At 42.0% G+C, this 115,343-nt stretch carries 91 protein-coding genes, 1 tRNA gene and 1 riboswitch (1 of these 93 cut by a window edge); of the genes, 56 read left to right on the top strand and 36 right to left on the bottom strand.

The annotated features are described in order from the left end of the window. From rpoC to LAQ65_RS00480, 4 genes are all read left to right on the top strand, one after another. Window positions 1–3,462 carry the 3' portion of a DNA-directed RNA polymerase subunit beta' gene (gene rpoC / locus LAQ65_RS00465; RefSeq protein WP_224114959.1) on the top strand. It extends 828 nt beyond the left edge of the window, so the window shows 3,462 of its 4,290 coding nt (coding positions 829–4,290); its start codon lies beyond the left edge, outside the window; its stop codon occupies window positions 3,460–3,462. 161 nt (window positions 3,463–3,623) lie between these two features. Beyond that, complete coding sequence (locus LAQ65_RS00470; RefSeq protein WP_224114960.1) at window positions 3,624–4,223, top strand: OmpH family outer membrane protein; 600 nt, start codon at window positions 3,624–3,626, stop codon at window positions 4,221–4,223. Window positions 4,224–4,403: 180 nt separating this feature from the next. Continuing rightward, the gene (locus tag LAQ65_RS00475; RefSeq protein ID WP_224114961.1) at window positions 4,404–5,858 is read left to right on the top strand and encodes an APC family permease; all 1,455 of its coding nucleotides are present in this window, start codon (window positions 4,404–4,406) and stop codon (window positions 5,856–5,858) included. Window positions 5,859–5,953: 95 nt separating this feature from the next. Beyond that, on the top strand, window positions 5,954–6,943 hold the full coding sequence (locus tag LAQ65_RS00480; protein WP_224114962.1) for a bifunctional heptose 7-phosphate kinase/heptose 1-phosphate adenyltransferase: 990 nt from the start codon (window positions 5,954–5,956) through the stop codon (window positions 6,941–6,943). A 22-nt stretch (window positions 6,944–6,965) separates the two neighbouring features. Here LAQ65_RS00480 and LAQ65_RS00485 read toward each other — a convergent pair whose 3' ends face one another. Beyond that, complete coding sequence (locus LAQ65_RS00485) at window positions 6,966–7,598, bottom strand: DUF4230 domain-containing protein (protein ID WP_224114963.1); 633 nt, start codon at window positions 7,596–7,598, stop codon at window positions 6,966–6,968. Beyond that, window positions 7,595–8,167, bottom strand: coding sequence for a DUF4230 domain-containing protein (locus LAQ65_RS00490; protein ID WP_224114964.1), 573 nt, complete (start codon window positions 8,165–8,167; stop codon window positions 7,595–7,597). The genes LAQ65_RS00485 and LAQ65_RS00490 overlap by 4 nt, the downstream gene beginning before the upstream one ends. Window positions 8,168–8,200: 33 nt before the next feature. Between LAQ65_RS00490 and LAQ65_RS00495 the strand changes: the two genes are divergently transcribed. Beyond that, window positions 8,201–8,881, top strand: a complete 681-nt coding sequence (locus LAQ65_RS00495) for a 2-C-methyl-D-erythritol 4-phosphate cytidylyltransferase (protein WP_224114965.1) — start codon at window positions 8,201–8,203, stop codon at window positions 8,879–8,881. On the opposite strand, the gene LAQ65_RS00500 is transcribed toward LAQ65_RS00495, so the two are convergent. From LAQ65_RS00500 to LAQ65_RS00530, 7 genes are all read right to left on the bottom strand, one after another. Further along, entirely contained in the window at window positions 8,882–9,802 is a 921-nt protein-coding gene (locus LAQ65_RS00500; protein WP_224114966.1) for a GNAT family N-acetyltransferase, read from the bottom strand. A gap of 1 nt (window position 9,803) precedes the next feature. After that, window positions 9,804–12,560, bottom strand: coding sequence for a M1 family metallopeptidase (locus tag LAQ65_RS00505; RefSeq protein WP_224114967.1), 2,757 nt, complete (start codon window positions 12,558–12,560; stop codon window positions 9,804–9,806). A gap of 1 nt (window position 12,561) precedes the next feature. After that, complete coding sequence (locus LAQ65_RS00510) at window positions 12,562–13,971, bottom strand: sugar transferase (RefSeq protein WP_224114968.1); 1,410 nt, start codon at window positions 13,969–13,971, stop codon at window positions 12,562–12,564. Between the two features lie 5 nt (window positions 13,972–13,976). Next, entirely contained in the window at window positions 13,977–14,951 is a 975-nt protein-coding gene (locus LAQ65_RS00515; protein WP_224114969.1) for a Gfo/Idh/MocA family protein, read from the bottom strand. 70 nt (window positions 14,952–15,021) lie between these two features. Beyond that, window positions 15,022–15,777 (bottom strand): murein L,D-transpeptidase catalytic domain family protein, encoded by a 756-nt coding sequence (locus tag LAQ65_RS00520; RefSeq protein ID WP_224114970.1) that lies wholly within the window; start codon window positions 15,775–15,777, stop codon window positions 15,022–15,024. A 274-nt stretch (window positions 15,778–16,051) separates the two neighbouring features. Then, on the bottom strand, window positions 16,052–16,651 hold the full coding sequence (locus LAQ65_RS00525) for a hypothetical protein (RefSeq protein ID WP_224114971.1): 600 nt from the start codon (window positions 16,649–16,651) through the stop codon (window positions 16,052–16,054). A 100-nt stretch (window positions 16,652–16,751) separates the two neighbouring features. Next, entirely contained in the window at window positions 16,752–18,047 is a 1,296-nt protein-coding gene (locus tag LAQ65_RS00530) for a hypothetical protein (RefSeq protein ID WP_224114972.1), read from the bottom strand. Between the two features lie 214 nt (window positions 18,048–18,261). On the opposite strand from LAQ65_RS00530, the gene LAQ65_RS00535 reads away from it, so the two are divergent. Continuing rightward, on the top strand, window positions 18,262–19,698 hold the full coding sequence (locus tag LAQ65_RS00535; RefSeq protein ID WP_224114973.1) for a T9SS type B sorting domain-containing protein: 1,437 nt from the start codon (window positions 18,262–18,264) through the stop codon (window positions 19,696–19,698). A 36-nt stretch (window positions 19,699–19,734) separates the two neighbouring features. After that, a complete protein-coding gene (chrA, locus tag LAQ65_RS00540; protein ID WP_224114974.1) occupies window positions 19,735–20,922 on the top strand; it encodes a chromate efflux transporter in 1,188 nt (395 codons plus the stop codon). On the opposite strand, the gene LAQ65_RS00545 is transcribed toward chrA, so the two are convergent. Beyond that, on the bottom strand, window positions 20,919–22,208 hold the full coding sequence (locus LAQ65_RS00545) for a voltage-gated chloride channel family protein (protein WP_224114975.1): 1,290 nt from the start codon (window positions 22,206–22,208) through the stop codon (window positions 20,919–20,921). The two genes, chrA and LAQ65_RS00545, sit on opposite strands and share 4 nt — an antisense overlap. A 38-nt stretch (window positions 22,209–22,246) precedes the next feature. Further along, window positions 22,247–22,316: riboswitch (Fluoride riboswitch) on the bottom strand. Window positions 22,317–22,977: 661 nt separating this feature from the next. Between LAQ65_RS00545 and LAQ65_RS00550 the strand changes: the two genes are divergently transcribed. The 7 genes from LAQ65_RS00550 (at window position 22,978) to LAQ65_RS00580 (ending at window position 29,707) form a co-directional block, all read left to right on the top strand. Next, window positions 22,978–23,523, top strand: a complete 546-nt coding sequence (locus LAQ65_RS00550) for a nuclear transport factor 2 family protein (protein WP_224114976.1) — start codon at window positions 22,978–22,980, stop codon at window positions 23,521–23,523. 196 nt (window positions 23,524–23,719) lie between these two features. Next, window positions 23,720–24,049, top strand: coding sequence for a DUF3592 domain-containing protein (locus tag LAQ65_RS00555; protein ID WP_224114977.1), 330 nt, complete (start codon window positions 23,720–23,722; stop codon window positions 24,047–24,049). Window positions 24,050–24,332: 283 nt separating this feature from the next. Then, window positions 24,333–27,041, top strand: a complete 2,709-nt coding sequence (gene acsA / locus LAQ65_RS00560; protein ID WP_224114978.1) for an acetate--CoA ligase — start codon at window positions 24,333–24,335, stop codon at window positions 27,039–27,041. Between the two features lie 36 nt (window positions 27,042–27,077). Then, window positions 27,078–27,356 (top strand): zinc ribbon domain-containing protein, encoded by a 279-nt coding sequence (locus tag LAQ65_RS00565; protein ID WP_224114979.1) that lies wholly within the window; start codon window positions 27,078–27,080, stop codon window positions 27,354–27,356. A 5-nt stretch (window positions 27,357–27,361) separates the two neighbouring features. Next, the gene (locus tag LAQ65_RS00570; RefSeq protein ID WP_224114980.1) at window positions 27,362–28,354 is read left to right on the top strand and encodes an alpha-ketoacid dehydrogenase subunit beta; all 993 of its coding nucleotides are present in this window, start codon (window positions 27,362–27,364) and stop codon (window positions 28,352–28,354) included. Beyond that, window positions 28,347–29,459, top strand: coding sequence for a dihydrolipoamide acetyltransferase family protein (locus tag LAQ65_RS00575; RefSeq protein ID WP_224114981.1), 1,113 nt, complete (start codon window positions 28,347–28,349; stop codon window positions 29,457–29,459). Before LAQ65_RS00570 ends, LAQ65_RS00575 begins: the two co-directional genes overlap by 8 nt. Further along, window positions 29,456–29,707 (top strand): acyl carrier protein, encoded by a 252-nt coding sequence (locus LAQ65_RS00580; protein ID WP_224114982.1) that lies wholly within the window; start codon window positions 29,456–29,458, stop codon window positions 29,705–29,707. Before LAQ65_RS00575 ends, LAQ65_RS00580 begins: the two co-directional genes overlap by 4 nt. On the opposite strand, the gene LAQ65_RS00585 is transcribed toward LAQ65_RS00580, so the two are convergent. Further along, window positions 29,670–30,338 carry a dienelactone hydrolase family protein gene (locus tag LAQ65_RS00585; protein ID WP_224114983.1) on the bottom strand — a complete coding sequence of 223 codons (669 nt, stop codon included), beginning with the start codon at window positions 30,336–30,338 and terminating at the stop codon, window positions 29,670–29,672. The genes LAQ65_RS00580 and LAQ65_RS00585 overlap by 38 nt on opposite strands. 6 nt (window positions 30,339–30,344) lie before the next feature. Beyond that, window positions 30,345–30,734, bottom strand: a complete 390-nt coding sequence (locus tag LAQ65_RS00590; RefSeq protein WP_224114984.1) for a hypothetical protein — start codon at window positions 30,732–30,734, stop codon at window positions 30,345–30,347. Window positions 30,735–30,898: 164 nt separating this feature from the next. Here LAQ65_RS00590 and LAQ65_RS00595 point away from each other — a divergent pair, with 164 nt between their 5' ends. Continuing rightward, a complete protein-coding gene (locus LAQ65_RS00595; RefSeq protein WP_224114985.1) occupies window positions 30,899–31,843 on the top strand; it encodes an SGNH/GDSL hydrolase family protein in 945 nt (314 codons plus the stop codon). Between the two features lie 14 nt (window positions 31,844–31,857). Then, window positions 31,858–34,206: a glycoside hydrolase family 95 protein gene (locus LAQ65_RS00600; RefSeq protein ID WP_224114986.1), complete on the top strand. Its 2,349-nt coding sequence runs from the start codon at window positions 31,858–31,860 to the stop codon at window positions 34,204–34,206. 17 nt (window positions 34,207–34,223) lie between these two features. On the opposite strand, the gene LAQ65_RS00605 is transcribed toward LAQ65_RS00600, so the two are convergent. Genes LAQ65_RS00605 through LAQ65_RS00615 form a run of 3 tightly spaced genes read right to left on the bottom strand, consistent with a single transcriptional unit; the run spans window position 34,224 to window position 36,787 of the window. Beyond that, the gene (locus LAQ65_RS00605) at window positions 34,224–35,228 is read right to left on the bottom strand and encodes an MlaD family protein (RefSeq protein WP_224114987.1); all 1,005 of its coding nucleotides are present in this window, start codon (window positions 35,226–35,228) and stop codon (window positions 34,224–34,226) included. A gap of 9 nt (window positions 35,229–35,237) precedes the next feature. Further along, window positions 35,238–36,011 carry an ABC transporter ATP-binding protein gene (locus LAQ65_RS00610; RefSeq protein WP_224114988.1) on the bottom strand — a complete coding sequence of 258 codons (774 nt, stop codon included), beginning with the start codon at window positions 36,009–36,011 and terminating at the stop codon, window positions 35,238–35,240. Window positions 36,012–36,016: 5 nt separating this feature from the next. Beyond that, window positions 36,017–36,787: an MlaE family ABC transporter permease gene (locus LAQ65_RS00615; protein ID WP_224114989.1), complete on the bottom strand. Its 771-nt coding sequence runs from the start codon at window positions 36,785–36,787 to the stop codon at window positions 36,017–36,019. 325 nt (window positions 36,788–37,112) lie between these two features. On the opposite strand from LAQ65_RS00615, the gene LAQ65_RS00620 reads away from it, so the two are divergent. The 6 genes from LAQ65_RS00620 to LAQ65_RS00645 all read left to right on the top strand — a co-directional run bounded on the left by LAQ65_RS00620 (window position 37,113) and on the right by LAQ65_RS00645 (window position 48,787). Then, a complete protein-coding gene (locus LAQ65_RS00620; RefSeq protein ID WP_224114990.1) occupies window positions 37,113–40,226 on the top strand; it encodes a SusC/RagA family TonB-linked outer membrane protein in 3,114 nt (1,037 codons plus the stop codon). Window positions 40,227–40,251: 25 nt separating this feature from the next. Then, window positions 40,252–41,850 carry a SusD/RagB family nutrient-binding outer membrane lipoprotein gene (locus tag LAQ65_RS00625; protein WP_224114991.1) on the top strand — a complete coding sequence of 533 codons (1,599 nt, stop codon included), beginning with the start codon at window positions 40,252–40,254 and terminating at the stop codon, window positions 41,848–41,850. Between the two features lie 94 nt (window positions 41,851–41,944). Further along, complete coding sequence (locus LAQ65_RS00630; RefSeq protein WP_224114992.1) at window positions 41,945–45,244, top strand: CRTAC1 family protein; 3,300 nt, start codon at window positions 41,945–41,947, stop codon at window positions 45,242–45,244. Beyond that, entirely contained in the window at window positions 45,241–45,987 is a 747-nt protein-coding gene (locus LAQ65_RS00635) for an SDR family NAD(P)-dependent oxidoreductase (RefSeq protein ID WP_224114993.1), read from the top strand. The genes LAQ65_RS00630 and LAQ65_RS00635 overlap by 4 nt, the downstream gene beginning before the upstream one ends. An 11-nt stretch (window positions 45,988–45,998) precedes the next feature. Further along, window positions 45,999–47,000 (top strand): 3-hydroxyacyl-CoA dehydrogenase family protein, encoded by a 1,002-nt coding sequence (locus LAQ65_RS00640; protein WP_224114994.1) that lies wholly within the window; start codon window positions 45,999–46,001, stop codon window positions 46,998–47,000. Window positions 47,001–47,011: 11 nt separating this feature from the next. After that, the gene (locus tag LAQ65_RS00645; protein ID WP_224114995.1) at window positions 47,012–48,787 is read left to right on the top strand and encodes an SGNH/GDSL hydrolase family protein; all 1,776 of its coding nucleotides are present in this window, start codon (window positions 47,012–47,014) and stop codon (window positions 48,785–48,787) included. Here LAQ65_RS00645 and LAQ65_RS00650 read toward each other — a convergent pair. Together LAQ65_RS00650 and LAQ65_RS00655 are read right to left on the bottom strand one after the other, a co-directional pair. Further along, window positions 48,765–50,102: a flavin monoamine oxidase family protein gene (locus LAQ65_RS00650; protein ID WP_224114996.1), complete on the bottom strand. Its 1,338-nt coding sequence runs from the start codon at window positions 50,100–50,102 to the stop codon at window positions 48,765–48,767. The genes LAQ65_RS00645 and LAQ65_RS00650 overlap by 23 nt on opposite strands. Before the next feature lie 10 nt (window positions 50,103–50,112). Continuing rightward, window positions 50,113–51,270, bottom strand: a complete 1,158-nt coding sequence (locus LAQ65_RS00655; protein ID WP_224114997.1) for a carbon-nitrogen hydrolase family protein — start codon at window positions 51,268–51,270, stop codon at window positions 50,113–50,115. Between the two features lie 198 nt (window positions 51,271–51,468). Here LAQ65_RS00655 and LAQ65_RS00660 point away from each other — a divergent pair, with 198 nt between their 5' ends. From LAQ65_RS00660 to trxA, 11 genes are all read left to right on the top strand, one after another. After that, window positions 51,469–52,884 (top strand): MBL fold metallo-hydrolase, encoded by a 1,416-nt coding sequence (locus tag LAQ65_RS00660; protein ID WP_224114998.1) that lies wholly within the window; start codon window positions 51,469–51,471, stop codon window positions 52,882–52,884. Between the two features lie 101 nt (window positions 52,885–52,985). After that, complete coding sequence (locus LAQ65_RS00665; RefSeq protein ID WP_224114999.1) at window positions 52,986–53,399, top strand: c-type cytochrome; 414 nt, start codon at window positions 52,986–52,988, stop codon at window positions 53,397–53,399. A 170-nt stretch (window positions 53,400–53,569) separates the two neighbouring features. Beyond that, entirely contained in the window at window positions 53,570–53,812 is a 243-nt protein-coding gene (locus tag LAQ65_RS00670) for a hypothetical protein (protein ID WP_224115000.1), read from the top strand. Continuing rightward, complete coding sequence (locus LAQ65_RS00675) at window positions 53,796–54,017, top strand: DUF6132 family protein (protein WP_224115001.1); 222 nt, start codon at window positions 53,796–53,798, stop codon at window positions 54,015–54,017. The genes LAQ65_RS00670 and LAQ65_RS00675 overlap by 17 nt, the downstream gene beginning before the upstream one ends. A 39-nt stretch (window positions 54,018–54,056) precedes the next feature. Beyond that, a complete protein-coding gene (locus LAQ65_RS00680; protein WP_224115002.1) occupies window positions 54,057–54,365 on the top strand; it encodes a rhodanese-like domain-containing protein in 309 nt (102 codons plus the stop codon). Between the two features lie 194 nt (window positions 54,366–54,559). Continuing rightward, window positions 54,560–55,903: a TolC family protein gene (locus LAQ65_RS00685; RefSeq protein ID WP_224115003.1), complete on the top strand. Its 1,344-nt coding sequence runs from the start codon at window positions 54,560–54,562 to the stop codon at window positions 55,901–55,903. Window positions 55,904–55,921: 18 nt separating this feature from the next. Further along, window positions 55,922–57,025, top strand: coding sequence for an efflux RND transporter periplasmic adaptor subunit (locus LAQ65_RS00690; protein ID WP_224115004.1), 1,104 nt, complete (start codon window positions 55,922–55,924; stop codon window positions 57,023–57,025). Window positions 57,026–57,079: 54 nt separating this feature from the next. After that, window positions 57,080–60,289: an efflux RND transporter permease subunit gene (locus LAQ65_RS00695; RefSeq protein ID WP_224115005.1), complete on the top strand. Its 3,210-nt coding sequence runs from the start codon at window positions 57,080–57,082 to the stop codon at window positions 60,287–60,289. A 10-nt stretch (window positions 60,290–60,299) separates the two neighbouring features. After that, a complete protein-coding gene (locus tag LAQ65_RS00700) occupies window positions 60,300–60,608 on the top strand; it encodes a hypothetical protein (RefSeq protein WP_224115006.1) in 309 nt (102 codons plus the stop codon). A 39-nt stretch (window positions 60,609–60,647) separates the two neighbouring features. Further along, window positions 60,648–60,830 carry a YgaP family membrane protein gene (locus LAQ65_RS00705; protein ID WP_224115007.1) on the top strand — a complete coding sequence of 61 codons (183 nt, stop codon included), beginning with the start codon at window positions 60,648–60,650 and terminating at the stop codon, window positions 60,828–60,830. A gap of 84 nt (window positions 60,831–60,914) precedes the next feature. Then, window positions 60,915–61,310 carry a thioredoxin gene (gene trxA / locus LAQ65_RS00710; RefSeq protein ID WP_224115008.1) on the top strand — a complete coding sequence of 132 codons (396 nt, stop codon included), beginning with the start codon at window positions 60,915–60,917 and terminating at the stop codon, window positions 61,308–61,310. 1 nt (window position 61,311) lies between these two features. Here trxA and LAQ65_RS00715 read toward each other — a convergent pair whose 3' ends face one another. Together LAQ65_RS00715 and LAQ65_RS00720 are read right to left on the bottom strand one after the other, a co-directional pair. After that, window positions 61,312–63,312: a beta-L-arabinofuranosidase domain-containing protein gene (locus tag LAQ65_RS00715; protein WP_224115009.1), complete on the bottom strand. Its 2,001-nt coding sequence runs from the start codon at window positions 63,310–63,312 to the stop codon at window positions 61,312–61,314. Between the two features lie 69 nt (window positions 63,313–63,381). Continuing rightward, a complete protein-coding gene (locus LAQ65_RS00720) occupies window positions 63,382–63,822 on the bottom strand; it encodes a hypothetical protein (protein ID WP_224115010.1) in 441 nt (146 codons plus the stop codon). A 195-nt stretch (window positions 63,823–64,017) separates the two neighbouring features. Between LAQ65_RS00720 and LAQ65_RS00725 the strand changes: the two genes are divergently transcribed. Beyond that, entirely contained in the window at window positions 64,018–64,938 is a 921-nt protein-coding gene (locus LAQ65_RS00725; RefSeq protein ID WP_224115011.1) for an alpha/beta hydrolase, read from the top strand. 28 nt (window positions 64,939–64,966) lie between these two features. On the opposite strand, the gene LAQ65_RS00730 is transcribed toward LAQ65_RS00725, so the two are convergent. From LAQ65_RS00730 to LAQ65_RS00745, 4 genes are all read right to left on the bottom strand, one after another. Continuing rightward, complete coding sequence (locus LAQ65_RS00730; protein WP_224115012.1) at window positions 64,967–66,169, bottom strand: MFS transporter; 1,203 nt, start codon at window positions 66,167–66,169, stop codon at window positions 64,967–64,969. A gap of 3 nt (window positions 66,170–66,172) precedes the next feature. After that, on the bottom strand, window positions 66,173–68,341 hold the full coding sequence (locus tag LAQ65_RS00735) for a family 20 glycosylhydrolase (RefSeq protein ID WP_224115013.1): 2,169 nt from the start codon (window positions 68,339–68,341) through the stop codon (window positions 66,173–66,175). Window positions 68,342–68,391: 50 nt separating this feature from the next. Beyond that, window positions 68,392–69,480: an amidohydrolase family protein gene (locus LAQ65_RS00740; RefSeq protein ID WP_224115014.1), complete on the bottom strand. Its 1,089-nt coding sequence runs from the start codon at window positions 69,478–69,480 to the stop codon at window positions 68,392–68,394. A gap of 273 nt (window positions 69,481–69,753) precedes the next feature. Then, window positions 69,754–70,641, bottom strand: a complete 888-nt coding sequence (locus tag LAQ65_RS00745) for a DUF4382 domain-containing protein (protein WP_224115015.1) — start codon at window positions 70,639–70,641, stop codon at window positions 69,754–69,756. 355 nt (window positions 70,642–70,996) lie between these two features. Between LAQ65_RS00745 and LAQ65_RS00750 the strand changes: the two genes are divergently transcribed. After that, the gene (locus LAQ65_RS00750; RefSeq protein WP_224115016.1) at window positions 70,997–72,058 is read left to right on the top strand and encodes a lysylphosphatidylglycerol synthase transmembrane domain-containing protein; all 1,062 of its coding nucleotides are present in this window, start codon (window positions 70,997–70,999) and stop codon (window positions 72,056–72,058) included. 21 nt (window positions 72,059–72,079) lie between these two features. Here the strand turns inward: LAQ65_RS00750 and LAQ65_RS00755 are convergent, their stop codons facing one another. The 4 genes from LAQ65_RS00755 to LAQ65_RS00770 form a co-directional block, all read right to left on the bottom strand. Continuing rightward, a complete protein-coding gene (locus LAQ65_RS00755) occupies window positions 72,080–73,006 on the bottom strand; it encodes a cation diffusion facilitator family transporter (protein ID WP_224115017.1) in 927 nt (308 codons plus the stop codon). Then, complete coding sequence (mgtE, locus tag LAQ65_RS00760; protein WP_224115018.1) at window positions 73,006–74,388, bottom strand: magnesium transporter; 1,383 nt, start codon at window positions 74,386–74,388, stop codon at window positions 73,006–73,008. Before mgtE ends, LAQ65_RS00755 begins: the two co-directional genes overlap by 1 nt. Before the next feature lie 255 nt (window positions 74,389–74,643). Continuing rightward, on the bottom strand, window positions 74,644–77,124 hold the full coding sequence (locus LAQ65_RS00765; RefSeq protein ID WP_224115019.1) for a mechanosensitive ion channel family protein: 2,481 nt from the start codon (window positions 77,122–77,124) through the stop codon (window positions 74,644–74,646). Window positions 77,125–77,267: 143 nt separating this feature from the next. After that, window positions 77,268–78,308 carry a DUF4421 family protein gene (locus tag LAQ65_RS00770; RefSeq protein ID WP_224115020.1) on the bottom strand — a complete coding sequence of 347 codons (1,041 nt, stop codon included), beginning with the start codon at window positions 78,306–78,308 and terminating at the stop codon, window positions 77,268–77,270. 156 nt (window positions 78,309–78,464) lie between these two features. Here LAQ65_RS00770 and LAQ65_RS00775 point away from each other — a divergent pair, with 156 nt between their 5' ends. Together LAQ65_RS00775 and LAQ65_RS00780 are read left to right on the top strand one after the other, a co-directional pair. Further along, on the top strand, window positions 78,465–79,661 hold the full coding sequence (locus tag LAQ65_RS00775; RefSeq protein ID WP_224115021.1) for an acyloxyacyl hydrolase: 1,197 nt from the start codon (window positions 78,465–78,467) through the stop codon (window positions 79,659–79,661). A 100-nt stretch (window positions 79,662–79,761) separates the two neighbouring features. Then, window positions 79,762–80,460, top strand: a complete 699-nt coding sequence (locus LAQ65_RS00780; protein WP_224115022.1) for a hypothetical protein — start codon at window positions 79,762–79,764, stop codon at window positions 80,458–80,460. Between the two features lie 59 nt (window positions 80,461–80,519). Here the strand turns inward: LAQ65_RS00780 and LAQ65_RS00785 are convergent, their stop codons facing one another. Next, window positions 80,520–80,870: a hypothetical protein gene (locus LAQ65_RS00785; protein ID WP_224115023.1), complete on the bottom strand. Its 351-nt coding sequence runs from the start codon at window positions 80,868–80,870 to the stop codon at window positions 80,520–80,522. Between the two features lie 482 nt (window positions 80,871–81,352). After that, window positions 81,353–81,429 (bottom strand) — tRNA-Asp (locus LAQ65_RS00790). Between the two features lie 119 nt (window positions 81,430–81,548). On the opposite strand from LAQ65_RS00790, the gene LAQ65_RS00795 reads away from it, so the two are divergent. The 4 genes from LAQ65_RS00795 to LAQ65_RS00810 all read left to right on the top strand — a co-directional run bounded on the left by LAQ65_RS00795 (window position 81,549) and on the right by LAQ65_RS00810 (window position 85,437). Next, entirely contained in the window at window positions 81,549–82,529 is a 981-nt protein-coding gene (locus tag LAQ65_RS00795; protein ID WP_224115024.1) for an acetyl-CoA carboxylase carboxyltransferase subunit alpha, read from the top strand. Between the two features lie 54 nt (window positions 82,530–82,583). Continuing rightward, complete coding sequence (gene dapA, locus LAQ65_RS00800) at window positions 82,584–83,465, top strand: 4-hydroxy-tetrahydrodipicolinate synthase (protein WP_224115025.1); 882 nt, start codon at window positions 82,584–82,586, stop codon at window positions 83,463–83,465. An 83-nt stretch (window positions 83,466–83,548) separates the two neighbouring features. Continuing rightward, window positions 83,549–84,709, top strand: a complete 1,161-nt coding sequence (locus tag LAQ65_RS00805) for a sensor histidine kinase (protein WP_224115026.1) — start codon at window positions 83,549–83,551, stop codon at window positions 84,707–84,709. Further along, on the top strand, window positions 84,706–85,437 hold the full coding sequence (locus tag LAQ65_RS00810; protein ID WP_224115027.1) for a LytR/AlgR family response regulator transcription factor: 732 nt from the start codon (window positions 84,706–84,708) through the stop codon (window positions 85,435–85,437). The genes LAQ65_RS00805 and LAQ65_RS00810 overlap by 4 nt, the downstream gene beginning before the upstream one ends. Before the next feature lie 7 nt (window positions 85,438–85,444). On the opposite strand, the gene LAQ65_RS00815 is transcribed toward LAQ65_RS00810, so the two are convergent. Beyond that, the gene (locus tag LAQ65_RS00815) at window positions 85,445–86,446 is read right to left on the bottom strand and encodes a Kelch repeat-containing protein (protein WP_224115028.1); all 1,002 of its coding nucleotides are present in this window, start codon (window positions 86,444–86,446) and stop codon (window positions 85,445–85,447) included. A 269-nt stretch (window positions 86,447–86,715) separates the two neighbouring features. Here LAQ65_RS00815 and LAQ65_RS00820 point away from each other — a divergent pair, with 269 nt between their 5' ends. Beyond that, on the top strand, window positions 86,716–87,963 hold the full coding sequence (locus tag LAQ65_RS00820; protein WP_224115029.1) for a DUF4270 family protein: 1,248 nt from the start codon (window positions 86,716–86,718) through the stop codon (window positions 87,961–87,963). Between the two features lie 8 nt (window positions 87,964–87,971). Continuing rightward, entirely contained in the window at window positions 87,972–89,204 is a 1,233-nt protein-coding gene (locus LAQ65_RS00825; protein WP_224115030.1) for a hypothetical protein, read from the top strand. A 23-nt stretch (window positions 89,205–89,227) separates the two neighbouring features. Here LAQ65_RS00825 and LAQ65_RS00830 read toward each other — a convergent pair whose 3' ends face one another. Both LAQ65_RS00830 and LAQ65_RS00835 read right to left on the bottom strand, forming a co-directional pair. Further along, window positions 89,228–90,130, bottom strand: coding sequence for a ribonuclease Z (locus tag LAQ65_RS00830; protein ID WP_224115031.1), 903 nt, complete (start codon window positions 90,128–90,130; stop codon window positions 89,228–89,230). Window positions 90,131–90,138: 8 nt separating this feature from the next. Then, window positions 90,139–90,528 (bottom strand): STAS domain-containing protein, encoded by a 390-nt coding sequence (locus LAQ65_RS00835; protein ID WP_224115032.1) that lies wholly within the window; start codon window positions 90,526–90,528, stop codon window positions 90,139–90,141. Between the two features lie 152 nt (window positions 90,529–90,680). Here LAQ65_RS00835 and LAQ65_RS00840 point away from each other — a divergent pair, with 152 nt between their 5' ends. The 4 genes from LAQ65_RS00840 (at window position 90,681) to LAQ65_RS00855 (ending at window position 98,430) form a co-directional block, all read left to right on the top strand. Continuing rightward, window positions 90,681–93,218, top strand: coding sequence for an ATP-dependent Clp protease ATP-binding subunit (locus LAQ65_RS00840; RefSeq protein ID WP_224115033.1), 2,538 nt, complete (start codon window positions 90,681–90,683; stop codon window positions 93,216–93,218). A 398-nt stretch (window positions 93,219–93,616) separates the two neighbouring features. After that, entirely contained in the window at window positions 93,617–95,992 is a 2,376-nt protein-coding gene (locus LAQ65_RS00845) for a PKD domain-containing protein (RefSeq protein ID WP_224115034.1), read from the top strand. A gap of 121 nt (window positions 95,993–96,113) precedes the next feature. Beyond that, the gene (gene cmk, locus LAQ65_RS00850) at window positions 96,114–96,797 is read left to right on the top strand and encodes a (d)CMP kinase (RefSeq protein WP_224115035.1); all 684 of its coding nucleotides are present in this window, start codon (window positions 96,114–96,116) and stop codon (window positions 96,795–96,797) included. A 4-nt stretch (window positions 96,798–96,801) separates the two neighbouring features. Beyond that, window positions 96,802–98,430 carry an aminopeptidase P family protein gene (locus LAQ65_RS00855; RefSeq protein ID WP_224115036.1) on the top strand — a complete coding sequence of 543 codons (1,629 nt, stop codon included), beginning with the start codon at window positions 96,802–96,804 and terminating at the stop codon, window positions 98,428–98,430. A 55-nt stretch (window positions 98,431–98,485) separates the two neighbouring features. Here LAQ65_RS00855 and LAQ65_RS00860 read toward each other — a convergent pair whose 3' ends face one another. Both LAQ65_RS00860 and LAQ65_RS00865 read right to left on the bottom strand, forming a co-directional pair. Further along, complete coding sequence (locus LAQ65_RS00860; RefSeq protein WP_224115037.1) at window positions 98,486–100,675, bottom strand: glutamine synthetase III family protein; 2,190 nt, start codon at window positions 100,673–100,675, stop codon at window positions 98,486–98,488. Window positions 100,676–100,807: 132 nt separating this feature from the next. Next, the gene (locus LAQ65_RS00865; RefSeq protein WP_224115038.1) at window positions 100,808–102,121 is read right to left on the bottom strand and encodes a hypothetical protein; all 1,314 of its coding nucleotides are present in this window, start codon (window positions 102,119–102,121) and stop codon (window positions 100,808–100,810) included. Between the two features lie 25 nt (window positions 102,122–102,146). On the opposite strand from LAQ65_RS00865, the gene LAQ65_RS00870 reads away from it, so the two are divergent. From LAQ65_RS00870 to LAQ65_RS00890, 5 genes are all read left to right on the top strand, one after another. Continuing rightward, window positions 102,147–103,280, top strand: a complete 1,134-nt coding sequence (locus LAQ65_RS00870; RefSeq protein ID WP_224115039.1) for a glycosyltransferase family 4 protein — start codon at window positions 102,147–102,149, stop codon at window positions 103,278–103,280. Between the two features lie 114 nt (window positions 103,281–103,394). After that, window positions 103,395–105,626 (top strand): phosphoribosylformylglycinamidine synthase subunit PurL, encoded by a 2,232-nt coding sequence (gene purL / locus LAQ65_RS00875; RefSeq protein WP_224115040.1) that lies wholly within the window; start codon window positions 103,395–103,397, stop codon window positions 105,624–105,626. Window positions 105,627–105,656: 30 nt separating this feature from the next. After that, the gene (gene rfaD, locus LAQ65_RS00880; RefSeq protein ID WP_224115041.1) at window positions 105,657–106,637 is read left to right on the top strand and encodes an ADP-glyceromanno-heptose 6-epimerase; all 981 of its coding nucleotides are present in this window, start codon (window positions 105,657–105,659) and stop codon (window positions 106,635–106,637) included. Window positions 106,638–106,708: 71 nt separating this feature from the next. Beyond that, window positions 106,709–107,506, top strand: a complete 798-nt coding sequence (gene proC, locus LAQ65_RS00885) for a pyrroline-5-carboxylate reductase (protein WP_224115042.1) — start codon at window positions 106,709–106,711, stop codon at window positions 107,504–107,506. Window positions 107,507–107,662: 156 nt separating this feature from the next. Further along, a complete protein-coding gene (locus LAQ65_RS00890) occupies window positions 107,663–107,842 on the top strand; it encodes a hypothetical protein (RefSeq protein WP_224115043.1) in 180 nt (59 codons plus the stop codon). A 77-nt stretch (window positions 107,843–107,919) separates the two neighbouring features. On the opposite strand, the gene LAQ65_RS00895 is transcribed toward LAQ65_RS00890, so the two are convergent. Further along, complete coding sequence (locus LAQ65_RS00895) at window positions 107,920–108,762, bottom strand: dienelactone hydrolase family protein (RefSeq protein ID WP_224115044.1); 843 nt, start codon at window positions 108,760–108,762, stop codon at window positions 107,920–107,922. A gap of 264 nt (window positions 108,763–109,026) precedes the next feature. Between LAQ65_RS00895 and LAQ65_RS00900 the strand changes: the two genes are divergently transcribed. From LAQ65_RS00900 to LAQ65_RS00910, 3 genes are all read left to right on the top strand, one after another. Beyond that, window positions 109,027–110,673, top strand: a complete 1,647-nt coding sequence (locus LAQ65_RS00900) for a CTP synthase (RefSeq protein WP_224115045.1) — start codon at window positions 109,027–109,029, stop codon at window positions 110,671–110,673. Between the two features lie 56 nt (window positions 110,674–110,729). Further along, window positions 110,730–112,574 carry a membrane protein insertase YidC gene (gene yidC, locus LAQ65_RS00905; protein ID WP_224115046.1) on the top strand — a complete coding sequence of 615 codons (1,845 nt, stop codon included), beginning with the start codon at window positions 110,730–110,732 and terminating at the stop codon, window positions 112,572–112,574. A 110-nt stretch (window positions 112,575–112,684) separates the two neighbouring features. Continuing rightward, the gene (locus LAQ65_RS00910; protein ID WP_224115047.1) at window positions 112,685–113,350 is read left to right on the top strand and encodes a hypothetical protein; all 666 of its coding nucleotides are present in this window, start codon (window positions 112,685–112,687) and stop codon (window positions 113,348–113,350) included. A 2-nt stretch (window positions 113,351–113,352) separates the two neighbouring features. Here LAQ65_RS00910 and LAQ65_RS00915 read toward each other — a convergent pair whose 3' ends face one another. Next, entirely contained in the window at window positions 113,353–113,733 is a 381-nt protein-coding gene (locus LAQ65_RS00915) for a hypothetical protein (RefSeq protein WP_224115048.1), read from the bottom strand. A 145-nt stretch (window positions 113,734–113,878) separates the two neighbouring features. Between LAQ65_RS00915 and LAQ65_RS00920 the strand changes: the two genes are divergently transcribed. Then, window positions 113,879–115,300 carry a tetratricopeptide repeat protein gene (locus LAQ65_RS00920; RefSeq protein WP_224115049.1) on the top strand — a complete coding sequence of 474 codons (1,422 nt, stop codon included), beginning with the start codon at window positions 113,879–113,881 and terminating at the stop codon, window positions 115,298–115,300. Window positions 115,301–115,343 lie beyond the last annotated feature (43 nt).

A 115,343-nucleotide genomic window follows, 5' to 3' on the forward strand; every position in this document is an offset into this window, starting at 1 on the left:
TCTGACCTGAACGATCTTTATCGTCGCGTGATCATCCGGAACAACCGCTTGAAGCGTTTGCTCGAGATCAAAGCGCCGGAAGTGATTTTGCGTAACGAAAAGCGTATGCTGCAGGAAGCGATTGACTCCCTGTTTGATAACAGCCGTAAATCCAACGCGGTGAAAGCCGAAGGCGGACGTGCGTTGAAGTCATTGTCAGATGTACTGAAAGGTAAACAAGGTCGTTTCCGCCAGAACCTGTTGGGTAAACGTGTTGACTATTCCGGTCGTTCTGTAATCGTAGTTGGTCCGGAATTGAAAATGCACGAGTGCGGATTGCCGAAAGACATGGCTGCTGAACTCTTCAAACCGTTTATTATCCGTAAACTGATTGAAAGAGGCATTGTTAAAACTGTAAAGAGTGCCCGTAAACTGGTTGATAAAAAAGAACCGGTGATCTGGGATATTCTCGAAAATATATTGAAAGGACACCCTGTAATGCTGAACCGTGCCCCAACACTGCACCGTTTGTCCATCCAGGCCTTCCAGCCAAAACTGATTGAAGGAAAAGCCATCCAGCTGCACCCGCTCGTAACCACCGCCTTTAACGCGGATTTCGATGGTGACCAGATGGCGGTTCACGTTCCGTTGAGTAACGCGGCCGTACTGGAAGCCCAGTTGCTGATGCTTTCTTCACATAACATACTGAACCCGCAGAACGGTACCCCAATTACCCTGCCTTCACAGGACATGGTGCTTGGCCTGTACTACATCACTAAAGGAAAGAAAACAACCGCCACTGAGAAAGTTCGCGGTGAAGGCATGTCCTTCTATTCTCCTGAAGAAGTGATTATCGCGTTGAATGAAGACAGGATCGACCTGCATGCGAACATCAAGGTGAGAACCAATGTCCGCATCAATGGTGCGCTTGAAAAGAAACTGATCGAAACCACAGTTGGTCGTGTATTGTTCAACCAGCATGTACCTGCAGAAGTTGGATTTGTGAATGCCCTGCTGACCAAGAAAAGCCTTCGGGAAATCATTGGAGATATCATTAAGATCACCAACGTTCCGAAAACCGCTAAATTCCTGGATGATATCAAAACCCTCGGATTCCGCATGGCCTTCAGGGGTGGATTATCATTCAACCCGCAGGATCTGATCATTCCGCACGTAAAGGAAGAATTGCTGGAACAGGCAAAAACTGAAGTAGACGAAGTTTGGGACAACTATAACATGGGTCTCATTACCAATAACGAACGTTACAACCAGATTGTAGACATCTGGTCAAGGGTTGATACCCGTATCACGGAGACCCTTATCCGCGAAATGCAGAATGACAAACAGGGCTTTAACTCTGTATTCATGATGCTCGATTCAGGGGCCCGTGGTTCTAAGCAGCAGGTAAAACAGCTGGCTGGTATCAGGGGTCTGATGGCCAAGCCGCGTAAAAGTGGTTCAACCGGTTCAGAGATCATTGAAAACCCGATCCTGTCAAACTTTAAAGGAGGATTGAACGTATTGGATTACTTCATCTCTACGCACGGTGCGCGTAAAGGTCTGGCTGATACCGCCCTTAAAACAGCGGATGCCGGTTACCTCACCCGCCGTCTTGTAGACGTATCCCAGGATGTGGTGATTTCAGAAGAAGATTGCGGAACCCTGCGCGGTATCGCTACTTCTGCCCTGAAGGACAATGAAGACGTTATTGAACCACTCAAAGACCGTATTGAAGGAAGAAATTCCCTGCACAATATTTATGATCCGCTGACCGATGAGCTGATTGTTACTGCGGGTGAGGAAATCACAGCAGATACTGCCCAGCGCATTGAAGATTCAGGTATTGAGTTCGTTGAAATCCGTTCAGTACTTACCTGTGAAAGTAAACGTGGTGTGTGTGTGAAATGTTACGGTAAAAACCTGGCAACAGGCTATACCGCACAGAATGGAGATGCAGTTGGTATCATCGCCGCACAAAGTATTGGTGAACCTGGTACACAGTTGACCCTGCGTACCTTCCACGTGGGTGGTGTTGCGGGTTCTGCATCAGTAGAATCAAGCCTGCTGGCCAAGTTCGACGGAACCATCCAGTTCGATGGTCTGCGTACTACAACCACAGAAAATGCCGACGGCGAGAAAGTACAGGTGGTTATCGGTCGTACCGGTGAGATCCGTAACATGGACGTCGCCAACGATCGTTTGCTGAACGTGGTGAACATTCCTTATGGTGCTACGCTGACTGTAAAAGACGGCCAGAAAGTGAAAAAAGGGGATGTGATCTGCACATGGGATCCGTATAACAACGTAATCATTGCAGAGATCGCCGGTTCAATTAAACTGGATAACGTAATTGACGGTATCACTTACCGTGAAGAGGCCGATGAGCAAACCGGTCACCGCGAGAAAGTGGTTATTGAAACAAAAGACAAAACCAAAATTCCTTCAATCATCGTAGAAGGAAAAGAGATCAAGCATTATAACCTTCCCGTAGGTTCACATATCATCATGGAAGAAGGTGAGGTAGTGAAAGCCGGACAGGTAGTTGTGAAGATCCCACGTGTTCTCGGAAAACTCCGCGATATCACGGGAGGTCTGCCAAGGGTAACTGAATTGTTCGAAGCACGTAACCCGGGTAACCCTGCCATCGTTTCAGAAATTGATGGTGTGGTAGCATTTGGTGCAATCAAAAGAGGTAACCGTGAAATCATTGTGGAAGCACGTGATGGCGTAACCAAGAAATACCTTGTACCATTAACACGCCAGATCCTTGCACAGGATGGTGACTTCGTAAAAGCCGGTGTGGCACTTTCCGATGGACAAATTGCGCCAAGCGATATCCTGTCTATTAAAGGACCATTTGCTGTGCAGGAATATGTTGTGAATGAAATCCAGGAGGTTTACCGTTTGCAGGGTGTGCGTATCAATGATAAGCACATTGAAGTGATCGTTCGCCAGATGATGAAGAAAGTATCTATCGTTGATCCGGGTGATACCAAATTCCTGGAAGATGATACTGTAGATAAGTTCGACTTTATTGAAGAGAACGATTGGATATACGACAAGAAGGTTGTAACTGATCCAGGTGAAAGCGGAAAAATGCGTGCTGGACAAATTGTTAGCCTGCGTGACCTGCGTGAGGAAAATTCCATTTTGCGTCGTTCAGATAAGAAACTGGTGGAATACCGTGATGCACAACCTGCTACTTCGCATCCGTTGTTGCTGGGTATTACCAAAGCTTCCCTGGGTGTACAAAGCTGGATATCTGCCGCATCCTTCCAGGAAACTACAAAGGTGTTGAGTACAGCTGCCATCAATGGTAAAACCGATGATATGATGGGCTTGAAAGAGAACGTTATCACTGGTCACCAGATCCCGGCCGGTACCGGTTTGCGTGAATTTGAAAACATGATCGTAGGTAGCAAGGAAGAATATGAGCTGTTGCAGACTACCCGCGAAGCCATGAACTTCGACGAAGAAGAATAAGCAAACAACTAAATAGGAATGATGTCTGGCACTTCAAAGGTGTCAGACATCTTTGTTTTGCCCCGGTTTTTCACATGAACAGTTAAATTTAAAAAGAATTCTACCGGGTTTACGGCCATTCTCCGTAAACCCCTTAATTTGCCATTTACAAATACAATTTCATGAAGCAACTTTCCTTAGTTCTGAGTGTGATAGCGACCCTGTTGAGCGGATTTTTACTGGTTAAGCAATACAGCAATACCCCTAAAACGGAAACACCTGCTGTAATTAAAACCGGGTCAGCTGCCCCATCAGGCCAGGAATTCCGTATGGCCTATTTCGATATTGATTCACTCCAGAACAAATACCAGTTTTTCAAAGATGCACTGGCGCAACTGAAAGTAAAAGAAGAGGCCATGAACAATGAGCTTTCTTCCCTGGAACGTTCTTACCAGAAAAAAATCAGCGAATGGCAGCAGAAAGGATCTACAATGAGCCAGTCTGAAGCTGATGCGGTTCAACGGGAGTATGCGCAGATGCAGCAGAACTACCAGCAGCGCCGCCTTACCCTTGAGCAGCAGCTTGAGACCCTTAAAATGGATTATAAAAAGAATATCAAGAATAAGATTGAAGTATACCTGAAAGATTTCAATAAGGACAATAAGTATGCTTACATTATGTCTTATGAGCCCGAACTGATGTTCTATAAGGATACTGCTTACAACATTACTAATCAGTTGATCGAGGGATTGAATGCGGCATACCAGAAAAAGGAGAAGTAAAGAAGGGTGAACGGTAAGCGGTAAGCGGTGAGTCGTGAATTCTGCAATAATAAGTGTAACAAAGCTACCGCTTACCGGTAGCTTTTTCTTTTCCCGCCGCTCACCGCTTACCGCTTACCGCTTACCGTTCACCGCTCACCTGTCACATTTTTTCCTATCTTCCCCTTACATAATTACTGTATGAGTCAAACTGGTTCTACTTTTAAGCCCACCCTTGGTTTATTGGATGCTACGATGGTAGTGGCAGGTTCTATGATAGGTTCTGGGATATTTATCGTTAGCTCGGATATTACCCGCAACGTTGGCAGCGCAGGCTGGCTAATTTTCGTTTGGTTACTTACCGGTTTCATGACCTTAACCGCTGCTTTAAGTTATGGTGAATTAAGTGCTATGTATCCCAGGGCAGGCGGGCAATACGTTTACCTGAAAGAAGCGTACAATCCACTGATTGGATTTTTATATGGTTGGAGCTTTTTCGCAGTGATTCAAACGGGTACGATTGCAGCAGTAGGGGTGGCCTTTTCTAAGTTCGCTGCCTACCTTGTTCCTGCACTTAGTGAAAAACATATTTTAATTGACCTTGTATATTTTAAAATCTCTGCAGCACAGTTGGTGTCGATAGTGCTGGTTACCTTTCTAACCTATATTAATACCCGTGGTGTGAAAGAAGGAAAATTAATTCAGACCACTTTTACACTTGCAAAGTTGCTGGCCTTATTCGGACTGATCATATTCGGGTTTCTGATAGGTTCAAAAGCCGGTATCTGGAATGCTAACTGGAGTGATGCATGGCATTTTGGGAAACTGGAAAAAACTGAAGGCGGCAGCGATCTCGTCTTTTTAGGAGAAGCTATAATGAAAACACCGTATGCATCGCAAATCGCTATCATTGGTGCATTGGCAGCCGCGATGGTAGGCTCTGTTTTCAGCAGTGATGCATGGAACAACGTTACTTTCATAGCCGGTGAAATTAAAAATCCCGAGCGAAATATCGGCCTTAGCCTTTTCTTCGGCACGCTGATCGTAACTATTATCTATGTAGCCACAAACCTCATGTACACGGCTGTTTTACCACTTAATGAAATTGCCTTTGCCGAGAACGACCGGGTTGCAGTGGCCGCCTCTCACAATATATTCGGTAACGCAGGCACGATCCTGATCGCTATCATGATTATGATTTCAACATTTGGCTGCAACAACGGGCTGATTCTCTCAGGCGCGAGGGTGTATTTTACTATGGCAAAAGATGGCCTTTTCTTTAAGGAGGCTGGAAGCCTTAACCGCAATGGTGTTCCTGGAAAGGGACTCTGGATACAATGCCTCTGGGCCTGTATCCTGTGCCTTAGCGGAAAATATGGTGACCTGCTCGATTATGTTGTTTTTGTTGTACTCATTTTTTATATCCTGACCATTGCCGGAATTTTCAGGTTACGGATAAAAAAACCGGAAATACACCGCCCCTATAAAGCATTCGGCTACCCCGTTTTACCTGCAGTTTATATATTCCTGGCTACTTCCATGTGCCTTGCCCTGCTGGTATCGAAGCCCAGGTTCTCTTCCTTCGGACTGTTAATTGTATTAGTGGGAATCCCATTATATTATATTGCAGTGGCGAACAGGAAGGAGCAGGGGTAAGTTAATAGTGAATAGTGAATAGTGAATGGTGAATGGTGAATAGGGCCATAGGAAGACTTTGCGTGACTAAACTTCGGATCAGTTAATTTTGCACAATGAATTTTGATCAGTTATTCAAATCTTTTAATGACATAAAAGTTGGTGTAATTGGCGATGTAATGCTCGACACATATTGGTGGGGCCATGTTGACCGCATTTCACCAGAAGCACCGGTTCCTGTTGTGGCTCTTGATAAGCGTGAATTACGCATAGGCGGTGCCGGTAACGTTGCCCTGAACCTGGTTGCCCTTGGGGCAAAAGTGAACATATTCTCTGTAATGGGCGAAGATACGGACGGCCGCACCCTCGACCAACTGCTGACCGATAGCGGTATAGATACTTCTTACATTATCTTCAGCCATGAGAGGAAGACCACTAATAAAGTGCGGGTAATTAGCCGCAACCAGCAGATGATGCGGCTCGACAGCGAAACCACCGCCGACCTCAGCAAAACAGTGGAAGATGCACTGTTTGACAGGATCTGCGATTTTATACAGAAAGAAAAACCCGCTGTACTGATCTTCGAGGATTATAATAAAGGGGTACTCACGGAAACACTTATCCGAAGGGTAATAGGTCTCTGTAAGGACAATAATGTCATTACATCAGTTGATCCGAAAAAGAAGAACTTTTTCACCTATACCGGGGTTGATATTTTCAAACCCAATTTGAAAGAAGTAAAAGAAGGATTGAATATTGCCCTTGAATCAGTTACCCTGGAGGCGATGAAAGAAGTGCACAATCGGCTTCAAAAGGAACTGTCGCACCATATTTCCTTCATTACCCTTTCCGAAAAAGGGGTGTTCTACCAAAAAGACGACCAGGCGGCTATTATTCCATCACATATTCGCAATATTGCCGACGTAAGCGGAGCTGGTGATACTGTTATTGCAGTTGCGTCGCTGGTGTACGCAGCAACCCGTGATGTTGAACTTTTTTCGCATGTGGCTAATATTGCAGGTGGGCTCGTTTGCGAAGAAGTAGGCACAGCCGCCATCAATAAAGACTTATTGCTTGCCGAATGTAAAGTTTTGATTCCTTCCTGAACAGCTTCTTAATATGTTGTATTTACTGGCTGGTTACAACCCGCACCCGGGTATATCCCAATGCTTTCAGGAAGTGCTGCATTACCTGCAGGGATTGTACATCGGCCTTATGTAAAAGGCCTTTTTCAATTGCCCTGGCTTTCAATTGTTCAATGGCTTTTAACTTCAGGGTATTGACTTCCGCTGGTAACCATATCCCTTCTTCAATAAATGTTTCAGTGCCTGAAGGATTGGCAGTTACCTGCAAAATTTTTGCAGCCGGCAGGGTCAGCGAAACTGAATCACCGCTGGCAAATACCTGCTGATCGCTCAAGCCGCCAAGATCCGTACCAACCTGGACAGTCCCTTTAACCACCAGCACAAGGTGGTCCAGGGCCAGTCCGGCAGTAGGCGTAACCAGGTGCAGCAGTTGCCTGGCAGAACCGACTGGCGCAGGTTTTACAGTGCTGACAACAACCTCGTCAAAAGCCGTTATGGATACCAGTTGGCTGACCTGCCTTATTTCATTGATCAGGATTGGGGTCTGGTCAATCAATACTGGTGCGGGTTTGAAAATCATTGATGGCGATGGCAGCCATCCGGCTTTTACAACGAGTACGTATATGCCCAGTACAATGAGTATCGCTGCAACGGTATTGATGGTACGTTTAATCATTGTTTAAAGGGATTAGCAGGTTGCTTGCCAAAGCTTATTGTTATTTGATCATAACCCAGCTTTTTCAAAAAGGCAGTCAGGAATTGACGGACATTTTTTTCAGTAGTAGCATAAATACCGGTTTCAGCAATTGCGCTGGTAATTTGCTTTTCGCCCTGGGCAAGCAGTGCATCACGTTCAGCATTGTTAAACTGCATCCTGAAAATGCCCACCTCTTCATAAGCCACTTTTATTTTATCGGGTGGAATCGTCATTGATATCAGCCTGGGCTCGGGTAATTGCAGGCTGATCTTCTTGCCATCGATGATAACATCCTGCGGACGAACAGATTGCAGGTCTATGCCCGCTTTAATGGTCGCTTCCACCGATATAAGGATTTTACGATCCCCTATTTTATACCAGGTTTGGTTATCGTTTGCTTTTACAATTTTTGTAATGCTGTATTCAGTAGTGGCGAGTTCCCCCATTTCGGTAATTGCCAGCACTTGTTGTACCCTTTCCTGCCTGCTTTGGCAGGAAACCGCAAGTACCATCAAAAGCGTGTACCCATAGTGCTTTATTTTACCCATATTTGCAAATTACTGATTTCGTATTTTGAGTGCATGGAAAAATATGCTGTTGTTGTTGCTGGTGGATCCGGCATGAGGATGGGTACTGCTGTTCCCAAACAATTCCTGCCTTTGCGGGGAAAACCTGTATTATGGTATACGCTCACTGCATTCCTGGATTCTTTCCCGGATATGCAGATTATCCTGGTACTCCCTGAACAATATCTCGAAACCGGGAAGGAGATACTTCGGTCGACCTACGACCCCAACAGGATTTGGATGACCATTGGCGGCGAAACAAGATTCCATTCCGTAAGGAACGGCCTGCAACATATCAAAAAACATTCAATCATTTTTGTGCATGATGGCGTACGATGCCTGCTAACGCCAGGGCTTATACGCCGTTGTTTCGATGGCGCTGTAGACAAGGGTAATGCCATCCCGGCCATAAAAGCTGTTGATACCATCAGGATTGAAACGGTAAATGGCAATATGCAAATTGACCGCGAAAAAGTCAGGATCATCCAAACACCACAAACTTTTTTCTCTGACCTGATCAAATCGGCCTTTGAACAGGATTTCCATGAGTCTTTTACAGATGAGGCAAGTGTAGTTGAAAAACTGGGCGTTAAGATCAACCTCATTGAAGGGGAAAGCAGTAATATTAAAATTACCCGTCCACTCGACCTGCTGATTGCAGAGAGGGTGCTTGAAGAAAGGGAAATGGGTCTCTGATTATTTTTTTAACCATTTTAAAAAGGCGGGTAACCGGTTTAATTTAATTACCGGGTAATGTTCTTCTATTGCCCCGTAGCTGCTGTAGAAAAAAGCCAGGTTACGTATATCCGAGCCTTCAAAATCCAGTGTTAAATCAAGACCTGCATGATCTTTAATAAAGGCATCAATCAGGGCATGGGAAGCACCCGCTGTTTTCCCGTCAGGATGATTGCCCACTAAAATGTAATAAGCCCTTTTAGTTGAGAAGAGGAAGACACAGGAGGCCAGTAATACGCCTTGCTGGTTCCTGACCCCATAAGTTACCGCTGCCTGTTTTGAAGCCATACGGTTGTATAATTTTTCAAACCGGGTATAGGTTTCATGATCTATCAGGCCGGGTATGCTATAAGACCTGGCAAGTGCAATTACTTCGGCAACCGGAAATCCTTTGTCAACATAATAATGCAGGTCTGCACACTTCCTGATATTCCTTTTAAGGTTTTGCCGGTATGCACCATAAATCGTTGGATAGTCGTGGCGAAGGGACAAAATATAATTTGCCCTTTGCTGCAAAGCGAATTTTTCCAGCCTGAAGTTATTACCTGCATTAAGCGGGAAATCCCAATACCTGAATTTTTCGGGAATGGCCTGCAGGAAGGCTTCTACAATTGCTGCTGTTAAATGATTCCCGAAAAGACCCAGGGCCGCACAGAAAGGTGGATAATAGAGGTAATAGACTCCCCATTTTTTTCGCCATACCAGGGGCATTACAGCTTCATAATTGTTAAGAACCAGGCCATCCCAATCACTGCACATGCCATCTAGCCATTCACTTTGCGCATATATTACGCCATTATCCGATGATTCAATACAGCGGTCCCATGCAATGGTATCCAGCTCCCGGCGTTTTTTATATTGTATGTTTAATGCGTTTGTCATGTTATAGTCCAGCTTTCGCCAATAATTTCCTGCTGCTGATTTTCTGTATGTCAATACTGAAGGAAATCGTTTTCAGGAATTTATTGTTACCCAGGGTTGTTTGGTTATAGTTGCGGAAAACCATGCTGTTTACAACGGGAATATAAATGTTAACCAACTCACTGAAGAGGCTGAGTTGAATGCCTGAATCAAACAATAACCTCCCATCTTCATTGTCTGTCTCCCAGGCTTCTGCATAAGTACCGATATCCAGGAATACTTTCAGGGGTATCTTTACCGGAAGTAAAGATAATGGGTTGAATTTATGGGGAATACTGGTAGTGAAATTCATCGCTGCCAGCCAGTTATCGGTTTTACCGATTTCCTGGCTATACAAATCAGTCCTTACTTTGAATCCGCCATCCCGCAGCATAATTTGCTGGCTCATCCAACCCGAGAATTCATTCCGGCCCACAAAATAATTTGAATAAGTATAGTCTTCGTATCCATTTGCACCGGTCATGTTCAGGTGGTAGCGATCAAGGGCCAATTGCTTGGAAGCCGTTTTTGTACCATTGTAAATAAATTTCCCGACAAAAAATCGAAAGTCAAGTCCACCGTTTTTTTCGGCATAGTTGAAAAAATACTGCCCTGTGAATGCCAGCCGGGTAAAGTCTTTCATAAAATTTATGGTTGCATCAAATGCATAAGGGTATAAAGCCCTGTGATCAGCATAATAGAATTTCAGCTCTTGCAGGTTTCGGTTCAGTGCCTGTTTGGTAAGCATGGTGCTGGTGTCTGTACCAACAATGCTGGTTTGGATATCCGATGATTCTTCCCTGAAGAAAAAGGATTTCAGTTGCAGGAATCTTTCCCTTTTGGATAAGGGGCTTCGTTCTTTCATGGAGAACTTCAGGTAAGGAGAAAATTTACTGTAATGCAAAACCTGTTGCTCAGATTCATAAGTCAGCTGGTTCCCGGCAAAACGGGAAAGATTTATGCCTGCTTCAACCTGTTGCAGGTTACCCGCCGGGTACCAATTATAAGATAGGTTTGCCAATCCGGCAAAGCTCTTACTTTTAGTGCCGTACAATGGTGCAATGAAAAACCTGAATCGCGGAAGCGGCAACTGGTAATTGTGGAGGAACCCACCCAGCATAAAGCCATCATAAAAGTTGTAGCCGGGCAGTGGGCCGATGCCAATAGTTTGGTAATGCGGGTTTCCGCGGAAATCAAATAGGAAGACCGGCTTAATTTTTTTAGGGACAGGGTTTTCCATAGGCCCGGTCTTCGATAGCAGGTTGAATATTCCAATGGGTTGCTTACTAACCGTCTCAAATACCTGCTGAAAATCCGAAGGGCCGGGATGATGGAACGAGAATTCCCGGTAATATTCTTTCATGCAGCTGTCGAATAGCGATCGCCCAAGAGTTTGCTCCAGTTTTTCCAGCCATAACGCTGCCTTGTAATAAGGAACCAGTCCGTAGTTTGCGGCATTGAATGCATCAGCGCTGGTTGCAATTGCCTGGTCGCGGTGAATGCTTTCTATTCCACTTAATAATTCAGGTTCCGGATCAAATGGTAACATATGCGAAAGAAACGCCGGCATTTTCTCAGAATAGTCGGGATGCTGTTGTTCATAGCGCCTGTCGTAATAGGTATCCAGGCCTTCATCGAGCCACGGGTATAGCCTTTCATTGGAACCCAGTGCAGCATAAAACCAGTTGTGGCCAATTTCATGTTCGATAGTCATTTCCAATTCCCGTTCTGCATAAATATTATTCAGAACAGTAATGGTTGGATATTCCATACCACCATTCTCTTCACCCTGGTAACCATCTACTACCCGGGCAACCGTATAGGGATATTCACCGATAACACTGTTCCTGAACCGGATAGCTGATTTTAAATATTGCACACTCTTTTGCCATACCTGTTCATGGCCGGGAAGCTGGTAACTGAACAATTCTATTGTTTTGCCGGTTGGGGTTACCAGGGTGTCGGCCCGGACAATAAATTTATTAGAAGCAAACCAGGCAAAATCGTGGATGTTTTCCTGGGTATAGTTCAATGTTTTCAATTTTTCACCAGAAATACCTGTCAATCCTTTTATACTATCATTTAAAACGCCCGTACCTGCAACAATAAAATCATCGGGCACGGTAATGGCAACGGCATAGTTGCCAAACTCACTATAAAATTCACCCTGGTCAAGGTAGGGCATAGGGTGCCAGCCGTCTTTATCATAAACTGCAGGTTTGGGATACCATTGCGTAATAGCATAAAATCCTTTTTGGTAGCCCATCCTGGAAAATATAGCCGGTAATTTAATGTGGAATACTGAACTTATAACCAGCGACTGGTGGGGTGGAAGAGGGCTGGGTAAAAGCAGTTTCAGGATATCCTGGTGTACCGGGTGGTCTTCGGTTGTTGCGATAATGCCATCCACAGAAAACTGCAATTGGTTCATATACCCTCTTTCTTCTTCCCTGCTGAAATAAAAATCAATGCGGTTATTTGCCAGTAACTGTTCACTGAATGCGGTTTTATCATTCCTGTAAGCATTTGGCCAGCAATGCATCCAGATGTAATAAAGGGTATCGGGACTATTATTAAAATAGTGCATGCTCTCTGTGCCCTGCAGGCTATGGTCTTTGTCGTTGAGGCTGACTTTGAGTTGCACATCGCATTGTTGTTGCCATTGGATGGTTTGCGCCTGGCAATTATCTGGCAGGAAAAAAATCAAAGAAAACACAACTGCAGGGAAGGTTGCTTTCATGTCATTTTCCTTTTCCGGATAAGATAATTCGAATAGTATGAAACATGATTTTAAAATCTAGTGCCAGAGAAATATTTTCAATGTAGAGCAGGTCATATTTCATTCTTTGCAGCATATCTTCCAGGTTTTCAGCATATCCGAATTGTATCATGCCCCAGGAAGTTAGTCCGGGTTTTACTTTAAGCAGGTACCGGAAATAGGGTTCTTTTTCAATGATCCGGTCGATATAGAATTTTCTTTCCGGCCTTGGGCCAACCAGGCTCATTTCATCCCTGAAAATGTTCCAGAGTTGCGGTAGTTCATCCAGGCGCCATTTGCGCATCACTTTTCCCCAGGAAGTGATCCGGGGGTCTGTATCAGAAGACAGGGCAGGGCCATTTTTCTCCGCATCGGCTACCATAGAACGGAATTTGAGTATTGTGAACGGCTTACCTTTATAACCGATCCTTTCCTGCTTGTAGATAATCGGGCCCGGAGATGAAAGCCTTACCCTGATGGCCACATATACCAATAATGGAAAAAGGATAACCATTCCCGTTATAGCGAAGAAAATATCCAGTAACCTTTTGATGTTTTGTTGCCAAACCGGCATAAGGTTGGTGTGGATATCTGTGAGAAGTGGACTGAATACATTATCGGTTCTGATTGATCCGGATAATATGCTGATTGCACTGGGCAATAATTTTATTTCAACGTCTTTGTCGCTTAACCTTTTTATATATTGTTCGGCTTCAGACAGGTGGCTTGTTTCAAGGGCCAGTACAACCAGGTTAATATTATTATTATCAATGATTGACTCAAGTTCTTCGGGTGTACCGAAATAAGGCAGTTTCTTGCTGAGGCCATTGGGTTGCATGGCTACATAACCACTATAATAGTAACCTGCATTGCGCAGTTGCTGGCCGGTTGCCTGGAATATATTCCTCGCAATAGTTGTATCGCCTACCAGAATGGTGTTAAACCGGATTGAACCATTCAGCAATTGTTTTTTTGCCCTGTTCAGCAAGAGCAAACGGCCGGTGAAAGTGAATCCTGTTTGTAAAGCCACCAGCGATAAAAATATAGTATAATAGTAAGCAAGTGTTTTTTGGTCATCATTCAGCAAAATCATAAAAAAGATCGCCGTAGAACCAATGAGGCTGGCAATGAATGTAGTTGTGAATTCACGCAACCTTGATTTCTTATAGAGGGACTGGTAACTGCCGATCAGGAAATAAAAGAGTACCCAGATAACTGGTAATATGGCGAGTCCTTCAAGTATGCCATTATTGATAAAAAAATGTCCATCCTTCAATACGGGAAAACCCAGCAGCCTGTTGCGTAAAAGGAAGAAAAGGAACCAGACCAATGCTGCAGCCAGGTAATCGCTCAGGGCGTACCAGGCTGGGTGGATAGGTCTGGAGGTCTTCATATTTATCAGGTATTGATCGTATTATTGCGGATTTTTTGCAGTATCTGGTGGGCAACTTCCATAGCCCTGAAACCATCCACTTCAGAAACTACAGGTACCGTATTATTCAGTATAGCATCCCTGAACTCTTCCAGTTCCAGTTTGATGGCATTTACTTCAGGGACCATCGGGTTGGCTACTGCAATTGTCTTTTTCCCCTTTGGTGTATCAATATCAAATTCAAAAACATTTTCATCTTTATCAGCTTTCAGGCGTATAACTTCTGTTTTTTTATTCAGGAAGTCGATACCTACATAAGCATCTTTCTGGAACAGGCGCATCTTCCTCATTTTTTTCATGGAAATCCTGCTGGATGTAAGGTTGGCCACGCAACCATTATTAAATTCAATGCGCACATTGGCGATATCCGGCGTGTCAGTTAAAACAGAAACCCCGCTTGCAGAAATGTTTTTCACTTCGCTTTTCACCAGGCTCAGGATGATATCAATATCGTGAATCATGAGATCAAGGATTACACTTACTTCGGTGCCCCTGGGGTTGAATTGCGCAAGTCGGTGAACTTCCATAAACATAGGGTTCAATTTCAGCGATTTTGTGGCCAGGAAGGCAGGATTGAAACGTTCTACATGGCCTACCTGAAGTTTGATATTGGATTCCTTTACCAGTTTAACAAGTTCACGGGCCTCTTCCATGGTATTGGCCAGGGGCTTTTCCACAAAAACATGTTTACCGTTACGTATAGCAAGCTGGCAAAGTTCGAAATGAAAATTAGTAGGCGCGACAATATCGGCCGCATCAATCTGGGCTATAAGTTCGGCCGGATCTGTAAATCGCTTTAATTGGTATTTCGCCATAACCTCACTGGCAATCTCATCATTGGGATCGTAGAAACCTACCAATTCCACATTTTTGATTTCCTTCCAGTTATTCAGGTGAAATTTTCCAAGATGACCAGTACCAAAGACGCCGATTTTCAACATACACTTTAATTAATCCTTCAAAGATAATTAAGCAGTGCATAGGTAGTTCAGCTAAACCGGTTAACCGTATTTACCTTACGAGGTCTGAACGCTGCGCATAATAGGTAGTTGGCGCATAAATAAACAGGCAGCTGCCATTTTTAATGGTATTGATAATTGGACGGGTAAGTTTTGTAGGAATAGCCGGACAACCCTGTGACCTTCCGATATAACCCATGCTGCGAATCATGCCTTCATTGACATAGTCGGCCCCATGCATCACAATAGCGCGGGATTCGGCATTATCATTAATGCCTTTTTCAAGTCCTTCCAGCCTAAGGGAATAGCCATTGTTACCATAATAAGTGTTTTCAGTGCGGTAAAAACCAGGACTGCTTTTATAGGAAGAAGGGTTGTTTGAAAAATTGATGGCCTGCTCTTTGCCCGAATTCCTGCCATGGGCAACATAGGTATTAAAGAGAAGGGATTTGCGCCGGATATCTATTACGTACAGTCTTTTACGGGTACTGGGCTGGCTGAAATCAACAATAGTCAGCAGGTCTTCATTCGATAGTTGGTTGCTTTCTTTCAGTTTTTTCCAGCCTTTAATCGCCTGTTCAAAGGCTGTTGCACTTAATCCGGAATTTTCCAGGTTCATTTGTGTGTAGGCGCTGAAGAAGTCGGCTTTTTCATTTCCATCAGCGACTATTGGGTTCTCTGGTATATTCAGACCCGAACTATCGGCTGTAGATTTTTTACCGCTAAATGCTGGAATGCCGTTCTCTGAAAAGGATAATAATACGATCGCTATTACGGCAAAAAGTATTCCGGTTACACGATATTTCATGAGCTTTGCCTTCAATACTTAAATCTTTAGTGTCCCATAAAGACGGCGATTTAAAAAATATGGTTGCCGGTGAACAAGCCCAAAATTGCAAAATTTGAACAAGTACTAAGTGAACTGGGTAATTTATTTAAAAAAAGGCTCATAGCTGTTGATAAATAGAGTATTAAATATATTAATGACAATAATGTGAATTGTTAAAGAACTGTTGCAATTGGGTGGGGTACAAAAAAAACCGCTCCTTTTCAGGCAGCGGCTCATTTTTCAGCAGTGTAATTTAGAAATTAAAAATGCCATGCACACCAAATGTATTTGGCTTATTCTCATTCAATCCTTTCATATAAGAAAGAAGTATTTCAATGTTGTGGGTTCCCTGGCCAACGCCAAATCGTACCCCGCCATTCGCAGCGGGACCATATGTTGTTAATGATTTTTCAACTGTTTGCTCATAGGGATTTCCATCATTTGCAATAGTTTCATCGATTACATAAGAGCCATGGTTGAGGCCAAACCCGCCTCCGAGGAAATAACCAAAACGATCGCTGGATTCTTTAGAAGAACCCGCCCCCCAATTTATATTCAGCATAACAGGGGCATTAATCATGTATTGCAGCGAATTTGAAGTACCATAGTAATTATCATAATTGTAAGAACCGGATACACCAAAAGAAAGGGGGATGCCAACTGTTAGGGATGATGATTCTGATTCCATTACAGTAACTCGTGGGGAATACATTAATGTTCCAAAAGCAGATGTTTGTGCTTTTTGCATCGAGTTAACCAAAAAACCAGTACCAACACCATGCATAAAAGTTTGCGCGTGGGCATGGCCCAGGAATAGGGAGACAACCAGAAATACCGCTAATTTTTTCTTCATTGAATAAAATTTGCAGCGAACATAATAAAAGTCTTTCGGATATACAAGCAAGTTAGGATAATGGCTTTGTAAAGGTTTTAAATTTGTTTTTCGGATGTAATTATTTACTATAAGTATGTCCGGCGTTTACCCAGTTGGCAATCTTCAATTTTTCGGCTGCTGTTAATGGGGCGCCCGGTGGCATGGATCCGTTTGTAGTTGTAGTTTGTATCCTGCTCCACCGACTTACAATTTCACAATCGGTTAAAAAGTTTACACCACCAGAACTTGAAGAGGTATGGCATGGTGCACATTTTGTGATCAGCAGGTTTTTAACATCAGTAAATAAAGGGCCGGGAGGCAAAGTCCCGACGGTTACTGATGTTGTTTTTACACAACCTGCCGCATCTTTTGCACCAACCGTATATGTGCCTGCTGCTAAATTATTAAAGCTATTTCCTGCCTGGTAAGTGCCACCGTTTATATTAAATGTAAAACCTGTTGAACCTGAAGCGGATACAGTTATACTTCCGTTATTGGCTGTGGTTGTACAATTCGTAACGCCAACCGCTGTTCCTGATACTGTAATTGTTTTTCCTGCACATGGATCAACTGAAGTACTGCCTAATGTAATTTGTGCTGTTCCTGTGCATCCATTTGAATTTTTTGCAGTCACAGTATAAGTGCCGGCTTTAAGACCAGTGAAACTTCCACTTGATTGGAATGTACCGTTATTAATGCTATAAGTAAATCCTGAACCACCGGTTGCTGAGACAGAAATAGTGCCATTGGATTGGTTGGACGCAGGATCTGTTTTGGTTGCTGTAACTCCAATTTTAACGCCAGCACAAGGATCAGTTCCAACTAATACGACTTGCACGGTTCCTGTGCATCCGTTAGCATTCTTTGCAGTTATTGTATAAGTTCCTGCTTTAAGATTTGTAAAGCTGTTGCCTGACTGGAATGCACCATTATTAATACTATACGTATAACCTGATCCACCAGTTGCAGAAGCCGTTATTGACCCGTTTGACTGCCCTGTTGCCGGGTCTTTTTTAGTTGTAGTTACTGTGATTGTTATCCCTGCACATATATTATTCTGGTCGATCTTTACAGCTATTTCTCCTGTACAGCCATATGAATTTTTTGTTACAATTTTATAGTTGCCTGCAGAAAGTCCGGTAAAACTGCCGCTTTGCTGGAAATCACCATCATTAAGACTGAATTGAAAATCTTTACCGCCAGTAGCGGTTGCGGTAATCACACCATCATTTTTAGTTGAAGCATCTTTTTTGGTAACGGTTACCAATACTGTTATCCCTTTACAGGGATCAATAGTTTCGTGTTGGCAGGAAACAAAGAAAACGATGGCTGCAATAAAAGTAAAGCCTGATAAAAGAGTTATAAACTTTTTCATAAGTACTGGATTGTGAACTTAGGTTTCCAATATCTGTGCCAGTAAGCCTTTTATGTGGATAACTATTGTTTTAGAACTCCATAGTATTTTTGGGAATCAGGTAGTAGCATTACCTGGCTGGTATGTCCTGGCAGTTTTGTAGAATTTAAGGTAAAGAGTATATTTATCAGTTATTTGGATATTCAACTCCTTCTTTTAAAGTAAGCTGTTAAAAATGAAACTAATCAGGTGCCTGGCATGCAGCTTATTGCTTATTCACTTATTAATTTCTTCGGTTAACGGGCAGCAATGTACTGGTTCATTAGGGGATCCGATAGTTAATATCACTTTTGGTGCTGGTGGAAATTTTGGGAAGCCCTTACCCGCAGGTGTTACAAGCAATTTGCAATATGTAGCATCTGTATGCCCCAATGACGGTTATTATTCCATCACTAATTCTACATCAGGATGTTTTGGAAATTCCTGGCTAACAACAAAAGACCATACCGGTGATCCGAATGGTTATTTTATGTTGATTAATGCATCATATGAGCCCAGTAATTTTTTTATTCAAAAGATAGACGGGCTTTGTCCGGGTACCACCTATGAATTCGCAGCATGGTTACTCAATGTGCTCTATAATAATGGGATACTTCCCGACATAACTTTTTCAATTGAAACTGTAACCGGCGATACTTTAGGGCTTTATAATACAGGCCAGATTCCAGTAGACCGGGCCGGGAACTGGAAGCAATACGGCTTTAATTTCACTACACCTTCCGATATTTCAACTATTGTACTGCGTATGCGTAACAATGCACCGGGCGGCAACGGGAATGACCTAGGCCTGGATGATATCACTTTTCGCCCGGCAGGTCCATCAATTAGTGTAGGCATACAAGGACATCCGGATAATGAGTTAGTCGTTTGTCCAGGTAGTCCTGATATTTTTACATTCAATTCCACCATTGACCCTTGTTATGTTTCAGCTGCATACCAGTGGCAATTGAGCCGCGATACGGGCAGGAACTGGATCAATATTCCGGGCGAAACCTCTGCCAGCTTTCAGCGTAAGCCAACCAGCAGTCCGGGAATATATTTATACCGGCTGGCTGTAGCACAAACGGGTAATATTGGCATATCAAATTGCCGGGTCGTATCCGCTAACATTAAAATAGCGGTACCACCAACCCCGGCACCCGACCTGGGCCCTCCGGCATTTCTTTGTAAAGACGATTCCCTGCTTTTGTCTCCAGGTAACTTCGACAGCTACCGCTGGCAGGATGGCTCAGTTTTACCCACCTTCCTGGTAAAAAAAGGCGGCAATTATTCTGTTACGGTAAGCAATGCCTGCGAGTCTGTTTCGACGAGTGTGTTTATCCAGGAAAGGGTATGCGGATTCTTCTTCCCGACAGCCTTTACACCCAATAATGATGGCATTAATGAAACATTTAAAATTTTGAGCTCTTATTCGTTGTCTACCTACGATCTTAGGGTCTTCAACCGGTGGGGGCAGCTGGTTTTCCATACTAATGATTTCCGGAATGGTTGGGATGGAACCATCAATGGACAGGCTGCCGCTTCGGGCTTATATGTCTGGAAGTGCGAAATGACAGTTGCAGGGTCCAATCAAACAGTCTATAAAAACGGTAGGGTTAATTTGATCCGATAGTTTATATTTGGTCTTATTACCAAAACATGCTGTTTGATGATAAAGCAAACGCCCACACAGATTTTTTTGCGTTTCCTGAAATTCGGTTTATTGGCCTGGGGCGGACCCGTGGCGCAAATAGCCATGATCAGGAAAGAGCTTGTTGAAGAAGAGGAGTGGGTAACCAAGGAACAATTCAACCGGGCATTAGCGGTGTACCAGGTATTACCAGGACCGGAAGCCCATGAGCTTTGCGTTTATTTCGGCATGAAGGCTGGAGGCCGATGGGGTGGTTTCCTGGCCGGGTTGGCGTTTATGCTACCCGGATTTTTATTGATGTTGCTTTGCACTGCCCTGTATATCCATTTTGGTTTGCAATCACCCACTTTTAAAATTCTATTTGAAGGAATTCAGGCAGTTGTTGTTGCTCTGATTCTTTTTGCCGTATACCGTATTGGCAAACATACTGTTACTAATGCCTCCTTGCTGGTCATTGCTTTGTGCAGCGCAATGGCCTCTTTTACAGGTGTCCATTTTGTGATTGTGTTGTTGGTTGCTGGATTGGCCTATGCAGCCTGGCAAAAAGAACAATATTTGGTTACTGGCTTAATTGCCATAATCTGGTTAACATCCATGGGTTTCCAGGTAAAGGAAAATGGTTTTCCGTGGTCACAAAAAAAACAGCAGCAACACATTGTAAGCACTTCGTATAACCAGGCTTATGGAAAAGTATTTCTGACTGGATTAAAAGGCGGACTGCTCACTTTCGGTGGGGCATATACCGCCATTCCATTTATTCAGCGGGATGCAGTTGTACAAAACAAGTGGATGAGCAATGAAGAGTTCCTCGATGGCATTGCACTTTCGGGTATACTCCCCGCACCCCTCATTATTTTCTCCACTTTTGTTGGCTATTTTGGCGGAGGATGGCCAGGTGCCGTCCTGATTACTATTGCTATTTTCCTTCCGGCATTTTCTTTTACCCTTGCAGGCCATGGTGCAATGGAAAAACTCATCGCCAATACTGCTTTACATAATTTGCTGGATGGTATTACTGCGGGGGTTATTGGGCTAATTGGTGTAACCGCCATTCAATTATTGTTAACCACTGTTACAAGTTGGATGGCGCTTGCAATTGTTGCGGCCAGTATTATTATACAAATAAAATTCAGGTCTAAATTCACAGCAATCTTTCTGATCCCTGGTGCCGGCGCCTTCAGTTTAATATGGCACTATTTCGTTTAGTGGTAAAGGTGAGCGTGTAATTTTGAAACGCCTTTTCTTTGCGCGGCATAAATTCCCGAATGGCCACTGAAATAATATGCCGTGAAACAGGCAATAGCATAATAAATTGCCTGCTCCCCGCCGAATAATTCTATACCCATAATTGTACAGGCCAGGGGGGTATTGGTGGCACCGGCGAATACGGCAATAAAACCAAGAGCGGCAAATAAATCCACTGGAGCACCGGAAATAGTTGCCAGTGTATTGCCCAGCGTTGCACCTATAAAAAACAAGGGTGTTACTTCACCGCCTTTAAAGCCCATTCCCAGCGTTATGGCGGTAAGTAACAACTTCCAAAACCAGCTGAAACTGCCGGCCCCACCCGGCGAAAATGCTCCGACTATACTTACTCCGTTACCCGGATTGGTAACGCCCAAACCAAGGTAATCGAAGCTGCCTAGAGCATAACTGATACCAATAATCAAGGCTCCTCCGATTACTGGGATTAACCATCCCGGGGAGATCAGTTTCTGGCTTTTGTTTTTAATGGTATGGGATAACTCTGCGAAAGCAAATCCGGCCAAACCGAATAGTACAGAGGCAATAATTACTTTCAGCAAAAGTACCAGGTCGAAAGCCAGGTAGGGAATAAATCTGGTTACAACAGCAGGCGCAATATGGTATTGCGTATGTAAAATACCAGTTGACCTGCAGGTTATGTCAGCAACAATGCTGGCAATGAGGCAGGGGATGAGTGCATCATATTTTATCCGGCCGATCGTTAAAACTTCCAGGGCAAAAACAGCACCGGCAACAGGTGTGCCAAATACAGCGCCGAAGCCGGCCGACATGCCGCACATCAGCAATATCCTTTGCCGTTCGTGGTGCAGGCTGAACCACCTGGAAAATAGTGCGGCAATACTTCCCCCCATTTGCACGGCTGTTCCTTCGCGGCCGGCTGAACCACCAAATAAGTGCGTAATAACCGTAGTGGTTAAAATAAGTGGTGTCATTCTTGCCGGAACCCCTTCAGCCGGTTCATGGATTTCATCCATGATAAGGTTGTTGCCGGCGGCTGCGTTCTTTCCAAAATAAGCATACAACCAATAAATAAAGAGACCAGCCAGGGGCAGTAAAAAGATAAGCCAGGGATGCATCCAGCGGTTACTGGTAGCCCAATCCAAAAGCCATAAAAATAATGCTACTAATAAGCCAATGGAAATGGCAACGGGAAGAATCAGGATGGTCCAGCGGATCAGTTGCCTGGCGATAAAAAGCTGCTCAAATGAATATTTTGGTTTGTTCATCCTACAAATAATTTAATGGCCTGATTGGCCGAGATGCAACATTTGTAGGCGCCATTAGCTCTTGCGGGAAGAACGGTTGAATAGGAAGACACCATTTCCTTGGCCTTAAAAATAAACGAATTATACAAAACTTGCGTTTTCTTCCAAATGTTTTAATTAGCTGCATTTTGTCATTCACCATTTTGTCGGATAAAATTGCTTTACCTGGTATTTTCACCAGGTTGACCAACCTGTTTTACTTCAAACAATCCTCTGGAATTTACTTTCATTTTTGTTCTTAAAAATTGGCAGGATTTATGAGATTTCCCGGGGTGGCCGGGCCTCATCCGGCCAGCACTTTTAGTTCTATTGCCTTAAAATGAGTTTGGTCCTGTTATTGCTTCAGGAAAGCTATAGGCAAGCTTTATAATACGGCTATCCTTTATACCTATAATATTTACGGATGATTTACGGATGATGAACGGAGGATGAACGGAGAGTATTGCTTTTAAAGTGCCGGGATGAAGCCCGGTTTAAGCCGTATGTAAGTATCGAAAGTGGGCATTCCCGGAGCGACATTACCCTTTATACATGTAGAATAATCAACCGGCTGGGTATTTTTGTGCATTATTGCAAGTGGTCATTTTCGTGAGGAATTTCCACTTTGCTGGATTACTTGTAAAATTTCAATGAATTACTTATATTCATTAAACCGTCCTCTCTCCGCAATACCCCCAAAGTAATAACTCGTACTCCCGATTTTTTAATTAATCAATTTCAAACAAAAAGTATGAAACAGTTATTTGTATGGGCTTTATTTGCTCCCCTGGTTTTCTCATGTAATACGCCAAAGCCGGAGGAAAAAAAGGAAGAGCCTCCGGTAGTTACAGAAGCAAAACCGCAACAACCTGCTGAATTCGCTGATCCCAAGTATACTGAACTGGGAAAAAGTGCTCTTGCTGCTTTAACCAACGGGGATGTTGATGGTTGGGTGAGCGCCTATGCCGACAATGCAGTGTTTATGTGGAATAATGGCGATAGCATTGTTGGTAAACCTGCCATAACCGCGTATTGGAAGAAACGCAGGACAGAAGTAATTGATTCCATTTCTTTCAGCAATTTGATCTTTTTGCCTTTAAGGGTAAATCAGCCGCAGAGTATTGAACAGCCCGGTGTTTGGCTATTGGGTTGGTATAGGGTAAGTACCAAATATAAATCTGGTGGAAAAATGACCCAGATGCTTCATACCGACATGCATTTTAATGCTAATGACCAGGTTGACCGTGTGATCCAATATATTGACCGTGTTCCTGTTAATGCTGCTATGAAAAAATAACAGTAAGGATTTATAAAGAGTTAAAAGGTGCTGAAGGGCACCTTTTTTTGGCACTTATTATTTAGTTTTAGCAGATATGCTGCTCAGTAAAAATCAATTGTTCGGGATTGTTTTCGGCTTAATTCTTATTCCGTTTTTTTTAAACCGGGTAATTTGGATTGCCCAGTCTTCAACAACCATCGGCAAAATGCGGTTTATGGGGAAAACTATAAACGGTCAGCTGACCAGCACTTACCCTGTAATCAGTTTTAGTTCAACGGGTAAGGATACTGTTTGGTTCAATGGGCAGGATGACCTGGTTTACACACCAGGACAACCTGTACCCGTTCGGTACCTGCAACATGATCCAACAGATGCCCGGATCAATACCTTGTACAGTTTGTGGATCGATGTGCTGATCATAGCAGGGGTCCCCTGCTTAATGGTGTTGCTGATCTACCTGCATAGAAGCATTTTCCCAAAGGGTACAAAATTTTTAATTGGAAAGAAACCTTTTTTCCAGGTTATTCCTGTTGAAGGTTCATAAAAGAAAATAATATTATCGCTTTGTGCCGGGGTTTTGTTCAAAATCAAATCACTCCTGGCATAGGGGGCCTTCTACTGAAAATCATTTCGATTCTGGAAATGAATGCATTTTTGGTAATTAACCAGTTCCCAATATTTAGCCCGGTTCCATCTTCCCGGTAACCTGTTGCAGCAATATGACAAAATTCCTGTTATCTCATGACCAATATCAGGGCTATACAGCATTATACGGTTTAAATTGGTACACTAAGTATCATGGGTTAAAGGCGTTAAAATATTACAATATGGAAGAGTCATTATCTGCTGTTTCATTACCTGTTTCGCCAAATCTGTCTGACTACGAATCTTTCCGGCAATCTTTCACCTGGGCCCGGGAGGGTAAATATATTTCCGGCCTGCCGGATAATAAAGGATTGAATATTGCTTATGAGGCGGTGGACAAACACGCCGGAGGAAAGTTGAAAAATACCACCGCACTTCGTTGGATCCGCAAGGACCGGACTATTAAAGATTATTCCTATGATGATATGTCGCGGCAAAGTTCCCGTTTCGCCAATATGCTGGTGAAATTGGGTATTCAAAAAGGGGAGCGGGTATTCACTTTATTAGGAAGGGTTCCTGAATTATATATTGCATCATTAGGCACACTCAAAACAACAGCTGTTTTTTGTCCTTTGTTTTCAGTATTCGGCCCCGAGCCGGTTTTTCAACGATTAAGTAAGGGCGAAGCTAAAGTACTGGTAACAACCACTGCTATGTTTGAAAAAAAAGTCCGGGAATTATTGGAACGCCTGCCTTCAATCCAATTCATTATGTTGACTGATGCGGACCAGCATACTGATCAGAAAATTCTTTCCCTGCCGAAACTTTTGAATGAAGCACCGGATGAATTCACCATTCCGCCTACCCAGCCGGAAGACCCGGCATTACTGCATTTCACCAGTGGCACCACTGGTATGCCGAAAGGGGCCTTGCATGTCCATAATGCGGTTTACATGCATTATGTTACCGGTAAATACGTGCTCGATTTTCATGAAGGGGATATTTTTTGGTGTACAGCTGATCCGGGTTGGGTTACGGGCACATCTTATGGAATTATTGCGCCTTTTGTAAACGGGATAACCAATATCGTTGATGAAGAAGAATTTGATGCAGCAAGGTGGTATTCAATATTGGAAGAACACAAAGTGAATGTATGGTATACCGCGCCCACTGCCATTCACCGGTTAATGCGGATGAATATCAAGGCAAGGGAACAATATCACCTTGGGGCACTTCGGTTGATCTGCAGCGTTGGTGAACCTCTTCCCGCTGAAGCAGTGAAATGGGGTGAACGCACATTTGGGATGCCTATCATGGATAATTGGTGGCAAACAGAAACGGGTGGTATCATGATTGCCAATTTCCGGGCAATGCCTGTAAAACCTGGCTCAATGGGGAAGCCGCTGCCCGGTATAGAGGCAGCTATTGCCGAAATTACAGCTGATGGTCTTCAATTGATCAGCGAACCTGGCAGGCAGGGTCAACTGGTTCTGAAAAAAGGCTGGCCTTCGATGTTCCGGAATTATTTACATGAGCAAGAGCGCTATAACAAGTGCTTTAGCGGGGAATGGTATATTACCGGTGACCTAGCCAGTATAGACAGCGATGGTTATTTCTGGTTTAAGGGCCGGGCGGATGATATTATTAAAACATCAGGTCACCTGGTTGGTCCGTTTGAGGTGGAAAGTAACCTGTTGCAACATGAAGCTGTGGCTGAAGCGGCGGTAATTGGCAAACCTGATCCAGTGATAGGGGAATTGGTAAAAGCATTTATTGTTTTAAAACCTGGCATTGTTGCCAATGAAAATACCCAGATGGATATTATGGCTTTTGCCCGGAAAAAAATGGGTCCGGCGGTAGCCCCCAAAGAGATCGCTTTTATTGATGCTTTGCCAAAAACAAAAAGTGGTAAAACATTGAGGCGCTTGTTAAAAGCAAGGGAACTTGGATTGCCGGAAGGTGATTTATCTACACTGGAAGCAACAGTATTAAGTCGCGATCATGGCCTTGATCTCCTGTACAAAATGATGCTCACCAGGCGGTTTGAAGAAGCGGCAGCAGAAATGTACACCAAAACAAAGATTCGCGGTTTCCTGCATTTGTATATTGGCGAAGAAGCAGTTGCAACAGGCGTTATGGTTTCTTTGTCCGCGCAGGATAATGTATTGTGTACTTACCGGGAACATGGACAGGCACTGGTTCGGGGCATTGATCCCAATTCGATTATGGCAGAGATGTATGGTAAGCAGGAAGGATGCAGCAAAGGCCGCGGTGGATCAATGCATTTGTTTGATGCGAAGACGAAGTTTTTTGGTGGCAATGCGATAGTTGCGAGTCATTTACCTGTTGCTGTGGGCATGGCATTAGCTGATAAGAAAAAGCAGCAAAAAAACATCACCTGTTGTTTTTTTGGGGATGGGGCAGCAGCAGAAGGCGAGTTCCATGAAGCGATGAACCTGGCTGCTTTGTGGTCTGTGCCTGTTTTGTTTGTGTGTGAAAACAATCTTTATGCCATGGGTACAGCAATTCGGTTCTCCCATGCTGTTACTGAACTGGAGAAAAAAGGCCCGGCTTACGGTATTGACACTGCAGTAGTAGACGGTATGGATGTTTTGGCAGTAGAAAAGGCTGCACAAGGGGCCATTGCAAAAATAAGGGCTAGTGGAAAGCCATTTTTCCTGGTGTGCAATACATACCGTTTCAGGGCGCATTCCATGTTTGATGCAGAGTTATACCGCGAGAAAAATGAAGTGGAAGAATGGAAAAAGCAGGATCCCATAAACAAGCTTCAGCAAACTCTCCTGAAGGATAACACAATCACCCAAAACGATATTGATGAGCTTTCAAAAAAAGTGGAAGTGAAAGTCCGGGAAGCAGTTGACTTTGCGGAAGCTGGTACCTGGGAGCCGGTGGATCAGCTGACAAATTTTGTGAATAGTCCGGCACGTTAGTTTAAATCATATGAATTATTAACCAAAATATTTTTTATGGAAAACAAGAATTTTTGCCAGAGTTGCAGCATGCCGATAGATAAGCCTGAACTTATGGGTACAGAAAAGGATGGTTCCAGGAATAAGGAATACTGCACTTACTGTTATCAAAACGGATCTTTCGTTAATCCCAATATGTCATTAGATGAAATGAAAAAATTGGTGAAGGCACAAATGGAGAAAATGAAAATCGATACAGCAACAATCAATCTTGCAGTAAGTACTCTGCCCCATCTCATAAGATGGAAAACTGCGGTTTCGGATGAATCAATATAATGTAAATGGAAAATAATAAGATAAAGCTCACTTACCGGGAAGCTATCAAACAGGCACTGAGGCAGGCTTTGCAGGAAGATGAAAAAGTATTCCTGATGGGAGAGGACGTAGGCCGGTATGGAGGGGCTTTTGCAGTAAGTAAAGGCCTGTTGCAGGAATTCGGTCCTGAAAGGATCATGGATGTGCCCCTGTCTGAATCTGGTTTTGTGGGTGCCGGAATTGGGGCAGCATTAAACGGTATGCGGCCAGTGGTAGAAGTAATGACCGTTAATTTCAGTTTGCTGGCTATGGACCAGATCGTGAATAATGCTGCGACCTTATTGCATATGTCGGGCGGACAATTAAATGTACCTGTTGTTATCAGGATGGGCTGTGGAATTGGAAGGCAACTCGCTGCCCAGCACTCCCACAGCTGGGAACCTTTATATGCGCATATTCCCGGTCTGAAAGTTGTTTCAGCCGGAACGCACGATGACGCCAGGGGTATGTTGCTTACTGCCCTGAAAGACCCTGATCCCGTAATTATATTCGAATATACCTTCCTGTTAAATATGGAGGCTGAAATTGCTGCAGATGCGGGCGCGGTAGATATTAATTCCTGTAAGGTGCGCAGGACAGGTAAAGACATTTCGCTGGTCACCTATGGTGCAGCGGTTTATAAGGTGCTGGAAGCTGCCAATGAACTGGCTGCCGCAGGAATAGATGCTGAAGTGATCGATTTACGCGTGCTAAGGCCAATTGATATGGAAACCATAATTTCTTCCGTAAGGAAAACACACCGGGTGCTTATAATTGAAGAAGCCTGGCGCTCCGGTGGAATAGCTGCAGAAGTTTCAGCACGGATAATGGAAAATTGTTTTTATGACCTTGATGCCCCTGTACAGCGCCTTTGCGGCATAGAAGTGCCTATTCCTTATCCGAAGCACCTGGAAGATGCTGCTGTTCCGCAAAAAGAAGATATTATGCTTTTGGTGAAGAAAATACTGCAACATGATTGAATTTACAATGCCAAGCCTGGGAGCAGATATGGAAGCCGGTACCCTGTGCGACTGGCTGGTTAAACCTGGTGATAAGGTTAAAAGGGGCGATATAATAGCCCAGGTGGATACCCAAAAAGGACTAATTGATATTGAAGTTTTTGATGAAGGTATTGTAGATCAATTGCTCATTAAGGAAGATGAGAAAGTGCCTGTAGGAACTGTAATGGCGCTGATCAGGCCCCTGGGGGAAAAGGCTGTGCCAACCATTGAGAAGCCTGCTGCAGTTTATCCCGTAGCCGAACATATCAGGGCATCGCCACTGGCTAAACGGATTGCTGCTGAAAAGAACATTGATTTATCGGCAATAACAGGTACTGGTGAAGGTGGTGCAATTACAAAAGAAGATGTTGAAAGGGCGGCAGGATTGAAACTTAGTGCTGCAGCGGAAAAGCGCGAACAGCCAGCTGATAGTATCCGCATGGCTGTTGCAGCGGCCATGAGTAAATCAAACCGGGAAATTCCGCACTATTACCTCGAAACGAAGGTTGATATGCGGCATTTGATAGATTGGCTGGCTTCGGAAAATAAAAAGAGGACAGTAAAGAATCGCCTGCTTCCAGCGGCAGTTTTGTTAAAAGCTGTTGCAAAAGCATTGGCCATTGTTCCAGAACTGAATGCATATTGGGAAAATGGCCTGCAATTGAAAAATGAGATCAATATCGGCTTTGTTGTTTCCCTGCACAAGGGCGGAGTGATGATCCCTGCAATTCTTGATGTTGCCCATAAATCAATTGATGAAATTATGGCCTTGTTGTCTGATATAATTCCCAGGGCAAGGAATTTAAAACTTCGAAGTTCAGAATTGAGTGCGTCAACAATAACGGTTACGAGCCTGGGTGAAGGAAGCGTTGAAACGGTTTTTGGCATTATTTATCCGCCGCAGGTGGCGATTCTTGGCTTTGGAAGTATAACGGAACAACCCTGGGCAGAAAATGGAATGCTGGACGTCCGTCCGGTTATGCATATTACTTTATCGGCAGACCACCGGGCAACGGATGGCCAGACCGGAAGCCGGTTCCTCAATGAATTAAAGCAGCAATTATTAAAACCTGAAGAATTATGAACGAACCTGAACTGAAACAGACTATCCTGAAAATGCTGAAGAAAGTGGCCCCGGACAGTAATCCCGAAACCCTGCAACCTGATGATAATATACGCCAGGTATTGGAAATGGATTCATTTGATGCCTTGCAATTTATTGTTGCCCTGGATGAACACCTTGGTATTGAAATCCCTGAAGAAGACTATGGTAAAATTGATACGCTTAATAAACTTATAGCTTACCTGAAGCAGAATATGCAGAAAGGGTAGCATATTTCTCAAACCACCTGGCTGCGAGTTCACAAACTTTTTCCATTGTGCCTGGTTCCTCAAATAAATGAGTGGCTCCTTCCACAACCTGCAACTCTTTTATACCTGCTAATTGTTGATAGGCTTCCTGGTTTAATTGTAAAACATCGGTATCACGGCTGCCAACAATTAGTAAGGTTGGTGCGGATACTTTTGATAACCTGTCACCGGCAAGGTCAGGCCGACCGCCTCTTGAAACAATGGCTGTTACACGAGGTAATAGGGAAGCCGCTTTCAAAGCTGATGCTGCACCTGTACTGGCACCAAAATACGCAGGTTGAAGGCCACTGGCTTCAGGAATTTTTTGCAGCCAGTTTGTAACGGCGATCAGGCGACCGGATAGCAGGTCTATATCAAACCGGTTGCTATATAACAGGTCTTCTTCAGGGGTGAGCAGGTCAAATAGAAGTGTTGCGAAATTGTATTGGTGAAGGTATCGGGCAACCATCCTGTTCCGCGGACTAAACCTGCTGCTTCCACTGCCATGTGAAAAAATAACGATTCCCCTGGAATTGTCGGGAATTGTAAGTTCACCCCCCAATTCCACATTCCCAATCCGGATACTAACTTGTTTATGGAATTCCTTATTCATTGAAGGTTATTTATTCAGCAGCCCGGACAGGAAATTATAGCAGCTGTATTTAGTGTCTATATAACTCTTTTCAGCCTCCTGCATTTTCTCTCTTATTGTATTTTGCTGGACTTTTATTTTTGGCTTTATTGCCTCTTTTTCAACCGGTATATCATTGTTTAGAAGGATTTTTTCCTGTTCATCTATTTCTTTTTCCAGCAATTGGAAGCTTATTTTCTGGTTGTTTAAGGTATTCATGAAATGTTCAGCATTGGCTGCAAGGTTTGGTATGGTGTTTTGGTGAATTACCTCCATCAGTTTATCTTCCATTTCCTCAATTTCTTCCTCGTAAAATTCAATAGCCCTGATCCAGTCGTTTAATTCCGATAAATAATAATCTGATACTGAATGTGTCATAGCATATTAATATAATATAAAGGTGAGGGTTGATAATTTCACAGGCAATGACCGGAATCACCGGGATTTTTGATTGTTATCAGGGTGGTTTTATACCTGTTAAAAACCGGGAGCCAATAAACTATCTTAGGGTTCAATTAATAAGTATCGGTTAAATTAGCGCCATGAAAAAATATTTCCTGTTGTTTTTTTCTGTATTCAGCTTCATTTTTGTCTTCCCTGCACAAATAAGAAAAAATCCGGTTTCATCAGATAAGCAGAAAATAAAAAAAATTCTTTTCCTTGGCAATAGCATCACCTACCAGGGCAATTATATTACCGACATCGAAACATATTATATAACCCATTTTCCCAAACAACAATTTGAATTTATTAATGTAGGGCTTCCAAGCGAAACAGTATCGGGACTTTCAGAGCCTAACCATGCGGATGGCCGGTTTCCACGCCCGGATTTGCATGAACGTCTCGAAAGGATATTGGAACTCCTCCAGCCCGACATTGTCTTTGCCTGTTATGGTATGAATGATGGCATATACCTTCCACTGGACCAGCAGCGGTTTCAGCAATTCAGGGACGGTATACTATGGATGCATAACCGGCTGGCAAAAACGGGTGCGAGAATTATTCACCTCACACCGCCAGTATATGATGACAAACGGGCCGGAGCTGCCGGATATAACAGCGTACTCGATTATTATTCAACATGGTTATTACAGCAAAGGGATTCACTGCACTGGGAAGTTGCCGATATTCATTTCCCGATGGCAATGTTCCTTGAAGAAAATAGAAAGATTAATCCAGGTTTTGTTTTGGCTGATGATGGTGTGCATCCCGGCGAATTAGGTCACTGGATCATGGCCAAACAGGTTTTGTTGTACCTGGGATTCAAAAAGGATGTAGCCGATGCAAATGAGGTAAAGGATATATATGCGAATCAAAAAAATGGGGAAGCCATTTACAAACTGGTTGCTGAACGGCAATTGATTATGAAAGATGCATGGCTTACAGCAACAAAACATACCCGGCCGGAAATGCCTGTTGGCCTGCCGTTGGATGAGGCCAAAACAAAAGCTTCCACGATTGATATGCAAATCCGTAAATTGAATTAATTACTGTTATAAATATGACTCGCCTATCATTGAAGCACTTGATTTTTTCGTTGGCCGCGCAACTTTTTTATTATTGTGTATTTGCTGGCGATCCGCATAAACCACTAACGCTTTGGTATGATAAACCAGCGAACCGTTGGGAGGAGGCCCTGCCGGTGGGGAACGGTCGTTTGGGCGGAATGGTTTATGGTAATCCTGTTCGCGAAAGAATCCAGTTAAATGAAGAAAGTATCTGGGCTGGTTCCAAAATAAATAATAATAATCCGGCTGCCTTACAACATTTAAAGGAACTGCAACAAGCTATTTTTAATAATGACTACGAAAAAGCTGATGCGATTTCGCAACAATATTTTATTGGTACGCCCCCTGAAGTGCGCAGCTACCAACCCCTTGGTGACCTGTTAATTGATTACAGGTGGAGCCAGAAACCTGCTGGTTATAACCGTGAGCTCGATCTTAAAACAGGTATAGCCACTACTACTTTTAGTGTTGCTGGAAATAAATATTCCCAAAAGGTTTTTGCATCGGCGCCGGATAATTGTATGGTAATTAAACTCGATGCTGAACAACACGGATTAATTAATGCCAGCATTAGTTTGAAAAGGGAAATTGATGCAGTTTCCATGGCAGGTAATGATGGCAGCATTACCTTAAAAGGCCAGATTATTGACAGGGAAGACCCAAAAAAAGGTCCGGGTGGAGCGCATATGCGGTTTAATGGTGAATTAAGGGTGAAAATAAATAAAGGAAGAATTGTGGCTGAGGGCGACAAACTGATTATAAGTAATGCGCAGCAGGTATTAATCATCCTTACGGCAGCTACAGATTACAATATTGAAAAACTGGATATAGATCTGGCTTTACAACCTGAAAAAATTACTGGTAAAATTCTTGACCAGGCAGGAAAATTTTCCTGGGAAACATTATTGCAAAGGCATTTGCAGGAGTACCAACTTATGTTTAACAGGGTGGACCTGCAACTTGGAAAAGATGCATTTCAAAATATACCTATCAATAAACGATTGGAAGCAGTGAAGAAAGGCGGTGCAGATAATGGGCTGGAGGCTTTGTACTTTCAGTATGGCAGGTACCTGCTAATGAGCTCATCGCGAAAGCCAGGAGTACTACCTGCTAATTTGCAGGGGATTTGGAATAAAGAACTGGCAGCGCCATGGAATGCCGATTTCCATACCAATATCAATTTGCAGATGAATTACTGGCTGGCAGAAAATTGTAACCTTGCAGAAACCAGTGAGATACTTGCGCATTTTATGGAAAAAATTGCAGTTCCGGGAGCTGCCACTGCACATGAAACATATGGCACAAAAGGCTGGACCTTGCATCACCTCACTGATCCCTTTGGCCGTACGGGCGTTGCCGACGGGGTTTGGGGTATCACACCGATGAATGGGCCATGGATGACATTTCCATTATATGAGCATTTTTTGTTCACCAGGGACACTGCCTATCTAAGGCAAACGGCCTACCCATTAATGAAAGGCTCAGCAGAATTCGTACTGGGTTTTCTGACCAGGTCGCCGGAAGGTTATTTGGTGACCAATCCTTCTCATTCGCCCGAGAATACTTTCTATGACCCCATTGCCAAAAAGAAATCCCAGCTTACCTATTCGGCAACCATTGACGTAGAGATTGCCAATGCACTTTTTGATTATTGCGCCGAGGCCGCCGGTATATTGCAGACCGATCCTGATTTTGTACAACAGATCAGGGCGGCCCAAAAACAACTGCCCCCAATCAGGATTAATTCGAAAGGTTGCATACAAGAGTGGGTTCGGGATTTTGACGAAGTCGAGCCTGGTCACCGGCATATGTCGCATTTATTAGGCCTGTACCCTCTGGAAGAATTCAGTCCGGCAACACCAGATTTGTTCAAGGCGGCAAAGGCATCACTTGAAAGGCGGTTGTCTAACGGCGGGGGACATACGGGTTGGAGCAGGGCCTGGATCATCAGTTTTTATGCGCGGCTATTGAATGGCGATAAAGCTTATGAAAACCTGTTAAGCCTGTTGGCGAAATCAACGGATGTCAATTTATTCGATATGCATCCGCCTTTCCAGATCGATGGCAATTTTGGTGGCGCTGCCGGAATCGCTGAAATGCTCTTACAGTCACATAAAGGCAGTATAAGATTGTTGCCGGCATTGCCGAAAGCCTGGCCCGAGGGTGAGGTAAAAGGCCTGGTCGCCAGGGGTGGGTATGTAATTAACATGAAGTGGAAAGATGGACACTTACAGCATGCAACAATATCGTCAAAGCCTGGCGGAGAAACTACAATACTGTTTGAGGCTTTAGAGCGGAAAATTAATTTAAAGCCAGGGGAAATGATTGAAATGACCTTTTGAAACAAAGGTATTATTTGTTATTTGGGCAGCGAATCGGCTTTTTCAGCCTTTTGTTTTTTCTTTTCCTGCTTCCTGAAATAGCCACTTAACAGGAAGCTGTGTTTTAATGCTTCCATATTCTGGTTAAAGCCATCTGTACCTTTTTGGATATTGTCGAGGCTTACACTGAGTTTTGCTGCGGCCACAGAATCTCTTAATATTAAATTCACCGTGCCCTTTCCGGAATTGATATCCTGTTTAACACCGTCAATAAGTTCACTGACTTCCCTGGCCAGGGAATCTGCTTCACTTCCAACTTTATTGATCTTTAGTATGGCTTCATTCAGGTTGTAAGCGATACCGGTATCTTTTAAAATTTCACCCAAAGATCCTTTACCGCTTTTTACATCCGATACCAGCTCATTTAAACTGTTGGCCATACCAGCTGCTTTTCCGGTAGCTACTTTAATATTAGCTACAGATATTCTCAGGTTTTTTGGAATGGTAGAGTCATTCAGTAATGCCCATAATCCACTGCTGCTGTTTATTTTTTGTATGGTGGTCTTTAATCCCGTAGCAATTTCAGCAACATCGTTATTGGTTTTGGAAAGCGTCTGTATCATTTCATACGTGTCCACATTTTTCTGGGAGGATAAAAAATCGCCTTCAACCGCGAGGTTTGCCGGTTCGCGCGAAGGCACAATATTGACGACCTTATTGCCTACCAATCCTTCCGTACCAATAGATACGATGGCATTTCTACGGATGATTGTTTGCATTCTCTTTTCAATAAGCAGGGTTACTTCAATGGTAGTATCGTTAAGGATATTTATTTTTTTAACTGTTCCTGCTTCAATACCGGAAACACGAACATTGTTGCCTGTCATTAGCCCCTGCACATTTTCAAATTTTACTTTTAGCTCGTAAGTGGATCCAAATAAATTCCTGTTCTTGCCAATCATATAAAGTAAAAGCACCAGGAATAATAATCCTGACACCACAAAAATGCCCAGTTTTGCATTATCCATTAAACGTTTTGCCATAAGCGTCTTTTATTCAAAGAATTGTTTAACTTTTGGATCATTGTTTTGTTTCAGTTGGTCATAAGTACCCATTGCGAAACATTTTCCCTCTAACAAAATCACCACCTTATTGCTCGCCATTTTCACACAATTCATATCATGCGAAATGATTAGTGAAGTTGTATTGTATTTGTGTTGTATTTCTACCATGAGCTCAATAATTTCCTTTCCGGTAATAGGATCGAGTCCGGTCGTTGGTTCATCATACAATATAATTTCCGGTTTCAGGATAAGTGTCCGGGCCAGGGCTATCCGCTTTCGCATACCGCCCGATAATTCTGCCGGCATCATGTCTACTGTGTGTGCCAGTCCTACATCATCCAGGGCTTCCTGCACCATTTTATTGACCTCGTCCTGTGCAACCTGGATCCAATGGCGGCGCAGGGGAAATTCAAGGTTTTCGCGCACTGTCATCGAATCATAGAGGGCATTGCTTTGGAACAGGAACCCAACTTTGGCCCTTATTTGATCAAGCTCGTCTTCATTAATATCCGGAATATTCTCACCAAATACTTCAATCCTGCCCTGGTCTGGTTTCAATAATCCGATAATGCATTTAATCAGTACGGATTTTCCTGACCCTGATTTTCCCAGGACAACAACGGATTCCCCTTTCTTCAGTTCCAGGTTAAAATCAATAAGTACATGGTTATTGCCAAATGATTTATAAAGGTGTGAAATAACCAGCATATGGCCCTGCTGCAAAAGATTGCCTGCCTGTAATAATTGTTTTTCCTGGGTCATGATTATTAATTAAAACCAAAAATATCTGTAATCTGTACGGCCAGTAAGTCAATCACAAATATCATCACCGATGATACCACTACCGCTGAATTGGCAGACCTTCCTACACCTTCCGTACCCTTGCTGCTGTTATATCCTTTATAGCAGCCAACAACGGCTACTGCAAATCCAAAGAAGAAACTTTTTAAAAAAGATGGCACAACATCGTAAAATTCGAGGTTGTCAAAGACCTGCGTCCAGTATAAATTAAAACTGGTGGTCGCGCGGATGTTTACGCCAAGATAAGAACCATATAATGAAATGGCATCACCCAGCATAACAAGTACCGGTAGCATTAATGTGGCAGCCAAAACCCTGGTAACCACCAGGTATTTGAATGGATTTGTGCCACTCACTTCCATTGCGTCAATCTGTTCGGTTACCCTCATCGAACCCAGTTCAGCACCGATGCTGCTGCCTATTTTTCCAGCGAAAATGAGGGCTGTAATCACCGGGCCAATTTCCCGGACAATAGCAATGCCTACTATAGCCGGCAGTTGGGATTCAACGCCATAATCCACCATCGATGGCCTTAATTGCATGGTAAGTACCAATCCAAGGATAAATGCGGTTAAGGCAACCAGCGGGAGTGATTTATACCCGATTACAAAGCATTGGTGCATAAATTCAGCGACTTCATATCGCGGCTTAAAGCCTTGTTTGAAGAATTTTGCCGTAAACCGGGCCATATCCCCGGCCTCGCTTAGAAATGCTTTTGATGTTTTAGGGATGGGCATAATTTATTTACCTACAAGTTTTCCATTTTATTCTGTCCGGGGGATGACTACCGTCATTAGCTGTATTGATAATGGTCAAAATCTATTTTTTAATGATGCAACATTTAGATAAAATTTGTTGCCTTGGCCTATTAGTTGAGGTTGGAAACAATATTTTCAGGTTTTCCCCAAATAATGCGCAATCGGTTGCACGGTATTTACGCAGCGGTTTAAGGGAAAATTAAACATATAACTGCATGATTTAATTAGGGTTATATAGGAAAAAATCACCAATTTCATCTCAGGATTAATTTATTATTGCTTTTTTGTTAAAAAATCACTGCTTATGACACTCAAAAAACATTTGTTTACTCTCCTGTTGCTCTTTTCCTGCGCATACCTGATGGCGCAGGATAGGGTAGTTACAGGTAAAGTGCTATCTGCCAAGACCAATAAGGGACTGGCAGGGGCCAGTATTTTGGTAAAAGGCACAAAAAGAGGTACTTCAACTGACGAGAACGGCAGTTTTAGTATTTCTGTACCATCAGGACCCCAAACCCTGGTAATTTCTTCTGTTGAATCGGCATCCAAAGAAGTTAAAGTGGCTGCTGGTGAAACTATGGTTTCGGTTAGCCTGGAAGAAGGTAATGGCCAATTAGGGGAGGTAGTGGTAACAGCGCTGGGTATTACAAGGGAAAAGAAAACCCTGGTATACGCCACGCAAGCTGTCAAACCTTCAGAATTAACGGAGGCGAGGGATCCAAATAACGTGCTTAACTCTCTCTCAGGGAAAGTTGCAAATGCGGTAATTAACCAGGGATCTGGTGGTCCCGGTAGTGGTGTACGCCTTGTATTGAGGGGTAACCGTTCTATTCAGGGAAGTAATAATGCCCTTATTGTTGTGGATGGTGTTCCATTGTCGAACAATACAAATGGAACTGCCGGAAGTGATTTTGGATCCGTACAGGGTTCTGATGGTGCTTCCAGCATTAACCCTGATGATATTGAATCTGTAAACGTATTACGGGGCGCATCAGCTGCCGCACTTTATGGTAGCCAGGCAGGTAACGGTGTAATCGTTATTACTACTAAAAAAGGCAAGAAAGACAGGGTGGCTGTGACCCTTAATACAGGGGTGGCCGTTGAGTCCGTTTTTGCTTTACCTGATTTCCAGAATTCATATGGACAAGGTAATGGTGGCGTTTTGAAAGATACCCTTATCTCTGGTGAAAGCTGGGGCGCTAAAATGACTGGTCAGCCCATTACTACCCATTTGCTGCAACCAGGAACCTATTCTCCGCAGCCCAATAACGTTAAAGATTTCTTCAACGACGGCGTTAGTTATAATAATTCTATAGGTGTTTCAGGTGGTACTGAAAAAATGCAGACCTATTTATCTTATACCAATAACAACATAACAGGTATTATTCCAGGGAATAGCCTTAACAGGCACACTGTGAACCTTCGCCTTTCTAATCAGATTGGAAAAAGGTTTTCTACAGACGCCAAAATTACGTACCTGAACCAGGATATTAAGAACAGGCCACGGACAGGTGAAGAAAACGCTCCGGTTATTGACATATATAATATGGCCCGGAATATTTCCACTGCAGATGCGAAAAATTACGAGATGATGAATAATGTGGGAATTCCTACACCTACATTCTTCCCATCAACGCTGAGTTCTATTTACCAGAATCCTTACTGGGTAACTAATCGTACACATATAAATGAATCCCGGGATCGTATAATCGGTTTTATTACTGCGAAATATAAAATTACAGACTGGTTAACCCTCTCTGGTAAAGCCAACCTTGATAAAACATTTGACCGGGGTGAAAGCCAGTATTCTGAAGGAACCATTCTTTGGGGAAAACCTGGTGGTGATTACCAGAAGAATAATATTATGGTTACTGAGAAATGGTTTGATGCAATGTTGGACGGAGCCAATAAAATTACCAATGACCTGAAAATCAACTATCGGATTGGGGGAATTTTCCAGGATTCAAAATATGATGCTGACTTTTCTTCTGCGAATGGTTTAAATATTACCAATAAGTTCAGTATGAATTTCGCGAAGGCCCCGGCAGTTAGTGCTTCATATACACAGGTTCAAACGCAATCTGTATTTGGTCAGGCTAACCTTTCATACAAAGATGCGATCTACCTGGATATGAGTTTACGGAATGACTGGGATTCCCGTTTACCTAAACCGTATAGCTTCTTGTATCCTTCAGTTGGTGTTTCCGCATTACTTTCTGAATTAATCACTTTGCCGACTGCTATTTCCTTCCTGAAGGCCAGTGTTAACTATGCTGAAGTGGGTAATGGTGGTAAGTTCGGCTTACTTAATTCTGTTTACAATTATGGACAAGGCGCCGGAAACGGTTTCCTGCAAAGAAGTTCAACTTTACCTTTACCAGGGTTGAAACCTGAAATTGTTAAGAACCTTGAGTTCGGAATTGAAGCCAGGTTTTTACAAAACCGTATCGGATTTACAGCAACCTACTACAAGAGTAATTCATTTAACCAATTACTCCAGGTTGCTTTACCAGTTGCAACTGGCTATTCCAACAAGTATATCAATGCGGGTAATATTCAGAACTCCGGATTTGAATTAGTAATAACAGGATCTCCAATTCAGAAGAAAGACTTCAAATGGGATCTTACCCTTAACATGGCAATGAACACCAATAAGGTAATTTCGTTAAGTGATGAAGTGAAGATTTTCTACCTGGGTGGCGGATACGGCCGTTCAGCAACTCCTGTTGTTGAAGAAGGCAAACCATATGGAGACCTTCTTGCATTTAAATGGGCAACAGATGCCAAGGGAAATTATATAGTTGATGCAACAAATGGCAAGCCAGTTCTTACCGGCGATCAGCAGTATATTGGAAACTTTAACCCTAAGGCAACCTTCGGTTTTTCCAATACGTTTGAGTATAAGGGCTTTTATCTCCGTTTGTTGATTGATGGTCGTGTTGGAGGAACAATGGTTTCAGGTACTGAAATGAACCTTGCATTCAGTGGAATTCCAGCGGTAACAGAAAATTACAGGGAAGGTGGATGGAGCCTGGGAGGTGTAGATGCAAACGGTGCTCCGGTTACTAAAACAATTTCTGCACAGGACTTCTGGCAGGTTGCCTCTGGTAAGCGTTATGGTGCTGGAGATTTTTTCGCTTATGACGCAACTAATTTCAGGGTTCGAGAGTTTTCATTAGGATATGGTATTCCAATTAAGAATACAGATATCGTGAAATCTGCAAGATTGTCCTTTGTAGCACGCAACGTTTTCTGGATTTTCAGAGGAGATTCAAAAATGAATATTCCTGGTTTGGGTACCCGAAAAATGTGGTTTGACCCGGATATGAGTTTGGGTAATGGAAACTACCAGGGTGTTGAGTATGGAACTTTACCTGCCACACGTAGTTTAGGACTTAATTTACAGGTAACTTTTTAATTCAAACATATAAACACAATTATATATGAATCGAATCTCAATTTTTAACCGGTCGTATATTGCACTTCTTTGTTGCAGTATTTTCCTCTGGTCATGTACGAAAAAATATGATGAGATTAATACAGACAGAAATACAATTGCAACAGTAGGTCCTGCTGAATTGCCTTTCCTTTTTTCAAAAGCAGAAGCTTCCGCTGTTCCGAATATCTGGAACTACCAGGTTGCGCAAAATCTTTTTGCAGACCAGTATGCCCAGTATTTCGCCTGTACTGCTACGTATTTCCCATCAGATCGCCTCAATATCAGGATGGATTGGGTAGGCGCAGCCTTTAACCCGGTGTATACGGATATGGTTCCCCAATTGCAGTCAATTTTCCAGTCTTCAGACCCTCAAAGTGCCGAACATGCGATGGCAAGAATCGTATGGGTTTTAGGCTTTCACCGGGTAACTGATTATTGGGGCCCTATACCTTATTTCAGCGCAGGCCAACCTGGGAATTCTGTTCCCTATGATGCACAGGATAAGATTTATGCTGACTTCTTTAAGCAGCTGGATACAGCAGTTACAGTGCTTAAAACCCATACCAGCGATAAGCCTTATGGAAGTTTTGACCTGATTTATGGCGGGGATGTAAATAAGTGGATCAAATTTGCCAATTCGCTCAGGCTTCGACTGGCTTTACGGATTTCTAAAGTGAATCCGGATGAAGCTAAAATACAAGCTGAAGCCGCTGTTGCAGGTGGCCTTGTTTTATCCAATAGCCCAACGGATGATGCCCTGCTACAAAAGAGTACTGCAGGGTCAGATAACAACGGTCTTTCCATTATGTCTGACTGGAATGAGTTCAGGATGAGCGCCACCATGGAGTCTGTATTAAAAGGCTACCAGGATCCCCGTATGCAGGTTTATTGGCTGCCAGACGGCGCCACCAAGACAAATCCAAACGGAAATGGCCAGTATGATGGTTTGAGGAATGGATTAACTTCTACCCAACTTACTGAAACGCCAAATCTTGCAACATCGAACGCTAAAGTGGGTAAACGCTGGTCCTCCCCGGATTTTGCTGGTAATGCTGATTACCTGACGACCCCACAGAATATTATGTCAGTTGCAGAAACATATTTCAATATGGCTGAAGGTGCTTTATTGAACTGGAATATGGGCAAAACCGCTAAAGAATTGTATGAAGCGGGTATTACAAACTCTATGAAGCAATGGGGTATTACTGACGGAGCTGCAATTACTGCGTATATTAATAGCAGCAATGTGCCAGTTGCACCTGGTGATTATTTAAATTCACCGGCTGTTTCTGATGCCCCTATCAAATTTGCAGCAGATGCAGAGACCCAATTAAAACAAATCGCCATTCAGAAGTGGATTGCGATGTTTCCTGATGGCAATGAGGCCTGGGCTGATTATCGCCGGGGTAGGAACTTCATTATGTACCCGGTTGCAAATTCTGAAAATCCTGATATCCCGGATCCAAAAACCCAATGGATCAGAAGGATACCTTTCCTGTTGTCAGAAAAGCAAAACAATAGTAAAGCAGTTGAAGATGCTGTTCCATTACTTGGCGCAGGTGGTGATAAAGTTACCACACCGCTATGGTGGGATAAGAACTAATTTATTTTTTTGATTAGGATAAAAGATTCCATCGAAGCAGTTAAATTCGATGGAATCTTTTTTTTACTGCATACCGCCAACCAAAATTTATTTTATGTTTCGTCTTTCCGGATATACCGCTATTCTTTTTTTTAGCCTGGTTTTTTGGGGTTGTAGTAACGAAGAATCCCATTTGTTTACTGCTTTGCCCGAATCAAAAACCGGCGTTAATTTTAAAAACACCTTATTTGAAGACGGTCCCTTAAACGTGGCGAATTATATTTATTTCTATAATGGCGGCGGCGTTGCCATTGGTGATATCAATAACGATGGATTACAGGATGTACTGTTTACCGGAAACATGGTACGCAACCGACTCTTCCTCAATAAAGGGAATTTTCAGTTTGAAGACATTACCCTAAAAAGCGGCGTTGATAAAATGCAGGGCTGGTGTACAGGGGCTACAATGGCGGATGTAAACGGTGATGGTAAACTGGATATCTACATCTGCAGAAGTGCCGATATAAATCCCGATCGCCGCAAAAACTTACTGTTTATCAATAACGGCGACCTGAGCTTTACTGAGAAAGCAGATGAATATGGTCTTGCCGATAATGGCTATTCTACGCAGGCTGCTTTTTTTGATTATGATAAAGACGGCGACCTCGATTGTTTCATTATTAACCACTCCCTCCAGAAATATACTGCCGGCGTTCAGGACAACCCTGAACTGCGCAAAGAACACAATCCCGATTACGCCAGCAAACTGTACCGAAACGACAACAACCATTTCACTAATGTGAGCGACCAGGCTGGTATCACATCCAATGTGCTCACCTTTGGTTTGGGCGTAGCTATTTCAGATTTTAATAACGATGGCTGGCCAGATATAATAGTATCCAATGACTTTAATGAACCCGATTATTTTTTCCTGAACAACCGCAATGGAACCTTTACAGAACAGCTCTCCAAAGCCATGGACCAGGTATCCCTCTACTCAATGGGCTCCGATGCGGCAGATTATAACAATGATGGTTTAACTGACCTTATAACGCTGGACATGATGCCAGAAGACAACAAGACCATCAAGATGCACAGCGGGGCTGAAAATTTCGACAAGTTCCAATTCCTGTTTACCCAGGGATTTTATTACCAGTACAGCCGCAATATGTTGCAGCAAAATAATGGTGATGGTACATTCAGCGAAGTAGGACAACTTGCCGGGGTATCCAATACAGACTGGAGCTGGGCCGCCCTTTTCGGCGATTATGATAACGATGGGTTTAAAGACCTTTTTGTGACCAATGGCTATGTTAAGGATTATACCGAAATGGATTTTTTAAAATACTCTGTTGATCGGGTCATCCGCAATATGCATAAAGATTCAGTTGACCCCATCCCCGAATACATCAGGAAAATGCCTTCCAACCAAATTCCCAATTATATTTTCCAGAACCAGGGTAATGGCACTTTCAGGAAAAAAACCAGTGAATGGGGCTTCGATCAGAAAGGGGTATCTGCGGGTGCCGCCTATGTTGACCTGGATAATGACGGCGATCTTGACCTGGTGGTTAACAACTCCAATGATTTTGCAAGTATTTATAAGAACAACAGCGAAATACTGGTGAAGAATAATTACCTGCGTGTACAGTTAGATGGTGGGAAACTAAACCCGCGGGGAATTGGTACAAAAGTGAAACTGTATTGTAAAGGACAATTAATCTACCAGGAACAATCACCTGTGCGTGGATTTCAATCTTCATCAGACCCTGTTTTAAATTTTGGTGTAGGTAAAAATGCGCAGATCGATTCCGTATTGGTTATATGGCCCAATGATCATTTTCAAAAACTGGTATCCGTTCCGGCGAATCAATTGCTCAACCTGAAAATGGCAGATGCTAAAGAAACCTGGACTTATGATACCGTGCTGGACAAAAGCAAGGCCCTGTTAACACAGACCATCATGCCCGGTATACGCCACCAGGAAAATAATTTTAACGACTTTACCGTACAAACATTATTGCCCAATTACCTGAGCCGGCAAGGCCCATGCGTTGAAGTGGCAGACGTAAATAAAGACGGGTTGGAAGATTTTTATATGGGAGGCGCAAAAGGATTTCCTGCGCAACTTTTTTTACAGAATACTGACCATAGTTTCAAATTGAAGCCTATATCAGATTTTGTGAAGGACGCCGCCAGCGAAGATGTTGCAGCTGCATTTTTTGATGCCGACGGAGACGGTGATGCAGATCTTTATGTGGCAAGTGGCGGGTATGAATTCAATGAAAATGATCCTGCATACCAGGACCGTCTTTATCTTAATGACGGGAAAGGAAATTTTACCGGGAAGGCAAATGCCCTGCCTGCAGTTTTGGCCAGTAAAGGTTGTGTAAAAGCGGCTGACCTGGATGGTGACGGCGACCTGGATTTATTTGTGGGAGGAAGGGTAGTGCCTGGTAAATACCCGACTGCTCCAAGGAGCTATATTTTAACCAATGATGGCAAAGGTAACTTTACAGATGCCACACAAACTGCCTGTGCAGCACTTATGCAGCCAGGCATGGTAACGGATGCGCTTTGGACAGATCTTAATAATGATAAACAACCCGACCTTGTATTGGTTGGTGAATGGATGCCCATAAAAATATTTGTCAATAATAAAGGCAAGTTTTCAGATGCATCGTCCACCTATATACATTTCGCAAGCAGTGGTTGGTGGAACAGGATATCAGCCGCTGATATGGACGGAGATGGTGACCTCGACCTGGTAATTGGCAACTGTGGTAACAACACACAATTTCATGTAAATGACAAGGACCCCATGAGTATCTATTTCAAAGACTTTGATATGAATGGCTCCATTGACCCCGTGTTGTGTTATTATATTGATGGCGTGTCTTATCCGGCTGTTTCAAGGGATGACCTAACAGACCAGCTTCCTTTTGTAAAGAAAAAATTCCTTGAATACAAGGAATATGCAACGGCAACGATAAATGATATTTTTACGCCCGACCAATTAAAAAATGCAGGTATCCTGAAAGCTGAAACCATGCAAACTGTGTACCTGGAAAACCAGGGTGACAAGGGATTTGCAGTTCATGAACTGCCATTGCCTGCACAATATGCGCCAGTGTTTGGAATTGTTCTCGAAGACCTGAACAAAGATGGAAAAAAAGATATCCTCCTGGCTGGAAACAATACCTGGACCAGGATAAAATTTGGCCGTTATTGCGCCAATCATGGCGTGCTGTTGCTTGGTGATGGCCATTCCGGATTTAATTATGCTCCGCAAACCATCAGTGGATTAAGCTTAAGGGGAAATGTAAAGAACATGAAACTTATCCATGCCGGCGATTCACCAAAAATCATTGCCGGTATAAATGACGATAATGCCATTTTAATTTCTACCCGATGAACAATACTTTAAGCAAGCAGGTCGCTATTATCACTGGAGCAGCATCCGGATTAGGATTGGCCATGGCTAAGAAAATGTCAGAATCAGGTATTCAACTTGCCCTGATTGATCGTTATACCGAAGGGCTTTCACAGATCAGGGAAGAGATCAGGACTGAATTTGAATTTTACCCTATTGATATCACAGATGAACCTGCAGTAAAAAAAACAATTGAAAAAATTGCCCAACATTTTGGCAGGATTGATATACTGGTAAATTGTGCCGGCATCACAGGTATTACAAATATAAAAAGCCATGAGGTCGATACAGAAAACCTTGTAAAAGTATTTAATGTCAATTTCATGGGATCCTGGTTCACCTCAAAATATACCCTGCCGGTAATGCTGAAAAACAATTATGGCCGTATCCTGCATTTTGCGTCAATTGCCGGAAAGGAAGGGAATGCCGGGATGCTGGCTTACTCATCATCTAAGGCCGCAGTAATTGGCATGACTAAAGTGCAGGGAAAGGAGTATGCGGAAACGGGTATAACAGTTAATGCTATTGCGCCTGCAGTTATTAAAACCGCACTGGTGGATAAGATGCCCGAAGAGCAGGTGAAATATATGACCGATAAAATTCCAATGAAACGTTGTGGCACTCTCGATGAATTAGTGAATATGGCGTGCTTTATAGTTTCTCCTGAAAATAGTTTTACCACTGGTTTTGTTTTTGACCTTTCAGGTGGAAGGGCAACATACTAAAATCTTACTTCATGGATAAAATAACAGATGTTTCAACGATTGAGGTTGGAGTTGTAGGCCTTGGATTGATGGGCTGCAGTATTTCTACCTGCCTGCTGATGGCAGGTCATAAAGTCATTGCAGTAGCGCCACTTCCCCTTGACCTTGAGTTAGCTGAAAAAAGGATCCGGGAGCATTTAAGCAGGTCGCATGAACATGGACTGCTTGCGCAACTCCCGGATATTTATTTGCAGAATATTACGATCACAGAAGATTTTGGGCAACTGAGTAACTGTAAAGTAGTTATTGAATGTACCCTTGAAAATATAGAAATTAAGAAATCAGTCTACGATAAAATTGAAAATGTAATTTCCAGTGATGCTATTTTAACCAGCAATACATCTGCGATTCCGATCAGCATTCTCCAAAAGCAAACCCGTTTTCCGGCAAGGTTTTTTGGTTTGCATTGGGCTGAACCTTCCCATACAACAAGGTTCCTGGAAATTATTTGTGGCGAATTGAGCGACCCAGAACAGGCAGAATTCTTGTATGAATTATCCCATTTCTGGGGTAAGGAGCCCACTCTGGTGCGAAAGGATATCAGGGGATTTATTACTAACCGGCTGATGTATGCGATGTACCGGGAAGCCTGTTTCCTTGTAGAAAATGGTTATGCTACGGTTGAAGATGTTGATCGGGCTTGCCGCAATAATGCTGGTTACTGGATGACCCTGGTGGGTGTTTTTCGCTGGATGGACCTGACTGGTGTGCCTGCTTATCACACTGTAATGAAGGACCTTTTCCCAACCTTGAATAACAGCACCGAAGTGCCTGAACTGATCGATAAAATTGTAAGGGAAGGGGGAAAAGGTGTTGCGAATGCAAAGGGATTTTATGAATATACGCCGGAAGAAGCTAAACTATGGGAAGAAACCTTTACTGAATTCAGTTATGAGATCCGGAAACTGGCACTTAAATATCCCGCTGATGTTGTGAAAAGGAAACTTGCGCAAAAGCAAAATTCAATTTATTAAAAATAGAACAGATGGTTTCTTATAAGCTGGTAATACGCTTTCTGTCTTTTGTTTTTTTTACATTAAGTTCAGGTATTGCATCATCGCAGAAAATCTATAAGAACTGGAACCCTGCAATGGATACCGCGATCCTTTTGAATGGCCAGGCCTGGCCTAAGGAGGTAAAGAATTATTATGACCGTCTCCCGGCGCGGGCAGCATCTAAAGTCCGGAAAGATGTGTGGGACCTTTCTGAAAATTCTGCGGGAACATTCCTGCGTTTCAGGACCGATGCAAAGGAAATTCTTGTTAAGCTAAAAGTTACAGGAAGTCTTCAATTACCACATATGCCTGCAACAGGTGTAAGCGGAGTGGATCTGTATGCCAGGAATAGCGATGGACAATGGTTATGGTGTGGTGGTAAATTTAGTTTTGGAGATACAATCACCTATCAATTCAATGACCTGCTTGCGAAAGACCAATATATAAACGACAGGGAATACACGCTATACCTCCCATTGTATAATGGAGTGCGTTGGCTGGAGGTCAGCGTTCCGGCTGAAAGCAACTTTGCTGTAATGCCGGTTTCCCAGGAAAAGCCCCTGGTAGTTTATGGTACTTCCATTGCACAGGGCGCCTGCGCCTCGCGTCCGGGTTTAGCATGGACATCAATTTTGGGGCGGCATCTTGACCAGCCGGTTATTAACCTGGGATTCTCGGGAAATGGCAGGCTCGAAAAAGAAGTGCTTGACCTGGTTGGAGAAGTTGATGCGAAACTTTATGTATTGGATTGCCTGCCCAACCTCACCAGTAAGGAGATCTCACCTGCTGCTTTAAAAAATCTTATCCGTTCTGCCATTTTACAACTGCAAAGCAAAAGGGCTGGCGTTCCCATACTGTTGGTGGAGCATGATGGCTTTACCGGTGATGCAGTGGATCCAAACAGGCAAAGCGCTATCGAAAATGTAAATAAGGCCCAGAAAGAACTTTATGATTCTTTACTCCTGAAGAAAGTGAAAGATATTTATTATCTCTCCAAAAAGGAGATTGACCAGGACATAGAATCAATGGTTGACGGGATCCATCCCAATGATCTTGGTATGATGAAATATGCATTGGCCTATGAAAAAAAAATAAGGCTCATTTTTAATGAACCAGCAGGAACTTTAACAACTACGATTCCGGTTACACAACACCGCGATGGGGCTATATATGATTGGGTAAAAAGGCATGAAGAAATCCTGGCTAGAAATAAAACCCAAATGCCACAAACTGTATTGATAGGCAATTCTATAACCCATTATTGGGCCGGCCTGCCAACTGCGCCAATTGCAAGGGGAGTTAATTCATGGAGCAAATACTTCGGCCTTGGAGAAAGCACCAATATGGGTTTCGGCTGGGACCGTATTGAGAATGTATTGTGGCGGGTTTACCACGGCGAACTGGAGGGCATTTCCCCAAAAAATATTGTGTTAATGATCGGGACAAATAATATAGGGTATAATTCAGACCGGGAAATTGCTGAAGGATTAAAGTTCCTTGTAAATGCTATCAGGGTACGGCAGCCAAAAGCAAAATTGCTGGTAATGGGCATTTTGCCCCGCCGTGAATCGGAAAAGAGGGTAGCCGGATTAAATGCGCTTATTGCTAAAAATTTTTCATCCACTCCGGTGAAATTTGCAGATGCGGGAAAACTGTTTATAAAAAAAGGTGGCCAGATTGATGAATCTCTTTTTAGCGATGGTTTGCATCCTAATGAAAAGGGTTATGAAAAGCTGGGCGCATTTATTGGCGCAGCACTTCACTAGCGGCCCTTTCACCGCTGAGTACTGCACCTTCCATATAGCCATTCCAGTTCGTTGCTGTTTCTGTTCCGGCCCAATGGATATTTCCGGTAACCATCCTGGCTCCGTCTTCAATGGTAGTCCAGGCATTCAATGGCATCATACCAGCATAACAGCCCAGGCTAAAAGCTTCTTCTGTGAAACTTTTATCCATATAGAATTCCGGTACTCCGGCGGCTTTGCCAAAATATTTAGAAAAGCAATCCAGTACCACTTTCTTTCTTTGCTCCTCTGTTAGTAAAAGCAATTCCTTTGCCTTACCGGCCAGGGAAAAGCCCATCAGGATTCCTTTATTTCCATCTGCAGGGGAATTATCGAAAGTAACGGAAACAGGCTGTCCTGGCGCTGCGCATAAACCATTTCGATTCTCTTTTCGCCAGAATGGTTCCTTGTAAATGGCATAACATTTAAAAACCGTTCCCATAAAGTTTTCTTGCAGGAATTGCCGTTTTTTATCTGGCAGTGGTTGAGCAAAAGTGATTTTGTTCGCTACAGCAGGCGGCACTGCCAGGATTAATTTTTTAGCTGAAAATATAAAATCCTCGCCACTGATTTCAACGCTATCTGCCAACTGGTTGATATACTTTACCTCGGTATTCAGTTGGATGCATTCTGTCAGTTCATCAGCTATTTTATTAGCAATACTTTGCGCACCACCTTTTATCCGGTCCTGTTGCGCCCCTTTTTTAATATTCATCAGGGTATCGAAATCCTTCCCGCTTTTTGTATAAAATAAAGCATGCAGGAAAGAAATCGTTGATGCGTCTGTTGCAAAAATCGCATCCGCAGCAACAGTAAATAATTGCCTGGCTTTTTCATTTTTCATTTGCCGCGCCATCCAGTCTGCCAGGCTGATCTGGTCATATGCTGCTGCATTGGGCGACAGCCACGGCTTGTCCAGGTTGATTTGCTTGCTCAGCTTATTTATTTTTTTTATGGCAGCATCCAGGCTCAGTAAAGCGAAAAGCGGTAGTGGCGGGATAATGCCCCGGTATAGTTTTGTTTTTTCATTGGTATATAGGGTGCTTTTCCCCTTATCATAAGTTGAAAATGTTTCAATGCCATATTCGCCTGCTAACGCATACATACGGTCCTGTGTCGGGCCGATCCATTGCCCGCCAAGATCAATATAATTTCCATCATCGAGGGTTTGTGTATGGATGCGGCCACCAACCCTGTCGCGCGCTTCAATAACCAGGATTTTTTTTCCCGCCCTCTTTAACTGGCGTGCCGCAGCCAGACCGGCATAGCCGGCTCCGATAATGATTATGTCATACATATTGCTAAACTTATTTTTTAAACCAAAGATTAGTTATCCTTCCATTGTTTTTTGCCGGATCACTAATATGCAATGAATCATTTTGCAAGGTTAGTGTTCGGCCTTCCGGGTGCATATCCCACATTTTCCCTGAAAAGAAAACATTCATGCCATTGTGTATGCCTGCTGCAGGCGCCCGCTTTGCCATGGCATATTTTGCCCATGCATCTCCTTCGGTGATATGGTGGTAATCTGCAACGGTATCAACATCTGCAGGTGGCGGAAATCCATTGTAACCATTCCAGGGAGAGGTCCATACCGAATCGGGTCCTCCCAAAGAAGGGATAGCGATCACATCGGCCTTGTTGTTTAAATTCCTGTAAGCTGCAGGAAACCAGGAATCCGCACAAACCAGCACTGCAAGCCTTCCGGCAGGTATATTAAAAATCGGCGACTGGGTTGTTTCGGCAGCACAGGTGAACCCCTGCTCGTCGGTGATGGGGAATATTTTTTTGATCAAAGGCTGCATTACTTTTCCCTGGATATCAAATACCGCTGAAGTGTTATACAATTTTCCTGGCCTCGTTGCAATTATACCATCAGGAGTTACCTCGGGATCTGCCAGCACTGCTGATCCAGCGACTATTGTTACCTGGTAGTCCCTGGCAAGCCTGCTGAAAACGGATTGATAAATACCGGCGATTTCTTTTTGTTTCATCCGGAATAATGCTTCTTTAGTCCTGTCGGCCGAACTGCTGCTGAAATATGCAGGAAGGTATGCAAACAGGTTGCTGACTACCTGCAGGGTCAGGGCATCAGTAATTGTTGCGGCGGGATCGAAAACTTTCTTCTTTTCATTGGCAGCCACGAGCCAGGAACCGATATACTCGGGGAAAACTACAATGGTCTTTTTATTGAATAATCCACCTGATTTTGCCCGTTCCATATAGATCCGCAATAACTGGTAAAAACTGGCTTCATTGGCATAGTTAGCAGGGGTTAAAATGGGTTGCATGCCAATTATATTCCCGTCTGCAGAATCGGCCTTGCCAAAATTAATAACTTCAATGGCAGCAGGTTCTATTTTAGTTGCCAGGGGGGTCTCATCTACCCGCCCAAACCTGGACCAGATCCAGCCACATAACAAAAGGGCGAGCAGCACAATCCCAATGTTCCGAAGCACCTTCATCAGTTTTTTTTTTAAAAGATAATGGGTTTGTCTGATTGTAGGAATTTAATTAATCAATAAACCTGCACACAACAGAATGTTTTGGTCATTTTTTTTGGAAAACATGATTAAAATCATGTCATAATGTAACTTTTGTAACAGAACAGGCTATGTTTTTTGGCCAATTTTATAACCAGTAAACCGTGAAAAATATTAATTATGAAATTAGAACAAATTTATACTGGCTGTATTGCACATGCTGCTTATTACCTCGAAAGCAAAGGTGAGGCAGCTATATTTGACCCCCTCAGGGAAGTTCAACCCTATATCAATAAGGCGGAAAAAGATAATGCAAAAATCAAGTATGTATTTGAAACACATTTCCATGCAGATTTTGTGAGTGGTCACCTCGACCTCATGAAAAAGACCGGGGCAAAAATTGTTTTCGGCCCGACTGCAAAACCTGCTTACGAGGCGATCATTGCAGAGGATAACCAGGTATTTAAAGTGGGTGATTGCAGTGTAAAAGTGATTCATACGCCCGGCCATACCATGGAAAGCACCACCTATATGTTGATTGATGAAAATGGCAGGGAACACGGCCTTATTACAGGAGATACCTTGTTTATTGGCGATGTGGGCAGGCCTGACCTTGCTCAGCATGTAATTGCTGAATTGACAGAAGAAAAACTTGCCGGACATTTATACGATTCCCTTCGGAATAAGATCATGCCGTTAAGTGATGACCTGATCATCTATCCAAACCATGGTGCAGGAAGTGCTTGCGGTAAGATGATGAGTAAAGAAACTACCGATACGCTGGGTCACCAGAAAAAAGTGAATTATGCACTTAATCCAGCGCTAACCAAAGAGGAGTTCATTAAAGTATTGCTAAAGGGCCTTACAGCACCTCCGGGATATTTTCCGCAGAATGTACTTATGAATATTAAAGGGTATGAGAGCCTGGATACAATTATGAAAAGAGGCAAGCACCCATTGAATGTGGGAGAGTTTGAAGCAGCTGCTAATGAAACAAGGGCATTGATTTTAGACACCAGGGAAGCTTCTGAATTTGCTAAAGGATTTATCCCGAATAGTATAAATATTGGTATTGATGGAAGTTTTGCTCAATGGGTAGGGGAGATGATTCCTGATGTAAAACAGGAAATCCTGTTGGTAACTGAACCAGGCCGGGAAGAAGAATCAATCATCAGGTTGTCCCGTGTTGGCTATGATAACACCCTGGGTTATTTGCAGGGTGGCATTTCTGCCTGGAAAGCATCAGGCAAGGAAGTGGATACCATAAATCGGATTACAGCCACTGAATTTGAGCGGCAGTACAAAGCCGGGAAGCCTGTTGTTTTTGATGTAAGAAAAGCTAGTGAATACGATTCTGAGCATGTCATTGGGGCCATCAATATTCCTTTAAACCAGATTAACAGCCACCTGGCTGAAATTCCAAAGGAAAAACCTTTTCTTTTGTATTGTGGCGGTGGTTATCGAAGCATGATTGCTGCGTCTATCCTGAAGCAAAGGGGCTGGGAAAATTTCTCAGATGTTGTTGGCGGCTTTACTGAACTGAAAAATACAGATGTGGCGAAATCGGAATATGTTTGTCCGACTACCCTTTTATAAATATTGACGGTTTGATTATTGGACATTAGCCCCGGTATTTTGCCGGGGCTTTTCGTAATTTAACGGCAATACTAAGCTGCCATATAGAAATATTTATGATGATGGGAAAATCAAGCCGGTTGTTTATATGTTGTTTTGTTTTCGCCATTTTTTGGCTGGCTTGTGATACGCAGGAGAAAAAAGAGGTCCATAAAAAGGCAGATTATATCCGGAAAATAGATGGGCCTAGTGACAGCATCCCTATAGAGGTTGCAAGGCGTGGTGAAGTGCTGATCGCCTATTCCGACTGTTATGAATGCCATACTAAAGAGAATAGGGCAAAGGGCCCTGCATTTAAGGATATTGCAAAAAGATACCCGGTAAACAATGGGTATATAAGCTTGCTGGCACAGCGGGTCATACTTGGGGGATCTGGTGCCTGGGGTAAATCTGTAATGTTGCCCCATCCTAAAATCCCTCAGGAAGAAGCAGAGACAATGGTGAAATTTATTTTATCACTTAAAGATTCCCCGTAATATATCCGTTACGCATAACACGTAATTCCTTATGTTTTGAAGCAACCGGGCTATTTGTAACCTTTGTTACAAATAGCCCGGTTGCTTCTTTCTAATTTTGGTTCTTGAATTTATATAGCTACCTGAGCTTATTATAGGAAGGCATATTTATATACGATAATTAATAAAAGATGAAGCAGCAAATATTTAGTAATTGGAATTTTATGAGGGTCATCAGGTTGGTTTTGGGTTTGGCCATATTTGTACAGGCTATCCTGTCAAGAGATACGATGTTTGGCCTGGTTGGCTTATTGATATCTGGTATGGCAATATTTAATATAGGTTGTTGTGGAACTGGCGGATGTTATACTCAACCAAAGAAAAATTTGACATCTGAAACTAATAAAGAAATCATTTATGAAGAAGTGGGTTAACGGAAATAAACTTTACCTGTTTGGTGCCCTCATCGGGGCAGTTGCCGGATTTTTATACTGGCAGCAGGTTGGATGTTCATCAGGAACCTGTATGATAACATCAAAACCGTTTAACAGTACTGTTTATGGCGCGGGTATGGGGGCTTTATTATTCGGTATGTTTAAAAAGGACATTAAGGCGAAGGATGAAAATAAAGCAGTTTAAAAATCAACTTATAAATCAAAAATCGTAAAATTAAAAACAATGAATATTTTTCAATCATTATTTGGCGGTGAAACCGCAGATTTAAAAAGCATAATTGAGAAAGGCGCTTTTTTAGTGGATGTAAGAACTCCTGCTGAATTTGCAGGCGGTAGTGTACCAGGTGCTGTAAATATACCTTTGGATACTATTGGGTCTCAACTTGCCAAATTTAAAGGCAAAGAAAATATTGTCGTGTTTTGCCGCAGCGGAAACCGTAGCGGCCAGGCAAAATCAATTTTAATGCAGAATGGATTTACCAATGTTATAAACGGTGGAACGGTTGATGACGTAATCAGGTTTGTGCATTGATGATTATGAAGTTTTAAGGTATATAAACCTGCTTCAGGCAATGGTTTTATTAAAGTACTGTTCATAGATAATTTCTTGAACAGTACTTTTTTTTATGCCCTGTTGAAAAATATTTGAGTAAAAAATCCATAGGTCACAAAAGTCACAATTAAAGCTTTTTACGCCAATTACTTTTGCGCATAAATTTTTAATTAATGGACAAAAGAAAATATTTTATCTCAGTGGCGGTCGGAACATTTGCTTTGTTTATTAGTAGCGTATTAAGTGTTTCAGCACAGGATAGTTCAAGGAATTTAAGTCTGGATGAGGCTATTGCTGCGGCTTTAAATAATAATAAAGCTATTCAGTTAACAAAACTGGATGAAAGTATAGCAGCCCAGAATTATAAGCAGACTGATGCTATTTTTCTACCGCAGGTTGGTTTTTCATACACTGCATTAACTTCGAATAATCCCCTTAATGTTTTCGGATTTAAACTGCAGCAACAATCTGTTACGGCGAAAGATTTTAATCCTGATCTGCTTAATAATCCCTCCGCAACTGGCGATTTTACAACCAGGCTGGAAGTGCAGCAACCATTGTTAAATATGGATTTAATCTACAAAAGGAAAGCGGCTGCAAAGCAAACTGAATTGTACCAGTTTAAAACACAGCGAACAAAGGAATACCTGACTTTTGAAGTACAGAAAGCCTACCTGCAACTACAGTTGGCATATAACGCTGTAAATGTGTTAGAAGAGGCATTGAAAACCATAAATGAAGTGTACAGTTTTACTGAAAATCACTTTAAGCAGGGTTTGATACAGAAATCTGATTTGTTAAATGCTCAGGTGCAAGTTAAAACTATTGAGAGCAACCTTTCAAAAGCCAGGAGTAATGTCCGCAATGCATCTGATTATATAAGCCTGTTAATGGGTGCAAAAGATGGTACGGTTTATAAAGTTGGAACTGACCTTAGTACTAATCCAAATGTAATTGATACTACAGTTAAAGTTGCTGATTCGAGGGCTGATTTTGTGGCCATGCAAAAGGCGCTTGAAGCTTCTGACCTGATGATAACAGCGAATAAGAAAACCTACCTGCCAAAATTGAATGCATTTGGAAATTACCAGCTCAATGATAGCAAAATGCTGGGTTTCGGTTCAAATTCCTATTTAGCAGGCATTCAGTTGTCTTGGGATATATTTAAAGGGAACCGGACAAAAAATACAATTGCCACGCAAACATTGGAGCGCGACAAATTAGCCATGGAACTGGAGCAACAAAAGGACCAAAGCCAGTTGGAACTCGATAAAGCTTTTCGTGACTTAGGCGATGCCCGTTTTGAAATAACCCAAAAGAAGGCCTCCATTGAGCAGGCAACCGAATCATTGCAGATTTTGCAAAACAGGTACCAGCAGGGTTTAGTCAATACAACAGATGTATTGATGTCTGCAACGCAATTGTCACAACAAAAATTTGCCCTGGCACAGTCGGTGTTTGCTGCTGAAGTAACCAGTGCATATGTACAATTTTTAACAACTACTTCAAATAAATAAACTACGGAAAACATGAATATGACTAATAATTTTAAAAAGACTTTTCAGATTTTTACCGGGGTTGGACTCCTGGCTTTAACAGCATGCTCCTCAAATGAAAAAAGGGAAACTGAGGCTGTAACTAACACGCCAATTGTTGTAACAGTGGGAACTCCTTCGGGATCTGATCAAAAGGAATTGAATATCAGCGGGAAGATTGAAGCTTCACAATCCGTTAATATCAGTACCAGGGTCATGGGTTACATTACCATGCTGAAAGTGAAAGTTGGTGATCGTGTAGCAAAAGGTCAGTTGCTGGCAACTATCAGTAACCAGGACATGCTTGCAAAAAGGGCCCAGGCAGATGCTATGATTGAAGAAGCTCAGGCTGCATTGAATAGTGCACAAAAAGACTATGACCGGTTTACTGTTTTATACAAACAGCAAAGTGCTACGGAAAAGGAATTAGACAATGTTACCCTCCAGTATAATGCAGCCAAATCAAGGTTAGAGGGTGCGAAACAAATGCGTAATGAGGTAAATGCAATGCTTGGTTATACCAATTTAAAAGCACCTTTTGCCGGAATAGTTACCCAAAAATTAGCAGAAGCCGGTAATATGGCCAACCCAGGTATGCCTATCCTGGTAATTGAGCAGAGTGGCAGCTACCAGGTAAGTGCTTCCGTTCCTGAAAATTCTATCAGCCAGATTAAGCAGGGGGGAACCGCCACTATAACTATTAGTGCAATTGGCAAATCAATTCCAGGAACTATTACACAGGTTAATCAATCTTCTGAGTTTACTGGTGGCCAATACCTTATAAAAGTGGCTATCGCCGATAAAGATAAAGTTGGTTTGTATGCAGGTATGTACGCAAACGTAGCCATTCCTGTGGTACAAAAAGGTACTGTTGAAATTGATGGCGACAGGTTAATGGTGCCGGTTTCCAGTATTGAATTTAAAGATCAACTGACCGGTTTATATACCATTGGTAGTAATAATACGGCATTGTTGCGTTGGGTTAGACTGGGCAAGACTTATGGAGCGAATGTTGAAGTGCTTTCCGGCCTTGGTAAAAATGAACAGTTTGTTGTAAGTGCCGATGGTAAATTATACAATGGTGCCCAGGTGAAAATTAAATAAGAAGTATTGGTGATTGGAGCATTGTAAAATGAATTAACGAATTAATATAATCAAATGAAAAATGGTTTTTCCGGAAATATTGCAAAGGGCTTTTTGCAGTCGAAATTAACAATACTGCTGATGCTCGCCTTTCTCCTGATTGGCGGGTACAGCACCTTTTTAATTCCGCGCGAAGAAGAGCCCCAGATCAAGGTTCCAATGGCTGATATATTTATTGGCTATCCCGGAGCTGAGCCTAAAGATGTTGAAACTAAAGTTTCGGCGCCAATGGAGAAAATGATCTCCAATGTAAAGGGGGTGGAATACGTTTATTCTACCTCTATGAAAGGTCAGGCGATGCTGATTGTTCAGTTTCATGTAGGGGAAGATGTTGAACGTTCACTGGTTAAATTGTACAGTGAACTGATGAAGAATATGGATAAAATGCCCCAGGGGGTTACCATGCCACTCATTAAAACAAGGGCCATCGATGATGTTCCGGTGTTGGGCTTAACCCTGTGGAGTGATTCCTACGATGATTACCGATTGAAGCAGCTTGGCCAGGTATTGACAAATGAAATAAAGAAAGTTCCCGATGTTTCTGACGTTAATATATTGGGAGGCAGGAGCCGCGAGGTGAGGGTATTCCTTGATAAAATAAAAATGGCTGAGAACCATGTTGATTTTTTATCTGTAAGCAAACAAATCCAGGGTGGAAATGCACAGATGCAAAGTGGCAATCTCCTGCAACAGGATACTGCTTTTTCAGTGGAAACAGGGAATTTCCTGACTAATTCCGATGATGTTGCTAACCTGGTGGTGGGATTAAACCAACAGCAGCCGGTATACCTCAAACAAATCGCAAAGGTTGAAGACGGACCGGAAACATCAAGTCAATACGTGTTGTTTGGATATGGAAAGGCAGATACGTTGAATTCAGCGAAATTCAAATCAAATTACCCTGCAATTACTTTAAGTATCGCCAAGAAGAAGGGTGCTGATGCAATGAAATTGTCCCAGCAAATTATCTCAAAAGTTGATCACCTTAAAAAGGATTTAATTCCTGCTGATGTTCAATTGACTGTTTCCAGGAATTACGGTGAAACAGCTTCTGATAAAGTGTCGGAATTACTATTCCATTTATTTATTTCAATTGTTGTTGTTACAGCATTCGTAATGCTGGCTATGGGCTGGCGCGGCGGACTGGTGGTGTTCTTGTCTGTTCCCGTAACGTTTGCGCTAACATTGTTCAGTTATTACTTCATGGATTATACATTGAACCGTATAACCCTGTTTGCACTTGTATTTATTACGGGTATTGTGGTGGATGATTCCATTATTATAGCAGAGAATATGCACAGGCATTTTAAGATGAAAAAACTGCCACCGCTGCAGGCCGCAATCTATGCTATTAATGAAGTGGGTAATCCTACAATCCTGGCCACTTTTACAGTTGTCGCGGCAGTATTGCCAATGGCCTTTGTATCTGGAATGATGGGCCCTTATATGAGCCCGATGCCAATAGGTGCATCTATTGCGATGATGCTTTCCTTGGTAGTGGCTTTAACACTTACACCATACCTCGGTTATATATTCCTTCGTGAAAAAGAAAAAAAGGGTGTGGCGCATGAGGAGAGCAAACCATTGTCACTTGAAGAGAGCGGTATTTATAAAATTTATCGTTCGTTTATTCACCCAATGCTGGAAACAAGGTGGAAGCGCTGGACATTTATCGTTAGCATAGTTGTCATTTTGCTTGGGTCTCTGTCAATGTTCTATACAAAGGCAGTGGCAGTAAAAATGCTGCCTTTCGATAACAAGAATGAATTCCAGGTTGTAATTGATATGCCGGAAGGAACAACCCTGGAGAAGTCCCAGGCCGTTGCGAAAGATATCGCTGGTTATATTTCAATGCAACCTATGGTTGAAAATTACCAGGTTTATATTGGTACTGCAGCTCCTATAAGCTTTAACGGGCTCGTAAGGCACTATGATTTGCGTCGCGGTGAAAATGTGGCAGATATACAGGTTAATTTGGTCGACAAGAAGGATAGGAAAATTCAGAGTCACGATATCGCTAAGGAAATGCGTGGACCTATCCAGGCCATTGCAAAAAAATACAATGCCAATGTGAAAATTGTTGAAGTGCCACCTGGTCCCCCGGTATTATCTACTTTGGTCGCTGAAATATATGGACCAGATTATAAGGAGCAGGTAAAAATTGCCTCACAGGTCAAGTCCTTGTTTAATAATACCAAAGATGTTGTTGATGTGGACTGGATGGTTGAAGACGACCAGCCTGAATACCATATAGAGGTTGATAAAGAAAAAGCTATGAAATACGGAGTCACTGCGGCACAGGTTACAAACACCATTAACGCAGCGCTTTCCGGAATGCCAGTTGGGAATATTTACCAGCCTGCTTCGTATAACCAGACAATTATAAAGCTGCAATTAAGTGATTCGGACAAATCAGATATCAACGATATCCTCGATTTGAAAATTACCGGAATGCAGGGAAATAGTGTGCCTGTGCGGGATGTAGTAACAGTTGCCAGGCAAATCAGGCAGAAAAGTATTTATCGCAAGAACCAGAAAGAGGTAGTATACGTATTAGCTGATATGGCCGGTAAACTGGAAAGTCCGTCATATGCTATTTCTAATATCTCTGATAGTTTGAAAAATATTCAGGTTGCCAAAGGCTTTTCAATTAAGGAAGAATACACTCACCAGCCAGAACTTGAGGATAATTATTCAATTAAATGGGATGGAGAATGGCAAATTACTTTTGAAGTGTTCAGGGATCTTGGTATTGCATTTTTGGTAGTAATCATAATGATCTATATACTGATCGTAGGATGGTTCCAGAATTTTACAGTGCCACTGGTAATGCTGGCAGCAATTCCATTATCATTAGTGGGAATTGTTTTGGGACACTGGATGATGCATGCATATTTTACCGCTACCTCCATGATCGGATTCATTGCATTAGCCGGGGTGATGGTAAGGAATTCAGTACTGCTGATTGACTTTATCAATATACGCTTAAGGGAAGGTGTTCCATTGAAGCAGGCTATTATCGAAGCCGGTGCAGTGAGAACAACACCAATTTTGTTAACAGCTGGTGCAGTTGCATTAGGCGCAGTGATCATTTTGTTTGACCCGATATTCCAGGGACTCGCAATTTCACTGATGGGCGGTACAATTACCTCAACCTTTTTGACCTTATTGGTTGTGCCTTTACTGTATTATAGGATGATGAGAAAAAAATACCCTGAACAATAAATTTGACTATATGAAATTATTTATAATAACCTGTTTGAAAGAATACCAGGAAGATGTTCAAAAAATATTTAAAAAGGCCCTGATTAATGCCTTTAGTGTGACAGATGTAATTGGATTTAAGGATAATAATCTTCATCCAAACCCTTTGGGGGAGTGGTTTGCCAGTGGCGATGAAAAATTTGATTCTGTTATGATATTCAGCTTTACTACTGAGGAAAATGCTGAAAATGGGCTGGAGTTGATCAGGATCTATAATGAAACTAATAACAGCGGATTTCCTGTCAGGGCATTTTTAGTCCCTGTTGAAAAGTCTTTGTAGTTAGGATTCTTATTCTGAAAATTTATTAAATGAAATAAAATGAGAGAAAAAATAGTTCGTTCCGTTGCAGGAATTATGATTTTACTAAGTGTGTCCCTGGCTTATTTTGTCGGTATTCACTGGCTCCTGCTGGGTGTATTTGTTGGTGTGAACCTGTTGCAGAGCAGTTTTACGAATTTTTGCCCTTTGGAAAAAATCCTGGACAAGCTGAAGATTGATTGATCATAAGTGCCGGAGCTATACAGTAACAAAAGTTACTGACACATTTTAATTACTAATTTAATTTTGTAGTAAATAGTTATAAATATGGCAACAATACAACTGACAACTCAGGGGTTTAAGGAAAATATATTTAATTACGAAACAGAACAAGATTGGAAGTACCAGGGAGCATTGCCTGCAATAATTGATTTTTATGCTGACTGGTGCGGGCCATGTAAAATGGTAGCTCCAATTCTTGAAGAGCTTTCGAAGGAATATGAAGGCAGGCTTGTTATATATAAAGTGAATACAGATATTGAGCAGGAATTGTCGGCCGTATTTGGTATCCAAAGTATTCCTACAATTCTGTTTATTGGAGTTGATGGCGAACCAATGATGCAGCCAGGAGCCTTTCCCAAACATGTGTTCAAACAAGTAATTGAAGAAAGATTACTTGTTCCTGTTACAAACGAATTGGGCGATAACCAGATTGACTTATAGTTTAGTCCGTTAAAGGGAATTCACTTATTCTTAAGGTAGTACAACCATAAGGTATTAGTGTAATTAATTCTTCCGGGGCGCCATTGCTGGCTGCCCTGCTGATGGGTAATTTACCTGCCGAATTGTTGTACTCCTTCCATTGCATTAAGCGTTTCCCTTTGACCGTAATACTTATTGGTGCATTTTGTAAATTCCAGGGCATGTCAGCAACTGTTTTCTTTTCTGTTATTTTAAACTGGCTTTTCCGGACAGACTCATCTGTGATCCCATAATTCCAGGGTGATTTTGGAAGCACTTCATAAAAAGCTTGTGGAAAATCATTGTTCTTACCGGATTTCCATTCCTCCTCAATTTTTAGCGCATACAACAATGGCCCCCGTTCAATTGCTATCGAGTTTTCTGCCCAGCGGCTGGTATGTATTTCCATTGGCAATTGCAGGTCCAGGATATCTCCTTTTTTCCAGGTCCTGTTAATCACTATAACCTGGTTTCCGGCAGGTTGCTCAATTATTTCTCCATTTACCCTGATGACCGCTTTCTTACACCAGGCAGGTATGCGCAGGTGAAAAGGCATGGAAACTGATTGGTTGGTGGTATAGGTAAATTTTATATGGTCATCAAACGGGTAATTTGTTTCCTCGGTAAAGCTAATGGTGTTTCCTCCACGAACTTTTAGTTTTACATCACTGCTGCCGTAAACTAAGGCTGCAACACCTTCATCAGCAGTGGCGTACCATAAATTCTGTACATATTTGGGATATCCCTGGTGCATATTGGCTGTGCAGCATGGGTAGCCTGTAAGGACACCAAACACAAGACGGCCATCAATATCATCAAAGAAATTCCGGTGATCATATGTGACTTTTATCTGGTTGGGTTGTTGAAAATATTGGCGTAGGGTAAATTTATCATTGTGTTGCGCCGGTAAAACATTGAAGGCGATTTTTTCTAAGTAGTCAGCATAAGCCACATCCCCCGTGATAGGTAGCATACTTTCAAAGGAAAACATCATTTCCACCGCACTGCATAGTTCTGATCCCTGTGTAGGGTCATTGCCATGCATTGACTCATCGGCACCATACATGCCATTGGCGAAGCCATGGACTTTCCTGATGGTTTCCAGTCCTGTTTTCACCGAAGCCAGGTAGCTGCTGTCACCTGTACGCTGGTAATATATTACCGGCGTTTTAATACCCTGGGCTACGTTTACACAATGTAGTTGGGGAAAAGGATTCACCGTTGCCAGGGTGCCGTCTGTGAAAATTGATTTCCAGGGGGTGGTTTGTTTATAGATCAGGTCGCCTAATTCTATAAGAAAAGGCTCTTTGGTTATATTGTATAACCAATAAACAACAGCAAGGTTATCGCCTCCCCGCTGGGCACCCCAGAAGGTCCAATGGTCTAAGGGTTGCTGGGGAAGATGGAGGAGCATATATTTAAAATATCCCGACATCAGCTTCAGTACCCTTTTGTCTTCTGTTGCTGAATAATATTGCTGCAATACTTTCAACATCACCATTTTGGGCCACCAGTCTTCATGGTCAGTATTTTGTACACCTTTTACACTGGGCAAAGGTTTGGTCGGTGGTCGCGGGCCGAAATAGCCATCTTCCCGCTGGTTGGCAATACTCCATTCAATCCATTGCTGTGCTTTATCCTTTAATTGCTGGTCGTTGAGTATATAGGCTAAAGGCACCAGCCCATCTAGCCAATAAGGGCCCCGTTCCCAGGCATCGCCATTTCCACCCAACCAGGCATTGGCGGGACCGCAAACTTCTTTATAAACACTATCAAGATTGCTGGTAAGTCCAGCCCTTTGTAATTCCAACATTTTTAAAAGCCAGCCCTTTGGTTGTATGCTCCCCAGCGGAAGTGCAACATAAGCTTGTGGTTGCAGCGGCGCCTGGTTGGTAATATAGTAAGGGTTGGATTGGGCCTGGCTAAAAAGGCTACAATAACAAATGGTAATAAGTGCAAGGTATTGAATGACTCTGTATTTCATAATTCACTTCGCTTAAGCAATGCGCATATGAAGTAACAGAATAATTTGGTCATTTCTACTTTAGCGAAGCTATTTTGTTATTTTCTTAAATACTGACCATTCAATTGAACCAATACTTTCAAGGATCTCTTTCTCATCACTATTTTCAATAGTTACATAATATTTTGTTTCACCATGGGTTGTGTATTGAAACAAATCAGTTATCCAGTAGTTTGGAAAGTTATTTCCTAATGATTCATGGAGCTGGGTGGGAAGCTCAGTAGAAATGATATTTCGGGTAACTGCAATTATATGCCCATCCTTAGCAAAGACAGCATTCAATGCTAATCCGTTCATCCAGAACGAAGCTTTGTAATAGGTATTTATTTTTTCCCAGGTGACATCTGTAGCATTTGCGAATTTTGATGAAAAATTATTAAGTACATTTTTGTCAATACCATCACTATAAGCGAATGAACTTGTTGCCAAAAGTGTAAAAATGGTTATGATGGTGAATATTTTCTTTTTCATTTTTTCTGTTTTTATGGTAATGAAATTTATTTTCTGAATCAATTGCATAACAAATGTACATACCTGTTTCACTGGTTATTGACAAATGAGATGAAACGGAAAGAAGATGCGATAAATCATGGAAAGCATAGGGTTATTTCTGATATACCTTATTAACAGTCGCCCGGGTTGGATTCTATTTGTATATTTATTGGCATGAAAAGAAGTTTACTATTCCTTGCAGTTTTAATAGTGGGCTCGCTGGAACTGGCAGCCCAAAAAATTATCCCTTTATACGACAAAGCCATACCTAATTCTATTCCTTACAATATGAAGGAAACCACATTGTATTGGGAGGGTAAGTTTGGTGGCTACCAAAGTATTTCCTATCCGACACTGGAAATTTACCTGCCTGCAAAGGGAAAGGGCAATGGTGCTGCTGTAGTAATCTGCCCGGGTGGCGGATATGGTATGTCAAGTTACCAGAAAGAAGGGATCAATATCGCCAAAACCTTTATCAGCCATGGTGTTGCTGCATTCATCTTAAAATACCGCCTGCCTTCAGACTCCATAATGCAGGATAAAAGTATTGGCCCATTGCAGGATGCGCAGCAAGCTGTTAAACTTGTAAGGCAAAGAGCTGCTGAATGGGGTGTAGATACCCATAAAATTGGTATCATGGGATTTTCTGCAGGAGGCCATCTTGCATCAACAGCTGGTACTCATTTCGACTCTTCCTTTATACCGAATCCTGAAAAAACAAGCCTTCGTCCGGATTTTATGATTCTGGTATATGCGGTTATCAGTTTAACCGACAGCCTGGCACATATGGGTTCCAGGGAAAATTTACTGGGTGATAATCCTTCACCGGAGAAAATAAAATATTTCTCCAGTGAATTGCAGGTAACAGATAATACCCCGCCAACCTGGATTACACATACAGGTGATGATAGAGTGGTGGTGGTTGACAACAGTATAGTTTTTTATAAAGCTCTTTTGCATCACCATGTACCGGCAGAAATGCACCTGTATCCGAAGGGTGACCATGGCTTTGTACTAAGCATACCTACGGAGAAATGGATGGGCTCAATTTTTGAATGGATGAAATCAAATGGATGGCTGCTCACAAAAAAATAGCGTCATACATCTAAGGCTAAAGACTGGTTTACCGATTCAGCAACTTTTTGCCCGGAAGCATCCAGATGGCTAAAGTGCCAATGACCGACAGTAGAATTAAAGCAGTAAAACCGATAGCATAACTGCCATTCCTGTCACGAAGCCATCCTGCTAATACAGGACCAAATGCTTCAGCTAATCCATCAACTGTTAGTATTAGTCCCATTACCCGGCCCATTACTTTTATGCCGAATAATTCAGCAGCCATCAAAGGAATAATCATGTAATCACCACCAATGGATATGCCGAAAACCAGAACGAAAAAATACACAAGGCCGGGAGTATCCACAAAATATAGTAACAGTATGGATAAAGTGTTCAGCATGTAAATCAGCATCATTACATGTTTTTTAGGATAACGGTCAGCCAGCCACCCCATCAGCAAACGGCCAATGATACTGGCACCCAGGATACCGGAAACCACGTTCGCAGCCTGTCCCTGCGAATAATGTAAATCGAGGCTAAAGAATAATTTCAGGTTCTGGCTTACACCTGTAATCGCACCAATAGAACACATGCTGCCAAGGGCCAGGAAGTAGAAGGACTTGTTTTTTAAAATGGCGGAAAAAGGAATTGTGGGTTCACCTGCCTTTGCAGCTTTAATAACATCGCCAGGATTTTCCTTTACGAATAAGGCCATCGGTAAAGCAACAACAAGCATCAATATCCCAAGGACAACCAGGGATAAGCGCCAGTCCATTTGCTTGTTGAGCCATTTCGCAATTTGCGGAACCAGCATGCCGCCAATTCCTACGCCCAGGTAAGAAAAGCCCATTGCCTTGCCCCTTGAATTGTTGAACCACCTTGACGTCATCACCTGGTTGGGTAATGGACCGCCGCACATATATCCCAACACCATCAGCATATACAGGGAATAGAATTCAAACAGCGAATGCATTTTGCTTAAGCCAATTACCGCAAGCCCGGAAATGACAATACCAAACAGCATCAACCGTTTCGGTCCAAAGCGATCAACGATCCATCCTGCAGCGAAACCAAACAAGGGGCCGATGATGATTTTCCCGAATATATTTCCTGAAGTAACGGTGGCCCGGTTCCATCCAAAATCGTTAACCCAAAAATCAAAAAAGAAGGGTAGGCCATAAAACATAATACCAATTATAGAGAACAAACTCAGGAAGCCTGTGGCGGCAACTTTATATTGCCCTATGGTAATTTTTTCTGATGGCATGGTTTATTGTAAATTATTTACAATCATTCTTTCATATAATTCCTGTGCCTGGATCATCCAGGTTAAATCTTCCCGCTGGCTGGCCAAATGGAAATACCTGTCAGGTAAATAATTGGCAGGATTGGCTATGAAACGGGTTTGGGTATATACTTCCTCTAGTTCTGTCCAGGCAAGGTGTGATGCAATCAATGCCTTTTTTACTTCTGCAATCCCGGCATTATGTTCTGCTAAATCTTTACTGTCGTAATGTTTTAATGCTATTAATAAGCGGGGAGTTTCGGTTTGGAATTTGTATAATGAACCGGCAAGCTTCCAGTAGTATTTATTCCGCCTGGAATTATTTTGCAGGTCTTCCAGTTTTTGTGAAAGTTCAGGGTAGTTTTTTAATGCTGATTCGGCGCGGCTGAGTTTGTCGCTATACTTTTCGCTCCATAAACCCGGTGATTTCTTATCTGGCAATTCAATCAGTTTAGAAGTATAGTCAAATTGTTTATTTTCCTGTCCTTCTGACGGAGGCAGCCAGTGCTCTACCTGCTTCATGCTCTGCAGGGCATTTTCATCATCGAATAGACTTCCTTTTTTGTATAAGGCCTCATACCATAATAATGAGCCCGCTCTCAGTTGTTCATTTAATGTGGTATAGCCTGGCAGGGATAAACCGAACTCCCTTTGCAGCCAGGCCTCATCAAACCCTTCAAGGCTGCGGCCATTTGGCGACCAGCTGTATTCAGCTGCTGCAATAAAACCCCGCCAGTAATTTTCCATATGGGGTGATTTATCATCCCATGCTGTGCAAAGCATACCGGATATGTTTTTTTCTGCCGCCATTTGTATAAAACTCCTTATGGAAACTATACCCGATGATGCCGCACCTTTATTCCTTTCATCTGCCTGGAACAGCATGCCACCTTCGGCATTTGTAGCTGTTGCGACCATCGCCTGTAATTTGTGTTGCCTGTACCAGTCAAGGGCGAGGATATTTCCGGGTTGCCTGGCCATGGAATAGTTCCAGCGCATATACACACAGTTTTTTGGAAAATCCTGCTGCAGGCTGTCGAGGGTTGCAATGCCTTTCTTCCAGGCTTCAGTAGCCTCAGCAGCTGTAACCTCATCACTCCAGGTTGTTTTGTACAAGCCGGCATGTTGCAGTGGCATGTCATCCCAGAAGATAGGAATCCGGTTATTTTCTTTTGCGAATTCACAAACCCTTTTCAGCCAATATAAATTAAGGCTCATCATACCTTCTTTATCTGCAGTGGGTTTACATCGGGGGCATAACCCGATATTACCAATCTCATCACCGCCAATATGCAGGTATTTTGATCCCGGTGTTGCTTTGATGGCATCCCGGTAAAGGTCGAACAGTACCTGGTAAGTGCCTTCATTCAAAGGGCAAAAGGCCCAGTGGTTCCAGGGCAATTCCCTGAGACCGGCATATTGCTCATGTTTCAGGATAAATGTAGCATGACCCAGTCCCTGCACAAGCGGGGTGATTTCAATATACCTTTCGCGGGCATATTTTGTGAGGGCCGACATTTCATCGAGGCTGATAGACTGCGGCGCGCCAACAAGGGGCTGCAGTTGGTAGCGGAGTTTATCTTCAAATTCAAATACTATTGCATTGATTTTATACCGCGCTAACCTGTCAATGCTTTCATAATAGTAATTCATGTGATCCAGGTGGTGTTTCACATCAAAATGAACAGCACGGTAACTGAGTGCAGGAAAATCAGTTATACTGCAGCTTGGCAGCGGTATATTATTATCCCTTGCATCTTCCAGTAATTGCTCCAGTGACTGGCAGCCATAGAATAACCCGGCTTCGCCTTTAGCTGTTATTTCTATACGGTCCCTGGTAATTGCAAGGATATAGCCTTCTTCAGAAGGGAGGGATGCTATTGTTTTATTAAGGATAAGGGCAACTGTTCCTTTGCCTGCAGATTTTCCAACAGGGAGTTGAGATAGCAGGGTACCTATAACCGGTAGTTTACTATCTCCTTTGAGTAAGATGCTCACAAGGTTACCTGGCTTAAGCCCTTTTCCATTCAGTAAGTCCACTTTTTGTGGTTGGGGCAAAATTTTAAAAGGGTAGGGTAGCTGTGCCGCATAACCGCTTGAACAGACAAAGCAAATCAGTTTTAGTGCCAGAAAAAATTGAAACTTTATTTTCATGATACTTTTTTTACCCGATCAATTAAAATTGGCCAGTGGTTGTGCCCTGTTTATTGGTTCATTAATTTCATGGCATTTCCCTGGTATAGCTTATTAAGGATACTGTCAGAAAGCTGAAGGCCATATAAAGGCCAGTGGTATTTGAAAAGGTCATGTTCATAAATGTGCTCATCTGCTGATTCCAGCAACCTGAAAGTTGCCTGGTAAATTTTGGTTGCAAAATCAAGCGTGCTTTTAGGATCATAACCCGCGTCACTTCCATATAATAGCCTGTCCTGGTACTTTTCAATAAATGATTTTGCATACCGGGGTACAGTTGCAATTTCCTTCAGCCGTGAAGTGATATCTGCATAAAGGTTCTGATAGTTATCCAGCATATTACCCAGGATTTCCAGGTCGTGTGAACAGTTCGCTAAATGGCAGGCAATAAAATTAGTACCTGGGTTTTTTCTTACGGCTTCTTCAAGGGTATCTAAAAGTTGGGCATGGTTTAGTATCCCTTCCCCGGTCGTATCTATCCGCCAGTTATAAGCATTCATTAAGCCATCATTATGTTCGTCCATAGGGAGGTACATCCAGATTGGGTCTGCAATATGTACGCTGACAGGCAATCCTAATTCGCCACTTCTTTTCAAAAGGGGTTGCATTCTTTCATCATTCAGGTGCATGCCATATCCCGGAACGGGCCTTGAGTAATATTCCCCGATTCCCTTATCTCCTAATTCACCAACTCCTTTTGCCCCCTTCTTCTGGCATCGCTCCAGTTCTGCAATTGCATGGTCTATCCAATGATTGCCTGGTTCATCATAGCCAGTATAATCAAATCCACACCAGATGTCAAATTTGTCAGGATAGTCAGCATACCTTGTTGCGATGTCATCAAATCCGGGTCCTGTTTCGAAAGAGAGCACAACAGATTTTTTTACGTTGGCAGCTTCCATCCTTTTTACCAATTCATGGATGTCTGTATCGGGTTGCCAGGCATGGGCATGCATATCAATTACAGGGTGCCTGGATTGTAAAATAGTGGTTGTGGTTGTTTTGAAGGCTGATATTGGGTGGAAGTCCTTTAGCTTTATGTTTTCCGGGGAGCCTGGTACATCTCCTAATGGTTTTGGTTTAACATCCTCAAGATTCATTGCTGCTTTATTTTACACTTATCCTATAGATCGGTTACAGTATTCCCAGTTTTAATATCGGTTATTTTATTGGAATGCATTTAGCAATATCTGTTTATATAGCCTAAAAAGCACCTGTTGCCGGTATAAATATGCCTGGCAAGTTATTTTGGAAGTATTTGCTGGTTATGTTTTACACAAAAAAAGCAACAGCCCGAATTTTCGGGCTGTTGCTTTTTTTTGGGATATTTATTCCCCGTCCAACTGCGGAGAACTAAAAATGACCTGTTATATTTATTTGTGCAGGATAATTTTTCCTAATTCTGTTTCTCTCCTGTTATACACTTTTACGTCATTGATTGTGCTGTCCTGGTAACCATTTTTGCCGGCAATCAAAACGGAATAGGTGCCTTCCTTCAATCCCCTGATTTTAAATTCGCCTTCTCTTTCATGGTCAGGCAGTGCATAGGCAGTATCGGTAGAGTTGAAAGCTGTGATCATGCCATAGGCACTATCGGGTCTGACTTTTCCTTCAATTTCACCGGTATTCCGCTTACAAAATGGTTTTACAACCGGTTTCAGCCAATAAGTGCCATCGTCAAAGCGGATCGACTTAGCCAGGTTGAAATCCAGGATTAACTGAAAGTTATTCTGTGCAATCGAATCAAGGTGTTCATTACGGATATTGATAATAAAATAGTCTTTATTACCCCTTATTTTCAATGGGGCAACTATGCTGTCGGCCATTATGCTGTTATTGCTTCCAAGGGTAATTTTTATCTGCTTTATTTTACCCTGCGGAATAAAACTTGACCCTAATAAAGTATCCAGGCCATTTCTCAAGTGCAAAAGATCGTATATGCCAGGGTGGATATCAAGCGGAGTCCATACATCGCAATGGCCCATAGAATCTTTGACCTCCCTGTCATGGTTGCCATCCATTTCATCATCTTTATCTCCAAAGTGATGACAGGTGTCCACTTTTACATCAATACTTTTAATGTCGACCATTACATTCTCGTAATCATATGGCCCGTCTGTTAAATAAACTGAAAGTTGTGCTTTGCCTGCCGGTACAATACCATTGTTACCTGCAGATGCTTCTTTCTGGCAGGCATAAAAAACGGTTATAGACAAAAGAATAATAACCGGCATAATTAGCTTTGCGAGCTTTGTTTTCATGATAATTGATTAACGGTTTTGAAATTGACTGATTGGGTTACTTAAATAAAAAAATATAGCAGGGTAGAATTATAGATTCATTTGTCAATATTAGTTACCTCATTGATATGCTGAAGGAAGACCCGATTAATTATGGTATAGGATAATCTATCATCCAATAGTAAATAGGACAAAAAAGATGCCATTGTCCTTTCGAAAAATATCTTTTCGATAAAGTGTCAGCAGATTGATTTTTTTTAGGTTAATCCTAACAAATCGGTTTGTTAAATGCAATTAATTGGATCAGATGAAAATTTATATATTTATTTAGTTGTAATACCTGGGATTGGGGTTGGCCAATGTTAAATTTATTTCCGTGTCAGTTATAAATAACAATAACATATTTACTTTCCGTGAGGGAAGGGTGAAATCCAGGTCGTGGATATTATTTTTTATTTTCTTCCTTATGGTTTTTGGGTTCGTTGTGTATTATTTTTCGGAAATAAAAACAGAAATCAGGCTTCTTGGTAAGGTGGATATAATCTGGTTGATTGTTGCTGTTGTTGCCCAAATCCTCACTTATTTATTCACTGCCATTATTTACAGATTATTATTAAGTGCTCAAAAATTGAAGCAATTACCCAAACTCCTGGATATTCTTAAAGCTTCTGTTATTTCCCTGTTTTTCAATCAAATCGTACCCAGTGCCGAAATAAGTGGCAATACTTTTATTTTCAATTTCCTTTCTAAACTCAATATTAGGGTAGCGCAAATTATTTCCCTGATATTGGCGGAACTGCTGATTTATTACGCAGCTATGGAGGCGATAATTTTATTATTACTGTTTGCCTGCCTGTTTTTTAATAAGGTACAAACTGTTTTTATTGGCACACTTGCTGCAGGATTAGCTATTTACCTTGTTTTTGGAGCCTTGATATCACTTGCCGGAAGGAAAAAATCCCTTTTGTTTATCTATAAAAAGATTAAAAGGATGAAGCATATTAAAAAGTTGTTTGAAAATATTGTCCAGACGATTCAGCAACAGGGAATTTCAAAAGAAGATGTAAGGCTGTCAAAGTTCCTGAAGCACAATAAAATAACAGTATTAAATAACTTTCTCGTTCAGTTGCTACTTGTTGCTGCGGATGTATTTACCTTGTTTGCGCTATTTTATGGATTGGGTATTCACGTTTCGCTTTTTGTTGTGTTGCTTGGTTTCATATGTGCCCGTATTATTTGCTTAATCCCACTTTTACCTGGTGGCCTCATTCTTTATGAAAGCAGCATGAGTTTCTTTTTTGTAAGTCTTGGTATTCCTTTGGGGACAGCAATAATAGTAACGCTTATCTACAGGTTTTTGTCATTTTGGGCACCTATGCCCATTGGGTTATTCTTATACAGGAAATGGCTTAAGGGTGATTTTGGTGTAATTAAATAATGAATCTTCTGTACTATTCTATTAATAACAATCAACCCCATTACAATCTGATGATTTGCTTTCCGTTTCTAATGTCACATGTTGAATATTTTCATGCGCGAATAAGTGCTTAAGCTGCTCTTTTATTTGTTGCGCCTTCCGCATGTCTGCTTGTTCGTCGATAACAATATGGGCTGTCAGCGCATTTCTTGTGGTACCTATGGCCCAAACGTGTAAATGATGAATATCGATTACTCCATTGATTTTCAGGGCGATTTCTTTTAGTTTGTCGATGTTGATATTTTCAGGTACTCCATCCATGGAAAGTCGAAGGCTGTTTTTCAAAAGGTTCCAGGTACTTGCTATAATAACTAAACAAATTATAATGCTTAGTAAAGGATCAATCCAGTAAATTTTGGTAAAATATATTATAATGCCGCCAACTACCATGCCTAATGAAACTATTGCATCAGATGCTAAATGAAGAAAAGCACTTTTAAGATTTATGTCGGTCTCTTTATCCTTAAAAAACATAAAAGCGGATATTCCGTTGATTACGATCCCAATTGCTGCAATAATAGCAATTGTTTTGCCAGGCAACTCCTGGGTATATTTGAACCTTAGCAGTGCTTCATAAGCGATAGCTCCAATTGAAATAAGGAGCACCACTGCATTCAGTAAGGAAATTAGTATTGATGCCTTTCGATAGCCATAAGTGTATTTTCCCGTGGCTTTGCTTTTTGATAATTTAAAGGCCAGCATTGCAAGGGCTAATCCTGCAACGTCAAGGAAATTATGCCCTGCATCAGAAAGTAAGGATAGGGAATTAATTTTAAAACCAATTACTATCTGTATTAATACGTAAGACAGGTTTAATGCAATTCCAATTACAAATGCCTTATTGAGATCTGTAATTTCTACTGGTCCATGATGGTGCCCGCTATGGTTATGTTCGTGATGGTGTGCCATTATAATATTGTACCCTTTAAAATCACTGCGGCTATTGTAAAATAAATGACCAGCCCTGTTACATCCACAAGAGTTGCCACTAATGGCGCGGATGAAGTGGCGGGGTCTAGTTTAAACTTTTTTAAAACAATCGGAATCATGGAGCCACTAAGAGTTCCCCACATGACAATACCAATCAGGGAAAAGAAAATGGTTACGGCCACTAAGAACCATTCTTCGCCATAATTGTACAGATGGAGTTTTTGCCAAATTGAAATTCTTATAAATCCAATTGTTCCTAAAATAAATCCTAAAGTAAGTCCGGATAAAATCTCTCTTCGCATTACGAACCACCAGTCTTTAATAGTTAGTTCTTTCAGGGCCATGGCCCTGATAATTAGGGTTGCTGCCTGTGAGCCGCTGTTGCCCCCGCTTGAGATAATCAGTGGAACAAATAATGCCAGTACAACTGCCTTTGATATTTCAACATCAAAATAACCCATTGCTGTTGCTGTAAGCATCTCTCCAACAAATAGTACAATGAGCCAGGTCGCCCTTTTTTTGATGAGTGAGAAAAAGGCAGTCTTAACGTATGGATAATCCAATCCTTCAACACCACCAAATTTTTGAATGTCCTTTGTATCCCTTTGTTCTGCTACATCTAAGACATCATCAACAGTTAATACTCCTAATAATAAATTATCAGCATTGGTTACAGGCAATACGACCCTGTCATATTCTTTAAATTTAATTACCGCATCCTCTTTTGTATCAGTCATTTTAAGGCTAACGCATGAACCATCCAAGATGTCTGTTATTTTTTTTTGAGGATCGTTTAAAACAAAGCGACGTACAGGTATGTCATCTATCAGTCTCCCATCTTTATCCACTACATAAATTACATTTGCTGTCTCAGTATCTTTATGGTACTTCCTAAGATGTTCACTTGCCTCTGCAATAGTGACTTCCTTGTCAATTGTGGCAAATTCAGTATTTATCAACCTCGCCACACTATTTTCAGGATAACCTAAAATGTCATGGACCGCGTCTTTGTTTTTCTCATTTAGTAATTCTAATAACGAAGAACGTTCAACTCCTTTTATCAGCGAAAAAAATGCGATCCTGTCATCTGAACTTAGTTCATTTAATATCAGGGAGGATTTTGACCTGGGCGAATCTTTTACAATTTTCTTTTGCAACAAAACGTCTACATATGGGAATACCTTGGTTTGTGTACCGGAAGGCAAAGAATTAAACGCTTTAAATGCCGTTTCGGTGGGCACAGCCATCAGCATCTTTGCAATTTCTGAAGGGTGCACATTTTTATTCCCATTGCCAAATCCCAGAAGGCTGCTAAAATCGCCTTTGATGATTTTTTTACTGATTTCTTTTAAATTCATCATGCTTTTTAAATTGGGCGTTAGGGAATTTAGTCAGATAAATAGTTTTGAATTGAACGGGACCCAACAAATTAGTTGTAGATTTTTGTATGGGGTACAAAATTTATTTACTTCACGAGCGATTAACAACTGTCAATACCTGGAATTTTCCTGTTTTAGCTTTTCGGTAGTAAAAAAAAGATACCCGCCCTTATGGTATAAGTTATTGGCCTGTAATGTTTTAGTAAAGGAAAAATTAAAAATATCCCCCGTTTGAGTTTAAATTGGGGAAGCTGTTGAGCCAGTCCGGATATGAACATCCTGCTGAGGGTATGGTATAACAATACCTTCCGATTTGAATACGTCATTTATCTGTGAAATAATATCACTTTTTAAAAGTAGTGACTCCTTAATATTTTTAACCCAAAAAAGCAATTCAAATTCTATTGCACTTGCACCAAATTCTTTTGCCACAACTACCGGTTCCGGGTAATCCAGTATTTTTTCATGCTTTTCTAAAATTGTACTTAATATTTGTTTCACCTTATTCAAATCGGAGCCATATGCCACTCCAACGGTTACCACAAGCCGCTTTATGTTTTTACCCATTGTCCAATTGATCAGGTGTTGACTTAATAGGTCACCATTCGGAATGATTAAACAAGCACCATCCGCCATAGTCACCACACTGCTTCTGAACCCAATTGATTTCATTGTCCCGGGTTTATTATTCACCTCTATCACATCCCCGACATTTACCGGTTTCTCAAACGCGATGATCAGACCGCTGACAAGGTTGTTTACAAGTCCTTGCAATCCAAGGCCAATTCCTACTCCCAGTGCACCTAAAATAATGGTTAATTTATCGAGTGGAATTCCAGAGGCTGCAAATGCCAGGAATAGCCCCAGGCTAATAATAGCTATCCTTATTAGCAATAACCAGCTACCCAATCCAACTTTGCCCGGTTTTTTGTCCGGTTCCTGGATTTCACCTTCATCAGAAGCGAAAAAGGAGATGACCCTGGACAATAGCATTGAGCAAACCAGGATTAACAGGAAAATAAACAACCCATTAATGGTGAAAGTATAGTCACCTAATGTTCTTTCCGTATTCAGGAAGTCATTAAAGGGCAGCGCTATTTGTTTGAATTCATAAAAATTTCTTCCTACCAGTATAAGCCATCCAAGGACCAGGAAAAAATAAAATGCTGCAGGGACCTTGTCGCCAATCCTGTCAAAATTGATATAAAATAATTTTTTATCCGGATGTTTATAGATAATTGCGGTAATGGCAAGTGTCTCATTAATCAGCCGGACTGTCCAAAGGAATATTATAGCAATCACCACACCAGAATATCCGCTGATCATTAAAGTTTTTGACAGGTTGTACCGTCCGTAGATATTTAAAAGGCTTGCTGCAAATTCAACTATTACCACAAATCCTATAAAATATAAAATGCCTTTTTCTTTTAATTCATACCGGTGGCCCTGCAACAATATATACATGCCATAAGCCATGCCTGAAATGGTTAAACCCAGCATTAGCCACCGTTCCGTTCTGGATGCCTGTAGAAGAATAATATTGTCAATGCCGGCTAATAAGAACAGCAAAATTATGATGGACCAGAATTTCATCCAGTAATTTGAAATGAAACCGTTGAAAACAAAGGTCAGGCATATCGCCACCGGGAGCCATAAAACAAAGCTGAAGATAAATGGGGGTTCCAGGAAAATAAACTGAAATATACTCGTACATAGTATAAAAGCGGACAAAATAGGATATCTGAGTACCAATTGTCCATTAAAATCTTCCCTTAACTTATTTTGCTCAATCATTCGCTCTCTAATAGACCGGATAAAGAAGGCAAGTGCAAGGATCAGTAAAGCCAGGATAACCAAACGACCTTTATTGTCTTTGATATAAAAGTTAAGCGCAAGTTTTTCTTTATCCACGGAGAATTGTATGATTTCACCGAATGGGCGCGAATAGTGTACCGGCCAGGTAATATTTGGTAATTCCCGGTCTAATGTTTGTTCCGTTATTTCTATTCTGCGCTTTTCCAAATCTTCCAGTGACGACCTGAGCGAGAACACCATCAGTTCAACTTTATTCTGCAGTTCCTGTACATTGGCTAAAGCCTGATCCATGGCGGTATCAGTCGGACCAATCTCTTTAGCAACAACCAATAGCTTTTTAAAATACTTAATAGTATTAACAGAATCATCAGGGAAAATATAAAGTTCTGAATTGCTGGAAAGGGAATCAATTTTATCCCTGAAGCTAACCAGTGTCCTTGTATAAGTAGCCAGCACATTTTTTTGCTGGGTCATCTTGAATAATAGTTCAGTCAGGATGGCTGAGGATACGGCAAGGTTTCTTTGCGTTTGGGAAGTTCCTGTATTTACAAAAACACCGTCATTTACGATATTAACCGAGGCTGTTGTTTGTACTAAATCATTGCTTATCCCGAGGGTATCAATGCCTTTCTTCAGGTATATTTTTGCACGTTGTGTCTCATTCCTGATTTCTTCCAGGAGGAATTGCTGCTTTATACCGATCCTTCCTGCTTTGTACTTTTTGATACTCCTGATTGTTTCGTCCGTTCCTATTTTTTGGATTCTTGTTACAAAGCCAGATTTATTTGGCGTATCAACAGGATGTACCTGACTTGCTGAATCTGGTTGTTGGGCAATTGTCCACCTGGATAAACAGGTAAACAATAGCAATACGAAGTATTTCCTCCAGCAGGGGTTTGACATTTATTGGGTATAATTATTTTTTGGTTAAAGCACCGATATTATTTTGATTGTTATTCATGGACCCCGGTGGGGTGAATTCAAATATATTTAAAAAAAATAAATATAATAATGGATGGTTTGTCTTAGCCTGGAACTGAAATGCTTTATTTAGTACGTATAATATTATTCACGGATTCCACTTTTTCCTTCATCCATTTTGGCGCATTCAACCTGTAACCCACAAATCCCTGGATAGCAACTTTAGAATTTTCAGATATGGCACTTGTATGTTCCTGGTTGAAGGAAGATCCGGAAAATTGCATGTAAAAGCCTGTGAAAAATCTTTGTCCATTATATCCTAAGCCCGTCCACCCATCAAGCCGGAAGATAGCATTTCGCTGATCCGTGGAAACATCCCCGGATGGATACCTTGTTGTTAATCTGGTGTACACAAATCCTGCACCGGGGGTTAGTCCGAGGGAAAAATAAAAATTATTCCTGATCACGAATGTGTGATAATATCCTGCACCCAGTATTATTTCAAAGTTATTGGTCTTTTGAGTAGACCTACCGCTTTGGGGCGTTGACCTGTCATCTACAATATAATACCGGTATCGCAAAATCGGGATAAAGCTTCCCGCGCTCTTCAGTTGCCTTTGTGTCTGTGAGGTTACTGCGCTTACAGAGAATTTCGGATTGAAATTGTAGGCAGTGGTCCCCTGGTATTGATTATATACAAGTTCCGGAAATTGAATATAAGGGTCTCCAGGTTTCCAGGCCGTATTATAATCGGAAGTATTTTCCAGGTAATAGCCCTGGGTCTTTGAATATGATAACTCCTGCTGCCAGTGATTAAAATTGAAGTTCATGCCAAATCCCCCGCCCTTCGTTTTTCCCCTGATATCATCGTCGTCATTTCCTGGTAAAAATTTAGGAATGTATTTTATACTGAATGAAATGAATTTGTAGCTGAAACTAATCCGGCTGATGCTTTTTGCATTTGGACTAAGCTGGATTTTGTTTTGATCCGTTACGACTGCCAGGGTTTCAATATCTGAGTTCAGTATAATTTTTAACATGATATACTGGTTCATATTTTCAATCCATTTCTGTTTTGGCTGCATGATAAGGGAATCATCATGCTGAGCCTGACCAAACAAGTAAATCGGTAATAAAAGGATATTTAATATATAATATTTTCTCATTAAAAATGATTGGAAATCCGGTTCCTTGGCTTTTTAATTACCCATTTCAATGATGTAAGTTGAAATGGGTAAAGGAAGTAATAAAAAAAATGTAATATTTGCAGGTATCGGGTCGTTGAATTTATTAGATTTTTGCCTTTTCCTAAAAAGAAGTACATGTTTTTGCGTAGTAGGGTCATCTTTATTTTATGCTTATTCCTTTCGTTTAATGTTTCTGCTCAATCAGATTCCACAGTTTCCACAGACCCTAATTATGGGACCTTCAGGTTTTTCAGTATAAAACTTCATGCAGGAAAAAATTTTTATACCGGGGCTTCACTGACAAATGAGCTAAAACATGGGTACGGTGCCATTGAATTAAGGACTGGCTGGCAATCAAAAGGCAAGAAACATTGGGAGAACCAATACAATTATCCCGCATATGGCATTGGCTGGTACACCGGTTATGTTGGTGATGTTGATATTTTTGGACAACCAAATGCATTATTTGGATTTATAACATTCCCAATAACCCGGGGGAAATTAAATAGCTTCCATATTGAACCGGCTTTAGGGTTTACTTTTAACCTTAAACCCTATAATCGGGACCATAATTCTATTAATGATGCAATCGGGTCAAAATTCGCCATATATTTTTCATTGCATGGCGGTGGGCAATACAGGCTTAACAGGGAGGTTGACTTACTATATGGAATCGACTTTACGCACTTCAGTAATGGTCGCACAGTGACACCGAACCTTGGGTTGAATATGGCAGGATTCAGTTTAGGTGCCTTATATAATTTCAATGGAACCCAACACAAAGTTGATAATTCTGAACATCCAAAGACAATACTTGAAGCCAGGCCAACTTTTGGTAAAACCGCAGGACCCGATAAAATCAGGGAAAATAATGTTTCGTTATACCAGGCTATCGGTACCGTACAAAACAAAGATGACGCCGGAACAACACACAGTTACCTCACTTCTTCGACTGTTTTGGAATACCAGCATAAATTCAATACGATGCATGGCATTAGTTTTGGGTTTGATGCATTTATCGACCCAAGTGCCAGGGATACCGCTGAGTATCCTTTAAATAAGGAAAAAATGGAAACCTTTTTTCCGTCAGTCCATGTTGGTTATGATTTCATGTTCTGGCGCCTGACAGTAAGGTTACAAATTGGCTATAACCTGACTACAATCGGACGTGAGTTAAAAGGAAATACTTTTATGCGTCCGGCATTAAGGTATGAGTTTACAAAAAGGTTCTACGGACAGGTTGGACTAAAGACAATGAATGGCGCTACTGCAGACTGGATAGAATTTGGTGCAGGTTATAAATTGTTTTACCGAAGGCATAGCTTGGACTAACCCTGTAAAGTTGTTTTATCCATAACTTTTACTGTCACCGGAAACATCCCTGATTTCTTATATTTAGGTAATTGAATATTATCTATAAGTGAATAGTCCGATGAAAAAGAAGTTACTTACCGCCGCCTTACTGATTGTTGTTCCTTTTGTAATGAAAGCACAGGAAAAAATTAGGGTGATGGCAGGTGAAGATTTTTCAAAGGCCTTAAATTCCTATGGTATTTATCGTTTTCCAGCTTTTACGCAGTCAAAAATATTTTTCAGGAACAGGACACCGTCTGCTGCAAGACTCAATTATAATCTTGTTCTTGCTGAATTGCAATTTATAAACAGCCCAACAGATACACTGTCAATTGGTAATCCGGAAGATTTACAATGGATAGAAATTGATAGCGTGCTTTATTATTATGATAAAAGATACCTGGAAGTGCTTGCAGGCGGGGCAGAGGATGTAAAGCTTGCTTTCTGGCAGCAAATAAAAATTGAATTTGAGCAATTAGGTGCTTTTGACAAACCGGCAAATGGTGTTGATGTTAAAAGCTATAAGAATGTCAACTCGCCGATGGGTTATAATATAACTGATTTAACAGCTAACCAGAACAGGATCATCACCAAAGAAACCAGGTATTTCCTGGTAGATAAATACGGGAAATCCTTCCCTGCGAACAAGAGTAGTTTTTATAACCTTTTCCCTGGTGGTAAAGCTAAGATCCAGGATTATATAAAACAGGCGGACATCCATTTTGAAAGGATTGAAGACCTGAAAAAACTATATGCTTTTTGCCGGGAAGTAAACTAAAGGCTTCAACTACCCGGTCCTTAAATTGCTATACCAGGCCGTTATTTTACAAAGGGCGCTTACTTCTTTTTTACAGCCGCCTTCCCGGGCGTTAATTTAATAAGGCCATTGATATCCCCTTTTTTGGAGATAAATACAGACACCAGGGCCCTGAACACTTTATTGCCAGGTACGCCCAATATTTTGGCTGCTTCAGCTTTCCGCACCGGATCATCATTAATTTTTTTGGCATACTTGTTGGCCATATTCATCAACAGGTTCATTTCCTTCTGCTTCGGGCTCAGTTTACGTTTAGACATGTCCGGTGGTGCACTCAAAACGATTTTATCCCCATAGTTTTTTATGATCACGTTCCCCAGTTTTCCGGAGAACTGGGCCAGGATGCTGCTTAGGTCTCTATTGACTGCCATAATATGATTTTAGTTATAAGGTAGGCTTATATAAGCGAATCACAAAATATATCTTCCGTTAATACTAGGTTTGTCCTCTGTTTGTTCTCCGTTTATCCTCCGTAAACTACGGAGGATAAACGGAGAACAAACAGAATATTAACGGAGAATATTGAATTCAATAAGCCACATTGAAGCCTGGAAGAAGCCGCAACAATGTTTAAAGATTGTTGAATTATTCATACCTGGTGAAACCGGTAGGTTATTCCCTGGATGGGAAGAATCCATCCGGATTATTCAGGTTACCGGGAAAATAAGAGGACCCAAATTCAATGTGTAACGCTAAACTTGTTGGCCGAATAATAGTGGATAATACAGCTTTTGCCTCATCCTTGTGTTGAAACAAAACAGGCATAAAAAAAAGAAGAAATGCAATGGGATATAAAGAGAAAACCCTTCAGGATCAAGGAAACTGAAGGGTTTTAAAAGCTAGCGGATCAACCTGGCGGACCGGACGGGACTCGAACCCGCGACCTCTGCCGTGACAGGGCAGCATTCTAACCAACTGAACTACCGATCCATCCAAATTCCAAGTGTTTTCTCAAAATTGGATGGCAAAGATAAAGGGAAACTACCCTTTCAAACAAAACTTTTCTTTATTTTTTTTCAACCCTTAATTTTACAACTCAACCATCGCTTATGCCGGAAGATAAAAACAGACAATTCCTTGAGTTCGAACGTCCCATCAAAGAATTGTTTGACGATATAGAAAAGATGAAACAAACTGCTGAGAAGAACAGCAAGGTGGATATGAGTGGTACTATCGCTGACCTGGAAAACCAGATCATTGAAAGAAGGAAGGAGATCACCCAAACCCTTACCAGCTGGCAGAAAGTGCAACTGAGCAGGCACCCCGACCGTCCGTATACCCTGAAGTACATTCAGAAAATGGGCGACAATTTTGTTGAATTGTTCGGCGACCGTAATGTAAAAGATGATAAAGCCATGGTGGGTGGTTTCGCGCAGCTGAATGGCGAAACTGTGATGTTTATTGGTCAGCAAAAAGGCATTAATACCAAAATGCGGCAACTCAGGAATTTTGGTATGGCCAACCCTGAAGGCTACAGGAAAGCCCTGCGCCTTATGAAACTGGCTGAAAAATTCAATAAACCTATTATTACCCTGATCGATACACCAGGGGCCTTCCCGGGAATGGAAGCAGAAGAAAGGGGACAAGGGGAAGCCATCGCCCGCAACATTTATGAAATGATGCGGCTTAAAGTGCCAGTTATTTGCGCCATTATTGGTGAAGGCGCATCCGGTGGCGCTCTGGGCATTGGGGTGGGGGATCGGGTCCTTATGCTCGAAAACTCCTGGTATACAGTTATATCTCCCGAAAACTGCAGCTCTATTCTTTGGCGCAGCTGGGACCAAAAAGAAAAGGCGGCAGAAGAATTGAAGCTGACCTCCGACAATATGCTCAAATTCGGATTGGTAGACCGTATTGTACCTGAACCATTTGGTGGCGCCCACTGGGATTATGATGAAGCAGCCGCAAACCTTAAAACAGTCCTGATTGAAACGCTGGGCGAACTCAAACAGGTTACCGCAGAAGAGCGGGTGCGCCAACGCATCTCAAAATTCAGCAAAATGGGCTTTTGGGATGAACTGCCGGCCTGACCCGGCAACTAATCAGAACCAACTTATTGATTTAATTTAAAATTTTAATATTTCATGTCTCTCAGACAAACTTTACGCGGAACCGGTGTTGCAATTGTTACCCCTTTCACAAAAACCGGAAAAATTGATTTTTCAGCCCTGGAAAGCCTTATCAATTTTATCATTAAAAATGGTGTTGAATATATTGTAACCCTTGGTACAACAGGCGAAACGCCAACAATATCCAAAGAAGAGAAAATCGATATCATAAATTTTACTTTTGAAAAAGTAGACAGTCGTGTGCCCGTTGTAGTGGGCGTTGGTGGAAATAACACCCATGAATTGGTGAAAGACCTCAATACGCTGCCATTGGATAAGGCCACCGCAATACTAAGTGCCAGTCCTTATTACAGCAAACCATCCCAGGAAGGTATTTTCCTGCATTATGAAATGCTCGCAAAAGCTTCCCCAAAACCAATCATCCTGTACAATGTTCCGGGTCGTACCGGCAGGAACCTCGATGCCGCAACTGCGCTGAGGCTGGCCCATGAAGTACCCAATATCGGCGGCATTAAGGAAGCTGCCAATAATATGGTGCAGTGTATGCAGTTGCTGAAAGACCGTCCTGATCATTTCATGGTAGCAAGTGGTGACGATGACCTGGCTATGACCCAGCTGGCCTGCGGTATGGATGGTGTAATCAGTGTTGCAGCCAATTGCTTTCCCCGTAAATTTTCTGATATGGTGCGGGCCGGTTTGGACTTTGACTTTACTAAAGCCAAAGAACTAAACGACACTATGCTCGAAGCTTATTATTTACTGTTCGCAGAAAATAATCCTGCCGGTGTAAAATCTTTCCTGGCAGAAATGGGATTGATTGAAAATTATTTACGCCTGCCGATGGTACCGCTTAGTGAACCCCTTCGCGAAAAAGTGGTGCGATACCTGCGTAAATAGGATTTGAAGCTTTCGTCTATACAAATGGCCAACTTGTCGTTTTTCAGCCATTATTGATCCTGATTTCCTCATTTTTGAGGGATATGGATCAACATAGCTGGTATACGTCAAAGCGGGCCATTTTTTTTTATCATTTGTTATTCTGGGTGGCAACATTATTCCTTCCTCATTTGATAAGGCCTATCCTTGAACAATCCCCAAACCCTTCATTTGATAAATTTGCCATACATTATTCAAGAGGAAATGCAGGTTTTCAAAAGCTTCCAATTGGTACTTATGACAGCCTGCAGGGAAATGTATCTGCCCGGAAACAGCCGCCGCCTCATAGACCCAATGGGCATCTTTTTACCTCTGTTGCCCTGGGTTTAAATATTGTATGGATTTGCCTGTTTTACCTGAATACTTATTTTCTTATCCCTGAATTGATTTATCGCCGAAGGATTCCTTCCTATATTATTTTACAAGTTTCTGTTTTTATAATAGTAATATTCTGTTCTGTCCTGCTGCTATACTGGGTGGGACCACAGCCGAATTTTCGATTACCTGTTCCATTAATATTAAACATATTTCCATTCCTTTTTGTACAGGCCAGCGGCCTGGCATACCGGATGGTTATGGATAAAATAACTACCGATAAATTACTTAAGGATAAAGAAAATGAAGGATTGAAAACCGAACTTTCTTTTCTGCGCTCCCAAATTAGCCCGCATTTTGTATTCAATGTCCTTAATAATATGGTTTCCCTTGCCCGTAAACAGTCTGGCCAGCTGGAACCATCCCTGATTAAACTTTCCGGCATTATGCGGTACATGTTATATGAATCAGATGAAATGAAAGTGATGTTAACCAGGGAAATTGAATACCTGCAAAGCTATATTGACCTTCAGGCTTTGAGATTTGGGAAAGAGATTAATATAGTAGTTGATATTCAGATCCCCGATAAAAACTATTTCATTGAACCCATGCTGCTGATTCCTTTCGTGGAAAATGCTTTCAAACATTGTAATGCTTCAGCAATCCAACCCCTTATCGAAATATCCTTTAAGGTAACTAACGGTGTCCTCAGTTTATTGGTAAGGAACAATTTTGATCCTTCTGCAAAAGGTGAAAATGATTATACTTCCGGCATCGGGCTTGCGAATGTTAAACGTAGATTAAAACTATTGTACAGAGACAACCATTCTCTTTTTATCTCAGAAAGAAATGATACCTATGCAGTCTCACTACAAATTACCCTGGAATGATTATTCAATGTATTGCGGTTGATGATGAGGCGCTTTCACTGGATTTATTGGTTGATAATATTCGACAGGTTCCGTTTCTTAAATTGGTTGGAACAGCTAAAAATGCCCTTGAAGTAATTAATTTGTTAAAGGAGAAAACTATTGACCTGATTTTCCTGGATATCATGATGCCAGGCCTTTCCGGGATGCAGCTTGCAGCAAACCTGAAAGGTAAAACAAAGATTATTTTTTTAACAGCCTATAATAATTTTGCTCTTGAAAGTTATACTGTTCAGGCTATTGATTACCTGTTGAAACCGGTTTCCTTTGAGCGGTTCCTGGAAGCTTCAATGAAAGCACTTGATACTTTTACTGTTAGATCAACTACCCCGCCGGATGCAACCCTGAAACCATCAGATAACCAGAAGTATCTGTATGTGAACGTTGAGTATAATATGGTCAAAATTGAAGTCTCCGACATCTTCATGGTTGAGGGTTTTAAGGACTATGTGAAAATTCATATACAAAGTCAAAAAAGGCCTGTTATTGCAAGGATAAGCCTGAAGCTGCTGGAAGAAAAGCTAATGCCGTTTGATTTTTTACGTATTCATAAATCATATATTGTTGCACTTAACAGGATTGATGCCATCCATAAAAGTTTTGTGAAACTTGGTGAATTGGAAATCCCGGTCAGTGGTCATTATAAGGAAGAATTAATGCATCGCATTAGCTATTATAATATTCTTTAACTGTCCTTTAATCATTTGCATTATATGTAGCTTCAGGTTGTAATTCAAGAATGTCATCCAGCCTTAACCCCGAACTTCTTCCCGTTGCAATATAGCCCCTGTTATTGATGGTGAACCCAACCGCTCCTTCCCTTGCAGTTCCTTCAAATGCAGTCTTTGCAGTCCATGTATCGGTACCCGGATCGTATTCCCAGCAAGTACTGGTTAAGCCTGCGCTGTTACCTGTTGATATATAGCCTTTCCCATTAATGGTAAAAGCCACAGCGTTTGACCTTATAATCGTATAGGCATCATCATAGGTTTCATCACTGACATTAGAGATTTTGCGCTTCTCTGTCCACTTATCTGCCGCCTGGTCGTATTCCCACAAATCATTTACATTGGTCCCATTATTACCACCTGTTGCCAGGTAGGCTTTATCATTGATCACAAATACTACTGCTGCTGACCGCTTACTGCCACCCGGACTTACTTTCTGTGTCCATGTATCATTAATAGGATCATATTCCCAGAAATCTTTCAGGTAATTGCCATCATATCCACTTGTAACGTATCCTTTATCATTTATTCCAAAAGCAACAGCATCATATCTTGCTGATCCCGGAAAATCATTTACCCTTGTCCATGTATCTTTTTTAGGGTCATAGCTCCAGAAATCATTCAGGGAATTCACCCCGTCGTAGCCCAGGCCGACAAATACTTTTCCTTTGGCACTAAATGCTACTGCAGAACTTCTTGCAACGCCCGGAAAGCTTGCTTTCTTTTTCCAGAAATCATTTGATCCGTCATATTCCCAAAAGTCAGTTAACCTGTTTACACCATCAAACCCCAGGCCGCCATATGCTGTATCATTTAAAGTAGCAACAATCGCCTCACTTCTGCCTACACCTTCAAACTCTGATCGTCTAACCCAGTTTCCCGTTGTAGCTGTTGTTGAAGTAGTACTCTTTGTGCATGCGCTAATAAGCAGGATATTGAAAACCAGTAATACGGAATATCTTAATCTCATCACCTTTGATTTTTTTCAAATCTCATGACTCATTGGGTTCAAATAAAGCAAGTTGCTACAAACAGCAACTTTGTGCCTACCAACAGCTTGCAAGTTTCTATAACAGGCTTTTTTATTGGCATAACCGCGAAATGAAGTGCCGGTAGCAACATAACAGCATCTTGTTGCAAACTTCTTCCTGCAAGCGCACTAGTATTTTTCTTTGTGCAAAATATTATATGGTGAATCGCGTATTTTATGGAATTGGATGCAGCCTGGTTTTAATATTTATGATATCATGCACCAAGCAGGCTCAGTATATTGAAACAGTGACACCTTCTGAAAATCCATATCTTATCCAGGTTGATACTTTTGGTGGAAACTTTGTTGTTTTCCGGGAAGATTCATTTGTAACATCTTCAGACAACTATGCGCTCGTTGGTATCCATAGCGATCCTTTATTCGGAAAGACATCATGCGAACATTATGTGCGTTTTGAACGTCCGGTTATTCCGGATTTAACCAATACCAGCAAGTTTGATTCATTGGAACTGATCCTGAAATTAAGCCACGGGTATTATGGTGACACGCTCTCCTCAATTGCATTAACAGTTAATAGACTTGCACAGTCGATCAATAATGATAATTCGGTTTTTTACAATACTTCTTCATTTTCTGCCTATCCGGTAAAAATGGGTGCTGAAGTTGTAAAGGTCCGGCCAATTGCAGATGATAGTATCAGGTTATTGCTCGATCCTCAATTTGGGCTGGAACTATTTGAACTAATCAGGGATAAATCAAGCCAGGTAACAAATACTGACCAGTTCCTTGAATATTTCAAAGGAATAAAGATTAGCACAGAACCTGCATCGACAAATGTAATTGTCGGGCTGCAGAATAAGATGCAAATAAGGTTACATTACCATGATGATGACGGAAGTATAGAGCAAAGGGAAATTGATCTTTCCAGTTCATCATCTCCATATCAATTCAATTACATTAAAAAAGATTTTTCAGGTTCACCTTTATCAGGACTTGTAAAAAGTAATGAGCTCAATAGCTCAGCCTTGAACAACCAGTTGTACCTGCAGGAATTAACACACCTCAGGACCCGAATTATTTTTCCCCAAATTAAAGAAATACTTAGCCTGGCAAATTTTGTTAAAGTACTTAATGCGCAGCTTGAAATTAAACCTGACAATGCATCCTGGGTTAAATATCCCTTACCGCAAAAACTGAATGTTTACCTGCAGAATTATGATAAAACATATTCTGGTGGACTAACAGATGCAACCGGGGGATTCCAGGATGGCAGTTTATCAATTGATCAGCTATATGGTTTAGATACGCGGTATGTATTTGACGTGACTAACTATGTAGTAAGGGAACTTACCACCAACAGTTATACCTCCCAAAACCTGGTGCTGGCCGGAAGTTCCGGCGATAGTACTTTTCAGCGTCTTGTAGCCAATACCACCGCTTCAGCAAAACTCAGGTCCAGGCTGATTTTATCCTTACTGATCTATCAAAATCAATAAATCCAAAGATGAAATACTTATTACTTAGCCTTGGCACTATTTTATCTTGCTGCATTGTATCAGCGCAAAGTGGTTTAAACTCAATTTATTCCGCATATGGTATTGGGGATGTCCAGGCCAGGGATTATTCCGGTTATACCGGAATGGGTGGATTGGGAATAGCACTTCCATCAGAAAAAACATTGAACGATATAAATCCGGCTTCATATGGTTCTTACCCGTCAAACCAGCTAATGCTGGAACTTTCCCTTGGTGGTAAATCTGTCAATTATGTAAATTCTACCCAGAATATTCATGCAGGTGATTTTACGATACGGGAAGCATCTATGGGCATAAGCCTGTTTAAACATTTAGGGACATCATTCGGTATTAAGAGGTATTCAGCAGTTGATTATTATACAATGGGTAATCACTACCTGATTGGAACTGAAAGCCAGCTTTCCAGTCATATTACAGGTACTGGTGGCCTATACCAGTTCTATTTAAGCAATGGCGTTAAAATTGGAAAACACCTAAGCCTTGGCTTAACGGTTGGTTACCTTTCAGGCTCGGTCAACAAAATGGAAAGTATTGCTATCAGTGCAGGAGACAGCATCTTTGTTGAGAAAAATACCTTGTACCAGAATTTTATTTTTAATTCGGGAATTCAGTACCAGTTTAAAACCGGGCAATTAAAATGGATTGCCGGCGGAATTTTCCAACCACAGGCAACCCTTAATACAACAGAGGATAATACGATTGCAGACAGGAGCGGAAATAAACTTGTGCAGGAGAATTCCAGGCTGGGTGATTTTGAGTACCCGGTTCAATGGGGTGCCGGTTTAACTATGGTAAAAGATTACTGGAAATTTGGGGTGGATTTTATTGGGCAGAATTGGAGTTCAGTCAATTACGCAGGCAAGGGTTTCCAAACCACCTCCTCCGGAAACTGGGCTGCAGGATTTAGCTATAGCCGTCCAAAAAAGACATTGTTCAGGACTGTCGAAGGAACAACCTATAGTGCCGGACTCAACTATGAAAATTCGTATTTGGTTATCAATGGGCATCAGATAAAGTCATATGCTGGTACCATCGGTTTATCACTGCCCAGTCAGAATGGATTATACCAGTATCATTTCAACCTTAAGGTTGGTCAGCGCGGTGAAAGCACTTACCCTCTCGTAAAGGAAAAATTTGTGGAATTTAATGCCAGTTTCAGTTTGTCCTCATTAATTTATACTGGCGGCAGGAAGTATTATTAACCGGTTTGCGGCAATTAAATTGTTTAAATGCGGTAACTAACCCCTTCCAGGGCAAGGGAAGAATCGGGGAATATTTCCCTTGCTTCCGCTTCGAACTGTTCCAGTTTCTCATATTTTGAACTGAAATGTCCGATAATCAGCCTTTTTACACCAGCCTTGCTGGCAATAATTGCTGCCTGGTGGGTGGTGCAGTGAAACCTTTTTTGCGCCCTTTCTTCCAGGTCCTTCAGGTAGGTCGCTTCATGGTACAAAAGATCGGAACCGCTAACTTTTTCAATGATGGATTCGTCAAAGCAGGTATCTGCCGAGTAAGCGTAAGACTTTGGTGGTGGAGCAGCATCCGTAACCCATTCGTTTAAAATGATAGCGCCACTTTTATTAGTATAGTTTTCCCCCCATTTTAACCTGTCGAAAAAAATGGCAGGTATATCATGTTTAATGGCTTTTTCCGGATTAACCCGTCTTGGTGCTTTAACCTGTTCAAACCGGAAGCCCCAGCAGGGAATCCGGTGGCTTACGGGGAAGGAGGTTACCTTGAATTTATCGTTTTGCACCAGGAGGCTATTGCCTTCCAGGGCATGAAAATGCAGTTTATAAGGCAAAACGGTATCCGCAACTTTCAATTGCAATTCAATGATGTCTTTGAGCATTCCAGGGGCAAAAAGATGAAGGTCCAGTTCCCGGCCAAGCAGGCCCATGCTGGTTAAAAGGCCAATAAGGCCAAAATAATGATCCCCATGCAGGTGTGAAATGAATATATGCTGGATCCTGCTTCTCCTTATTTTGTACTTGGCCATTTGCATCTGGGTTCCTTCGCCGCAGTCCACCAGGAAAAGGAATTCATCCAGCGTAATGATTTGCGCCGTAGGGTGCCTGTCGAATGCAGGTAAAGCAGAATTATTTCCTAAAATGGTTACAGCCAGCATACAGCAGATTAATTAAAACCAGGTTCAGCATCATCCAGCAATTCCCGCTCAATTTCTTCCATTTGGACAATATCCCAGGCCTCAGATTCAGTTGGCGTTGCACTCAAAGTTTCCAGTAATTGCTCTTTGTCCAGGAATTCTTCCACAGCAGGCTGGAGGTTACAGACCACAAAAGAGGCATTTTGCTCATAAAAAGATTGCTGTACCTTTATAAGCATTTCTGCAGCAACCAAATCAAGGCTTTCAACGTTACTTAGGTTCAGGATAATGTTTTTAACGCCATTTTGCAGGTAAGCACTTAAACTATTTTGCAATTCCGCTGTCATATTAGCAGTTATTTTGGGCTCTCCGATAGTTATGACATGGAATTTTTCCTTGGTATCAATTTTGACCTTCATATACGACATAATTAAGAACCAGAAATTTCGTTCTTTGAGTACAGATTATTCACTTGATGGCAACCGTTGGGCAAGTGTTAAACTGGGTTGCGGAAGCAAACCTAAACTCAAAAATATTCGTTATTATTGTATAACACACAACTACTTGTAAAATGGACAACAATTTTTCAGCCCAGGTTAAAGAGATCATCTCGTTCAGCAGGGAGGAAGCGTTGCGATTGGGGAATGATTTTATCGGTACCGAGCATCTTTTGCTGGGCCTGATAAGAGAAGGTGACAATACCGCTGTCCGTATACTTAAAAGCTTTAATGTAGACCTCTACGAACTAAGAAAGGAAGTCGAACTAGCCGTAAAAGACAAAACAGGAAAGAACATTGCAAATATTAACAGCCTTCCCCTCACAAAGCAGGCAGAGAAGGTAATCCGGGTAACCGTTTTGGAAGCTAAGGCACTGAAAAGTCCGACCGTCGAAACAGAACACCTAATGCTATCTATCTTGAAAAACAAAGAAAATATTGCCACACAGATCCTCAATCAGTTTGATGTGGATTATGATTTGTTCAGAAATGAACTGGGGGTAGTGAAAAGTAATGATGTGCGGGCAGAATACCCTGAAGAAAATGAAGATGATTTCGATGAGGAGAAAAAATACAGCCAGCAAAAAGCCAAACAAGCCGGCAATACAAAAAGTAAAACTCCTGTGCTGGATAATTTCGGCAGGGATATTACCCGGCTTGCCGAAACAGGCTCACTGGATCCCATTGTAGGAAGGGAAGATGAAATTGAAAGGGTTTCCCAAATCCTTTCCCGCAGGAAAAAGAATAACCCAATCCTGATTGGTGAACCCGGTGTTGGTAAAACAGCCATTGTGGAAGGCCTTGCCTTGCGGATTGTTCAAAGAAAAGTTTCCAGGGTATTGTTTGATAAGCGGGTGATTTCTTTAGACCTCGCTGCGCTTGTAGCCGGAACAAAATATCGTGGCCAGTTTGAAGAACGCATGAAAGCAATCATGAATGAGCTGGAAAAAAACCGTGATGTGATTTTGTTTATTGATGAGATCCATACTATTGTTGGTGCCGGTGGAGCCAGTGGTTCCCTTGATGCTTCCAATATCTTCAAACCTGCCCTTGCAAGAGGCGAATTGCAATGCATTGGTGCATCAACATTGGATGAATACCGCATGTACATTGAGAAAGATGGTGCATTAGACCGTCGATTCCAAAAAGTGATGATAGATCCGCCAAGTGTCGAGGAAACAATTCTCATCCTGAATAATATCAAATCCAAATACGAAGAATATCACAACGTTAATTATTCAGATGAAGCTATTGATGCTTGTGTTAAACTGAGTGACAGGTATATGACAGATCGCCTTTTGCCCGATAAAGCAATCGACGTCCTGGATGAAGTAGGTGCCCGGGTACATTTGAAAAACATCAATGTACCAGAAGAGATACTCGACCTTGAAAGAAAGATTGAGGATGTGAAGAATGAAAAGAACAGGGTAGTAAAGAGCCAGAAATTTGAAGAAGCGGCATCCCTTCGTGACACCGAAAAAAGGTTGCAGGAAGAATTGGAGAAAGCTAAGAACAATTGGGAAGAAGAAAGTAAAAACAAACGTTACCCGATTTCTGAAGAAGATATTGCTGAGGTAGTAAGCATGATGACCGGAATCCCCGTTAAACGGATGGTTCAGGCCGAAAGCGAGAAACTGAAAAAGATGGCTGAAGACATGGCGGGTATGGTTATCGGTCAGGATGAAGCCATTAGTAAGGTAGTGAAAGCCATTCAGAGAAACAGGGTAGGACTGAAGGATCCCCGTAAACCAGTGGGAAGTTTTATATTCCTGGGTCCGACCGGAGTTGGTAAAACAGAACTGGCACGTTCCCTCGCCAAATACATGTTCGACAGCGAGGATACATTAATCAGGATTGACATGAGTGAGTACATGGAGAAATTCACGATCAGCCGCCTGATTGGAGCGCCTCCCGGATATGTTGGTTACGAAGAAGGTGGTCAGCTGACTGAAAAAGTACGCCGCAAGCCTTATTCAGTTATCCTCCTGGATGAAATTGAAAAAGCGCACCCTGATATTTACAATATCCTGTTGCAGGTATTGGATGATGGTCAACTGACGGATGGCCTGGGCCGTAAAGTGGATTTCAAGAACAGCCTCATTATCATGACCTCAAATATAGGGGTGAGGCAACTGAAGGATTTCGGGGAAGGTGTTGGATTTGCAACTGCAGCCCGTACGGCAAGTTCCGACGAGAACAATAAAGCGGTTATTGAAAAAGCGTTGAAGCGTACTTTTTCTCCCGAGTTCCTGAACCGTATCGATGATGTGGTAGTATTTAATTCACTCGACAAATCACATATCTTTAAGATCATTGATATTTTGCTGAAAGGAGTGATGAAACGCCTGAACAACCTGGGTTTCAGCCTTGAATTAACCGAGGAGGCAAAAACCTTTATTGCTGATAAAGGATACGACCAGCAATTCGGTGCAAGGCCATTACACAGGGCTCTGCAGAAATACCTGGAAGATCCGCTGGCGGAAGAAATCCTGAATATGACCATCAAGCAGGGAGATGTCCTGATTGCCGACCTCGACAAGGAACAAAACAGGATTGTTTTCAGTATGAAGGAATCATCTTCACCAAAGAAAGAGGAGAAATCTGAAGCTTAAAAGTTGAATTATAAATAATGAATGGAGGCCGCTTAAGAAAGTTGCCTCCATTTTAATTTAAAGCAAATAAATGAAAATGGGTTAAAATAATAATTAAGGACCCACGCTAAAATTTGAGTAAAAATACGCATGTATATTTCGATTTATTAACATATTTTGCACAATGAAAGTCTAGATTATTCAGGAATTTACCATAATTCTGGCTCGGAATAATCTTTTCGAAATCCTCTTCCTCTATTCAAGAATCCTTGTTTTCAACATTTTCTAACAGTCATAAGGCCAAAATTCTAAGTGTTATTTAATCATTAAGTAGCCTCTTTGGAATCTGGTTAAATGCTGTTTTAAATGTGCTTGTGCAAAATCACTTAGAGCCGTATCCCCCTAATTCTTACACCACAATGGAAAAGAAATTATTTACCGCATTACCCCATGCGATGACAATTATTTCTCTGCTCTTTGTATGCACAAATATTGCATATAGCCAGAGTAATTTCGTGCTTAATGAAGATTTTGAAGGGAATGGTCTTTCAAAGGCCTGGGATTTTAACCAATCCTGCTGTTCCTATTCCTTCACTGAAAGCAATGTATTTAAACGAACCGGTAACCAGTCCTTACGCGTTGAGTTAAGGAAGTCTGATAATATGGTTGCCTACGGGAAAAGGGCAGAGTTAATCGAAAATACCTACCCATTCCCGCCGGATACAAACCGCGAATGGTGGGCCTTCAGTACATATTTCCCGGATGATTTTCAACGTGATTCTGTCAGTGAGGGACTTGCCCAATGGCAATTTTATGCAACCGGGGCTACACAGGTTGCCGGATCACCACCATTAACTTTCATGGTGAGTAAAGGTGACTTTGTCATTGACTTAAGGTATGACTCGGTGGATATCAATTTAGATAATGGTGCTAATATTAAGCGGCAGGTATTTAACCTTGGCCCCTGGAATAAAAACGGATGGAATGATTGGATATTCCAGTATCATTTTTCAGCCGATAATGACGGTTTCCTAAAAGTCTGGAAGAATGGCGTATTGGTATTGGATTATAAAGGAAAAAATTTTTACAGGGGATCATATCCGCCGTATTTTAAATTGGGTTTATATAAATGGGTCTGGAATACCGGCTGGAATGTTCCTGCGGAGGTTTCTGTGTTAACATCCAGGGTGTATTATATTGATAACGTCAAAATCGGTAATAAACAGGCGATTCTTAAAGATTTCCTAATACCCTCCGTATTACCTGCTAATATTTTACCTATAGCAGATGCAGGTAACAATCAGCTTGCAAATTTTCCAGTGACTTATGCTACCATAAATGGAACTAATTCTTATGATCCCGATGGCAGGATTGTAAGTTATAAATGGACACAGGAATCCGGTCCAAATGTTGCTACAATGTGGGCTGATAGTGCTCCTGTTAACAAGGTGACAAACCTCGTTACGGGTATGTATACTTTCAGGTTAACCGTAATGGACAGTTTGGGAGGAACCTCGTTTTCTCTGGTAAATGTGGAGTGTAAAAACAATGGGATAGTAAATGCTAATCCTGTAGCCAAGGTCGGTTCTACAATTGAAATTAGCCAACCTGTTAATTCGGCATCATTATCAGGGACAGGTTCTTTTGATACTGATGGGAGTGTCGTTTCTTATAAATGGACGCAGGATGCAGGTCCATCCATTGCATCTATTGATGCACCTGATAACCAGAATACGACCATTTCAAATCTGACAAAAGGGAACTACTATTTTAAATTGACGGTAAAAGATAATGGAGGTGGAATTGGTGTTGGTTATGTACAGGTTTATGTAAATGGTATTTCACCTTCAGACACTGGCAACATAAACCTGCCGCCGATTGCAGTAGTAGGCAAGGACCAATATATTACTTCACCACAAACTTTTGCAACACTTGATGGCAGCAGTTCTTATGATCCCGACGGTACCGTTGTTAAGTATGTATGGGTGCAGCTAACGGGACCCAAATCGTCTCCAATGACTACTCCTGCTGCAAGTCAGACAAACGTGACGGGCCTTTTAGAAGGCACCTATACTTACCGGTTATATATAACTGACAATAAGGGCCTGGCTGGCATTTCACCAATAATAACCGTGGTTGTTGGTCCGCCTATTAAACCGAAATTGCCTAATTTTTCCCCGGTGCTGGTTATGGCCGACCAGAACCCGACAGTGACACTGCCTACAAATACTGTAACTCTTGATGCCAGCGCTTCTTATGATCCGGATGGAACAATCGTAAGATATTCATGGGTTCAGTTGGATGGTCCGAAAGCGGCTCCAATGACTGCTCCTTCATCACCGGTTACCAGCATTAACTGGCTGATCGCAGGAACCTATACTTACAAGTTATATATGACCGATGACAGTTTGGCCACAACTATCTCGCCGGTAATTACAGTAAATGTATTGCCTGCGGTTACCGGTGCGGTTAACAGGGGATCAGCATTGGAAACAGACCATGATATATTGGCAACCTTATCGGGAAATGCAATAGGTATGAAGAAGGGGCTCACCGTATATCCAAATCCGGTTGTCAATGAATTTGAAGTAGTGTTGAATAATGAATATACCGGATCAGGTGAGATAAGGATTTTCGATAATCAGGGTAGGTTGATTGCAAAAGACGCATTTATCAAAGAATATGGTATATTAAGGCGAAGAATACAATTATCCGGATTCGCTTCAGGCCAATATTTGATGGATATAAGGGTAGGTAATAATTACCAGGCTACCAAAAAGCTGATCAAGAAATAAACTGTCCTGGTATTTAATTGAAATGATAGCCAGGAAAATGGAAGGCGGTCTCACTAAGACCGCCTTCACAGTTAATATCATGCAGGCTTTCAATTGACCTTTCGAATGTTATCTTTGCCTCATGTCATCCCGTAAAAAAATCATCATCACGATCGACGGTTGGAGCAGTTGTGGTAAAAGCACCCTGGCTAAACAATTGGCCAAAGAATTTAATTATGTGTATATCGACAGCGGCGCCATGTACCGGGCGATAACATTATATTTTTTACGTAACCATATCGACTGGACAGATACAGCCCAGGTGCATGAAGCGCTGGAAAATATCCAACTGGAATTCAGGTACAATGAACATAGCCGGCAAAGTGAAATATTCCTGAATGATGAGAATGTTGAATACTTGATCCGCGACCTGGTCATTGCAGAAAAAGTGAGTGAAATAGCTGCAATCCGGGAAGTAAGGACATTCGCTGTTAAGCAACAGCAGGAAATGGGTAAGAAAAAAGGTATCGTAATGGATGGCCGTGATATCGGGACCGTAGTTTTTCCCAAAGCCGAACTCAAAATTTTCATGACCGCAGATAATGCAGTAAGGGTTGAACGCCGGTTTAAGGAACTTTTCGAAAAGAATCCCAATGTTACAATTGAAGAAGTGAAGAATAACCTCGAAATGCGGGATTATATCGACAGTCACAGGGAAGTGAGCCCGCTCCGGCAGGCCAAAGACGCAAGGGTACTTGATAACTCTAATATCACAATGGAAGAGCAATTTAAGATTGCTTCCAAATGGGTAAAAGAGTTAATTTAAGTGCATGAAAAAATTCATACTCCTTCTTTTTACATGCTACGCATTAACTGCATCTGCACAGCAACCTTTGGCAACAGATTATCTGGGTGCTTCCTTTCATAAAGGAAGACGGGAAGCTCTTCGCCAGCTGATGCCGGCAAACTCTGTAGCTGTATTTTTTTCATCCCCTGAGCGCAATTTTGCCAATGATGTAGAATATAAATACCATCCCAATCCTGATCTTTATTATTTCACCGGGTATACTGAGCCTGAAGCAGTTTTGCTTATTTTCAAAGAACCGCAAACGGCAGGGGCAACTGTGCCTTATACAGAAATCTTCTTTGTCCAGGAAAGGGATTCTTCCAGGGAACGCTGGACAGGCAAGCGGCTTGGTATAAATGGTGTAAAATCAAAACTCGGTTTTGATCAGGTGTATAATGGAAGTGAATTTGCCCGGTTTCCCATCGACCTTGCCCTGTTTGACAAGGTGATTTTTGAAAGTATAATTGACCTCTATGATAATCCCAGGGCTACAGCAGATGTATATGATCTTTACCATGCCTTTATAAAGAAAGCTGGTATTCCGGAAAGTTATAATGAGGAATTCAGGGCCAGCCTGAACAAGTTGCCCAGGATAGTTCGAAATGCAAAAGATTCAAAAGTCCAGAAATTGATTGCATATGAAAAAGTTCTCGGAGAACAGAATCCGCGATTCAAAGAAGATCCCTTATTCGTTGAATTGATGGCTGTTCAGGATTCCGCGGGGCTTATGGCCATATATGAAAAAATTAAGAATAGCAAGTGGGATACCGAGCAATTTAGCCAGTTGACCGGTGCACTACGCCAGATAAAAACACCGGAAGAGATGGACCTGCTTCGAAAGGCCATAGATATTTCCTGCCTTGCACACACGGAAGCGATGAAAGCTGTCCGGCCAAATATGTCTGAATTGGAATTACAGGGCATACAGGAATTTATCCATAAAAAGCTGGGCGCTGAAGATGTGGGCTATCCATCCATTGTTGGAGCAGGTCAGAACGGCTGCATACTGCACTATATTGAAAATTCAGTTTCCCAGGTAGGTAAGGAAACAGTTCTTATGGATATAGGTGCTCAATACCATGGTTATTCTGCCGACATAACCAGGACTATCCCTGCAAATGGAAAGTTTTCAAAAGAGCAGAAAGCCGTGTATGATCTTGTTTACGAAGCACAGGAGGCGGTTTTTGCCATCTGCAAGGAAGGTACCAGTTTCAGGCAAATTGAAGATACAGCAACGGCAATATTAACCCGCGGACTGATCAAACTCGGCATTCTGAAAAAAGCAGAAGATATCCGGATTTTCTACCCGCATGGCTGTTCTCATTATTTAGGCCTTGATGTGCACGATAAAGGTGATTATATAGCGGTTAAGGAAAATATGGTCATAACTGTAGAACCGGGCATCTACATTCCCGATAATAGTCCCTGCGATAAAAAGTGGTGGGGTATTGCTGTCCGGATTGAAGATGATGTTCGGATTGGTAAGGAGAAATTTGAATTATTATCTACCCTCGCCCCAAGGAAATCGGAAGACGTTGAGAAAATGGTGGCTGAGAAAAGTTTTGTAGATGGTATTGTTTTGCCTGAACCGGGCAGGAAAAAGGCTTTTTGAGGATTTAAATAAAAAAAACCCGTTCAAATGAACGGGTTTTGTATTTTGGTTTTGGTTAGCGGAGAAACAACATTTCGCGATATTTAGGCAGTGCCCAGAAACTATCATCTACCAGCAATTCCAGTTTATCTACTCTGTAACGGATAGCATCGAAGAACGGGGCTTTCACCTGGCTTTCGTAAGCTATAGCCTTGGTGCGGGTATTATCCATTGCATTACAAACCTTGCGGGCCTCAATCATTTTCTCAACCAGGTCGCTCAGGGCATTAATATGCTCGCTGATCTTTTCCAGAATTTGTTTCTGGTTACTGTATGAACCATCGTTCAGGCCGATTTCTTTCAGTCCCTTGATATTATTGATCAGAATATTCTGGTATTTGATTGCAGCAGGCAATACATGGCTTGTGCAAAGTTCACCCATGATGCGGGCTTCGATCTGAACACGCTTAATATATTTCTCAAGTTCAATTTCATGGCGTGCTTCCAGTTCTACGTGAGTAAGCACGTCATTGCTTTCAAACAGGTGCTTTGATTTTTCAGTAACCATTGCATCGAGTGCCAGGGGAGTGGTTTTAACATTCGGTAAACCACGTCTTTCCGCTTCTTTCTGCCATGCTTCACTATAGCCATCACCTTCGAACAATACTTTTTCGCTGGCTACGATATACTCACGAAGCACATGCATAATGGCTATCTCTTTCTTATCACCTTTTTCGATCTGGGCATCAACATCTTTTTTGAATTGCTTCAGAGTATCTGCAAGGATAGTATTCAGAACGGTCATCGGATTGGCGCAGTTAGCGGTTGAACCCACTGCGCGGAATTCGAATTTATTACCGGTGAAAGCGAAAGGGGAAGTCCTGTTACGGTCGGTATTATCCAGCAACAGTTCAGGAATGCTGCGGTGTAAATCGAGTTTTAGAATGGCTTCATCCTGCTCATCAAATTTATCACCAACCCTTTCTTTCACTTCTGCGAGAACATTACTCAGGTACTGGCCAATGAATACGGAAATGATTGCCGGAGGAGCTTCGTTTGCACCCAAACGGTGATCATTACCTGCAGATGCAATAGAAGCACGCAATACTTCTGCATAATCATGTACTGCTTTAATGGTATTCACAAAGAAAGTCAGGAACATGAGGTTGGTCTTGGGTGTCTTGCCTGGAGCCAGCAGGTTAACGCCGGTATCAGTAGACATACTCCAGTTGTTGTGCTTTCCACTACCGTTGATGCCGGCGAATGGTTTTTCATGCAGCAACACGCGCAATTTGTGGCGGCGGGCAACGCGGTCCATAACATCCATCAGCAAGGTATTGTGGTCGACAGCAACACTCACTTCTTCAAAAATTGGTGCACACTCAAACTGTGCAGGGGCAACTTCATTGTGACGGGTTCTTAAGGGAATACCCAGTTTATACGATTCATTTTCGAAATCACGCATGAAAGCATAGATGCGTTCCGGAATAGAACCAAAATAATGGTCTTCCAGTTGCTGTCCTTTTGCAGGCGCATGTCCAAATACGGTACGGCCACTTAGTACGAGATCCGGACGTGCATTGAACATCGCTTCATCCACTACAAAATATTCCTGCTCCCATCCAAGGGTTGCAGATACACGGTTAACATTCTTATCAAAGTAATTGGCAACTTCAACAGCATGTTTATTAAGGGCTTCAAGTGATTTCAGCAAAGGTGCTTTATAGTCGAGGGTTTCACCAGTATAAGAAACAAAAATGGTAGGCACACATAAAGTTTTACCCTCGCCGATTTCCATAATGAAGGCCGGAGAAGAAGGATCCCATGCAGTATAACCACGTGCCTCAAAAGTTGCACGGATACCACCACTTGGGAAAGAAGAAGCATCTGGTTCCTGCTGGATCAATGCTGCCCCGTCAAACTCTTCAATAGCTGTGCCATCACCTTTCAATGTGAAGAATGAATCATGCTTTTCTGCAGTTGTACCAGTAAGTGGCTGGAACCAGTGTGTATAGTGGGTAACACCTTTGGTTTCTGCCCACTGGCGAATGCCGGCGGCAATTTGGTTAGCTACTGTGCGGTCAATTTTCTTTCCGCCCTTGATAGAAGCAACAAGGCTTTTATAAGCTTCGTCGCTCAGAAACGCCCTTGCTTTTTGCAGGGTGAATACGTTTTCTCCAAATAAGGCAGTGATTTTAGTCGACCCTACAGGAGGGACGGCCTTAGGTTGATTGATGTTGTTGAGAGCATTGAAACGTAGTGACATTATGCATTATTTTTAGCTGTGCAAATATTGGTAAATAACAGAATTTATAAATTATAAACCCTGTTTTTATCAAGTTTCCGCTAAGTTGAGCAAAAAAATGATACAATTCTTCCTAATTAACTTAGAATTAGTTCAAATTACCTTCTTTTTATAAACATTAAAATAATTGTAATTTGATATATCTCCTGCCATTATCCCAAGACTTCCGATTATTAGTAAGCAAAGCTCCGGAATTGCCCGGTACCGTACTAAAGCACCAGGGAAGGGAATTGTATAACCTATTGACAGATATGTACTTATGCTTATAGCTAAAATTGCCCTGAAAATACTTTCAGGGGGTATGCTTTTCTTATCACTATAATATTTAAAAAGTATTGCTAAAAAAAGACATATTAAAAAAATATTTTGTATAACCATGAGGTATTGGAGTATCCCGGTTGCCTGCCAGGGGTAAGGACGAAAAACTGTGTTATCAATTGCCCCGGGCAATGCCTTAATAAAACTGATTGGTTTGGCATTTAAGGTATCTATTGCAACCCGGGTCCTGCCATGAAGGACAAAAAACTCTGCCTGCCTGTGGGCTACGGTCTCTGGCAAATTGAATGGGGCCGGAAAAATAGTAGTTATAAAGAAGAATAATATGGCAATTGCATACACCAGGCCAAAAGCTTTTTTCGGGTTCCATTTTTTTCCTTCTGCAAGCCACCATGCAGCATATGCGGGTATAAATAATGCGGCAAATGGAGGTCGAATGATGGACATCCCTAACCAGCCCAGAAGAAAACCGAGAGCGGTTATCCTATTCTGTTTAATCAGCCAGCGGTCAAACTGCCAAAGGGACATACTAAAAAATAAAAACAGTAACCCGTCACTCCTGATGCCACTCAGCCAAAACAGGATTGGCGGGTATAGGAATATGATCAGGAATAATACATTCGCCAAATATGGTCTGTGCTTTGAAATTACCTGGTATAGCCAGAAATGTCCCCAGAATGTTATGGCACTAAAGAAAACTACATTAATATAATAGTTCCCTTTGCTCCATAAATTAGCTATCGCTAAAGGTTTGATCATCAGCGCCAGTTCCAGTTTCTCCTGAAACAGCCTTAATCCTTTATGTAATCCATTCTGCCCAACCAGGCGTATAAGGTCTATATCTTCGAAAAAATGCCCCGGCCTATTAATAAGTTTGTCCATTTCTAAAAGGCTGTCCCCATTGATCATCCAGGTATCATCACCACCATAAAAATGCAAATACAGAAATCCATAAGCAGAACCAGCAAATATTTTTGCCATCATTGCAATTAATACCCTCTTCCAGCCAAAGTTTAGATCAGATATTCGGGTGAGCCACCAGGTTAGTACCAGCACAAATGCTAATGCCAATGCATATCTCAGGTATATCTCCATGTGTTTACGTTGATTTTCCGGTTCAAATCTATACATTTGGGCGTAATGTAGCCCCATATCAATGAGAGCATCCCCGCTGAATCTAATTGCCTTTGTATCTAATAACAGCTGGTCAGTTTATAATTTCAGGCTTGATATTATCCGTTACCTGCAAAGCCAGGGGTTTTCCATTATGGTGATTGCTCCGACTGATGATTTCAGTAAACTGCTTACCAGTGAAGGTTGTTTGCATGTGCCGGTTTCTTTTAATAACAGGTCTGCCAATCCGGTTTCAGATTTCCGATTATACCGCAGGTTGAAAAAGATTTATATACAGTATAAGCCCAAACTGATTTTTCATTTTGTAGCAAAGCCTAATATATATGGTACCCTCGCTGCCGGCTCGCTGGGCATTCCTTCTGTTGCAGTTATAACCGGACTTGGTTATGCTTTTGACAGGCAAAACTGGTTGCTGTTTATTGTTAAGGGATTGTATAAACTTGGACTTAGAAAAGCAATCGAAACCTGGTTTCTCAATGCTGACGACGCAACTTTTTTTGTACAGGAAAAACTGGTTCTGCCGGAAAAGGTCAAAATATTGCCTGGAGAAGGAGTAGATACAAAGTATTTCAAAAGGTCTGCAATTGCTGAAAAAAAAACCGGCGGCAATTTTATATTTATAATGAGCTGCCGTATGCTGAAAAGCAAGGGAGTATGCGTATATGCACAGGCGGCAAGGATTTTAAGACAGAAAGGATACAGGTTTGAATGTCACCTGATGGGTGCTTTCGAAGAAGCTCATCCCGATTCGATTGCAAAAGAGGAACTGGATGGCTGGGTAAAATCAGGACTTATTAGGTATCTTGGTTTTGCAAAAGATGTTCGGCCTTACCTCCAGGGTGCCGATTGCTGCCTGCTGCCTTCCTTTTACCATGAAGGTGTCCCCAGGAGTCTTATGGAAGCTGCCAGTATGGAATTGCCTGTCATAACCACGAGGAATACCGGATGCAAAGAACTGGTGCTGGAAAACATTAGCGGATACCTGTGTGAGCAACGCAATGCTGAAGACCTTGCAGAAAAAATGGAAAAGGTAATGAGATTGCCTGTCGCAGGCAGAATGGAAATGGGCTATCATGGCAGGCAGTTGATGATCAATAAGTTTGATGTATCGCACGTAATTAAGTTTTATGCCAGCGTAGTCGCAGCACAATTTTAAATAGCCCTGTGATTCCCCGGGCTCCTGCTGAAACCATTAAACTGGCTATTCTTTCTTGCAGTTTACCCTTCGGGCATTACCTTTGCGCTTTCTTACACTATTTGCCTTAGCAACATGGAAATAACCGTTAAAACAGCCCAGCAACTTCGCCTCACTGAAGAAGAGTTTGAACTTATTAAGCAGAAATTGGGTCGCACCCCCAATTTTAATGAACTCTGCGCCTTCAGTGGCATGTGGAGTGAACACTGCAGTTATAAAAACTCAATTAAATGGCTGAAAACCCTGCCCAGGGAAGGTGGAAAAATGCTTGTGGCTGCCGGTGAAGAAAATGCCGGGTTAATGGATATGGGCGATGGCTATGGGGTAGTATTTAAAATTGAAAGCCATAACCACCCCTCAGCAATTGAACCTTTCCAGGGCGCGGCAACAGGTGTAGGAGGTATTCACCGCGACATTTTTACGATGGGGGCAAGACCCATAGCCGCCTTGAATTCCCTGCGGTTCGGCAACCTTACTGAGGCTAAAACCCAACACCTGCTTGCAGGAATCGTACATGGTATTGGCCACTATGGTAACTGTTTTGGCGTTCCGACTGTTGGTGGCGAAATATATTTCGAGCCCTGTTACCATACCAACCCCCTTGTTAATGCTATGAGTGTGGGTATCGTAAAAGCCGGGGGTACTGTTAGTGCAACTGCCGAAGGTACTGGCAATCCCGTTCTTTTTGTTGGTTCTGCAACCGGCAAAGATGGTATTGGTGGAGCATCCTTCGCTTCTGCGGATATTACAGCCGAAAGTGCTGAAGAGCTGCCGGCTGTCCAGGTTGGTGACCCCTTCCAGGAGAAAAAACTGCTTGAAGCCTGCCTGGAAGTAATCAAAACAGGTACCGTTGTAGGTATGCAGGACATGGGGGCGGCAGGTATTATCTGCTCAACTGCTGAAATGAGCGCAAAAGGTGGCGTGGGTATGCGGATTGACCTTGATAAAGTGCCCACCCGGCAAAAGAATATGAAGACCTGGGAACTTCTATTAAGCGAAAGCCAGGAGCGGATGCTGATGGTAGTGGAAAAAGGAAAGGAAGCTGTTGTAGAAGCCATTTTTGAAAAATGGGACCTGCCCTGTGCAGTTATTGGGGAAGTAACCGACGACAAATTGCTACGGTTCTATATGAATGGTGAACTGGAAGCATCCATACCTGCATATGAACTGGTGCTGGGCGGTGGTGCACCGCAGTATGACCGCCAATATGAAACTCCGGCATATTTCGAAAAAATTGCCGCATTCGACCCCGCCGCTATACCGGTTCCCACTAATTTCAAAGGGATTGCTGAAAAAATTGTGGAAATCCCAAATATTGCCTCCAAACGTTGGGTATATACCCAGTATGACAGCATGGTGGGTACAGGGAATACATCTACCAACGCGCCAAGTGATGCAGCAGTAGTACTGGCAAAGCCAAGCAATAAAGCTCTGGCGATAACTACCGATTGTAATAGCCGCTATGTATACGCCGACCCTTATAAAGGGGCAATGATAGCTGTTGCTGAAGCAGCCCGGAATATTGTTTGTAGTGGTGGTGAACCACTTGGTGTGACCAATTGCCTGAATTTCGGAAACCCTTATGACCCTCAGGTATACTACCAGTTTGTTCATGCCATAAAAGGAATGGGCGAGGCCTGCCGTCGCTTTAATACTCCTGTTACAGGCGGTAATGTAAGCTTCTATAACCAGCACCCTGCCGGTGCAGTTTACCCGACACCTACAATTGGAATGGTGGGTTTACTGGAGAAACCGGACAATAAAATGACCCTTAATTTTAAAGCTGCCGGAGACCTGGTTTACCTTGTTGGGAAAGCTTCAAATGATATAAATAGTTCTGAATACCTGCATAAAATTATGGGTGTTGAATTTTCTCCAGTTCCTTCTTTCGACATTGAAGAGGAGTTTACTTTGCAGGAAACTATCAGCAGCCTTATTAAGCACAAACTAATTGAATCAGCGCACGATATCAGTGAAGGTGGATTGCTGGTAACCTTGCTGGAATCAGGATTCACTTCATCACTGGGCTTCAATATCTCTACAGATCCGCAAATCAGGAAAGATGCTTTCCTGTTCGGGGAAGCTCAAAGTCGTGTAGTCGTTACTGTTAAACCGGGGCATGTAGCAGCTTTCGAATCTGCCCTGAAAGGAAAAGTATTCAGCAGGCTGGGAACAGTTACAGATCATGCAATTAATGTTGATGGTGAATCCTGGGGCGATATTTCTGCATGGAAGGAAAAGTATGATACCGCAATTGAAAAGCTGGTCGCAGCGCACGCAAGCGAACATGCATTAAGTGCGTTATAGTAAATACTCTCGTTCCCCTAACTTTATGCCATGGAAAAAAATTCGGTCATTGTAGTAACCGGAGCTGCTGGTTTTATCGGCAGTTGCCTCGTTGGTTTTTTGAACCTTAAAGGATTTAATAATCTTATCCTTGTAGATGATTTTACTAAGCTACAAAAAGAACCGAACCTGAATGGGAAGCTATTCTTGCGTAAAGTGGAAAGATCCGTTTTTTTTGAATGGCTCAATAAGCATAAACCTAAAATTGATTTTGTATTTCATATCGGAGCCCGAACAGATACCACCGAATTTAATTATGCCATCCACCAGGAATTAAATGTTGTATATTCCCAGAAAATCTGGAACTATTGTTCTATATGGAATGTACCAATGGTGTACGCATCTTCAGCTGCAACTTATGGTGCAGGTGAACTCGGGTACGACGATAAGCATGAACTTTCTTTTAGTCTCCAGCCACTGAATCCTTACGGTGTTTCAAAAAATGAATTTGACAAGTGGGTGCTTCACGAAGACTGCCATCCGCCCTTTTGGGCAGGTTTGAAATTTTTCAATGTATATGGCCCCAATGAGTATCATAAAGGCAGGATGGCCAGTGTAATCTGGCACTCTTTTAACCAGATCCGGGAATCAGGAAAGGTGAAACTGTTCCGTTCCCACCGGCCAGATTTTAAGGACGGACAGCAATTGCGGGATTTTATTTATGTTAAAGATGTGATCAAGGTATGTTACTGGCTTATGGAAAACCAGCCTGATTCAGGGATATATAACCTGGGCACTGGTAAAGCCCGGGCCTTTGAAGACCTTGTAAAAGCAACTTTTCAAGGACTTGACCTTCCACCCGTTATTGAATTTATTGATATGCCAGAGGATATCCGCGACAAATACCAGTATTTTACTGAAGCTAATATGGATAAACTCAGGCAAGCCGGGTATACTGAACAGTTTTACAGCCTTGAGCATGGGGTAGATGATTATGTGCGGAACTACTTAGCTTCAGGTAAATTCTATTAATTCATTATATTTATAACTCGATTAACTGCCATCGCCCTCATTTAGAGTGATGGCTTTTTTATAACAATACTATGAGCAGGAAAATTGCAATTATTGGAGGTGGAAACCTCGGGATTTCAATAGCAGAGGGACTTTTGGCTGATGGTTTTACAGATGCTCCAAATATTACTGTAACAAGGAGGAATATTTCATTGCTGCAGCCTCTTTCAGAAAAAGGCATCCGGATTTCAAGCGATAATATGCAGGCTGTAAATGACAGTGAAGTAGTGCTTCTCGCTGTTAAACCATTTCAAATCAGGGATATTATCAGGGAAATTGCACCTGGTATAGGCAAAAACCATATGCTGATTTCTGTTGTAACAGGAATAAGTCTACAGGATTTGCTGACCGACCTGCCGGTTGGGACCCCGGTTTTCAGGGCAATGCCCAATACAGCTATTGCCATACGTGAAAGTATGACTTGCATTAGCTATACCCAGGCTGGAAAAGAGCAGATTGCTTGGGTCATTAACCTTTTTAACCAACTTGGCAGGGTAGCCCTGATTGATGAAAAACTGATGGATGCAGCCACAGTTCTGGGTGCCTGCGGTACCGCATATGCGATGCGCTATATCAGGGCTAATATCCAGGGAGGAATAGAAATTGGCTTTGATGCTGCAACAGCCAGCCTAATTGCCGCCCAAACCGTAAAAGGAGCTGCCGAACTATTGTTGCAGAAAGGTACCCATCCTGAATATGAAATTGATAAGGTCACTACACCAAAAGGTTGCACTATTGCAGGTTTAAATGAAATGGAACACCAGGGATTCAGTTCATCCCTGATAAAAGGGATAACCGCCAGTTTTATAAAAATTAAAAAGGAGCAGTAATCCCCTGTTTTTTAACATGGGCCTGGCTTAGATAATAATAATGTGGATTATTTTGCGTTAATATTTAATGTTTTATGATAGACATTTTGGCAAATATTAAAATTTGCGATAATTTGCACCTTGTTTAACCTATATCCAAATACTGAACACCTGTTTATGAGAAAGAATATTAGCATATGGATATTGTTTATTGAAATGATGGCTATCGTGGTTCTTCACGCCAATAAAAGTAATAGTGACCGGATTAAGGAGGTTTTATTAAAAAGGAATCAGTCCGGCTTAATAAAAGCAACTCCAATTACTCCCGCGCCAATCGACAAATCGACCTTAAAGTAAAAGCAATAATCACCAAAAGGAAAAATAGGCATCTGGGAAACCAGATGCCTATTCATTTTTATATCAATCCTTGCCTGTTATTTTATCCTTTCTTTTACAAAAGCCAGCACTTTTTTATAAGCATCTTCAGTTGCTTCCTTATTGAAGTTGGGGTTACTTGGATTGGCAAAAGCATGCGTGGCTTCATAACGGTTCAGCAATAATTTTTTCCCGGCTTTATTCATATTGTCTGCGAATTCCGTTACAATCTGGGGACTGGGGTATTGATCCAAATTCCCAAAAAATCCCAAAACATCTGGTTGTAAAGTTTTGAGGCGTTCAATATCTTTTTCAGGCTGGCCATAATACATGATGCAGCCAACAGCCTGTTTACCACCAAGGAGGGAAGCCTGCAAACTCCAGCCGCCACCAAAACACCAGCCAATGGTGAATACTTTAGCCGACCCGCCTGCATAAGCATATGCGCCATTTATAATAGCTGTTGCACGATCGGTTGTTACCGATTGCATGGCTTTTGCAGCCTCTTCACGGGTAGTCGTAACTACATTGTCGTATAAATCCAGTGCAATAACATTTACGCCAAGATCCTTGCCCAGCTTTTCTGCCTCTTGTTTAATATAATCATTCAGTCCCCACCATTCGTGGATCACAAATAAATAATATTTGGTAGGCTTTGCCGACTTTACTTCCCAGGCATGTGCCGTTTTCCCGTCAGCAGTAGTATAACTAATGTCTTTGCCATTTTCTGAACTATAGCTGAATGGCAGGGGTTCGTCGTGCTTACTGGTAAAATTCTTGTCAGAGGCATTCATTGCATATGCCTCAGTGGCTGAGGCTGCACAGCAGGACATATTGCTGGTTTGGGCGGCAAGGGATCCGGCTATGGCCAGAAAGGAAATTAAGGCAATACTCTTTTTCATAAATTATAGTTTTGGTCAATGTATTGGCGGTTTTATAAAATCAGTCAATGAGTTTGTCCGGCTTTATCTTTTCCTTTATCTTTGCTTGACCTTTCGGAATTTTCTGCCTCATTTTTCTTTCCGCAGGTCAATTTACAGACTGGGTAAGCGGTTTTCAGCACAGCAATTTATAACACTATTGGACAGTACATAGTTGTACTATCCGTAATATTTTTTTTAATTGAGCGGCCCGGTCCCTGATCAGAATAAGAGAAAACACGCAATATGTCTAAGTATATTTTTGTAACAGGAGGGGTGACCTCTTCCCTGGGAAAAGGAATTATTGCAGCTTCACTCGGTAAGCTGTTACAGGCAAGAGGCCTGAAAGTGACAATCCAGAAATTTGACCCATACATCAATGTTGACCCCGGTACCCTGAACCCTTATGAACACGGGGAATGTTATGTTACCGAAGACGGGGCTGAAACAGACCTGGATCTGGGTCATTATGAACGCTTCCTTAATATTTTTACCACACAAAGTAATAATGTTACTACAGGGCGCATCTACCAAACCGTTATTAACAAGGAAAGAGAAGGCGCTTACCTGGGAAAAACTGTCCAGGTTGTTCCGCATATTACCGACGAAATCAAGAGAAGGATGCTTCTGCTAGGCCAGGATGGCTATGATATCGTGATCACCGAAATTGGTGGTACAGTAGGAGATATCGAAAGTCTACCTTTCATCGAGGCTGTACGCCAGTTGCAGTGGGAGTTGCCGGAAGAAGATTGTATGGTTGTGCACTTAACATTAATTCCTTACCTGAGGGCCGCAAAAGAATTGAAAACTAAGCCTACCCAGCATAGTGTAAGGATGTTGAGCCAGGAAGGTGTACATCCCGATGTAATCGTATGCAGAACTGAAGAACCCCTGACACCAGAAATCAGGAAGAAGATTGCGCTTTTCTGTAATGTGAAAAAAGAGGCTGTAATTGAAGCAGCTGATGCGCCAACGATTTACGAAGTTCCCCTGGCCATGATGCGGGAAAAGCTGGACCTTATTTGTCTTCGTAAAATGAATATTACCCAGTATTCAGAACCGGAATTGGGCAAATGGAAGGAATTTCTTGACAAATTGAAATACCCGAAAAGCAAGGTTACCATTGGGCTGATCGGAAAATATATTGAACTGCAGGATGCATATAAATCTATTCTTGAAGCATTTGTGCATGCGGGGGCTATGAATGAATGCAAAGTGAACATAGTGAATGTGCACAGCGAATTTATCACTGATGAGAATGTTGAGGAGAAATTGGGCCATCTCGATGGCTTATTGGTTGCTCCAGGTTTTGGACATCGCGGAATTGAAGGAAAGATCATTGCAGTTAAATATGCCCGGGAAAACAAATTGCCTTTTTTTGGTATCTGCTTAGGCATGCAAATGAGCGCAATAGAATTTGCCAGGAATGTACTGGGATGGAAAGATGCACATTCAACCGAAATGGACCCAAGTACTAATTATGCAGTTATTGACCTGATGGAAGGACAGAAATCAGTTACTGCTAAAGGTGGTACCATGCGCCTCGGCTCATATGCCTGCGAAATTAAAGAAGGCAGCCTTGCCCACCAGATTTATGGAACAACGCTAATAAGCGAGCGCCACCGTCACCGTTGGGAATTCAATAACCAGTACCTGCCTGATTTCGAAAAAGCGGGTTTTGTAGCCAGTGGAAAAAACCCGGAAAGCGGATTGGTGGAAATCATTGAATTGCAGGGGCATCCTTTCTTTATTGGCGTACAATATCACCCCGAGTTGAAAAGTACGGTAGAAAACCCACAACCGATTTTTGTCCATTTCGTAAAAGCCGCCAAAGATAATGCTGATAAGAAGGAAGGTGTAAGAAATCCATTGTTGCAAAGCGAAATGATTTAAAAAAGCCCTAACCACAAACACTTCCCTATCTTTGCACGTCTTAAAAACATTATTGCATGCAAAGCATGGATCGCAACACGGTTATTGGTTTTGTGCTGTTAGGAGTTCTCCTCTTCGTTTACCTGTTTATTTCTTCTAAAAATAGCCAGGAATTACAGGTTAAAAAACAGCAATATGAAGACTCAATCGCAAAAATAGACCAGGCAAAAATAAAAGCTGCAGTTGCCAGCAAAGATACCGCTATAACTGCCGCTATTGCTGATTCTACGCTAACTGGCTGGGCGAAAGCAATTTCAGGAAAAGAATCTTTCCAGGATGTGGAAAACGGACTTCTCTCTATTCGTTTCTCCAGCAAAGGCGGACAACCAACACAGGTTTCCCTGAAAAAATATAAACGTGCGGATGGTTCACCGGTTACCCTTATTCATGATGGCAGCGACCAGTTTAGCTACCCGGTGAATATCGCACAGAATCAAACGGCGCAGGCCGCCAACCTTTTCTTCCAGTTTAAAGGTGTACAATCAGATGCTGCAGGCAACCAGGTGGTTACTTATGAAGTGATTGGAAACAACGGGGAATCTATAGTACATGAATATGTCGTAAAGCCGGATGCCTACCTTATAGATTTTAACCTTAAGCTGAACGGCACTAATTCAATTCTTTCCCAGCAGCAACTTAACCTGCAGTGGAATGTTGATGCACGCCAACAGGAAAGGGATGTAAAGTACGAACGCCAGCAATCGCAACTGGTACTTGTTGAAGATGGTAATTATGATTACTTCAACATGTTCTCCAACAACCAGAAAAAATTTGAGAAACCCATACATTGGGCCAGTATTAAACAACAGTTCTTTAATACCACAATCATCGCCAAAGATAATTTTGACGCGGGCCAGGTAGACTGGACCAGTCCGGGTGATGATTCCTCTCACGTTATCGTTGCAGCCAAAGCCAGCTTTCAGAAAAAACTGGTTGCGGGTAACAATGCTATTGTGCCCATGCAGTTTTATTTTGGTCCCAATGATTACAAAATTTTACGCAATGTAGGTGTTGAGAAAATGGATAAGATTGTAAACCTCGGACAAGGTTTCTATTCGTTTGTAAGGCCAATCAACCAATATATTGTAATGCCTGTTTTTGATTTTATCAAAAAATTCATCGGCAGCTACGGAATCGTAATCGCATTGCTTACTTTATTCATCCGCCTGGTAACTTCTCCGTTGGTATATTCCAGCTATTTGAGCGGTGCAAAGATGAAAGCCCTCAAACCGGAAATTGATTCTCTGAAAGCGAAATTCGGAGACGACCAGCAGGGATTTGGTATGGAGCAAATGAAATTGTTCCGGGAAGCAGGGGTGAACCCGCTGGGTGGATGTATCCCCGCCCTGATGCAAATCCCCATATTCTTTGCTCTATATAGCTTTTTTAACTCCAATGTGGCGTTACGCGGACAAAGTTTCCTTTGGGCAAAAGACCTTTCGACATATGACGTGATTGCTAAATTGCCATTCTCAATTCCTTTTGGTTTTGGGGACCATATCAGTTTATTTACGATTACAGCCGTATTAACCAGTTTCCTGATTTCAATATATAATATGAATATGACACCGGATCAAAATAATCCGATGTTAAAATACATGCCGTATATTTTCCCTGTGATCCTGCTGGTGTTCTTTAACCGCCTGCCATCCGCTTTAACCTGGTATTATACTGTGTCAAATATTATAACGCTCGTACTGCAATGGACAATTCAGAACTATATTATTGACCACGATAAAATTGTGGCCCAGCTGGCTGAAAACAGGACCAAACCAAAGGCCAAATCGAAATGGGCAGCAAAAATGGAAGAAATACAGGAGACCCAGAAACGTGTTCAGGAAATGCAGAAAAAAGGGAAGTAAGCCATTACGCTGTTAAATAATCAGAAAGACCTTTGCATGAATTGTAAAATGCCATAGGTCTTTCTTATTTTAGACAACTTTGAATTGAAAACAAACGTCTGATACATAACATGAAAATCAAAACCATATTTCTATCCGGTTTATTTGCATTTTCTGCAATGGCAGTTACAGCACAGAAAAAAGTTTCAGATATTACTATTGTTTATGACGCAGTGATTAATACTGGCAGCGCAGAACCGAAAATGGCAGATGCGTTTGACGGTGCAACGACTACTGTTTTCCTGAAAGGTGGACTAAGTCGCTCTGAAATGGTTAGCGCAGTCGCCAGTTTTACCACCATACATGACTCCCGCAGCGGATCTGCCGTTGTGTTGCAGGAATTTGGAGGACAAAAGTTACTGATCCGAATGACACCTGATGATTGGAAAGATAAAAACCGGAAATACGAAGGCATTAAATTTACTACTACCAACGAAACGAAAATACTGGCCGGATATTCCTGTAAAAAAGCAGTTGCACAACTAAAAGACGGTAGTTCTTTTACAGTGTACTTTACAGAAGATATTATACCGGAGAATAATGATTATAATTCCCAGTTCACTAACCTGAAAGGTTTGCCGCTTGAATATGAATTGAAACAGGGAAACCTAAATATCAGGTATGTGGTAGCACAGGTGAACCTGAATCCGGTACCAGTTTCGAAGTTTGATATACCTAAAACCGGATATCGTGAACTGACTTATGAGGAAAGTAAAAAGGGGAGAAAGGATAAATAGGATTATTTATGCATCCTGACTTTCAGGTGCAGCATTTGTGTGTTATCACTGGTACCCATAGCACCAATATTAATCCTGTGGTTCAAAGGCATTATGTAAGTTGTATTTCCCTTCTGGTAGGTAACCAGTGAATTGAAGTTGATATAACCGTTGGATTTCTCCTGGTTTAAGGTAATACTCCCTTTATAAGCAGGACCAGCCTTAAGCGTAAACCCGGTAGTAGTTCTTATGGGAACAAAATCAGCAGTAAGGGAAGTTGATTTTTTATTCCTTTTTTCACCACCCATACTAGCAATTGCCAGACCAGCAAACCCCAGAAAAAGGGTTGCCACCACCATTTTTAAGGTGTGCCGGGCGATTCTTGTATGAATTAATCTTAACATCATCACAAAAGTAGTAAAAATAAATGCGAAAATCCTAACCGTTTATCACAAATTTTAATATGTTATTAACGGTTGGTGATAAATAATGTTACAAATACTTGGCCATTTTTTTTGTTTACCCTATATTAGAATAACCTATAAGTACATGAAAGATTACCCCTTTCGCCAGGATAAAGAGGATTTAGAGGAATTGCTGAGGCAGTACAACGACAGGAAGGCCGGCCGGTCATATTCCTTTCTTGATGAGGAATCCTTCGAAAAAATCATTAATTATTTTGATGAGGCAGAAGACCTTGTGCAGGCGCAGGAAGCCTGTGATATGGCTGTAGAACAGTTTCCCTATTCTGCCAACCTCTTGCTAAGGAAGGCAGATATCCTTATCGCCACCCGAAAATATACCGAGGCATTATCAATCCTGGACCTTGCAGAATTGCTGGACAGCAACGATATCAACCTCTATATTCTTCGTACGGATGCCTACCTGGCTCTTGATAAACAGCCAAAAGCAGTTGAGCTGCTGGAAAATGCCCTGCAGCTATTCGAAGGCGAAGAGCGGATTGAACTGCTTTTTGAGCTGGCTGATGTATATGATGATTATGAAGAATTCGATAAGATTTTCGATTGCCTTAAACTAATCCTGGAACAGGAGCCAGCCAATGAAGAAGCACTGTATAAAATCTGCTTCTGGACAGATTTTACAGGCAGAAATGAAGAAAGCATCAGGCTGCACCAGCAAATCCTGGATGACCTGCCATATAGTGAACTGGCCTGGTTTAACCTGGCAGCGGCTTACCAGGGACTGAAATTGTATGAAAAGGCCATTGATGCCTATAAATTTGCAATTACAATTGACGAGAAGTTTGATTATGCTTACCGCAATATGGGGGATGCTTATATCCGTTTGCGGAAATTCAGGGACGCAATAGAAGTTCTGGAAAGAGTTTTAGAGCTAAGCAGGCCGGAAGATGTCATTTTCGAGGCAATAGGCCACTGTTATGACAGGCTTAAGAATTTTGCCCAGGCCAGGTTTTATTACCGCAAAGCAGTGCATCTTAACCCTGATGACAGCAAATTGTATTATAAAATCGCCTGTACTTATATTAATGAAGAGCAGTGGAACCAGGCGGTAAAACAACTGGAAACTGCTATGCATATCCAAAAATCGGTTCCTGAATTTAACCTGGCCATGGGCGAATGTAAAATCAGGCTGGGCGAGACCAGGGATGCCATTGTTTATTTTTCCAACGTTGTCAGGGCAAGGCCTAAAGGCAGCAATGGCTGGGAGGCATTGATCAGGTGCCTTTATTTGGGTGAATTTTATGACGAAGCACTTGAGCAGGCTGAAGCGGCCTTACGCCATACTGAGGGCAAGCCGCTTTTCCTCTATTACAAAAGCGCTATTTTGTTTGCGCTGGGTAAATCAAAGGAAGCACTGCTTTACCTCGAAAGGGCCTTGCAAAAAGCACCGAAACTGCTGAAAGAATTTGTGGCCCTGCGCCCTTCAATCCTGCAAAATCAACTGGTTGTTGATGTTATTGCCAGGAACCGGAAAGTCGGAAAGGCATAATATGCCAGCGGTTTCCTATTTTTGCGCGGCATTTCATTAAACT

This window comes from Flavihumibacter profundi, from assembly GCF_020076305.1.
GTDB classification, from domain to species: Bacteria; Bacteroidota; Bacteroidia; order Chitinophagales; family Chitinophagaceae; genus Flavihumibacter; species Flavihumibacter profundi.

Excerpts from the sequence above, each read along its gene's own strand:
- LAQ65_RS00470 (WP_224114960.1), top strand. The coding sequence starts at position 3,624 with ATGAAGCAACTTTCCTTAGTTCTGAGTGTGATAGCGACCCTGTTGAGC.
- LAQ65_RS00475 (WP_224114961.1), top strand. The coding sequence starts at position 4,404 with ATGAGTCAAACTGGTTCTACTTTTAAGCCCACCCTTGGTTTATTGGAT.
- LAQ65_RS00480 (WP_224114962.1), top strand. The coding sequence starts at position 5,954 with ATGAATTTTGATCAGTTATTCAAATCTTTTAATGACATAAAAGTTGGT.
- LAQ65_RS00485 (WP_224114963.1), bottom strand. The coding sequence starts at position 7,598 with ATGATTAAACGTACCATCAATACCGTTGCAGCGATACTCATTGTACTG.
- LAQ65_RS00490 (WP_224114964.1), bottom strand. The coding sequence starts at position 8,167 with ATGGGTAAAATAAAGCACTATGGGTACACGCTTTTGATGGTACTTGCG.
- LAQ65_RS00495 (WP_224114965.1), top strand. The coding sequence starts at position 8,201 with ATGGAAAAATATGCTGTTGTTGTTGCTGGTGGATCCGGCATGAGGATG.
- LAQ65_RS00500 (WP_224114966.1), bottom strand. The coding sequence starts at position 9,802 with ATGACAAACGCATTAAACATACAATATAAAAAACGCCGGGAGCTGGAT.
- LAQ65_RS00505 (WP_224114967.1), bottom strand. The coding sequence starts at position 12,560 with ATGAAAGCAACCTTCCCTGCAGTTGTGTTTTCTTTGATTTTTTTCCTG.
- LAQ65_RS00510 (WP_224114968.1), bottom strand. The coding sequence starts at position 13,971 with ATGAAGACCTCCAGACCTATCCACCCAGCCTGGTACGCCCTGAGCGAT.
- LAQ65_RS00515 (WP_224114969.1), bottom strand. The coding sequence starts at position 14,951 with ATGTTGAAAATCGGCGTCTTTGGTACTGGTCATCTTGGAAAATTTCAC.
- LAQ65_RS00520 (WP_224114970.1), bottom strand. The coding sequence starts at position 15,777 with ATGAAATATCGTGTAACCGGAATACTTTTTGCCGTAATAGCGATCGTA.
- LAQ65_RS00525 (WP_224114971.1), bottom strand. The coding sequence starts at position 16,651 with ATGAAGAAAAAATTAGCGGTATTTCTGGTTGTCTCCCTATTCCTGGGC.
- LAQ65_RS00530 (WP_224114972.1), bottom strand. The coding sequence starts at position 18,047 with ATGAAAAAGTTTATAACTCTTTTATCAGGCTTTACTTTTATTGCAGCC.
- LAQ65_RS00535 (WP_224114973.1), top strand. The coding sequence starts at position 18,262 with ATGAAACTAATCAGGTGCCTGGCATGCAGCTTATTGCTTATTCACTTA.
- chrA (WP_224114974.1), top strand. The coding sequence starts at position 19,735 with ATGATAAAGCAAACGCCCACACAGATTTTTTTGCGTTTCCTGAAATTC.
- LAQ65_RS00545 (WP_224114975.1), bottom strand. The coding sequence starts at position 22,208 with ATGAACAAACCAAAATATTCATTTGAGCAGCTTTTTATCGCCAGGCAA.
- LAQ65_RS00550 (WP_224114976.1), top strand. The coding sequence starts at position 22,978 with ATGAAACAGTTATTTGTATGGGCTTTATTTGCTCCCCTGGTTTTCTCA.
- LAQ65_RS00555 (WP_224114977.1), top strand. The coding sequence starts at position 23,720 with ATGGGGAAAACTATAAACGGTCAGCTGACCAGCACTTACCCTGTAATC.
- acsA (WP_224114978.1), top strand. The coding sequence starts at position 24,333 with ATGGAAGAGTCATTATCTGCTGTTTCATTACCTGTTTCGCCAAATCTG.
- LAQ65_RS00565 (WP_224114979.1), top strand. The coding sequence starts at position 27,078 with ATGGAAAACAAGAATTTTTGCCAGAGTTGCAGCATGCCGATAGATAAG.
- LAQ65_RS00570 (WP_224114980.1), top strand. The coding sequence starts at position 27,362 with ATGGAAAATAATAAGATAAAGCTCACTTACCGGGAAGCTATCAAACAG.
- LAQ65_RS00575 (WP_224114981.1), top strand. The coding sequence starts at position 28,347 with ATGATTGAATTTACAATGCCAAGCCTGGGAGCAGATATGGAAGCCGGT.
- LAQ65_RS00580 (WP_224114982.1), top strand. The coding sequence starts at position 29,456 with ATGAACGAACCTGAACTGAAACAGACTATCCTGAAAATGCTGAAGAAA.
- LAQ65_RS00585 (WP_224114983.1), bottom strand. The coding sequence starts at position 30,338 with ATGAATAAGGAATTCCATAAACAAGTTAGTATCCGGATTGGGAATGTG.
- LAQ65_RS00590 (WP_224114984.1), bottom strand. The coding sequence starts at position 30,734 with ATGACACATTCAGTATCAGATTATTATTTATCGGAATTAAACGACTGG.
- LAQ65_RS00595 (WP_224114985.1), top strand. The coding sequence starts at position 30,899 with ATGAAAAAATATTTCCTGTTGTTTTTTTCTGTATTCAGCTTCATTTTT.
- LAQ65_RS00600 (WP_224114986.1), top strand. The coding sequence starts at position 31,858 with ATGACTCGCCTATCATTGAAGCACTTGATTTTTTCGTTGGCCGCGCAA.
- LAQ65_RS00605 (WP_224114987.1), bottom strand. The coding sequence starts at position 35,228 with ATGGCAAAACGTTTAATGGATAATGCAAAACTGGGCATTTTTGTGGTG.
- LAQ65_RS00610 (WP_224114988.1), bottom strand. The coding sequence starts at position 36,011 with ATGACCCAGGAAAAACAATTATTACAGGCAGGCAATCTTTTGCAGCAG.
- LAQ65_RS00615 (WP_224114989.1), bottom strand. The coding sequence starts at position 36,787 with ATGCCCATCCCTAAAACATCAAAAGCATTTCTAAGCGAGGCCGGGGAT.
- LAQ65_RS00620 (WP_224114990.1), top strand. The coding sequence starts at position 37,113 with ATGACACTCAAAAAACATTTGTTTACTCTCCTGTTGCTCTTTTCCTGC.
- LAQ65_RS00625 (WP_224114991.1), top strand. The coding sequence starts at position 40,252 with ATGAATCGAATCTCAATTTTTAACCGGTCGTATATTGCACTTCTTTGT.
- LAQ65_RS00630 (WP_224114992.1), top strand. The coding sequence starts at position 41,945 with ATGTTTCGTCTTTCCGGATATACCGCTATTCTTTTTTTTAGCCTGGTT.
- LAQ65_RS00635 (WP_224114993.1), top strand. The coding sequence starts at position 45,241 with ATGAACAATACTTTAAGCAAGCAGGTCGCTATTATCACTGGAGCAGCA.
- LAQ65_RS00640 (WP_224114994.1), top strand. The coding sequence starts at position 45,999 with ATGGATAAAATAACAGATGTTTCAACGATTGAGGTTGGAGTTGTAGGC.
- LAQ65_RS00645 (WP_224114995.1), top strand. The coding sequence starts at position 47,012 with ATGGTTTCTTATAAGCTGGTAATACGCTTTCTGTCTTTTGTTTTTTTT.
- LAQ65_RS00650 (WP_224114996.1), bottom strand. The coding sequence starts at position 50,102 with ATGTATGACATAATCATTATCGGAGCCGGCTATGCCGGTCTGGCTGCG.
- LAQ65_RS00655 (WP_224114997.1), bottom strand. The coding sequence starts at position 51,270 with ATGAAGGTGCTTCGGAACATTGGGATTGTGCTGCTCGCCCTTTTGTTA.
- LAQ65_RS00660 (WP_224114998.1), top strand. The coding sequence starts at position 51,469 with ATGAAATTAGAACAAATTTATACTGGCTGTATTGCACATGCTGCTTAT.
- LAQ65_RS00665 (WP_224114999.1), top strand. The coding sequence starts at position 52,986 with ATGGGAAAATCAAGCCGGTTGTTTATATGTTGTTTTGTTTTCGCCATT.
- LAQ65_RS00670 (WP_224115000.1), top strand. The coding sequence starts at position 53,570 with ATGAAGCAGCAAATATTTAGTAATTGGAATTTTATGAGGGTCATCAGG.
- LAQ65_RS00675 (WP_224115001.1), top strand. The coding sequence starts at position 53,796 with ATGAAGAAGTGGGTTAACGGAAATAAACTTTACCTGTTTGGTGCCCTC.
- LAQ65_RS00680 (WP_224115002.1), top strand. The coding sequence starts at position 54,057 with ATGAATATTTTTCAATCATTATTTGGCGGTGAAACCGCAGATTTAAAA.
- LAQ65_RS00685 (WP_224115003.1), top strand. The coding sequence starts at position 54,560 with ATGGACAAAAGAAAATATTTTATCTCAGTGGCGGTCGGAACATTTGCT.
- LAQ65_RS00690 (WP_224115004.1), top strand. The coding sequence starts at position 55,922 with ATGACTAATAATTTTAAAAAGACTTTTCAGATTTTTACCGGGGTTGGA.
- LAQ65_RS00695 (WP_224115005.1), top strand. The coding sequence starts at position 57,080 with ATGAAAAATGGTTTTTCCGGAAATATTGCAAAGGGCTTTTTGCAGTCG.
- LAQ65_RS00700 (WP_224115006.1), top strand. The coding sequence starts at position 60,300 with ATGAAATTATTTATAATAACCTGTTTGAAAGAATACCAGGAAGATGTT.
- LAQ65_RS00705 (WP_224115007.1), top strand. The coding sequence starts at position 60,648 with ATGAGAGAAAAAATAGTTCGTTCCGTTGCAGGAATTATGATTTTACTA.
- trxA (WP_224115008.1), top strand. The coding sequence starts at position 60,915 with ATGGCAACAATACAACTGACAACTCAGGGGTTTAAGGAAAATATATTT.
- LAQ65_RS00715 (WP_224115009.1), bottom strand. The coding sequence starts at position 63,312 with ATGAAATACAGAGTCATTCAATACCTTGCACTTATTACCATTTGTTAT.
- LAQ65_RS00720 (WP_224115010.1), bottom strand. The coding sequence starts at position 63,822 with ATGAAAAAGAAAATATTCACCATCATAACCATTTTTACACTTTTGGCA.
- LAQ65_RS00725 (WP_224115011.1), top strand. The coding sequence starts at position 64,018 with ATGAAAAGAAGTTTACTATTCCTTGCAGTTTTAATAGTGGGCTCGCTG.
- LAQ65_RS00730 (WP_224115012.1), bottom strand. The coding sequence starts at position 66,169 with ATGCCATCAGAAAAAATTACCATAGGGCAATATAAAGTTGCCGCCACA.
- LAQ65_RS00735 (WP_224115013.1), bottom strand. The coding sequence starts at position 68,341 with ATGAAAATAAAGTTTCAATTTTTTCTGGCACTAAAACTGATTTGCTTT.
- LAQ65_RS00740 (WP_224115014.1), bottom strand. The coding sequence starts at position 69,480 with ATGAATCTTGAGGATGTTAAACCAAAACCATTAGGAGATGTACCAGGC.
- LAQ65_RS00745 (WP_224115015.1), bottom strand. The coding sequence starts at position 70,641 with ATGAAAACAAAGCTCGCAAAGCTAATTATGCCGGTTATTATTCTTTTG.
- LAQ65_RS00755 (WP_224115017.1), bottom strand. The coding sequence starts at position 73,006 with ATGGCACACCATCACGAACATAACCATAGCGGGCACCATCATGGACCA.
- mgtE (WP_224115018.1), bottom strand. The coding sequence starts at position 74,388 with ATGATGAATTTAAAAGAAATCAGTAAAAAAATCATCAAAGGCGATTTT.
- LAQ65_RS00765 (WP_224115019.1), bottom strand. The coding sequence starts at position 77,124 with ATGTCAAACCCCTGCTGGAGGAAATACTTCGTATTGCTATTGTTTACC.
- LAQ65_RS00770 (WP_224115020.1), bottom strand. The coding sequence starts at position 78,308 with ATGAGAAAATATTATATATTAAATATCCTTTTATTACCGATTTACTTG.
- LAQ65_RS00775 (WP_224115021.1), top strand. The coding sequence starts at position 78,465 with ATGTTTTTGCGTAGTAGGGTCATCTTTATTTTATGCTTATTCCTTTCG.
- LAQ65_RS00780 (WP_224115022.1), top strand. The coding sequence starts at position 79,762 with ATGAAAAAGAAGTTACTTACCGCCGCCTTACTGATTGTTGTTCCTTTT.
- LAQ65_RS00785 (WP_224115023.1), bottom strand. The coding sequence starts at position 80,870 with ATGGCAGTCAATAGAGACCTAAGCAGCATCCTGGCCCAGTTCTCCGGA.
- LAQ65_RS00795 (WP_224115024.1), top strand. The coding sequence starts at position 81,549 with ATGCCGGAAGATAAAAACAGACAATTCCTTGAGTTCGAACGTCCCATC.
- dapA (WP_224115025.1), top strand. The coding sequence starts at position 82,584 with ATGTCTCTCAGACAAACTTTACGCGGAACCGGTGTTGCAATTGTTACC.
- LAQ65_RS00805 (WP_224115026.1), top strand. The coding sequence starts at position 83,549 with ATGGATCAACATAGCTGGTATACGTCAAAGCGGGCCATTTTTTTTTAT.
- LAQ65_RS00810 (WP_224115027.1), top strand. The coding sequence starts at position 84,706 with ATGATTATTCAATGTATTGCGGTTGATGATGAGGCGCTTTCACTGGAT.
- LAQ65_RS00815 (WP_224115028.1), bottom strand. The coding sequence starts at position 86,446 with ATGAGATTAAGATATTCCGTATTACTGGTTTTCAATATCCTGCTTATT.
- LAQ65_RS00820 (WP_224115029.1), top strand. The coding sequence starts at position 86,716 with ATGATATCATGCACCAAGCAGGCTCAGTATATTGAAACAGTGACACCT.
- LAQ65_RS00825 (WP_224115030.1), top strand. The coding sequence starts at position 87,972 with ATGAAATACTTATTACTTAGCCTTGGCACTATTTTATCTTGCTGCATT.
- LAQ65_RS00830 (WP_224115031.1), bottom strand. The coding sequence starts at position 90,130 with ATGCTGGCTGTAACCATTTTAGGAAATAATTCTGCTTTACCTGCATTC.
- LAQ65_RS00835 (WP_224115032.1), bottom strand. The coding sequence starts at position 90,528 with ATGAAGGTCAAAATTGATACCAAGGAAAAATTCCATGTCATAACTATC.
- LAQ65_RS00840 (WP_224115033.1), top strand. The coding sequence starts at position 90,681 with ATGGACAACAATTTTTCAGCCCAGGTTAAAGAGATCATCTCGTTCAGC.
- LAQ65_RS00845 (WP_224115034.1), top strand. The coding sequence starts at position 93,617 with ATGGAAAAGAAATTATTTACCGCATTACCCCATGCGATGACAATTATT.
- cmk (WP_224115035.1), top strand. The coding sequence starts at position 96,114 with ATGTCATCCCGTAAAAAAATCATCATCACGATCGACGGTTGGAGCAGT.
- LAQ65_RS00855 (WP_224115036.1), top strand. The coding sequence starts at position 96,802 with ATGAAAAAATTCATACTCCTTCTTTTTACATGCTACGCATTAACTGCA.
- LAQ65_RS00860 (WP_224115037.1), bottom strand. The coding sequence starts at position 100,675 with ATGTCACTACGTTTCAATGCTCTCAACAACATCAATCAACCTAAGGCC.
- LAQ65_RS00865 (WP_224115038.1), bottom strand. The coding sequence starts at position 102,121 with ATGTATAGATTTGAACCGGAAAATCAACGTAAACACATGGAGATATAC.
- LAQ65_RS00870 (WP_224115039.1), top strand. The coding sequence starts at position 102,147 with ATGAGAGCATCCCCGCTGAATCTAATTGCCTTTGTATCTAATAACAGC.
- purL (WP_224115040.1), top strand. The coding sequence starts at position 103,395 with ATGGAAATAACCGTTAAAACAGCCCAGCAACTTCGCCTCACTGAAGAA.
- rfaD (WP_224115041.1), top strand. The coding sequence starts at position 105,657 with ATGGAAAAAAATTCGGTCATTGTAGTAACCGGAGCTGCTGGTTTTATC.
- proC (WP_224115042.1), top strand. The coding sequence starts at position 106,709 with ATGAGCAGGAAAATTGCAATTATTGGAGGTGGAAACCTCGGGATTTCA.
- LAQ65_RS00890 (WP_224115043.1), top strand. The coding sequence starts at position 107,663 with ATGAGAAAGAATATTAGCATATGGATATTGTTTATTGAAATGATGGCT.
- LAQ65_RS00895 (WP_224115044.1), bottom strand. The coding sequence starts at position 108,762 with ATGAAAAAGAGTATTGCCTTAATTTCCTTTCTGGCCATAGCCGGATCC.
- LAQ65_RS00900 (WP_224115045.1), top strand. The coding sequence starts at position 109,027 with ATGTCTAAGTATATTTTTGTAACAGGAGGGGTGACCTCTTCCCTGGGA.
- yidC (WP_224115046.1), top strand. The coding sequence starts at position 110,730 with ATGCAAAGCATGGATCGCAACACGGTTATTGGTTTTGTGCTGTTAGGA.
- LAQ65_RS00910 (WP_224115047.1), top strand. The coding sequence starts at position 112,685 with ATGAAAATCAAAACCATATTTCTATCCGGTTTATTTGCATTTTCTGCA.
- LAQ65_RS00915 (WP_224115048.1), bottom strand. The coding sequence starts at position 113,733 with ATGTTAAGATTAATTCATACAAGAATCGCCCGGCACACCTTAAAAATG.
- LAQ65_RS00920 (WP_224115049.1), top strand. The coding sequence starts at position 113,879 with ATGAAAGATTACCCCTTTCGCCAGGATAAAGAGGATTTAGAGGAATTG.